Raw genomic sequence first — 115,343 nt, forward strand, 5'->3', positions numbered from 1 at the left:
AAACCCGGGGTGTGGGTGGGGGGGGGGGGGGGCGCGCGGGGGGGGGGGGGGGGGGGGGGGGGGGGGGGGGGGGGGGGGGGGGGGGGGGGGGGTTTTCGCCCCCTCCGCCCCTACCCGTCCCGTACCTGGGGGCTGCCGCCCCCAGACCCCCGCAACGGCCTCAACGGCCTCGTCCTCAAACGCCGGACGGGCTGGCTACTTCAGCGCGAACTCGCACCACACCGCCTTTCCCCCGCCCGGGGTACGCCGCGCCCCCCAGTTGGAGGCGATCGTGGCGACGATGGCGATGCCCCGTCCGGCCTCGTCGGCGGGCTCGGCGCGGCGGCGGCGGGGCAGGTGGTCGTCGCCGTCCGTGACCTCGATGATCAGGCGGCGGTCGGTACGGCGCAGGCGCAGACGCATGGGCGGGGTGCCGTGCTGGAGGGAGTTGGCGACGAGTTCGCTGGCGGCGAGGACGCCGAGGTCCTGCAGCTCGGCCGGGAAGCGCCAGCTCGTCAGGACGCCGGAGGCGAAGGCACGCGCGCGTGGAGCCGCTTCAACGCCGCCGAGCAGCTCCAGGGCTGCGTTGCGGAAGAGGTCCCGGTCCGGACCCGTACGGGCGGGGTGCTGGAGGACCAGGACGGCCACGTCGTCGTCGTGGTCGGCGGTGACGCCCGCCGAGCGCACCAGACGGTCGCAGACGACCTGGGGGGTGCCGGTGGCACCGGCGAGGGCACGCTCCAGGGAGGCGATCCCCTCGTCGAGGTCCTCGTCGCGGCGCTCGACGAGGCCGTCGGTGTAGAGGACGGCTGTCGAGCCGGGGCCGAGTGGGACCGAGCCGGAGGCGTGCAGCCAGCCGCCGGTGCCGAGCGGCGGGCCGGTGGGTTCGTCGGCGCGCACGACGGTCCCGCTCTCGTCGCGGACGAGGATCGGCAGGTGGCCCGCGGAGGCGTAGATCAGCCGCCCCTCGTTGGGGTCGTGGACGGCGTACACGCAGGTGGCGATCTGGTTGGCGTCGATTTCGGCGGCGAGGCCGTCGAGGAGCTGCAGAACCTCGTGCGGGGGCAGGTCGAGGCGGGCGTACGCGCGTACGGCGGTGCGCAGTTGGCCCATGACCGCTGCCGCCCGGACGCCGCGGCCCATGACGTCGCCGATGACGAGCGCGGTGCGGCCGCCGCCGAGGGTGATCACGTCGTACCAGTCGCCGCCGACCGCGGCCTCCGTGCCGCCGGGATGGTAGGTGGCCGCGATGCGCAGGTCGTCGGGTTCCTCCAGCTCCTGCGGGAGGAGGGAGCGCTGGAGGGTGACCGCTGTCTCGCGCTGGCTGCGCTCGCTGGCGCGCAGCCGCTCGGCGGCTTCGGCGTGGTCGGTGACGTCGGTGGCGAAGATCAGTACGCCGCCGCCCTGGCCTTTCGGGGAGGTGTCGACGGGGGTGCAGGTGAAGGTGTACGAGCGGCCGTTGGAGGTTTTGCGGGACTTGACCGTGCGGGACTTGGCGCTGCGCAGGACCTGGTCCAGGAGCGGGAGCAGGCCGAGCTCGTCCAGTTCGGGGAGCGCTTCGCTCGCCGGCGCGCCGACCGGTCGTACGCCGAAGGCCACCGTGTAGGAGTCGTTGACGTACGCGACGCGGTGCTCGGGGCCGTGGACGAGGGCGACGAGGGCCGGGACACGGTCCAGGACGTCACGTACGGGCAGTTCGTCGACGGCGGGCACGGGAGGCGCGTCGTCGGTCAGCTGCTCGGCGCGGGCCGCCGGCACGGGAGCGCCTTCCCCTCGCAGGTCCGGGGAGACCGTGTGTTCGGTCTGCGCCGCGGTGCGGCGCTGCGTTCCGGGGAGCCGGGCGCTCCAGCGCGTGAAGTTCACTGTGGGGAAGGCCTCGTGGGTTAGAAGGGCGAGCGGTGGGCCCGCCCAAGGTCGTGGACCAGTCTGGCCGACCGGACCGACATCCGTCGGACGCCGTCCTGACCGGTGGAGTTCCAGGGTCCGGTCAGGACGACCCCTTCGGGCCGAGCTTCGGGTCGAGAGGATGCTTTCCACCGGCCGCGAGTTCGAACTCCGCGCGGGGATGTTCGAGCGAACCGAGAGAGACGATCTCCCTCTTGAAGAGCCCCGACAGGGTCCATTCGGCGAGCACACGGGCCTTGCGGTTGAAGGTGGGCACCCTGCTCAGGTGGTAGACGCGGTGCATGAACCAGGCAGGATAGCCCTTCAGCTTGCGCCCGTAGACGTATGCGACACCCTTGTGCAGCCCCAGGGAGGCGACCGAACCGGCGTACTTGTGGGAGTACGTTTCGAGCTGCTCGCCGCGCAGGGAGCGCACGATGTTGTCGCCGAGGACCCTGGCCTGGCGCACCGCGTGCTGGGCGTTGGGGGCCGTCTCGGTGCCGGGCTCCGCCGTGACGTCGGGGACGGCGGCGGCGTCTCCCGCTGCCCACGCGTGCGTGGTGCCGTCGACGGTCAGCTGGGGGGTGCATTTGAGGCGGCCGCGCTCGTTCAGGGGGAGATCGCAGGCGGCGAGGAGCGGGTGGGGTTTCACCCCGGCGGTCCACACGACCGTACGGGTCGGGAAGCGGGCGCCGTCACTGAGGACGGCGATCCGGTCCGCGCAGGAGTCGAGGCGGGTGTCCAGCCGTACGTCGATGTTGCGGCGGCGCAGCTGGGTGACCGTGTACTTGCCCATCTCCTCGCCGACCTCGGGGAGGATGCGGTTCGAGGCCTCGACGAGGATCCACTTCATGTCCTCGGGCTGGACGTTGTGGTAGTAGCGGGCGGTGTAGCGGGCCATGTCCTCCAGCTCGCCGAGGGCTTCCACGCCCGCGTAGCCGCCTCCTACGAAGACGAAGGTCAGAGCCGCGTCGCGGATCGCGGGGTCGCGGGTGGAGGAGGCGATGTCCATCTGCTCGATGACGTGGTTGCGCAGGCCGATGGCCTCCTCGACGGTCTTGAAGCCGATGGCGTACTCGGCGAGACCGGGGATCGGGAGGGTGCGCGAGATCGAGCCGGGGGCGAGGACGAGTTCGTCGTACGAGAGGTGTTCCGCGCCCGCGCCCTCCTCCTCGCCGGCGAGGGTCGTGAGGGTCACGGTTCGCTTGGCGTGGTCGATCGACTGGGCCTCGCCGATGACGATCCGGCAGCGGTCCAGGACCCGGCGCAGCGGGACGACCACATGGCGCGGCGAGATGGAGCCCGCGGCGGCCTCCGGAAGGAACGGCTGATAGGTCATATAGGGGTCCGGGGAGAGGACCGTGATCTCGACTTCGCCCCGTTTAAGTTCAGCCTTCAACTTCTGCTGGAGCCGCAGAGCGGTGTACATCCCGACGTAGCCGCCGCCGACCATGAGAATGCGCGTACGTTCCTTCACCACCCCATGACGCACCCAGCTCTGGAGTTTGTCCACAGCCTCGACAATTTGTGTGACCGGCGGTCGTCAGCGTGGAGGGCGGATCGAATCGCCGGATTACGAGGAAGAAGTGCAGGTCAGTAAGGGTGCAGGGGGTGTTGACAGGAGGAGCAATAAGGACGTAAGTGATCCGTACTCCGATCGGGGGGCGCTCCGTGCGGAACCTGCCCCTTCTGAATTGACCCCCTCTCAACTATGTTCGTGTGACGACGGGGTGTAGGGGGATGCGCTCGACGAGTCCGTAAGACGGACTCGTGCACACAGGCCTGTTCCGCGCGCTCCGGCTGCCGATGGCGGGGAGAGTCTCCGGGGGGAGACGTCATTACCGGGGGAACGCTTATGCACATTCAGGAATCTCATTGGTCATCCGCGTCTGCCACCGCGTCCGGTGGCATCGTCGGCGCGGCAGCGGGCGGCGACGGCCGCGGTCCGGGCACCGGATCGCGTACGACACCGCTTCGCGTGGACGCACAGCGCAATCTGGAACACGTACTGCGCGCGGCGCGCGAGGTCTTCGGCGAGCTGGGGTACGGCGCGCCCATGGAGGACGTGGCGCGGCGCGCCCGGGTCGGCGTGGGCACGGTGTACCGGCGCTTCCCGAGCAAGGACGTCCTGGTCCGCCGGATAGCCGAGGAGGAGACCTCCCGGCTGACGGACCAGGCGCGTGCGGCACTCGGGCAGGAGGACGAGCCGTGGTCGGCGCTCTCGCGCTTCCTGCGCACGTCGGTGGCCTCGGGCGCCGGGCGGCTGCTGCCGCCGCAGGTACTGCGGGTCGGCGTCGCGGAGGACGGCGCTGAGGCGGAGCAGGCACGGGTACCGCAGCAGCGGTCCCAACTCGCCTCCGAGCTGCGGCTCGTCGAGCAACGGCCGGTGTCCGCGGAGGAGGTACTGGTCGCAGCGGCGGACGACGCGGGTGCGGCGCAACTGCTCGACGTGGTGGGCCGGCTGGTGGAGCGGGCGCGTGCGGCGGGCGAGCTGCGGCCCGACGTGACTGTGGCGGACGTACTGCTGGTGATCGCGACGGCGGCACCCTCGCTGCCGGACGCCGCTCAGCAGGCGGCTGCCTCGGCCCGGCTCCTCGACATCCTGCTGGAGGGGCTGCGCTCGCGCCCGGCGTGAGCGGCACCACTGGGGACACCACCTCGGGACACCACCTCGGGACACCACCTCGGGGCACCATCTCGGGGCACCATCTCGGGGTTGCCGGTGGCACGGCAAGGGCTCGCTCCGGGGAGGCGATCCCCTCGTCGGGGTCCTCGGACACCGGACAACGGACGTCGGGCTTTTCTGGGCGCGGGTGCTGCGGGCTCCGGCACTCGCGCACCGGGCCCGCCGGTCACACTCGGACATTTCAGGCGCGCCGCCAACTCCCTGTCGGGGGCCGTTCGTTGACTATTCCCCAAAAGAGTGACGGCTAGTGCTGACGTGTGGGAAGTCCCCACGGACGAGTGGTAGGTCCGTACGGGGGCGTCAAGTCCCTTGTGCCTGTGGCAGTCTTGCCCGGTATTCGGGTCCGAGTGTGCAGGCGGGGGCTTTAACGCGATGAGCGTTGACGGGCGGGACGAGTCACTCGGTGGCGCGGACGGCGGCACGGAGACCGGCGGGCTGCCGTCCCGGCAGGTACCCAGCCAGGGCGGTCCGCAGGGCAGTCCGCAGGGCAGTCCGCAGGGTGGCGCCCCGGGTTCCGCGCCCTTGGACGACGGGCCCGATCCCAGCGTCCCGCCGCAGCGCGACCGGTTCGACCCGCGGGAGGGCGGCGGCGTCCTGCCACCTCCGTTCGATCCGCCTCCGTTCGATCCGTCTCCGTTCGATCCGTCTCCGTTCGATCAGTCTTCAATCGATCAGTCTTCAATCGATCTGCCGTCGTCCGACGCCGATCTGATCGCGCGGATGCGCGCCGGCGACGACACTGCGTACGAGGGGCTGTACCGGCGCCATGCCGAGGCCGTGCGCCGGTACGCCCGCACCTGCTGCCGGGACACGCACACCGCGGACGACCTCACGGCCGAGGTGTTCGCCCGCATGCTGCAGGCCGTCCGCGGCGGCAGCGGCCCCGAGCACGCCGTACGCGCGTATCTGCTGACCACCGTCCGCCGGGTCGCCGCGAACTGGACGAAGACGGCGAAGCGCGAGCAACTGGTCGAGGACTTCGCGGTGTTCGCCGCGCAGGCCGCCCGCGGCTCGGAGGGGTCCGACAACGACACCCTCGACCTCGGCGCGGACGTGCGCGCGATGCACGAGGCCGAGCAGTCCATGGCCATGCAGGCGTTCCGGTCGCTGCCGGAGCGCTGGCAGGCCGTGCTGTGGCACACCGAGGTCGAGGACGAGTCGCCGAGCGACGTCGCCACGCTCTTCGGGCTCGACGCCAACGGCACGCGGGTGCTGGCCAGTCGCGCCCGCGAAGGCCTCAAGCAGGCCTACCTCCAGGCGCACGTGAGCACCACGCTCACCATGGACGAGGAGTGCGCGCGCTACGCCGACCGGCTCGGCGCCTACGCCCGCGGCGGGCTGCGTACACGCGCCGAGCGCGGGCTGCGCAAGCACTTGGAGGAGTGCGCCAAGTGCCGCCTGGCAGCGGGCCAGATCAAGGAAGTCGCCAGCGGGATTCCGTCGCTCGTGCCGATCGCCGTCATCGGCTGGTTCGGTGCCGCCGGGTACGCGAAGGCCGCCGCGCTCATCGCCGGCGGGGCCGGCGCGGGTGCGGCCGGAGCGGCGGGTGCGGCCTCCGCGGCGGCCGGCGGCTCCGGCGGAGCGAGCGCGGGTGGCGGCGCGGCGGCCTCCGAGGGGCTCGGCGCACCGGTGAAGGCCGGTATCGCGGCGGGTGTCGTCGCGGTGGCCGCGACGGCGATCGCGCTCGCCCTGGCCGGCAACGAAGTGCCGCCCAAGAAGCCCGAGGCCAGGCCAGCCACCTCGCCCGCCGCCGAGGTACCACTGCCGTCGCCCAAGCCGCCGAAAAAGGCACCCGCGCCCAAGCCGCCGGTGGTGCCGGCGCCCGAGCCGACCCCCACTCCGACGTCGCCCACCCCCACTCCGAAGCCCACGCCCAAGCCCACACCTACGCCCACTCCGTCGCCCACCCCGACTAAGCCGAAGCCCGCGCCCAAGCCGACGCCTCCCCCGGCCCCCACTCCGACCCCGCCGCCTCCGCCCGCGCCGGTCGTCTACCAGTGGAGCGAGCTGGACTACAACATCAACGGAGACGGCACGAAGCCCGAGATGCGGCTCGGCGAGAGCAGTTGGGTGTGGCAGCGCTTCGGGGTGTCGATCGCTGACAAGCAGTACCCGCACGGAGTGACCGTCCACGGCCACTCCTCCGTCACCATCGACCTGAACCGCAGCTGCTCGGCGTACGACGCCATGGTCGGTGTCGACGACATGACACTGGGCCTGGGGCGGGTGCGCTTCTCCGTGTACGCGGACGGCTCCCGCATGTGGCAGTCGCCGCTTGTCAACGGCGGCGACGAAGCCATCCCCGTCCATGTGAACCTCACCGGCCACAAGACCATCCGCCTCGTCGTCGAGCCCCACACCGTCCTCGACGCGCCGGCACTGGCGGACTGGGCGGAGTCGAAGTTCCTGTGCGAGTGAGTTAACGGCCTGCGGAGTCGGAATTCGCGTGTGAGCTAGGCGTCGACGGGGTGCTCTTTCACCGCCTCGGCCAGGTCCCGCACGGCGTCGTCCCGGGTGAAGTCCGCACCCGCGGCGCGCTCGGACTCGTAGCGGACGGGGCCGAGGGCCGTGAGCGCGGCGGCCTCCGTGCGCGCGGCCACCGTACGCTCCTGGGCGCGCCGGGGGTGGCCGCCCCTCCATCGCGTACCGACGCCGAGCAGGCGGGCCGCACGCGGGTGGTCGCCCAACTCTGAGAGAAGGACCGCGGCGCGGTCGACGAAGGCGGCCAGCACCACGTCGGCGCAGCGTGCCGCAACCGCCGCCGGCAGGGCGTCGGACAGCTTCCGCAGACCGTGCACCGGACCGCGCTGGGCGGCCGTGATGACCGCCTCGACCCCGTCCAGAGCCGCCACGAACTGTGGGGGCGGGGTACCTCGGCTGCTCTCCACGCGTGCCTGCTCGTACAGTTCGTGGGCGAGGGCGATCTCCCCGTCGTCCAGGGCCAACTGGGCACGCAGCATGTGGACGAACGCGCGGGCGTCCGCCACCCCGTACTGCTCGGACGCGGCGCTCGCCTCGTCCAGAGCCGTCAGTGCCCCGGCCCGATCACCCTCGCGGTAGGCGATCTCGGCCAGCCGTGCCGTCAGGAAGGGTGTCTCGGCGTACGCGCCCACCTCGAAGGAGAGCCGCAGCGCCTCCTCGTACTCCTCCTTGGCCTCGTGGAAGAGGCTGCGCGACATGGCCGCCTCACCGGCCGCGCTGCACACGAGGGCCCGCATCCAGCGGTCGCCCACCCGGCGGCTGAGCACGCGCAGCTCGGCCAGGTCGTCGTCCACGCCGGGCATCCCGCCAGGGGCATCGACGGCCAGGTGCGTACGGAACATCAGGATGAAGCCGACCTCCCACTCGCCGCCGTACAGACGGCAGTTGGCGATCGCCGCGTCCATGGCGGGCCGCAGGTCCTCCGTGCTGCCCATGTAGTAGGCGGCCAGCGGCCAGATGATGCCCGGGAGGGTTGCCGCTTCCGGGCCACCTCTTTCGAAGACGGCCCGCACACGTGCGGTGTACTCCCGCATCGGCCCGTCCTCCTGCCCGGCCAGCGGGTCGGTCTCCACCACCATGAACAGGTACAGCATGCGCAGCCTCATCCGCATGGCATACAGCGGGTGACGCTCGCCGTGGTCGGGGTCGGGGTTCTCCAGGAAGGCCGCCACCGGGTCGGCGGCGGCCAGAAAGGCGAGGGGCGCGTCCTGGCCGCGGCCGAGGGAGTCGCCCCGCCTGCCGCACTGACCAGGAGCGGGCGGGGCGATGTCGCTGGTGACCGCAGACAGCCGCAGCGCCAGGTCCGTCCACTCCGCGCACTCGCGGCGGAAGTTGCGCAGCCACCAGAACCAGCCCATGGCGAGAACGAGGGCGCCGGCCTCCTCCTCGTCGCGGCCGAGAACGGCGCGGTAGACGGCCGCCCGGATGTTGTCGAGCTCGGTCTCCAGGCGCCGGATCCACGGCAGTTGCTCGGCTGAGCGCAGCAGCGGTTCGGCCTTCTCGACCAGCTCTCGCACCCAGGCGCGATGGCGCCGCTCGGCCTCGGCGCGCTGCTCCGGGACCTCGGCGGCGCGCTCGGCGGCATACTCATGGATCGTCTCCAGCATGCGATACCGCATGCCGCCGCCTTCCCCGCCTTCCTCCTCGTCTCCCGGGTACGCCGTCGCGACGATCAGGGACTTGTCCACGAGCGACCCGACGAGGTCGGCGGCGGGGCCGGTGCACACCGCCTCCGCGGCCTCCAGGTCCCAGCCGCCCGCGAAGACGGACGCCTCGCGCAGGACGGCGCGCTCCCGCTCGTCGAGCAGGTCCCAGGACCAGTCGACGACGGCGCGCAGGGTCTGCTGGCGGGGCAGCACCGTGCGGCTTCCGGAGGTGAGGAGCCGGAAGCGGTCGTCGAGCCGGTCGGCGATCTGCCGGGCCGTGAGCAGCCGCAGCCGAGCGGCGGCCAGCTCGATGGCCAGGGGCAGACCGTCGAGCCGCCGGCAGATCTCGTCGACCGCCGTGGAGTCGTGGAACTCGGCGTCCGCGTCGGGACGGACGGCCGACGCCCGCTCCAGAAAGAGGCGGCGCGCCGGATCGGGCGGCAGGGGCTCGACCGGGCGCAGCAACTCGCCCGGGACGCCCAGGGGTTCACGGCTGGTGGCAAGGATCGTGAGGCCGGGGCAGTGCGTGAGCAGGGTTTCGGCGAGTTCGGCGGCGGCGCCGATGACGTGCTCACAGTTGTCAAGGATCAGGAGCTGGCTGCGCGGGGCGCAGTACTCGACGAGCAGGGCGACCGGGTCGTCCTGCGGTCCCGCCATCTCGTTGGTGATCAGCACGGTTTCGCGCAGACCGAGGGCGCTGACCACGGCACCGGGGACCGCCTCCGGCCGGTCGAGCGGAGCGAGCTCGACCAGCCACGCCTGGGGAAGCCCGGCGGCGGCCTCCTCGGCGAGACGGGTCTTGCCCGAACCCCCCGGTCCGGTCAGAGTGACCAGTCGTGCCCTCTGCACATCCGAACGGATGGCGTCGATTTCGGGTTCCCGACCCACGAATGAGTTCAGACGCGGACGAATGTTGCCGTTTCGGGTGACGGGGGAGAGATCTCCGGGCGCCGGATTCCGAGCCCCCGCGTCCTGAGTCGTCAGCCCCCGGGCCTGCGCATCCGCACCCGCCGTCCGGGGCGGTCTCCCGTTCCCCGTCCGCTCCCCCTCGCGATCCCGCTCCAGCAACTCCGCTTGCAGAGCTCGCAGTTCCGGACCGGGGTCCGTTCCCAGCCCGTCCTTCAGGCGGCGGCGCGTCCTCTCGTACGTGGCCAGGGCATCCGCGCCACGGCCGGCGTCGCGCAGGGCGCGGATGAGCAGGACGTGCAGTGCTTCGTCGTACGGGTGCGCCTCCGTCAGTTCCTTCAACTCCGGTACGACGTCCTCGGCGCGGCCGAGTCGCAGGTCTGCCTCGACACGGGTCCGGGTCGCCTCCACGCGGAGGGCTTCCGGGCGGGTGGCGGCGGTGCGGTCGGGGAGGTCGGCCAGGGCGGGGCCCCGCCAGAGGGCGAGTGCGTCGCGCAGGTGGGTGGCGGCGGTCCGGGCGTCGTCATGTGCGAGCGCGGACTTGCCCTTTCCCACGAGGTGCTCGAAGACGAACAGGTCCACGTCGTCCTTGGCGGCGCGCAGGCGGTAGCCGCCCGTCTCCGAGGTGACCCTGTCCTTCCCGATCGCCCGGCGCAGGCGGCCGATCAGGGCCTGCAGCGCGGCGGGCGCGTCCTGTGGGGGTTCCGCCGCCCACACCTCGTCGATCAGCGTGTCCGGGGCGACCGTGCGGTCGGGGCGCTGCGCCAGGGCGGTGAGCAGCGCGCGGACCCGGGGGCCGCCCACCGCTACCCGGGCTCCCCGGTCGTCCTCCACCTGGGTGACCCCCAGAATCCCGTAGCGCACCCGCCCCATTCTCCCCGCCCCACCCCTCCACAGCACCGCCTTTCTGCGGCAAGCCCCCGGGGAGCCCCGACCGGGATGTCCAACCACAACCGTTTTTCCGCCCCCTCCGCCCCTACCCGTCCCATACCTGGGGGCTGCCGCCCCCAGACCCCCGCCATCGGCCCGTAGGGCCTCGTCCTCAAACGCCGGACAGGCTAAAAATCTCCCGCCGGGCCGGGACTTGAGAGTGGTCCCCCTCGGGTGGGTGGGGGATCGGGACGGCCCCGCCCCGCCGACCGAGATCACCGGCGAAGGCCCAAGAATGCGCCCCCCGGGTGGACGGAAGCACCAGTGGGCGGGATGGCGCCGCCCCGCCCTCAAGCCCCCGAGGGGCGGAAGACCGCCGGGCCGGAGCTGGAAGGTGTTGCCGCCCCCGCAGCAGCAGCCGAATGACGGCGGAAGGGGGCGTGCCGGTACGTCCAGATGCCCGTCGCGTACGCCCGCGTCACCGGACCCCCGCACCCTTGCCCGACGCCTGATCCGGCGGCGACGGACGGGACGTACCGGCACTCCCCCGACCCACCCACTCACCGGCACCCGCACCGGCCGCCACCGGGGCCGGCACCGCCACCAACCAGCACGCGCACACGCGCACGCACAGCTACCCCCGCCCCCCAGCCCCCGCCCCCAACGCCCGCCCCTGCGGCACGATCCCCGCCGGCACCGCCCGCTGCCGAGCCGGCGTCCCGGTCCAGCAGGTCCCCCGCCGTGCCAGCAACCGCCGCAGCCACAGCTCCAGGGAGACCAGATCCGCCAGCCCGTCCAAGGGCAGCGGCTCCCCCGACGCAGCCGCGCGCAGCGCCTTGCGGACGACGCGTGCCTCCACCAGGCCGGCTTGCGCCAGCAGAGGCGTGTCGAACAGCGCGATCAGGGAATCCGCGGCGACCCGCAACCCCGTACGCGCGGCCGCCGCCGAGGAGGCGTGGGACGGCGCGCCCCACCCGGCCGGCAGGTCCCCCACCCCGGCCCCCTCCAGCACCGTACGGAGGATCGCGGCACGGGCACCGGGCTGAACCCGCAGTGCTTCGGGCAGGGCGCGGCACGCGCGTACGACCTGGTTGTCGAGGAACGGCGCGTGCAGCCGCTGGAAGCGGATCTCGGCGGCCTGCTCCAGGACGCGCAGATCGGAGGCGTGGCGCGCGAGGGCCGCACGCGCGCGGAAGTCGCCCGGCCGCTGCCCGGGACCGACGCCGGGCCGGCCCGAGGCGACCTGCAGGCGAACCGATACTTCAGCGAGCGCCTCGCCGGTCAGCCAGCGCGCGGCCGGCCCGGGTCTGGCCCAGGTGAGCGCCGCGAGCGAGGCCCCGACGGCACCGCCGGGTTCCTCGAACTGCCGCTGCATCAGGCGGTCGGCGAGGACGTCGACTCCGGTGCGGTACGGCGTACGGGCGAGCTTGCGCGCAGCGCCGTACACGCGCGCGGGGACCATGACGGAACCGTCCGCCTTGGTCAGCGCGGCGACGGGCTTCACCAGGTGACGGCGTTTGCGGTCCATCAGGAGGTCCGCGAGCCGGGCCGGGTGGGCGTCCATGACCTGCCGGGCGCCGTACCCGGTGAAGTGATCGGCGCTCCCGGCGGACAGCCGGGCCCGATGCCGCGCGGCTGTCACGAGGGAGGGCCCCGGCTCGTCGGTGAGCGGCCCGTCCAGGTCGGCGTACGGAAGTGTCTCCTCGCCCCCGGTGACCACCACATGGTGCAGCCGGGGATTCGCGGCCAGGGAGCCCGCCCGTTCCAGCTCGGACTCCCGCCCGCTGACGGCGAGGTCGTTGAAAGTGACTGCCAGGAGTCGCTCCCCGGCGCCCGTACCGTGCCCGAGGACGGTCCCGGGCGCTCCCGGAAGCCCCGCCGCGAGCAGGGCCAGCGTCCCCGAGGCGGGTCCTCCGGAGAGGTCGGCGCCGATCCCCGGGACGGGCATCCCACGCGCGGCCCGCCGCTCGGCCGGTCCCATGCCGGGTACGGGCCCGGGGTCCACATCGGTCCCGGGCACGTGCCGGGGCGCGGCGAGACGGGCGCGTACGGCCTCCACGAGGGCGTCGCGTACGGCGTCCACCGCGCTGGTGGGATCGGCCGAGGGGGTGGCGACGGCGAGGGAGGCGGTCTGCTCGTAGCTTGCGATCTCGCGCGCCCCGGCGCGCAGGATGAGCGCGTGCCCCGGCGGAATACGCCGTACGCCCTCGTAGGGAGTCGAGTCGTGCACCGCGGCCGGTACGTCGGGGGCGGCCAGCAGCGCCGCCAGGTGCCCGAAGTCGAGGTTGGCCTCGATGAGGTCGGCCAGCGGCAGGGCGGCGGTGGCGTACGCCGTACCGCCCGCCCAGGGGGTGTAGAAGACGGGCCGCGCGCCCGCGAGATCGCCCGCGACCATGAGGCGACGGCCGACCTGGACGACGGCGGTGTAGCTGCCGGACCAGGCGGTGAGATGGCGAAGTGCCCCTCCGCGCGCGGCGAAGAGTCCCACCCGCAGTTCTTCGTCGGAGGCTCCGCAGATGCCGAGGACGGCCATCCGGTTCTGCTCGTCGGCCTTCACGACGCGCACCTCGTCGGGACGCCAGTCACCGACGGCCCAGAGCGGATCGGGATCGCCCCAAAGGAGTTGGGAACCCACCGGGTGAACGGTCTCCCCGTCGCTTCCCGTGGCGCCCGCCGAGCCGACCTCAGGCGCTCTGGCGACGGTGCTGCTCCACCCCACCAACCATCGCATCGCCGCCTCCACAGGCTGTGGACAACCAATGCACCGTACGAACTGGGCACCATGCTGCCACGAAGGAGGCACACGGGAGGGCACCTGGGGCGGCTTGCGCTCCCTGAAGTGCGCCCCCGTAGGGATGTATTGAGCCCGTCAGGAGCAGTCCGACGGCGAGGCACCGTGGACATACCGGCAACGAACGAGCAGCGGTCCAGCGACGGACCGAGGACCGGCTGAGCGACTGACCGACTGGCGACCGACCGCCTGACTGCTGACGGCTGATCGGTAACCGATCAACAGCGGACCTGCGGCCGGTCGGCCGTGGACCGAACCAACCACCACCGAATCTGCGACGTGAATGCGCCCCCGATACACTCCCCAAAAACACCCCGCGCGCCCTCAAGTGACGTGGTCGGAGCGCTAATTGCCCGCAAAGACCACCATCGGTTTTCAGCCAAATCGGCTTTTGGCGGTCAGGTCCGCACACGCTCCGTGCAGGCCTTCCGCACCGCTCGGTCAACGCACAGTCCGGGAGGCGGAGTTCGCCTCCCGGACCGGTCCGCCGCCCGCGGGGATGTAGGCGGCGGTGTCCCCCAGCCCACTGGATCCAGTACAGCGGGCCGACCCACGCATCATCCATGGAAGCGCTCCCCCGGTGGCCGGAGAAGAGCGCACGGACGGGCGCACAGCCACACAACGGGAGCACAGCGCAACCGTCCGTACTCTCGTACGGACCACAATCCCGCCATCCGGAACTGCGCCCCTTAACGCTTGGGATGCAGCGAACTACGCTGGGTTTACGAATGCCGCGTGGTTATGCCAGCGCGGCAGCCGTCTGTGTCGAGGGGTGGCGCATGTCCAGGGAGCAACGCGGGCCGAACGAAAAACTCGGCACCGTTCTCGCCCTCGCGGGAATCAGCAACGCAGGACTCGCGCGTCGCGTCAACGATCTTGGCGCTCAACGCGGGTTGACTCTTCGCTACGACAAGACGTCGGTGGCGCGCTGGGTGTCGAAGGGAATGGTGCCCCAAGGTGCCGCGCCGCACCTCATCGCGGCCGCGATCGGCCAGAAGCTGGGCCGTCCCGTGCCGCTCCACGAGATCGGCCTGGCGGACGCGGATCCCGCGCCGGAGGTGGGTCTCGCGTTCCCCCGTGACGTCGCGCAGGCGGTGAAGTCGGCGACAGAGCTGTACCGCCTCGACCTCGCCGGCCGCCGGACCGGCGGCGGCATCTGGCAGTCGCTCGCCGGATCCTTCGCAGTGAGCGCATACGCAACTCCCGCTTCGCGGTGGCTGATAACCCCGGCCGACAGCTCGGTGGCGCGCGAGGTGAGCCCGGGCGAGGGCTCCGCAGCACCGCAGAAAGTCGGCCACAGCGATGTGCTGAAGCTGCGTGAGGCGGCCGAGGACGCCAGGCGCTGGGACTCCAAGTACGGGGGCGGTGACTGGCGTTCATCGATGGTGCCCGAGTGCCTGAGGGTGGAGGCGGCGCCGCTGCTGCTCGGCTCGTACTCCGACGAAGTCGGCAGGGCACTGTTCGGGGCGAGTGCCGAACTCACCCGCCTCGCCGGGTGGATGGCCTTCGACACCGGCCAGCAGGAAGCCGCCCAGCGCTACTACATCCAGGCCCTGCGGCTGGCCCGGGCAGCCGCCGACGTACCTCTCGGGGGCTACGTACTTGCCTCCATGTCCCTCCAGGCGACCTACCGCGGTTTCGGCGACGAGGGAGTCGACCTCGCCCAGGCCGCTCTGGAGCGCAACCGCGGCCTGGCCACCGCCCGCAACATGAGCTTCTTCCGGCTCGTCGAGGCACGTGCGCACGCGCGCGCCGGTGACGCGCACGCCGCCGGGGCCGCCCTGCGGGCCGCCGAGGGCTGGCTGGAGCGGGCCCGGGACGGTGACAACGACCCTTCCTGGCTCGGCTTCTACTCGTACGACCGTTTCGCGGCAGACGCCGCCGAGTGCTACCGCGACCTGAAGGCACCGCGCCAGGTGCGCCGTTTCACCGAGCAGGCGCTGTCGCAGCCCACCGAGGAGTTCGTGCGCTCGCACGGTCTGCGTCTGGTGGTGTCGGCGGTCGCCGAACTGGAATCGGGCAACCTGGACGCGGCCTGCGAGCAGGGCGTCCGGGCGGTGGAGGTCGCCGGGCGCATCTCCTCCGCCCGTACCACCGAGTACGTGAAGGACCTCCTGCACCGGCTGGAGCCCTACGGCGACGAGCCGCGCGTGGTGGAGCTGCGGGAGCGGGCACGGCCGTTGCTCATGGCTCCGGCGTAGGCGCTCCGGCGTAGGCGCTCCGCCGGCGCGGAGCGGCCGGGTCCCGGAGCGTCTGCCCGGTGGGCCTCGCATGGGGGTGCGGGTGTTTCTGCGGTCGGCGACGCGGTTCCCCGCACCCCTGGGCGCCCCTGCGGGGCGTCCGGGGCCCGCATCCTGGTTTGAAGGCATTGTCAGTGGCGCAGTGCACTCTTGAAGCCGGGAGGTGGAGCAGGTGAGGGTCGGGTACGACTGCGATGTGCTGGTGATCGGCGGCGGGATCGTCGGGCTGTCGACGGCGTATGCGATCACGCGCGTGGCGCCGGGCACCCGGGTCACGGTGCTGGAGAAGGAGCACGCCCCCGCCCGCCACCAGACGGGGCGCAACAGCGGGGTGATCCACAGCGGGATCTACTACCGCCCGGGTTCCCTGAAGGCGCGGTACGCAGTGCGGGGCGCGGCCGAGATGGTCAAGTTCTGTTCGGAGTACGACATCGCGCACGCCGTCACCGGCAAGCTGATCGTCGCCACCGAGAAGGCCGAGCTGCCCCGGCTGCACGGCCTGGTCCAGCGCGGCCGGGAGAACGGCATTCCGGTGCGGGAGCTGGGCGCCGCCCAGATAGCGGAGTACGAGCCGGAGGTGCGCGGGCTCGCCGCCATCCATGTCGGCACGACCGGGGTCTGCGACTTCGTCGCGGTGGCCCGGCAGCTCGCGGAGTCCTCCGGCGCGGAGATCCGGTACGGGGCGGACGTCGTCCGCATCGACCGTCGCTCCGGGCTCGGCGCCGCCGTCCGTACGGCCGACGGGGCGGTCGTCCGCGGGCGCGTGCTGGTCAACTGCGCGGGACTGCACTGCGACGCGATCGCCCGACTGGCGGGGGACGATCCCGAGATGCGGATCGTGCCCTTCCGCGGCGAGTACTACACGCTGGCGCGGCCGGAGCTCGTCCACGGGCTGGTGTATCCCGTGCCCGACCCGGCGTTCCCGTTCCTCGGGGTGCATCTCACCCGGGGGATCGACGGAGGCGTGCACATCGGTCCCAACGCGGTGCCCGCGCTCGCCCGGGAGGGATACGGATGGGGTGTCGTACGTCCTTTCGAGCTGGGCGCGACGCTGGCGTGGCCCGGGGCCTGGCGGATAGCGCGGCGGCACTGGCGGTACGGGGTGGGGGAGCTTCGCCGATCGGTGTCGAAGCGGGCGTTCACGGCGGCCGTGCGGCGGCTGTTGCCCGCGGTGACCGAGGACGACCTCGTGGCCGCCCGTGCGGGCGTCCGGGCGCAGGCGGTGCTCCGTGACGGGACCCTGGTGGACGACTTCCTGATCCGGGAGGGTCCCCGGACGGTGCATGTGCTGAACGCGCCGTCGCCCGCGGCCACGGCTTCGCTGCCGATCGGGCGGGAGGTTGCCCGGCGGGCGCTGGGGGCGCTGGCGGGGGCTTGAGGGCCCGCGGCGGAGCCGCTCATGGATGCAGCTCGCCCCCTCCGCCCCTACCCATCCCTTGCTCCTGGGGGCGCTCCTGGGGGCTGCGCCCCCGGACCCCCGCATCGCGCTGAACGCGCTCGTCCTCAAGCGCCGGACGGGCTGAACAGCCCCATCCCAGGCCCCCGTAAAATGAACCCCACTGTGTCTGAGCCCAACGCCTCCCCCCAAGCCCCCCGCCCCAAGGGCGAGCCCCGTTTCCCCGACGGGCCGATGCCCGATCCCGCCGGGTCGCACTTCGAGCGGCGGATCCGGAGTTTTCAGCCGCGGCGGAGCCGGGTGACGGTCGGGCAGGCGGACGCGTTGCAGCGGCTGTGGCCCAAGTGGGGTCTGGACATCGACGGGCAGCGCACGCTGGACCTCGCGGAGCTGTTCGGCGGCGAGCTTCCCGTCGTACTCGAGATCGGGTTCGGGATGGGCGAGGCCACCGCGCAGATGGCGGCCGAGGACCCGGAGACCGGGATTCTGGCGGTCGACGTCCACACACCCGGCCAGGGCAACCTGCTCAATCTCGCGGACCGGAACGGGCTGTCCAACATCCGGGTGGCCAACGGCGACGCGATCATCCTGCTCAGGGAGATGCTCACGCCGGACTCCCTGAGCGGCCTGCGCGTGTACTTCCCCGACCCCTGGCCCAAGAAGCGGCACCACAAGCGGCGGCTGATCCAGCCGGAGTTCCTCAGCCTCGCCGCGACCCGCCTCCGGCCGGGCGCCGTCGTCCACTGCGCGACCGACTGGGAACCGTATGCCGAACAGATGCTCGAAGTGCTGAGCGCGCACCCCGAGTTCGAGAACACCCGGCCCGACGGCGGTTACGCGCCACGTCCGGACTTCCGGCCGCTGACCCGTTTCGAGGGGCAGGGACTGGACAAGGGTCATGTCGTGAACGACCTGCTGTTCCGGCGCGTACAGCACCGGGACCAGCAATCCGTCGGCGACTGACCCCCGAAGACGGCACCGGCCACCACACCGGACACCGCACCGTCGCGGGCAGCGCCCCTCCCTCGTTAGGGTCGATGCCGTGGCCACCAGCCCTCCGTACCCGACGCACCCCGCCGGCCCCTCCGACGCTGCACCGCGGCGGCCTGCGCACTGGTGGCGGAGAAGGTGGGTGCGCTACGGCGCGCTGGGCACTTTGCTCGCGATATCAGGACTGGTGATCCTGGCCCTCGTCCGCCAGCAGACCGGCACCGAGGGCTTCCTGGTGGGCCTCGGTCTCGCCGTGCTCCCCGTCCCGCTCCTCGTCGCCGTGTTCCGCTGGCTGGACCGCGTCGACCCGGGCCCCTGGCGGAACCTGCTGTTCGCCTTCGCGTGGGGGGCCTGCGCGGCCGCGCTCATAGCGATCGTCGCCAACAGTTTCGCGACGAGATGGATAGCGACGGCCACCGCCGACCCGACCAACGCCGACACCCTCGGCGCGACCGTCATAGCGCCCATCGTGGAGGAGTCCGCGAAGGCGGCGGCCGTACTGCTCGTCTTCCTCTTCCGCAGGCGGGACTTCACCGGGATCGTCGACGGGGTCGTCATAGCCGGGGTCACCGCCACCGGCTTCGCCTTCACCGAGAACATCCTCTACCTCGGCACCGCCTTCGGCACCGACCAGCTCAACGGCGACAGCGGGCTCATGTCGGTCACCGCCGCCACCTTCTTCGTCCGCGTGGTGATGTCGCCCTTCGCGCACCCGCTCTTCACGATCCTGACCGGCATCGGCTTCGGCGCCGCGGCCCTGTCCGCCGAACGCCACCACGGACGCCGCGTCCTGCTGCCACTCGCCGGGCTCCTGCTCGCCATGGGCATGCACGCCATGTGGAACGGCTCGTCGAGCTTCGGGGAGTTCGGTTTCTTCGCGGTGTACGCCACGTTCATGGTGCCCGCGTTCGCCCTGCTGACCGGGCTGATCATCTGGACCCGGCAGCGGGAACTGCGCACCGTGCGTGCGGAACTCCCCGCGTACGCCGCCGCCGGCTGGCTGTCCGCGCCCGAGCCGTACGCGCTCGGCTCGATGCAGGCGCGCCGGATCGCCCGCAGGTACGCCGCCCGCCATCTCGGCAAGGCTGCCGCCCGCTCCGTCGCCGAGTACGAGGCGTACGCGACCTCGCTGGCGTTCCTGCGGCACCGGGGCCGCGACGGCCGCGCGGGCGCCGACTTCGTCGTACGGGAGCGCGAGTTGCTCCACGAGCTGTGGCGCCGCCGCGAGTTCGCCCGCCCGGCCCTGGCCTACGCGGCTCGGGCGGCGGCGCCGGTTCCGGCGGTCCCGCCGCCGTGGAGCACGTACGGGTACGCGCCCGAGCACAGCGAGCCCTACTGGCAGCCCTACGGGACCGCGACGCCGTATCCCGCGTACAACCCGTACCGCTCGTAATACGTGCTCGAAGTGTGTCTGGTCGAGGAGCAGTCTCGTGGCACGTGTCCGGCAGCGGTTACGCCGAGGCCTCCGTCAGCCTGCCCAGCTCCACGTCCGTGAGGACCAGGTCCGCCACTCCGAGCAGCGCCGGAAGCTGCTCCACACTCCGCGCGGAGGCGATCGGCGCCGCGACCGTCGGCTGGGCGGCGAGCCACGCCAGCGCGACCGTGGCGACCGGCACGTCGTGGGCCTGGGCCACCTCGTCGAGGGCTGCCAGCACGCGCGGGCCCCGCTCGGTCGCCAGGTGCTTGGCCGCGCCCGCCGCACGCGGCGAGTCGACGGTCGTACCCGGACGGTACTTGCCGGTGAGGAAGCCGGAGGCGAGGCCGTAGTACGGGACGGCCGCCAGGCCCGAGCGGGAGGCGATGTCACGCAGCGGACCCTCGTAGGTGTCGCGCGAGACCAGGTTGTACTCCGGCTGGAGGGCGACATAGCGGGCGAGGCCCTCGCGGTCGGAGAGGTCCAGGGACTCCTGGAGCCGCTCGGGCGAGATGTTGGACGCCGCGATGTTGCGCACCTTGCCGGCCTTCACCAGCTCGTCGAGCGCGCCGATGATCTCCTCGACCGGCACCTCGGGCTTGTCGAAGTGCGTGTAGTAGAGGTCGATGTAGTCGGTGTCCAGACGGCGCAGCGACGCCTCCGCCGCGGCCTTGATGTTGGCGCCGGACAGCCCCGGGTAGTCGGGGTGCTGGCTGACCTTGGTGGCGATCACGATGTCGGAGCGGTTGCCGCGCGCCTTGACCCACTTGCCGATGATGGTCTCGGACTCACCGCCCTTGTTGCCCTCGGCCCACGCGGAGTACGAGTCGGCGGAGTCGAGGAAGTTGCCGCCGGCGGCCGCGTACGCGTCGAGCACGGCGAAGGACTGGGCCTCGTCGGCGGTCCAGCCCCACACGTTGCCACCGAGGGCGAGCGGGAAGACCTCGAGGTCGGACGAACCAAGCTTGCGAAGAGATGTCATACCGCAGAGCAACGCCCCGAGCGGATGACTGTATTCCGCACGTATCCGACCGGCGGCCGGCAGACCGGCAGACCGGCAGCCCTGACGTCGGGGGGATGATGTCAGGGCTGCCGGGGATCAGGGAACAACGTAACCGCGCACCTGCGCACCTGCGCGGAAACGTACAGGTCAGGGATTGAGCCCCTTGCTCTGCAGCCAGGCCATCGGGTCGATCCCGGTTCCGGCGCCGCCGGGGTGCACCTCGAGGTGCAGATGCGCACCGGTCACATTGCCCGTCGCGCCCACGCGCCCGATGACGTCACCGGTGGCGACCTTCTGCCCGACGCTGACGCTGATGGACGACTGGTGGGCGAACCAGAGCTCGGTGCCGTCGTCGAGCGTGAGCACCGTCTTGTAGCCGTACGACCCGTCCCAGCCGGCCGCGGTGATGGTGCCGCTGTGGACCGCCTTGATCAGCGTGCCGGTGGGCGCGGCGAAGTCGAGGCCGGTGTGGTAGCCGGAGGACCACAGTGCGCCGGCCTGACCGAAGGTCGAGGTGATGGTGTACGAGGAGGTCGGCAGCGTGTAGCTCTTGGCGAGCTCGGCGAGGCGCTCGGCCTCCGCCTTGGCCGCGGCCTCCTCCTCCGCCGCCTTCTTCGCGGCGGCTTCCTTGGCCGCGGCCGCCTTCTGCTCCTCGGCGGCGGCGTCGGCGGCCTTCTTCACGGCGGCGGCCTGGGCGGCCTGCTGGGCCGCGGTGTCGGCCTGGTCCTTCTGGACCTCGGCCTGCTGCATGATGCGGGAGCGCAGGACCTCGCCGGCGTCCGTGGCGCCCTGCTCGGTGTCGGCGGTCGTGAGGCCGGCACTGGTGAGCGGGGTGGTGGAGCCCTGGGCCACGTCGGCGGAGCTGTCGTCCGAGAGGATCGAGCCCACGGACGGCAGATCGGGCACCGAGATCGACACCGGCGGCTTGCCGGGCGCCGCGGTGGCCATGCCGCCCGCGCCGACGGCGGCTATGACGCCGACGCCCAGAACGGTGGAGCTGCGAGCGAGTCCGCCGCCTCCGCGCTGTTTGGAGACGCGGTGCCGGCCGCGGATGGGACGGAGGGATTCCTCGGTGGGATTCCACTCCTCCCGGGGGCCCTCGTCGTCTGTGCCGAACCCGAAGGTGTGCGTTTGGTTCGGCGGGTACGAGGGTGCCTGGGCAGGCGGGTTTGACGCCACGTGGGCGTGCTCCTTTCCTTCCTTCTCGCCTACCGGGTTAGCTGACGGGTTCGGAGCAGGAAGGTCTCCTACGCGCGTCAACCGCTGGTGTTCCCACCGCGGAAGACGCTCGATTCACCCCAAGTTGGTGGTTCCCCGGTTCCCTTGCGGGATTCGGCGCGTGCGCACGGAGCCGACTCTTGTGACGGCTGTGACTACCGCGCTGCGTTATCGAACGTTAATAGACGCGGACCCCGGATTCCAAGCCGTTCTGACTGATCATTAACGCTTCTGGCCAGGACTTACAGGTCATCACCGCCGTAAAACGGGCGAGTTGACCACACCTTCTCGGTCACAGGATTTCTGACGGTGCATCAGATGTTATGCGGAAAGGCGCGATCCGATCACCCCTGGTGACAACGTGATCGAGGGCTTTCACGGACGCCGTACGGCAAGCAGCGCCATGTCGTCCGTCGTGCCGCCGCCGGAGTGCCGGCGGACCTCCCAGGCGAGGGTGGTCAGCAGCGCCTCGGGCGCGGGGAAGGTCCGTCCGGCGAGGCTCGCCGCGGGATCGTAGAAGCGTCCGCGTTCGTCGCGGGCCTCGGACAGCCCGTCCGTGTGGAGGAGCAGCATGGCCCCCCGCGGGAACTCCGTCTCCTGCGCACGGTCGGGCCACATGCCCAACTCGCCCATTCCGAGGGGCAGTGCGGGATCCTCGGCGTCGAGCGTGACGAGCATGCCGTCCGTGTGCAGGAGCAGCGGCGGGGGATGGCCGCGGTTGACGATCCGTACGACCTCCTCGCCGTGCGGGATCTCCGCCAGTACCGCCGTGGTGAACCCCTCGAAGGCGTCGAGGCTCTCGCGCCGGGTGCCCTCGCGTGCCATGGCCCGCTCCAGGCGTCCCGCGACCCCCTCCAGCGTCGCCTCCTGCTCGGCCGCCTCCCGGAACGCCCCGATGACGACGGCGACGGCGGCCACCGCACCCATACCCTTGCCCCGTACGTCGCCCACGACCAGGCGTACGCCGTACGGGGAGTCCTGCACCGCGTACAGGTCACCGCCGATGAACGCGTCCTCCTGCGCCGCCTCGTACCGCGCCGCGACATCGAGCCGCCCGATCCGCTCCTCGGGCTGCGGCAGTACGGCGCGCTGGGCGGCCTCGGCGATCTCCCGGACGGAGGCGAGCCGCGCGTTGCCGCGCCGGACGAGGACGTTGATGAGGGCGGCCAGGCCGGCGGCCGTCGCCACGGTGACCACCTCGGTGACCGCCTCGGCCTGCAGGACCACCCCGAGCTCTGTCTGGACCGCGACGACCCCCACAACGGCCAGGGCTCCGGTCAGTACGGTGCCGCGCAGCGAGTAGAGGGGCGCCGCCACGAGGGCGGCGGCCGTGAAGAGGGGAGCGCCGTAGAAGTCCTTCGGCGTGAAGTACTCGTAGAGGATTCCGGCGACGATGAGCAGCGCGGGGAGCACCCGGACGAACCTCTGGGTGTACGAGATGGTCCGCCCGGCCGTGTCCGCCGCTCCGGGCGGCGCCGCGTCCCCCAGCCCGGGATCGGGCACGGGGTCTCCCGGCAACCGCCCACCGGACCGGTCGGGCGGCGGGTGGTGCGACGCGCCAGGGCCATGCCCGTCGTACGGATCCCCCGCCCGCTGCTCGCCTGCTTGCTGCCCCACCCGTCCAGGTTTCCCGCAGCGGGGCCGGGGGGCGACCGGTGTGGGCCGACCGAGGGATGCCGACGCGCACCCGAAAACACCAAGGGCCGGAACTCGTGAATCCGAGTTCCGGCCCTTGGCCTTCAGTAGCGGGGACAGGATTTGAACCTGCGACCTCTGGGTTATGAGCCCAGCGAGCTACCGAGCTGCTCCACCCCGCGCCGTTGAACTCAACTATACGCCATCCGCGGGACCCCCAGCACCAGCGTTGATGCCGTCCCTCAGGCGGCCGGGTTCCCGGCGTGCGTGAGGGTTTCCCAGGACACGAACAGATCGTCCGTGCCGGCCGGCCGCGTCTGCTCGGCCAGCCGGTGGGCGGCCGGGACGCGCACGTCGAGCCGGTCCTCCAGATGGTTGAGCGCGACCTCCAGGTCGGGCCCCATGTTCCGGTCGACCCGCCCGCCGCACAGCCACGCGGGCGCCGTCTCCCCCATCTGGTACCTGGAGTGGAAGTCGAGCGCTGCCTTCAGCCGGTCCTCGACACCGCGGTAGAGGTCGACGCCCTGATGCCAGGCGGTCTCGGCGATGTGCGCGGTGGCGGCGAGCGAGTACCCGACGTGCTTGAAGTTGCGGCAGGTCTCCTGCGAGACGCCGTCGGTGTACCGCTGCTGCCCGAACCAGTACGTGGTCAGCTTCTGCGGGGTGTCGACGGTGCTGCCGACGGGCGTCAGCGGTACCTTCCCGTCCTTCGCGAGGTAGAAGTACGCGGGCACGCGCTGCCGGAATCGCTCCAGGGCTTCGTCGAAGGTCCTGTGGTCGTCGAGGAACACGGCGATCCCGATGGCGGCGTCGGTCATGACGAGGTCCCAGTTCCCGTTGAAGTCCGGGACCTTCTTGCTGACCTCGGGGAGGTAGGCGGTCCGCAGCATGCCCTGGAACCGCGCGACGCTCTCCTCTGGCCACCTGGCCCCCGTGTGCCGCACGATCTCCCCGGCCCGCGCCCAGGTGGAACCGGCCCACGCGGTCTGCAGGCCGGCGTTCCCCGCCGTGTGCTTCTGCACCTTCCCCGACCAGGCGTCCATGATCTGAACCGCCTTGTCGGCGTGCTCCTGCTTGCCCGTGACGCTCCACAGCAACGCCTGCGTGTACGCCGCGATCGCGTCCTCACGCTCCTCGACGCAGCCGTGCCCGGCCCGGGTGCCGGGCGGGCACTCGACGGTGGCGTACGGCTTCGCCTCGTACTTGTACGACCCGTACTTGCTGTCCCGCATGTCCAGGAACGCCCGCAGCCACGGCTGCTCCCCGGCTTCCACGTGCTTGCGTACGGCGGTCAGCTGGTCCTTGCTGACCAGCACCCCGGGGTGCGCGAACGCCGCGTCCTTGGCCCGCGCCCGCACCGTCCGCCCCTGCGACGACATCCCGCACGACGCCACCAGCCCCACCAACAGCGGCACCACCAGCGCCGCCCTGACCCGCCGCCCCACTGAACCCATCGCTGCTCCTGTCTCTGTCCTCTGTGCCGGCTCAGGAGCAGCCTTACGTGCGGGCGGAAAGGGCGCAGGATCTCTTAGGCCGCCTGAGATCTTTCAGCCGGCCGTCGGCTCGACCCACCCCGCGCGAGCTACCCCAGCAGATGCCGGTTGGGCGCGACCGCGAGCTCCTCGTACTCCGGAAGCACGACGACCGCGGCCCCCGCCGCCGCCAGAACCCCGTTCCCGTCCGCCCCCGCCACGAACGTGTCCGGCTCCCGCCAAGCGGTGACAACCCGCCGCACCCCGGCGTCAACGATCAGCCGCGCACACGGCACGGGCCGCGAAGCCCGCCGGGCACACGGCTCAAGGCTGCTGTACACCGTGGCGGACAGGAGCCGCGGATCGGCGGGATCGATCTTGGCGAGCGCAGCCTCCTCGGCGTGCACCACGGGATCGCCCGCCTCCCGGGAGTACCCGCGCGCCAGCTCGGTCCCGTCCGCGGCCACCACCACCGCCCCCACACTGAACGCGCTCTCCGACGCCGGACACAGCGCCGCCAGCTCGCAGGCAACCCCCAGCCAGCGCCGGTCGGCGGCGGAGGCCAGCCCACCGGCTCCGGGCGCGGTGGGGACGTACCGGATGAGTACGACGTCCCCGACGGCCCGCGTCTCCACCATCCGCAGCCGCCCGGGGGGATACGGGCCGGGCCCGAAGAGCCGGGGCGCGTCCGTCTCCCCGACGAACAGCGGTGCGACGGCCAGCTGGATCTCGTCCGCGAGCCCCTCCCGCACCAACTGCGTGTGCACCCGGCCGCCCCCCTCGACCATGAGGCGCCGCACACCTCGTACGTCGTGAAGGTGTTCGAGGACGGCCCGCCAGTCCAGTTCGGGGCCGAGCGGGACGACGTCCGCGTTCAGCCCCAGCCCGCGCAGCCGCTCGGCGCCCTTGTCGGTCGTGTAGACGGCCTTCTCGCCGCCGGTGTGCCAGAACCGCGCGGCGGGATCGAGGTCACCGGACTCACTGACCGTGACCTTCAACGGGTACTCGGAACGCCCCGCAGCGATCCGGGCCGCGCGCCGCTCGGCCGAGTTGACCAGCAGCCGGGGGTTGTCCGTGCGGAGGGTGCCGGCGCCGACCAGGATCGCGTCACTGGACGCCCGCACCTCGTCGACGCGGTCGAAGTCGGCCGCACCGGAGAGGAGCAGCCGTTCGGGTCCGGTGTCGTCGAGGAAGCCGTCGAGGGAGACGGCGGCGGACAACAGGACGTAGGGGTGGGGCATGGGGCGCACACTCCAGAGTTCAACGGTGGTTCAATTTTTAAACAATACCTACACTGGCGGCATGACGACCCGCTGGCTCTCCCCCGCAGAACAGCGCGCCTGGCGCTCGTACATCTCCGCGACCTCCCTCCTCGGCGATGCCGTCGACCGCGGGCTGCAGGCGCAGGCGGGCATGCCGCACCTCTACTACTCCATCCTCGCCATGCTCTCCGAAGCGCCGGACCGGCGGCTGCGGATGACCGGGCTCGCGGAGCTGCTGAAGATCACCCGCAGCCGTCTGACGTACGCCGTGAGCCGGCTGGAGAACGACGGCACGGTACGCCGCGAGGGCTGCCCGAGCGACAGGCGCGGCCAGGTCGCCGTGCTCACGGACGAGGGCATGGCTGTCCTGGAGCGGGCGGCACCGGGGCACGTGGAGACGGTACGGAGCGTGCTCTTCGACCAGTTGACCGCGGAGGAGGTCGGGCAGCTGGAGGAGATCTGCCGGAAGGTCACACGGGCGATCGAGGGCGAGAACGCCAGGCCTTGCGGGGAAGATCTGCCGTGGCGGCGGCGTTCCTCCACACCATGAGGCGCGAGCTCACCGCGGGCTGACGTTCCCGCCGTCTCCGGCCATTTCCGGCCAACTCCGGCCAACTCCCGAAGTCGCGATACGCGGAGAGGAGCCCGTCGGCATGGGGGACCGACGGGCTCCTCTGTCTTCGGTTCTACCGGATCACCGAACGCTCCGGCTCACCGCGCGGTCCGGCTCATCGAGCGGTCCGGCTCACACTGTGGCGCCGGCGAAGGCCCGGCCGAGTGCGCGCACGGTCCACCCCGCCGCCTGCCACCGCTCCATCGGCAAGGCGTTGCGGCCGTCGAGGATCCGGGGGCTGCGCACGGTCGCTGCCAGCACCTCGGGGTCGAGGTCGCGGTACTCCTGCCATTCGGTGAGATGGAGGATCAGGTCGGCCTGTTCGCACGCCTTGTCGATGTCGAGGGCGTAGTCCAGGGAAGGGAACACGGCGCGGGCGTTGTCGATCGCGGCGGGGTCGTGCACGCGGACCCGGCCGCCCTGCAGCTGGATCGCGGCGGCGACGTTGAGCGCGGGTGAGTCCCGTACGTCGTCGCTGTCGGGCTTGAAGGCCGCGCCGAGCACCGCGATGTTGGTGCCGAGGAAGGAGCCGCCGACGAGTTCGCGGGCCAGGTCGACCGTACGCAGCCGCCGCCGCATGTTGATCTCGTCGACCTCCTTGAGGAAGCCCAGCGACTCCTCCACCCCGAGCTCCTGCGCGCGGGCGAAGAAGGCGCGGATGTCCTTGGGCAGGCAGCCTCCGCCGAAGCCCACGCCCGCGGAGAGGAAGCGCGGGCCGATGCGGGCGTCGTAACCGATGGCCTTCGCCACGGTGGTGACATCGCCGCCCGCGGCCTCGCAGACGTCCGCGATGGCGTTGATGAAGGAGATCTTGGTGGCGAGGAAGGCGTTGGCGGACACCTTGACCAGTTCGGCCGTGGCGAGGTCGGTGGTGATCCACGGTGTGTCGTCGCTGTCCAGAACGGGAGCGTAGACGGCACGCAGGACGCTTTCGGCTGCCGGTGAGGTGACGCCGACGACCAGCCGGTCCGGGTGCAGGGTGTCCTGGACCGCGAATCCCTCACGGAGGAACTCGGGGTTCCAGGCCAGCGCGGCGGCCGTGCCGACCGGGGCGAGGGCCTGGATCCGCTCGGTGAGGCGGGCCGCGGTGCCGACGGGGACGGTGGACTTCCCGACGACGAGCGTGTCGCGGTGCAGATGCGGGGCGAGGCCATCGACGACGGCGTCGATGTAGCGCATGTCGGCGGCGTTGGACCCGGGCTTCTGCGGGGTGCCGACGCAGATGAAGTGGACGTCACCGAACTCGGCCGCCTCGGTGAGCGAGGTGGAGAAGCGCAGCCTGCCGGCTTCGACGTTGCGGGCCAGGATCTCGTCCAGACCCGGTTCGTGGAACGGGGTCCGGCCGGCGGCCAGTGCTTCGATCTTGGCGGTGTCGACATCGACACCGAGGACCTCATGACCGATCTCGGCCATGCAGGCGGCGTGGACGGCACCGAGATATCCGGTGCCTATGACGGTGAGACGCATGGGGGGCCTCCTCGTAATGCGGGATCAGACGGTGGGGGAGCCGCTGGAGTAGCCGTGGGGGTGGAGCTGCTGGAAACGCCAGGCATCGGCGCACATGGCGGTGAGGTCGCGGGTGGTCCGCCAGCCCCAGGCGCGCTCGACGCGGCCGGGGTCGGCGATCAGGGTGGGCACGTCACCGGCGCGGCGTGCCTGGATGCGGTACGGGATGGGGGCGCCGACCGCCTTGGTGAACTCGGCCAGCAGCTCCAGGACCGATGCGCCGGTCCCGGTACCGAGGTTGAACACCCGCAGGCCCGCCTCGTCGTCGAGGTGGTCGAGGGCGACACGGTGGCCGTCGGCGACATCGGAGACGTGGATGTAGTCGCGTACGCCGGTGCCGTCGGGGGTGGGGTAGTCGTCGCCGAAGACGGGCAGTTCGGTGAGACGCCCGACGGCGACCTGGGCCATGTAGGGCAGCACGTTGTTCGGTACGCCGGTCGGGTCCTCGCCGATCTCGCCGCTCGGGTGGGCACCGATCGGATTGAAGTAGCGCAGGGCGATCACCGACAGCTCGGGGTACCTGGCGCACGCGTCGGCGAGCAGTTGTTCACACAGGTACTTGGTCCGCGCGTACGGGTTGGCGGGGGCGGCGGGGTCGTCCTCGTCCAGCGGGACCTTCGGGGTGTCGCCGTAGATCGAGCAGGACGAGGAGAACACCAGTCGGTGCACCCCGTGCTGGACCATGGCCCGGAGCAGGGTGACGGTGCCGCTGACGTTGATGTCGTAGTACTCCAGCGGGATACGGGTCGATTCGCCCACGGCCTTCTTGGCGGCGAAGTGGATGACCGAGTCGATCTCGTGGGCGGTGAACACGGCGTCCAGCGCCGCGCGGTCCCGCAGATCGGCCTGGTGGAACACCAGCGGCCGGCCTGCCAGCTTCTGCACCGCGTCCAGGGCCGGGGGTGAGCTGTTGGAGAAGTCATCGACGACGATGACCTCGTGACCGTGCTGGAGGAGCTCCACACAGGTGTGGCTGCCGATGAAGCCGGCGCCGCCGGTGACAAGGACGGTCTGGGGCACGGGGATTCTCCCTTTCGTCGGGCGCCGCTACCAGCCGAGGAAATCGCTGGCGTAGGCGGGGTAGCGGGCGATGGCGATGGCGACGGGCACGGCCGCGAGCACCGCCGCCACCAGCGGGACCGCAACGGTGCTGCGCACCGCGATGCGCAGCCGGACTCCGGCGGCGCGGGCGGATTCCCCGGCGTGCAGCAGCGGAACGAGGAGTCCCACGACCGTGTAGGTCGTCGATCCCAGGAGGCACAGGAAGACGTAGCCGGCCGCCCGTGTCCAGGTCTCCGCGTAGAGGGCGGCGGCTGCCAGCAGCACGTTCGTCGTCAGGTAGGGGAGCGTCAGCCGCAGGGGAAGAGGTTCCAGGCCGAGGGCGGACTTGGGGGTGACCTTGAAGGTGATCTGCCGGGGTCTGATCTTCTGGATGACCGCCGCTGTCACTCCCCAGGCGATCAGCGGCCAGCGCGTCAGGCAGTAGAGGTTGTTCTCCCAGCTGATGACGGGAGCGCGCCGGGGACGCAGCAGTCCTCGGCGCCGCAGCAGCAGGGCCAGCGCGAGCACCCAGGCCGAGATCGACCACCAGCGCAGCAGGAACTCGACGTAGTCGACGTGAATCCACGGGGTGCCGGTGACCGCGGCGACGGGCGCCAGAGCCATGCCGGCCACCGTGGTCGTCGCCAGCAGCACGTAGTACGACAGGGCGTACAGGAACCGCAGCCGCAGTTTCCACGGCAGCCTGGGCAGGTGCCGGGGGACGAGGTCGAGCAGGACGGTGGTCAGGCTGCGCGACCACTGGAACTCCTGGACCAGCATGGCCGAGAAGGTCAGCGGGCCGTCGCCGTGCGCTTCGGCGTCGATGGCGAAGGCACCTTGCCAGCCCGCGGAGTTGAGCAGAAAGCTGGTCGAGAAGTCCTCTGCCAGCTCCGGGCCGATGCCGCCGATGGAACGCAGTGCCTGGGTACGCACCGCGTAGTGCGAGCCGATGCACGCCGGCGCCAGCCCCGCGCTGTGTCCCAGCTGCGCCGGGCCGTGGAACGTCGCTTCCCGGTGCAGCCGGCCGCGCGCCGCCCAGGACAGCTCGGCGTTGGAGTCGCACACGCTCGGTGCGGCGACGTAGCCGATCGCCTCGTCGGCGAAGGGGCGGACCATCTCGGCGAGGTAGCCGGCCTCGGGGACGTGGTCACAGTCGAGCTGGGCCACCACGTCGTACTCCCAGTAGCCGATCTGGTCGTAGAAGTAGGCGAGGTTGCCCTCCTTGCACCGGGTCCTGCGGGGCCAGGTGGTCCGGTGGTAGTCCGGCACCTCGAAGCGGGTCGCCACGCCGACGTTGTTGTCGTCGCACCAGACACGTATCTCGTCGGTCGGCGACTCGTCGCACAGCCACACATCGAAGGGGTGGGGGTAGTTCTGGTCGAGCATCGCCTGGAGGGTGGTCCTGGCGACGTCCCACGGTTCGGACGGCGCCCGCGTCACGACGAAGGCCACGCGCAGCCGCGGGACGTCGATCGAAGGGTCCACCCGCTTGAGCCGGTTGACACCGACCATGAAGTAGATGGGCATCACGGACAGGTAGAGCAGCACCGTGCCGTTGATCGCGAGACCCGTCCAGCCGATCCGGTGCGACGGCTCGAGCAGCCAGGCCCAGAACAGCCCCAGGCAGGTCAGCCAGCCGACGGTCAGCACGGCGACCACAATCCGGTCGGCACGGCCAAGCACCGGTACGAACGTACGGCTGAGAAGCCGGCGGGACCGGCCGGAGGAACGGTCGAACACCGGCCCGCTCGGCGGGATCCCGACGACGTGGCCGTCGGACAGCGTGAGCACGGCCTCGGCCAGCTGTTTGCCGTCCTGCGCGGGGGCAACGAGAGTGCCGCTGCCGCGGACAACGGGGAGCAGGGAAGACGCCGTGGAGGTGGAGGTGGAGGTGAAACCGGAACTGGAACTCGAATCGGAACCGGAACTGGAGGGGGACGGTCCGGCGCCTGGACGCAGAACACTCATCTGCTGGACTCCGAGGATGTCGCTCCCGCCGGCCGCAGGGGGGAGGCGGCCGACGGGGGAGAAGAAGGACGTGAGATGACGGAAGGGCCTCAGGCGGGCTGTACGACGCCGACCGTGCCCTGCGCGGGAACCACCGCGCCGTCGAGTTGCCCGCCCGCGATCGCCTCGCGAGCGGCCCCGACCTCCTCGGGCCGGTCCCGGAAGTACTCCACGGTGCGGCGGAGCCCCTCCTCGTCGGAGACGACCGGCTCCCAGCCCAGAACCTGCTGCGCCCGGGTGATCAGGGGACGGCGGCGGGCGGGGTCGTCGACCGGCAGCGGGTGGTACTCGATGGTGCTCTCGGCCTTGGTCAACTGCAGTACCAGCTCGGCGAGTTCGGCCACCGTGCGCTCATGCGGATTGCCCAGATTGACGGGGCCCGGGTCGGTGGAGTCGATCATCGCGACGATGCCACGGATGAGGTCGTCGACGTAGCAGAAACTGCGGGTCTGCGAGCCGTCCCCGTACACCGTGAGCGGATCGCCGTTCAGCGCCTGCGCGATGAAGCTGGTCACCACCCGGCCGTCGTGCGGACGCATCCGGGGGCCGTAGGTGTTGAAGATCCGGACGATCCCGGTGTTGGTCTCAAGCGTTCGCCGGTGCGCGCTGGTCAGCGCCTCCGCGAAGCGCTTCGCCTCGTCGTAGATGCTGCGAGGACCGATGGGGTTCACATGCCCCCAGTAGTCCTCTGTCTGCGGGTGGACCTGCGGGTCGCCGTAGACCTCGCTCGTGGAGGCCAGCACGAAGCGTGCTCCGCTGCGTTGGGCCAGCGCCAGTCCGTTCTCGGTCCCGTGACTGCCGACCGCGAGCGTCTCCAGGGGCATGCGGTGGTAGTCGGGCGGGGAGGCGGGGCTCGCGAGGTGGGCCACGGCGTCCACAGGACCCGTAACGGGTATCTCCTCGGACACATTGGCCATGATGAATTCGAATTCATCATGGCCCAGGAGATGCTCGATGTTGTCGCGCCGACCAGTTGACAGATTGTCGACGCAGATGACCGAATCACCGCGTTTGATCAGGGCATCGCACAAATGCGACCCCAGGAAGCCGGCGCCTCCGGTGACGACGATACGCACGATTCTCCTCGAAATGTGGGGGGGAGGGAGGTGTGAGGGCGAGGGCGATTTCCGGCAGCAAAGGAGGTGCCTATGCGGCAATCAGAACGCCAGTGCGGCAATGGAAGGCCCGTCGTGCTCGGTAACTATTGCATTCCGGGGAGTTACTGGTCTAGGCCTTTCCGGGTGTGACGGTCGTCACATTGCTCAGCTAACTCTGCGGTAATTGCTTGCATTCATTGGATCTGCCGTTTATGTTGCGGGCTTGTTACCGGAGCGCTGCTTTCTGTGCGTATCCTGAGAGCTCGAATGAGAGTTCGCAGAGCTCGAATGAGAATCCACAGGCGGCCGGTCCGCCCGCCGTCCGGGAATGGTGTCCATCCGCTCCAAAATACGAGCAAATGTGAAATGGCGCCTTTTCTGCTTCGTCGCCAATCAGGGTGAAGTTGTTGTACCGTTAATGTGGCGGGCGGCCGATGCCGCATTCCCTGTCGTATGGACACTTTCGGACAGGAGTGAGCGTGCTGTCACGGAGAAGACTGCTGGCCGCGATGCCTTTGCTGGCCGCCCCGGTGGATCTCGGCTGCCAGGCGAAGGCTGGGCCCGCGCTGGCCCCGATCGCGATGACCTCGCCGGCTCCGCCACTGCGCGGCGTGGACCTGTCCAGCACTCTGCAGGCCGAGTCCGCGGGCCAGAAGTACAGGGACAGGGGGAAGTCCGCTCCGGTGGAACGCCTCCTCGCCGCGCGCGGCGCGAACCTGATGCGCCTGCGGGTCTGGGTCGATCCCTCGTCCGGCGGCTACGACCTTGCCTCGGCCCTCAAGTTGGCCCGCCGGGCCCGCAGCGCCGGCATGGGTGTGCTGCTCGACCTGCACTACTCCGACACCTGGGCCGACAACGCCCACCAGACGCCTCCCGCCGCCTGGGCGGACATGGACTGGCATACGCTCGCCGCCACCGTCCGCGCCTACACGCGCGACACCGTCCGGGCGTTCGCCGCGCAGGGCATCCCGCTGGACATGATCCAGATCGGCAACGAGGTCACCAACGGCATGCTGTGGCCCAACGGCCTGATCCGCTACCCGGAGGGACAGTACTGGGACGGGTTCGTCGAGCTGCTCCGGGCCGGTCTCCAGGGAGCCTCGGAGGGCGCGTCCTCCGAGCTGCGCACCCTCGTCCACGCGGACAACTCCCGCGAGGGCATCGACATCTACTCCTTCTACGACCACCTCGCCGCGGCCGATATCCGGTTCGACGTGATCGCTCTCTCGTACTACCCCTTCTGGCACGGCTCGCTGGCCACCCTGCACACCAACCTGACCAACCTCGTGGCCCGTTACGGCAAGGACGTGCTCGTGGTGGAGACGGCCTATCCGTGGAAACTGCCGGCCGAGGGCGACGCGGGACAGCACCTCGTGACGAAGATCGACCAGCTGCCGGACGGTTCGCGCCTCCCGCCCACCCCCCAGGGACAGGCCGCCTTCTTCGACGCCCTGCGCAAGGTGATCGCGCGGGTGCCCGGGGGGCACGGCCTGGGCTTTCTGGCGTGGGAGCCCGCCTGGGTGCCTGGGGTGCCCTGGACGTTCGGCGGGGTGAACCCCTACAGCAACCTCACCATGTTCGACTGGTCAGGAACCGGGCTCCCGTCCCTTTCCACCTTCGGCGGCTGAGTGCCGCGCGCCGCGCGGGCCGGGTGGTGCCGGATCAGCCGGTGTGGTCCAGATCGTGGGCGAGCGCCCGCAGGACCGGCCCGTACTGAGGGTGCGACAGGGCGGACGCGAACTGCGCGACCAGGTAGTCGGCCGGGTTGCCCGTGTCGTACCAACGGCCCTGGATGACCTGCCCGTACACCGCGCGGCTGCTCGCGTAGGCGTTGATGGCGTCGGCCAGATACACCTCGCCGGTGCGGTGCTCGTACCAGCGCGCGGTCTGCTCCCGCAGCTCGTCGATGATGCCGGGGGTGATCACGTAGCCCCCGATGGCGGCGAACGCGGAGGGAGCGTCCGCCGCCTTGGGCTTCTCGACCAGGCCGACGATCCGCAGCAGTCCGTCGTCCAGGTCCTCCTTGACCACGGGCACGCCGTAGCGCTCGGAATCCCCCGGGGCGATGGGCAGCAGGGCCAGCACCGGGGCGTTGGTCACCTCGTAGGCGCGGATCAGCTGCTGCGCCCGGGGCACTTCGGCCACGAAGACGTCGTCCGGCCAGAGAACGATGATCGGCTCATCGCCGAAATTCCGGGCGGCGTTCAGAACGGGGGTGCCGTTGCCGTACGGACCATGCTGGTCGAGGTAGGTGATATGACCTTGCCGGGACAGCTCCCCGACTTCCTCCACGGCGTCCGCGTAGGCGGTCTTTCCGTCGGCACGCAGCCGGTCGACAAGGTCGGGGCTGGGGCGGAAATGGTCCTGGATAACAGATTTTCCGCCGGAGACCACGATGGTGATGTCCGTGATCCCTGACGCCACGAGTTCGCGCACGGTGTGCTCGATCACGGGTTTGTCGCCGACCGGCAGCATTTCCTTCGGTATTGCTTTGGTGAGGGGCAGCAGGCGGGATCCGAGCCCGGCAGCGGGGATCACCGCACGGCGAATGGTGGGGGGCACGGTATCTCTCTCCGTAAAGTGGGATGCCACGCCGAATCGGCCACGGGAATGGCATGGCGTGGCAAGGGTGAAGTACGGCTGACGAACGACTGAAGTACGGCCGACGAACAGGCGGAACAAGTGGGGTGTGCCGCCCGCCGCAGGGAACGTCCATGTTCCCCGGCAGGCCGTTGCGGACGCAATTGCCGCCCATGAGCCGAATAGTCGGCTTATCGCTGAGAGTCTGTGAGTCGGCTTACGCTGAGAGTCTGTGAGTCGGCTGAGCGCGCCTTTGCGTTCATGATCCCGAGGTGCGATTCCGGTGGGATGCTGATTCGACCCCAGGTATCAATTCAACCGGCGGCCGCGGCGGCCCGTCAAGTGCACCCAGCAGATGCGTGGATGGTCGGGAGTGGGGTGAACTGCGTTCTTCAGGCCGGGTATACGTCATCGCTGACGGTGTATCAGGCACTGTCAGTCCTGGCCTGCCATTCGCGCGGGGACATCCCGTACGCCGCCCGGAACACCCGGCTGAAGTGCGCGGGGTTGGCGAAGCCCCAGCGGTGCGCGACGGCGGCCACGGCTGGGCTCGTTCGGCCGGGGCGGCTCAGCTCACGCCGGCATTCCTCGAGGCGGCGGTGCTGGATCCAGCGGCTGACGGTGGAGCCTTCGTCCTGGAAGATCCGGTGGAGGTAGCGGACGGAGATGCGGTGAGCGGCGGCGATCGATTCCGGCGAAAGGTCGGGATCGGCGAGGTGGTGGCCGATGAAGGCCTGGATCCGCACCAGCAGCGCGCGGTGGGCGGCGTCGGTGCCGACGGCGTCCCGGTCGAGGTGCTCGGCGATGAGGGTGGTGAGCAGGTCCACGGCGTTGCGCGCGAGCATTTCGCCGACCTGGGGGCGGCAGGAAGCGGCTCCGTCGGCGAGACCGGCCAGGAAGGGGGCGACCAGGGTGGCCGGTCCCTCGTCGCCGCGGAGGGTGATGCCGGTGATGCGTCGAAGGTCGGAGTCGCGGAGCCCGAGCGCCTGGCGAGGGAGCTGGAAGACCTTCATCTGAAAGCGGTCGGGGAAGCTCAGCGTGTACGGCCGGGTCGTGTCGTAGAAAGCGAAATCGCCCGGCCGCAGGAAGGCGTCCCGGCCGTCCTGGGTGACGACGGCGGGCCCCCGGCCCTGCAGGCCGACGAGGAAGTACTCATCGCTGTCCTGAGCGATCAGCCGCGGCGTACGGAAGACCCGCTCCGGGTCGGCGTCCACGGTGGAGATCTGGAGGTGGCCGAGGCGGTCGGTCCTGACCGCTCCGGAGAAGGGCGCGTCCGTGGGTTCCTTCGGGGTGGAGACGTCCAGGGGCACGAACGTGCGCCACACGGCATCGTGCCAGTAGGCCCGCCGCTCGCCCGCAGGCACGGAGTCTGTGGAAAGGACAAAGCTCACGGCGCCTCCTCAGCGGAACACCGGCTTGCTCGTCCAATCTAGCCCGGCCCGCAGTTTCCCCGAGGTCACGCGCTCGTATCGGTCTCATGACCCGCCGGCGGTCCTGCCGCCCCCCGCCGGTCCGCGGACCCACGAGTTCACTCTCGGGCAAGTTCCAGTGCGCTGACGGTCAAGCCGCGGCCGCCGAGCGGCCCACGCTTCGAGTCACGGACAGTTCGTCGAAGGAGCGCGCCATGCCACGAACGGCCCCGCCGGGGCACACCCCTCGTTTCACCGCCTACAGTGCCCGATTCCCGCAGGGCACGGACGCCTTCGTCTTCGCGCAGTACGGCTGCCAGGCGCCTTCCCGGGAGGAAGCCGAGCGGGGCGCGGCAGGCCTCGCCACGCTGTTCACCGGGCCGGACGGTCCTGACCTGGTCGACCGCGGAACCTTCTACGACACCGCCGGAACGCACAACGTGACGTTGCTGGCGTACTGGTACGACCCGAACGGCCACCGGCGCTGGCGGGAGTCGGAAGCCGTCCGCGCCGCCTGGGACGGCCTCCCCACGCAGGGGCCGGCCGGGTACTGGCGCGAGGAGTCCGTCATCCCCGTCGAGCGGAACGAGACGCTGCACACCCACCGCCGTGAGGACTACGCGACCAGCGGACTGTCGCAGTCCGGCGCCCTCGAACTCCCCGAGACCCAGGTGCACGACTACTGGGGCGCCGCCCGTGACCGTATCGCGGCGTCGGCCACCGAGGCCCTGGAGCCCGCGATGCCGGCCTTCGAGCCGCAGGACCCCGGTACGCAGGCGACTCGTGGCCGCCGCGTCAGCGTCGACGTACCGGGAAACGTGGCGCTGATCCGCACCGCGCAGGACTGGTCCGCCAGCACGCTGTACCGCGAGACCTACCTGGCCGACGTCAAGCCGGTCAAGGACCGTGGCGTCGACTTCCTGGCGGAGAACGCCGGGTCCGGCTGTATCGCCGCCCGCAACCTCACCGAGGAGTCGGCCGACGGCGTGCCGCTCGACCGCGCCTGCACCATCGCCTGGTTCGCCTCGCTCGAACACCTGATGACCTGGTGCCGCTCGCACCGCACACACCTGGACATCTACGCCAGCTTCTTCCAGATGGTCGGCGGCGGCGAGGGCCCGCTGGACGTCGCCTTCTGGCACGAGGTCTCCGTACTGCCGAGCGGTTCGGTGACCGCCGAGTACGTCAACTGCGATCCGCGCACCGGCTTCCTGCCGCTCGCCGCTCGCTCCACCACCCCAACCGCCTGACGGCAGAGGAGAGTTCACCATGGTCGAGTACGCAGGTGCCTTCAAGGCAGCCGCGGTCCAGGCCGAGCCGGTATGGCTCGACGCAGACGCCACGATCGACAAGAGCATCGGCCTGATCGAGGAGGCCGCCCGCGCTGGGGCGCAGCTGATCGCCTTCCCCGAGACCTTCATCCCCGGCTACCCCTGGTGGCTGTGGCTGGACTCGCCGGCCGCCGGCATGCAGTTCGTCGGGCGCTACCACGAGAACTCGCTGACCCTGGACGGCCCGCGCTTCCAGCGGCTGCTCGACGCCGCGCGGGCGAACTCCATCGCGGTGGCCGTCGGCTACAGCGAGCGTGGCGGCGGCAGCCTGTACATGGGCCAGGCGCTCATCTCCGCCGACGGCAAGCTCGTCGGAGCCCGTCGCAAGCTCAAGCCCACCCACGTGGAACGCACCATGTTCGGGGAGGGCGACGGCTCCGACCTGGTGGTCCACGACACCGCGCTCGGCAGGATCGGGTCACTGTGCTGCTGGGAGCACCTCCAGCCGCTGACCAAGTACGCCATGTTCAGCCAGTACGAGCAGGTACACGTGGCGGCCTGGCCCAGCTTCTCGGTGTACAAGGGAGCGGCCTACGCGCTCGGCCCCGAGGTCAACAACGCGGCCTCCCAGATCTACGCCGCCGAGGGCCAGGTCTTCGTACTCGCCCCGTGCGCCGTGGTCGGCGAGGCGGCCGTCGAGCTGTTCTGCGACACCCCCGTCAAGCAGCAACTGCTGCAGCGCGGCGGCGGCTTCGCCCGGATCTACGGCCCCGACGGCCGCCCGCTGGCCGACCCGCTCCCCGAGGACGCCGAGGGCATCCTGTACGCCGACATCGACCTGGCCGCGATCCCGTTCGCCAAGGCCGCCGCCGACCCGGTCGGTCACTACGCCCGCCCCGACGTCACCCGCCTCCTCCTCAACCGCACCGAGCGACGCCCCGTGGAGTACGCCACCCCGTCGGCCGAGTTCTTCGACGATGCCGAGGCGATCATCACGGAGCCGGAGGCGGCACCGGTCGGGTGAGGCCGGCGCCACTGCACGGAACCGAAGGGGCGTACGGCCGTCTCGCTTCCGGAAGGACCCGCTGGCGCCGCCGGGTGCCCGGAAGCCGAGGCGGCCGGCCACGGCCGCGACCTCTGCGCCGGAAACGGCCGCTCTGGCGTCCATCACAGCCTCACTCACTGCCGCCCATCCACCCAGCCCCCGGCCCGGCCAGAGCCGGGGAACCATGACGATCGCGCAGTTCAAGCGGAAGCGCCGGCACGGGTCATTACCCTCGCCTGGCGCAAGAACCGCTACTGGCACCTGGAAACAGCCGACGGCGACTGCGGGCTGAGGGCATGGCCCAGCAGCGTGCCCACATACCGCTGACCAGGACGCATGACGAAGCCCCGGCCAACGTTTCAGCCGGGGCTTCGGCGTGTCACAGGACCGTCACCGCACCTTCACAGGTCCCGTCCTGGGCTCATGATGGCTCCGCAGCAACATCAGTCCAGGGGGGACCATGCGCATCCGCACAACCATCGCCGTAGCCACGACCGCGCTCGCCATTACGCTCGTCGGCTGCAGCAGCGACAACGACGACAGCAAGCCCAAGACCACCGAGAGCAGCAGTCGGCCCAGCACCGACACGAGCGCCGCCGAGAAGGCCGCCGGCCTACCGCCCGAGCCCACGGGCGCCGAGCGCGACGCCGTCCTCGCCGCCATCCATGACGTCAACGCCAAGCTCACCACCGATGAGGACAAGGCCATCGACGCGGCACGCAACCAATGCTCAGCCCTTGACGGCGGCGCCACGAACCCGGATCACACCGCCGCCCTCCGGTTCTCGTACGACGCCGTCACGCTCACCGATGACGACGGAGCTCACCTCAACACCGGCCTGCGCAAAACACTCTGCCCCAAGACCTGACCACGCCAACTCCGGCCCGGCCCGCATGGTCGCGAAGAACTACCTCACCGGGCCGGAGCTCGTCATGATCGTTTGGCCGCCGGGCCAGCAGCGGGCCAGCACGACGATGCCACACGCTGTAAACGACACCGAACCCCAGGTCGAGATACCTCTGACCTGGGGTCCGTTCCGTAGACCCTGTGGGACTCGAACCCACAACCAATGGATTAAAAGTCCTGGCCAAAGCTTGCTGGGTGGTTCCGGGCAGTGTTTCGGGATCCGAAAACACCTGGTCAGAACACATCTCCTGTGAGGCGCGGTCCATCACATGATGGCTTGTGCTCCACCATCCGCTCACGCTTCGCTCACGCAGAAGAGCCCGTTGACCAGCACGTTCGATCATTCGGCGCGACGGTACAGGAGGGGGAGGATGCCAGGGTTTCCGCGACCCCGACTGCGTTCTCCGCGGCGTCGACCCAGTTGCGCGTGAACAGTCCTCACTCACGCAGGAACGACTCTCAGCCGATGCGGCGCCCACCGCCTCACATAACTCACCTTGGGCCGAAGGCGGCAACTGGAGGGTGAGCAGCAATCGGCTCATCTGATTGAGCAGTTGGCAGCATGCCGCAGGGAGACAGAGCCAATCGAGGCGTCAGGGCCGCGCAGGGGGAAGGCTCGCCGACACGTGCGGGCACTGTGGCAGTAGGTCTCGTCCCGACCTCGCCAGGAGACGAGGTAGACCACCGTGAACGCGTGAATGTCCTGTTGTCAGTGGTGGCGCTTATCGTGTTGCGCAGGCGAAGTACCGGTGCAGACCGCGAACTTCGGGGGTGATGTGGGTGAAGAGATCGAAGGCGGTGCACCTATGAGGCAAGAGGGCAGTAGCCGGATGGCGCCAGACGACCTCATCCGGGACCGCGAGGTCGACAGTGCCCAGAGTGACCGATTGGCTCACAGCCATATCGCCGATCAGCTCTACGACGTAGTGCTGTCGGTGCCCACGCCGACCAATATCGCGGTGTGGGGCCCTTGGGGCTCCGGCAAGTCGGGCGTGGCCAATCTCCTGAAGGGATTGCTCGACAAGCGGAAGAACGTGCGGTTCGTCCGCTTCGACGCCTTCAAGTACGCGGAGAACCCGCTGCGCAGGAACTTCATTATCGCGACTGCCACCGCCTTGGGGATCAGGGATGCGAAGTTCCACGAGGAGCTGTACGGAGGACGGGTCGCTGTACAACTCCAGTTCGGGCGGAACGATGTAGGGCGTCTCCTGAGGATGTTCAGCCTGACCTTCGGATCTGTTGTCGTCTTCTTCGGCATCGCGATGGCTCTCTTCGCCTGGCTGCATGGAGGTGCGTTCCGGCCCACGTTTGCCAGCATGGCTGCCGGAGCGCTGAAAGCGGGCCTCGCGCCGGCGGCCTTGCTGACCTCTTTGATGGTGTTGGTCTCGCGCACCCTCACCCGCGAGCACAAGACAGAAGCCGCCGACAGCGATGAGCAGTTCGAGGAGATCTTCGCCGACCTCGTCGGGCGTGCCGGTGTGGAGCGGCTCGTCGTGTTTGTCGATGAGCTGGACAGGTGCAAGCCTTCCGACGTCGTGGCCACGCTGGATGCCCTGCGCACGTTTCTGGGGGTTGATGGCTGCGTCTTCATCGTCGCTGCCGACCAGCAGGTCCTGGAGGAGGCTCTTACGCGCGCTTTGGAACAGGCCACGCCAGCCGACGCCGTCAACCCGTACTACAGCAGCGGAAGCGGCTATCTCGACAAGGTGTTCCAGTACCAGCTCAGTCTCCCGCCCTTGCTGGTGCCGAAGGTGACCAGCTTTGCCGCCGATCTGGTCCGCGGGCGGGACGGCTTGTGGGCGGCCATGGACATCAACTTGGTCGTGAGTGTCCTTGTGCCCTCGCATGTGCGCAGCCCGCGCCGGGTGAAGGCGTTGCTGAATACGTTTGCTCTGACCTACCGGCTGGCTCAACGGCGGGCGGCGGACGGGCTGCTGGAGACCGATCCGGCCACGCGGGTTGCGGAGATCGCCAAACTGGTCTGTCTGCGAGTGGAGTTCCCTTTGTTTGCGAGGGATCTACTGCTCGACCCCCGGCTGTGCGAGTACGTACTGACCCTGGACGCCGATCCTCGGGCCGATCTGCCTCCCCGATTGGAGGAGCCGGTCAGGCAGGCTGCACGCAGGTACGCCAACCTTGACGCTGATGTAGACCAGCGTCTCAGCGACCCTGACAACCTCGATGAGGATGAGGACAAGGAAGCGGAGGTTGATGAGGTACGAAAGCATCACGGTCAGCAGCTTGTGGCCTATCTCAAGAGGACACGGCAGGTGCCGGGCCCGCGCCGTGACTTGATCTTCCTTGAGACGAGTGGCAGCGTGTTTGGGCTTCCCGCTGACGTGGCCGAGGCGCTAGAGCAGCAGGCACAGAACGCTGAGCTGGACGAGGTGGTGACGTCAGTCAGCGGCCTATCTGCCGAAGAGCGTGGTGCCGCGCTGGCCATGCTGACGCAGCAGGCCCGGGATGCGATCGGCTTGGAGGGGGAGAACGTCGCCTACGCTGTCTTGGCGGTCTGTGGTGATATTGCCGTCCCGCTGGACGGCATGGCGGACACTGCCGTTGAGACACTCACACCAATCCTGACCAGTTCCCCGCACGCTCTGCCCGACGAAGTACTGGCCGGTTGCTGGCGGCTGGCGCTGGCGAGCGACCGCTCCGCAGCTCTAGAGATGCGCACGATCGTCCTACGACACTCCTCGGTCAGAGAGAGTGCTTCGGTGGCTGCCACGGTGATCCGCCATGTCGGGCCGGCCCTGGCAGCGGACCCCGAGCTTGTAAAACAGTTGGTGTCCCGCCATCTCCTCGGCGAGGAGGATATGGCGGACATGCTCGCCGACCTCCCCTCCTCGCAAGCCACGACTCTGATGACGCAAGTCGGTCCTCATGTCGCGCAGGAACTGCGGGCACTGATCGGATCCCACGAGGCATGGAAGAGAGCCCAAGCTCAGCCTGGAGCAGTCGCTCCGGACTCCTCATCAGAGCCGAGATCTCCTGACGAGGCGCTGCAGACACTGGAATGGCTGCTTGAAACCTGGTGCGAGAAGAGCCCTGAGGCGGCACATGCTGTCGTGGAACTGCTGTTGGCGTCCGACAGCCAACCTTCCCGGAACCTCGTAGAGCGACACACAAGCACCATCCCCATGATCAGGGAAAAGGTCCTGGCGCGGGCAGTATTGTCGAGCGCCCGGCGACGTGCGACCGAACGGTGGCCAGACTGGCTGGGCATGCTGGACCCACAGTCGTCCATCGACGACATGACCCAGGAATTCGACGAACTACTGGGTGTGCTGTGGGCGAGAGTCAGCCAGAGTGACGGCGCTCCGGAGCCCGAAGTGGTCACTCGCACCGCGGACAGCTTCATGCGACTCTTCGACAACCAGCCCCCGGACCACTATCCACACATCACGCCCTTTGTCCTACCGTCACTGTCTCGCCCGTCGACCGACGAAGAAGCCGACGAACAGCTAAGGCTGCTCGGCGTCCTTCAGCCGCTGGAAGACAGCGGACTATTGAAGCGAACAGATTTCGTCCCTCATCAAGCGGAAGCCCTTACCGAACTGCTCGCCGACGGAGACGATCTCGTTGTGACGCAGGACGGCGCGATCCTGGCCTACGTCGAGTCACTCCTGAACGACTGTCTGCGTGACCTGTACTTTCCCTCAGCACCGCTGAGTCCCGAAAAAGCTCGCGCCTTGGTGGAGGCCCTCGACAACTCCGGAGGGCTCCCGGGACTTGAGCACACTCGGCTACGAGTCCGCGCGCGCCATCTGCTCCTGACTGGGAATGTCGACCGGGGCGGTCTTCAATCGTTGCCGCCAGCGGCGGAAATGGCCGCCTACGTCGGCAGCCGCCCCAACCGTGTCGGCGAAACGCTGGCTGAGTGGATCTCTCTTGAAGAGCCCTCGGCTTCGGAGCTGTACACCGCCGTCTCCGCAGGTCTACGGCAACAACGGTCGCTGCAAACCGACGTGGCGCTACTTCAGGCTATTGCCTCACGACTGACTGATCTGCCCGCGCAGGAACAGGCTGGTTTCTGGAGGGACTTGCTGGGAGGTCCAGGCACTCGCCTGCCGGAGCACATGCTGATCGCAGCCGGGTGGCCCTCGCTCCCAGACGCTTTCACGGCCGAGCTCCTGATCGATAGGTATACCCGCGTATCCAAAAATCCCGATCGTCGGGCCATTCTCGATCTTTGGAAGGCCGCGAACATTACGACCCTAGCCGCCCGCCGCGACCTGATCCAAGCAATCCTCCTCCCCATGCTCGAAGCCGGCCAAGGAGCCGCTGAGCACGCACTTCAATGTCTGCCACAGCTCATGGAGTCCGTACCCATGGGAATGCGGACCGCCGTACGTCAGACCGTCGAGGCCACCGTCAAGAAGTGGAGCAACCTTGAAGAGCGAAGCATCAAGACACTGACAGCCGTCGGATACCGCACCGAGCGCACCGGTCTGTTGAAAATGAGCCAGCGCATCAGCCGCAGCAACGACGACTGAGGAGCCAGAGGAGCAGTTGCGCAACTACCCGCCGTTGGTGTTTCCGTCGAGCCGACGGCATAAGTCGGTCCGCTGTCTCACTGGCTGTTCTCTATCCGCTCGTGTGGTCGGTGGGGTTCGAACAGGGGGCTGAGCTGCGCCCTGTTTCGTGGAGTCCCTGATGTCAGGGTTACGATCCTGGCGAAGGAGAACCACATCAGTGCCTGCACCACGGAAGTACCCCGACGAACTGCGTGAGCGCGTGATCCGCGAGGTCCGCGCCACTGGTCGCCCCGTCGCGCACGTCGCGAAGGACCTCGGCATCCACAAGGAGGCCCTGCGGCAGTGGGTCCGCCGGGCCGAGGCGGACGCCGGTGAACGTGACGACCGGCTGAGCACGGCGGAACTCGAAGAACTCAAGCAACTCCGCAAAGAGAACGCCGTTGCACCGTCGAGCGCCTGATGGCCGAGCTGGGCCTGGAGGGCGTGATCCGTGGTCAACGCCGGCGGACCACCGTGGCGGCGCCGTCGGCGCCCCGCCCGCCGGACCTGGTCGACCGCGACTTCACCGCCTCACGGCCGGATCAGCTGTGGGTAGCGGACATGACGTATGTCCGCACATGGTCGGGCTGGGCGTATGTGGCGTTCGTCCTGGACGTGTACTCGCGGATGATCGTCGGCTGGCAGGTCGCCAACCACATGCGCACCGAACTCCCGCTGGACGCACTGGAGATGGCCCTGTGGAGACGGAGAATCAAGACGGACTCCGGCCTCATTCACCACAGCGACAGGGGTTCACAATATGTGTCGATTCGCTATACCGAGCGGCTCGCCGACATCGGCGCCTCCGCGTCGGTCGGCTCCGTCGCGGACAGCTATGACAACGCGATGGCCGAGGCACTGAACGGCACCTTCAAGGCCGAGCTGATCGAGATCCAGGTCCCCTGGACCGGCTTCGACCAGGTCGAGCGGGCGATCTTCCAGTGGGTCACCTGGTACAACGAAGAACGCCTGCACTCCGCATTCGACTACGTACCGCCCGCCGAGTACGAACGCGGCTTCCGGCGAAGCCAGGAGCAAGCCCCGCAGTCCGCCTGAAACAAGATCACCGGACTCTACGAAACTCGGGTCAGCTCACCCCGACCTACTGGCGCGGGTGTGTCGGCAGGCTGCGAGAGCCCAGTTCCTTGCCGAATGCGTTGGTCGCGCAGGAGAGTCCCAATAGCCTCGGTCGCAGCACCCGAGACGCCAACCGACGATCGCGCCGCTGAACGAGCCCGGGCGCGACTCCGATCTGGGTTTTCTCCGTCCGTCCGGCCGTGCCGGAGACTGCCGCTGGACTCCGGCAGAGGCAGTGCCCTTCGTCGGGTAGCCTGCGGCGCCCACGATCAGCACACCGTTCACAGTGAAGCCTGCGTATTGCTACAGGTCGTCCCGGACCGGATCCTGGTCGTTGCGGTGCGGCTCGTCAGAACTGAGTTGCTACTGCACGAGCCGTAGTACCGGGCGCTGTTCCTGAACATCGAGCAGTTCTCGGACGCGCTCGGTCGTCCAGGCCAGCTCATGCGCCAGTTTGACCACCGACAGACCCGCTTCCCCGCAGGCCAGGTCGAATGCTTGGCGCAGCAGCGATGGTTGCTCGCCGGAGTAGCCAGATACCGACTCCGGAATGAAGCCGGGCTGGCCATCCAGTGCTCGCAAGCGTTGGTATGTACGGCTAGTCGTGGCGTCCGAGATGAGCCCAAGTTCACGGCATCGGTAGACGAGTGAGTGGATGGAGACACCCCAGACCTGCCTGAGTTCGGCCAGTCTCGCGAGGTCCATCCGCTTGGGCAGGAGGGGGAGGATGATGTCTTGGGGAGTGAGGAACTCGGCAGCGAAGGCGTCGGCTTCCTTCTCCTGACGACTGTCACCCGTGGCGTCGCCGTGGAGTACGAGATGCCCGAGTTCATGGGCAGCTGTGAAGCGATGGCGGTAGACGTCGTCGGCTCGGTTGGCTGTGAGAACAACGAGGGGCCTCACCGCCCGGGTAGAGAAGGCGTCCACAGTTGCGGCCGAGGGGTCGGATGCCGGAGGCATCACAGCGACGATGCCGTGGGATTCCATGCGTCGGACGAGATGGGTGACGGGACCGTCTCCCAGACCCCAGCGCCTTCGCAACTCGCGTGCCGCCGCCGCTGGGTCCGTGGGCAGTTCAGCTCCCGGGTGAACCTCACCGCCGGCGAAGCCAGGCAGGTTCACGAGGGGAAGCTGAATCCGGCGTTCCAGGGCGTAGGTGAGTTCCCACACCTGTTCCGCGAAGGCCAGGGCCCGTTCCCTCTGGGACTTCGGCGTACTGCGCAAGCTACGGAAGTGAGCCATGGAGGAGTCGAGCCGGTTTGCCGGACGGCCGACCAGGAAGAACGTGGCAGGTACGCCGAGGGTCTCGGCAAGACGGGGGATGAGGTCGGGGCGAGGACGGGATACCCCCGTCTCGTACTGGCCCACGGCTGCCGGGGTCACCCCAAGGGCATGCGCGACGTCCTTCTTCGTCATCTCAGCCAGCCGGCGCGCTTGCGTCAGTCGGGCGGGGTCGAAGCCGTCGGAGATGGCGCGGGGTGTGGTGCCCCGCTCCTCCAAGCCCGGGATGAGATCTTGCTTAATGGTTCGCATCGCCTTCGCTGGTCTGGTCGTCGGCCGGCTCTGCTTCGGTCAGTGGCAGAATGTCGCGCAGTTGATCAACGTTCGCACGCGACGACAGCGTAAGGGCCGGCTCTGCTCCGCCGTCGAAGCTGGTCAGTGCCGACTCGGACGCAGTCGTCTGCTTGGGGATGCTCCTCAGGTGCTGCCCATGGGAAGTGACGGTGTCGGGCAGGGTAAGCGCCTCGGGAACCGTCTCCCACTCCAGGCGTCGCTCCGCACCGAGTGCGGCGATGCCCCAGTGTGCCTCCAGCAGCTCTGAGGCATTGCACGCGAAGGGCACCAGGACCAAGCGGGTGCCGGGAGGCAAGGATGCGAGACCACCTCGCGGCTCCGCCTCCTGACCGTTCTCGCCGAAGCCGTCGAAGTCGAAGGCGTCTTGTACATGGGCCGGTTCGGGCGCGAAGGTGAACAGTTCCCTCACCAACTGGGACTCACGGGGGATGCGGGCTGTGCGCACGTCCGACGTGGTCTTCGAGTAGAGGAACGGGTAGAGCAGACCGTTGCCGACGACTATGAGCTCAAACGGAAACCCGAACGGCTTGACGGGCGTGGCGCCCGGCAGATCCCTCAGCTCCTCCCACACCCGCTCGAACTGGCCCTGCCAACGGGCCGAGCCGTAGGTGTGGTTGGTACGCGAATCCGCCTGTTCCTGCGCAGCCTGGGCGTTGGCCTGCATGTTCCGCAACGCCTGTCCGAGGCCTACGTGGACTACCGACGCCTGCTTGCCGAACACCTCGGTCGCCCAGGGTGAAAGAGACACACTCATGCGGACGACTCCTCTGGTCGGACTTCGCATTGGAGCACTTCGCTACCAAGGGGACTTTAGTTGATGTACGAGTTCTTGCACAAGCGCTTCTCTAGCACGCGCATTTCTCTCGCTGGCCCTCCTCGGCGTCACCACGCGTCCGTCAGCCACGGAGGAGCACTGGCTCTGGGGCGGCTACCCGCTGGCCACCCGCGATTCAGCGTCGCTGGTGGCGACAGTTCGCGAGGCGGGCTTTCGGAGACCGAGGCCATTGCCCTATTGCTGGCCGGAGGGGCCATGACCGTCCCTCCGCTCACGCGTGCGCAACTCTCCAACCAGCGGCAGGTAGAGCAGCAACGAACCCGTCCCTATCACCAGCGCAATACTCCACCTGTCCATCGTCGCGGCGATGGACAGGTGGAAGTCAAGGCCGGGCGCTGGGTGCCGGTCAGCGGATGGCGCAGATCATCACAGTGAGCAGCGGCGAGGCCGCTGACGGCTGGCTCTGGCCGATGCCCTCGTAGCCCCACAACTTGTAGAGCGCGTGGACCTTTCCGTCCCCAGCAGCTGGGTTGACCATGAGCGTGACGTACGTCTCTTCGCGTGTGGCGAGTAGGGCGTCATGGATGTGGCGGGCGGTGCCGGTCTTCCGCCAGGTCAAGCGGACACCGATCTCCTTGAGTGCCACGGCTGGGCGCTCGGTGTACTTCTCCGCAGGCGCCGGGCTGATGCGCTGCCAGTAGCGGTCTCCGTGCTCGATCGTGTTGCCGTAGGCGTAGCCGACCGGATGCCCGTCCGCGTACGCGAGGACAGCTGTGAACCCCGGCTCCGCGCCGTGCCGGTCCAAGCGCTCGCCGAACGCGGTGACCGCGTAGTTCGGCAGGTGGAGCAGCGGGGCGCGCACGTCGGCGTACACGTCGAGGAGGTCGCCGCGGACGGAGTCGAGGGTGGTGAACGTGCGCAGTTCGATGGCGGGCGCCTTGGTCATGCGGCCATCCTCCAGGTGGCAGTGTGCTCGGTCCAGGTCTGCACGCTGGAGCTGCCCGTCGCGGTGGCACGCAGCGCGGCCCCGAACTCCTGCAGCATGCGCGTGACCCGGGCGTGCTGGGTAGCGGCGTCGGCGGGGACCTTCATCGCGGTGGCCGTGGCGGCGTCGGGGGCGCCCTGTGCGAGCTGGGCGTGTGCGAGCCGGGTCGTGGTGATGGCGAAGGACCGGACCATGTGGTGCCGGAGGGCGGACAGGCAGCGGTGGGCGTGGTACTCGGCGGTCGAGTAGTCGCCGAGCGCCAAGTGCGCTGACAGGGCCAGGGAGTCCAGCTCGGCCTGGTCGTAGAAGGCGAGCATCCACACCGGCCGGTAGTCGGCGGGGTCGGCACGCAGCATGGCGTCCTGCGCCTGCTCGAACGCGCGACGGGTTCCGGTGCGGTCCTGCGCCGCGCCATGGATGGCGCCCTGCCGGGCGAGGCCGAGGGACGCGAACAGCGGGTCACGGCGTGTGAGGTGCAGGTTGCGGGCGACGTCGTTTGCGGCGAATGCGTCGGCGGGGCGGCCCATGTGGCGGTACATGGTTCCTGCGTGACTCCAGATGCGGAACTTGATCTCCTGGTCGCCGGACATCTCGGCGAGGGCCTGGGCCTCACGCATGTGCGCCTTGGCAACGTCGTAGCGGCGGCCGTCGATGGCGGCCCACATCGCCGAGGAACGGAAGGCCGCTGCGGACGCGTAGAGGCTGCTGCGTACGCGCTGGCTGGCGCTGCCGGCGTTCTGGAGGTTCAGTGCCTCGTCGGCGAGCGCGGCGGCCCGTTGCTCGATGCCGAGTTGGCCGCCATGGCGGTGGTCGCTGGCGATGATCTCGGCGAAGCGCTTCTGGAGGCGGTCGACGTCGCTCATGCCGATGCGGCGCGTTGCGGTGCCGGGCGCGGCTGCTGCGGCGGCAGCCGCCGCGATGCCGCCGACAAGGGTACGGCGCTTCATGTCGGGGTCCTCCTGCTGCGGTGGGGCTGGGGTGAACGAAGGCCGGCCCCGTGGCACGAACCCTAAAGCGATGGCGGGCAGGCCGCTGACGCCCTCAAGTGCCTTACGGGTAGCCGATTTGGGCCACGTAACCCGGCCTGCTTTCCAGGCCCGGACCGATGAGCCGTCGAGACCGCCAGGCCGCCCCGTTAACTGCTCCAAAGCCCTGTTCACAGCGTCAGCAAGGCTGTTGGAGCTGTAGCCGTGTTCGGCCATCCACGCCTCAAGGACGGTGTTGCGCGTGGTGTCCATCCCCGCACGGTAGCTCTCACGCCCCCTCACCCACCAGGTAAAGGGGAGGTCAAATCGCCCTAGGTCCTTCCGTTGGACGGACGCTGGATCGCCCTAATCACCTTGCCAGGAAAGGGAGTTGTCTTGTTGTCGGTCGCCCTCCACGCCCCACCGTGCGGGCGGCTGTTGACGGCCCGGCCCGCCCCTGAGGTTCCCCCGCGGGGGTCGGCCGGGCGCCGAGACAACCCGAAGGCTCCCCCAATGACGAGTCTCACTACGCAAGTTCACGTCGCCTCAGTCGGCCGCCCCGCCTATAGCCAGAGCTTCCCCTCCAGCCGTCCACGGCCGAGATCGGCCGCAAGCTCGTCCTGGATGTCCTCGGCATATGGCACCTCGACAACCTCGCCGACCACGCCGCGCTGATCATCACAGAGCTGATCGCGAACGCCGCCAGGCACACCCCGTGCCACGAGATCCGCCTGTTGGTCGAGCGGCCGAGCCCGACACGGCTACGTGTCGGGGTGTTGGACCGAGAGCCGGCGCGCTTGCCGACTCTCAGCCCAGCCGATGACGATGACGAGTCGGGCCGCAGACTGCTCCTCATCGATGCAGTCGCCGACCGCTGGGGCTACGACCTGCACAGCTCGGGCAGGCGCCCATGGGGCAAGGAAGTCTGGGCCGAACTCCTTATCAAGGACGGCGCGTGAGGACCCCGGCCACGGCGAGCCCGCCGCTCCCGCACGTCGCCCAGCTCCGCCCCCGTCAGCAGATGGCCATGGACTGTGCCCTCTGCGCCCGCCCGCTGGGAGCGAGTGGCCGGGTGCTGGGTGAGGTACGCCACCGGGGCCTGCCGTCCCGGCTCTGGGCCTGCATACCCGACTGCCAAGCGGCCAGATCGACCATCCCGACCAGCTGAGAAAGGGGACGTTCTCCATGGAGTGGCCATGGATCACCGGTGATTGCTGGCTCGGCTGCGAGCGCACCGGAGTCCTGGTGATCTGGCTCGGCCCGGTGCAGTGGGACGGGCAACACGCCCCCTTCTACGCGTGCGAGCCGTGCCTCGACCGCCTCCAGGCTCAGGCACTCGGCTACTTCATGGAGCGGCGGCCGGCGTCCGCTTGATCAGAGTCCCGGCACACGACTTCCCGGTGCGAGGCAGGCAGCCCGCGAGGAGTTCCTACGCGGGTCACGTCCCCTCGTGCCGGGTGGGCCAGAAACCGTCCGGGGAGCAAAGCGTCCGGCAGCGCTCCGCGTGATGGGTCCTGGTGGGCACCACAGTCCAGCAACACACCAACGATTGCGAGGAGTTGGAGCATGACCCGTAACCGCGTAGTACCCAGCCGTACCGAAGTGCACCCGCAGACCCCGGGATCATCGGACGGCTTCGACCTGGACGTCTCTCTCGTCGAGATCGCCGACCCGGCGGGCCTGGTCAATCTGACCGACGACGGCTGCGGCTCCACCTGCGGAGCCTGCACCACCAACGTCGCCTGACCCGGGCCTCAGGTCACTCCGGGCTGGTGCCGCCGCGCCCCGGCGTGGCGGCACCAGCCGCCCGTTTCCCCACGCCCCACGGAGGTAGTTGGTGATTGCTCCGCCCGCAGCGTTCCGAACCGGCACAACAGCTCTCGTGCGCGCCGTAGCCCGGCCGTCGCTGCCGGTTCCTCCGTGCCCTGACCTCGATGACCGCTCGCCCAGCAGCTTGACGGCCTGTGTCACGTGGCTGCGTACGGTCTGGGTGAACCAGGATGTCGCCGAGGCACTGCAACACTCCAGCCCGGTCCTGGCCGCGCAATTGCAGGCCCTGTGCAAGACCGAGCAGCCGCCTCTGCGGGACACACGGCGCGCAGCGCAGTCCGTAGCCCGCTATCTGCTGCGGTCCGAGCACCGGGCTACGCCTTTCGGCCTGTTCGCCGGCGTGACCACCGCGGAGTTCGGTCCGCAGACGAGTTCGAGCTGGGGCACGGAGCACGTGCCCATCGCCCGCGCGGGGGCAGAGTGGCTGGCCGCCGTGATCGACCGGCTGGAGTCGTGCCCGGGCCTCCTCGAACGGCTGCCCGTTGTCGTCAACAACACTGTGACCAGGCGGGGAGACCGGCTCATCGTGCCGTTCCAGCCCGACGTCCAGGACGACCGGACTCGCGCGGTCGAGACGTCCCTTGCTCTGACCGCACCGGTGCGCGCGGTCCTCACCTTGGCCCGGGCGCCGATCCAGGTCGGAATGCTCGTGGACAAGCTCCGGGCAGAGTTCCCCGCGGCAGGATCGGCAAGGGCGCGTCATCTGCTGGCCGAGCTAATCCGGCGGCGGGTGCTGATCACGAGCTTGCACGCGCCGAGCACCGAGACCGATGCCCTCGGCTATCTGCTCGGTCGACTCGACGCGATCGATGCCGGAAGCCTCGCTCCGGTCGCAGAGACGGTGCGCGAGCTTCGCGCGGTCCGGGCGGGACTGGAGGAGTGCGCCACGCGCGGTGGCCGGGACAGCGTCGCAGCACGGATGCGGGCCCTCGTGCCCGGCCTGCGCCGCCACCCCGTCGCGCTCGACCTGCGCTTGGACGCGCAGATCGTTCTGCCGGACGAAGTAGCCCGGGAGATCGAGCGTGCGGCCCTCATCCTGACCCGGGTGAGCACCCGCCCGTACGGGACCGTGGCGTGGGGCGAATACCACCAGCGGTTCTATGAGCGATATGGCATCGGCACGATGGTGCCGCTCCAGGAGGTCGTGGGGGACAGCGGCACCGGATATCCCGACGACTACCCGGGCAGTCCGGCCGGCGCGCGTCGACCTCGCCTCTCCGCCCGGGACGACGCCCTCGTACGACTGGCGCAGGCCGCCGCACTCGACGGCCGCGACGAGGTGCTAGTCACCGACGAATTGGTTGCGGCCCTGGACGTGGGGCCCGACGAGCCCCGGCTGCCGCCGCACCTGGAGGTGGGTGTGAGGGTGTACGCGGCTGACCTGGGAGAGTTGCAGCGCGGGCGGTTCCGGCTAGAGGTTGTGAGCGTGTCCCGTGGCGCCGGTGTCTCCACGGGCCGGTTCCTCAGCGTGCTGACCCCCACCGACCGCGAGGCCCTGGCCACAGAACTCGCCGACCTTCCCGCTGCGGACGGCAACACCGTATCCGCGCAGCTCTCTTTCCCGCCGCTGCTCCCCGAGAGTGCCCACGTCACCCGCGCCCCACAGGTCCTGCCCACCGTGATCAGCCTCCAGGAATACCGCGCTCCGGAGGACGCCGTCCTCACCCCAGCGGACTTGGCAGTGGGGTGCGACGGCCGCCGCATGTACCTGGCCGCCCCTGACCGCGGCCACCGCGTCGAGGCCGTCGGGATGAACGCGCTGAACCTGCTCACCCACACTCCGCCGCTGGTGCGGTTCCTCACTGATCTGTCCCGCGCCCAGTGCGCCCAGGTCACCGTGTTCGACTGGGGCGCCGCCGCAGCGATGCCGTTCCTTCCACGCCTGCGGTACGGGCGCACGGTGCTGGCCCCGGCACGCTGGCGGCTGGAGTCGTTCGAACTGCCCGGCCGCGCCCGTCCTCGGGCCGAGTGGGACGCCGCGCTCACCGACTGGCGGGCCCGGCGGCGACTGCCTCGTCGCGTCCACCTCGTGGAGGACGACCGACGCCTCTTCCTCGACCTCGACGAGGCCGGCCACCGGACGCTACTGCGCCAACACCTCGACCGTATGGACCTGGCCGTGATCGTCGAGGCCCCCGAACCGGAGACGTACGGCTGGTGCGACGGGCGAGCACACGAGGTCGTAGTGCCTCTCAAGGCGACCCGACCGTCGACATGGCCGCGCCTGCCCGCCCCCACCCAGGCCCGCATCCTCTCCCCGGCCCAGATCCAAACCCCCGCTTCCTCCCCCGTACTTCTGGCCACTCTGTACGGAGACTCCCGCCGCCAAGACACCCTCCTTGCACGGCACTTGCCCGTCCTCCTCGAACAACTCGGCAACCCACCTTGGTGGTTCATCCGCTTCCGCGACCCAGACCAACACCTCCGCGTACGCATCGCACTCCCCGCCCCAGAAGCCTTCGCCGAGACGGCCGGTTCGGTGAGCGCTTGGGCCGACGAGCTGCGTGACGTCGGCCTGCTGGCCGATCTGCGGTACCCCACCTCCTACCGCGAGATGGGCCGCTGGGGCTCCGGCGCCGCATGGGAGGCAGCCGAAGAGGTGTTCCGGGCGGACTCACGCGCCGTCCTGACCCAGCTCGCGCAGCCGCAGCGCCCCGGCGCGCGCACGCTGGTGGCGGCCCACATCGTCGCCGTCGCCTCCGCGTTCCTCGGCAGCACCGAAGCCGGGATGCGGTGGCTGATCGACCACATCCCGCCGACAGCCCCCGCGCCCGTTCCTCGCCCGCAGTTCACCGAGGCCGTACGGCTTGCCAACCCGTCCGACGACTGGGCAGCGCTACGCCGTGTCCCGGGCGGGGACGCCGTCGTGTCGGGATGGGAAGACCGGGATACAGCACTCGCCGGGTACCGACCGCACCTGCCGGGCCCGGACACCCAGGGCATCGCCATCGACGACGTCCTGACCTCCCTGCTGCACGTCCACTTCGTGCGGCACATCGCCGTGAACTTCCCCGAGGAAGAGGTGTGCCTTTACCTTGCGCGCGCCGCCGCCCTGGCCTGGACCGCCCGCACCACCGGGAGGACCTCATGACCGCCCACCCCGCGCTCGACCAGGTCGACGCCGTCGCTGCCCAACTCGCCGACCCCCACACGGCACCCCTCGGACCCCGGGCAACATCCTCACACCGGCAGCACCTCGCCTACGGACCTCCCGGCATCGCGCTCCTGCACATCGAGCGGGCCGCGAACGGCCTGGGACCGTGGCAGCGCGCTCATGACTGGCTGGCCGCCGCTTCCTGCCAGCCGTTCACCAGCGGCCCCGACAGCTATCCCTTCTACGGGGCGCCCGCCTTTGCCCACACCCTGGCCTGCGCCGCCGACCACCTACCCGGCTCCTACCAGCGCGCTCTGAACACGATGGACCGGCAGATCGCGGCCGACGCCGGGCGCCGTCTCGACGCCGCACATCGCCGCATCGATGCCGGACGCCTGCCGGAGCTCGCCGAGTTCGACGCTATCCGGGGCCTCACCGGATACGGCGCCTACCTCCTGCGCCGCGACCCCGGCAGCCCCTTGATGCGCGCAGTCCTCGACTACTGCGTACGCCTCACCGAACCGATCACTCATCATGGCGAGACCCTGCCGGGCTGGTGGACGGAGACAGGCCCCTCGGGCAGCCCCGACGATGACCGGTTCCCTGGCGGACACGCCAACACCGGCATGGCCCACGGCATCGGAGGCGTGCTCGCGCTCTTGGCCCTCGCCGCCCGGAAGGGCATTGCCACCGACGGGCAGCACGCAGCACTGCGCACCATCCTGGCGTGGCTGGACCGCTGGCAGGAGGAGACCGCCAGCGGACCGGCCTGGCCCTACTGGATCACCCGGGGCGAGTTGCGTACGGGGCGCCTCGCCCTGTCTGCGCCCCGGCGGCCCTCCTGGTGCTACGGCACCGCCGGCCTCGCCCGCGCCCAACAACTCGCCGCACTCGCTCTCGGCGACACCGACCGCCAGATCGAGGCGGAGAACGCGCTCGTGGCTGCTCTCACCGATCCCGACCAGCTGAAGGTCACCACGGACAACGGCCTGTGCCACGGCTTCGCCGGCCTCGCCCACATCGCCGCCCGTACGGCCGACGACGCCCACCTCTCGACCGTGGGCCAACTCCGCGCCGCGGTCCCCGCACTCCTGGCTGCGGTCCACCCGCCGGGCACCGACCCCGCGCGCACCGCCACGGCGCTCATCCAGGACGAGGAACGAGGCCCCGGTCTACTCGACGGCGCCACCGGCACAGCCCTGGCGCTCCTCGCCCCCAGCACCGCCGAACCGCCCCGGTCCGCCTGGGACGCCTGCCTGCTCATCGCCTGATCCATCGACCGAAGGACCCCCTATGGCCTCCGACCGCTGGCAGCAGCACAACATCACTTTCGTCGACCGCGAGAGCGCCCGGCGCGTCATCACCGAACGCATCGGCCCAGCTCTGATCACGGCTCAGGCCGACGGGCAGCTCACCGGCTGGTGGTTCATGAACAAGCAGCCCTGGCCACTGCGTTACCTCGCCAAGGAGCCCTCACCGGTCATCGAGTCGCTGCTGAGCGATCTCGTCGGAGACGGCGTAGCCGTGTCGTGGCTGCCCTGCATCTACGAGCCCGAGACCGACACGTTCGGCGGCCCGAAGGCCATGGACGCCGCCCACGAACTGTTCCACCGGGACTCCCGCCACCTGCTCACCTACCGGCCCAGCCCGGATCACCTGGGACGCCGGGAGACCGCCGTCCTGCTCGCGAGCGCCATGATGCGCGGCGCCGGACTCGACTGGTTCGAACAGGGCGACGTATGGGCGAAGGTCGCCTCCCTCCGGCCGGCCACCACCCCTCCACCACCACCCGAACAAGCCGCCGAACTGGTCTCGGCCATGCGGAAGTTGATGACCGTCGATGCCCACGGTCTCTGCCGTCCGGACGGCCCGCTCCACACGCACGACGAATGGGTTACCGCCTTCGAACGGGCAGGAGCCACGCTCGCTCGCCTTGCCGGCCGCGGTGCCCTCACCCGCGGTCTGCGAGCCGTCATCACCCATCACGTGATCTTCCACGCCAACCGCGCCGGTCTCCTCCGGGACGACCAGAGCGCCCTGTCCAACATCGCACGAGAGGTAATCATGGGAACAAGTGACAACACCGCGTCGCCCGACGAGGCACCAGCCGACGCCGATAGCGTCAGCGCGGTGAACACCGACACGATCGCCACCCCCACGTCGGACGCCGAGCGCCTCCGCAACGCCCTGGTCGACCAGCTTCGCGCGGAAGGACACGCCCGCACGACCGCCGTCGAGACCGCGTTGCGCACTGTGCCCCGCCACGTGTTCGTGCCTGAAGCGTCACTCGAAGACGCCTACGCCAACGCACCGGTGCACATCAAGTACGACACCGACGGCACCTCCATCTCCTGTGCCTCCCAGCCGGGCGTCGTCGCCCTCATGCTGGACCAGCTCGACGCCCGGCCCGGCGAGCGCGTTCTCGAACTCGGCGCCGGCACCGGCTACAACGCCGCTCTGCTGGCCCACCTGGTCGGCGAGAACGGGCAGGTGACCACTCTGGACGTCGACGACGACCTCGTGGAGGGCGCCAGCGCACACCTCGCCGCCGCAGGGATCACCAACGTCGAGGCCGTGACCCGCGATGGAGCCCTCGGATATGCCGAAGGAGCGCCGTACGACCGGATCATCGCCACCGTGGGCGCGCACGGCGTGCCGCACTCCTGGCTGCAGCAACTCGCCCCCGGCGGACGGCTCCTCGTCCCCCAGCGCCTCAAGGGCAGCGTCTCCCGCTCCATCGCCTACGAGAAGCGCGACGGCCGATGGGTGTCCCTCGGCAGCGAGATGAACACCTTCATGCCGCTCCGGCGCGGCATCGCCGACGACGACCGCCGAGTTATCCCGCTCAACACGGACGGCACCGTCCGGCTCCAGGCTCCCGCCGGGCAGAACATCGACGCCGACACCCTCGCCGGTGTCCTGAATCAGCCGCGCACCGAGGAATGGACCGGCATGACGGTCCGCGCCATGGAGTCGCCGGAGTGGATGGAACTGTTCATCACCTGCGCCCTTCCCTCCGGCCTGATCCGGATGCTGTTCCCCCAGAGCGCCAAGGGCACCCTGCTCACCGAGGACCCCTACCCCTCCTCAACCGCAGCCGTCGACAAGGGCGCAGTCACCTACCTGGCACGGCGGTTGTCGGAGGAGAAGACCCCCGAGGGCGACAAGCTCTGGGAGTTCGGCGTCATCGGCCACGGTCCCGGCAGCGACGAGCTGGCCGCGAAGGTCGCCGACGCCATCCGCACATGGGACCGCGAATACCGCGATCGCGAGGCCACGTTCGAGATCCAGCCCCTCGACGCCCCCGTCATCGAGTACCGCCCCGGCCTCTTCGCTCTCGACACCCCGCTGAACCGCATCGTCGTCGATTGGCAGTGACGCCCCTTACGTAGCGGACGGTGCCCGCCGTCGTACGGCCGGCGGGCACCGTCGCCTCAGCAGTTCTCACTCACGCCCCGGGGGATCCATGGACCCGCACGGACCCGTAGCCCAGCGCTTCCCGCTCGTCGCCCGATTCCGGCCCGCCTGCCTGCCCCTACCCGGTCGCGTGCGCGCGCTTGTCGACCTGGCCGACACCGCGGTGAAGAAGACCGACCAAGGGCGCGCATCGGCCGTCTACAACCAGGCCGCGCTCATTGCCTCCGATCTCGACCTTCCCCACCTCGCACGCGAGATGTGCCACCAGCACGCCGCCGCCTACCTCCACGCCTGCCCCCTGCCCGGCATGAGCGCGATCCGCGGACTGGAACCGGTTGTCAACCTCGCCCGTCTCCGGATCCGCGCCGGCCGCGCCGATGAGGGACGTCAGCGACTGCTCGACCTGTATGAGGCCGTCGAGGCGGGCGCGGCTGCTCGGTTCGACGGTGTCGAGGTACCGGCGGACCTCACCGCGACCGACGAAGACCGCCACGAGGTCCGCGCGTGGCTGTGGCGCGTGCTCCTCGCCGACGGCACGCGCACGCTCACCACCGAGGGGCGCTGGGCCGAGGCCAAAGAACACATCGAAGCCCACCGCGGCGTAGGCAAACGGATGCTCGACGGGCGCCAAGTCGCCATACTCGCCGCCCTCGTTGCGGGTGACACGGCATTGGCCGCTGCTCTCCTCGCCGACACCATGCCCGGCGATCCATGGGAGCAAGCCGTCACGGCATGCCTGACCGTCCTGTGCCGCCGCGCCGCCGGACAGTCGATCGCCAGCCACCTGGCGGACCTGGTGACGACTTACTCCGAGAGGAAGGCCGAACCCGGGATGACCGTCTTCGACATCCGGCTCGGGCTTACCATCCTTGACGCGATCGGTTCCGCCGAGGCGCCCGGCGCGCGCCTCATGGTCGAGGGCCTCCACCGCAGGGCGACGGATGCCGAAGACGGCTACGCGACACGCGAGAACCTGGCGCACCCTCTGTTCGCCGCGCTCGCCACGGACCGGCAAGCACAGGAGTGCCGCGCTCTGGTGCGTGCCTGCGCCCTTGGGGCAGGGACCGTCCCCGATGAGCTGCGAGGACAACTGACGGCTGCGCTACGCGCCAGCGACACCGTGATCCGGGAGAGTCTCGCGCGCCCCTTCGAACCCAAACGTGCAACCCCTATGGCGAGAGTTTGATTGACGCAAGAACCTGGGAGCTCGTCGAGCAGCTGCCCAACAGTCCACTGCTGATTCCGTTACTGCTTGGCATAATGCGCGGATGGATCTAGGGGGAACAGCATCAATCGCCGCCGCTGCAGCTGTAGTTGGGGCAGGACTTGGCGCCTTCGGGGTCGTACGCGCGGCCAAGAACACAGGGAACTCCCAGCGCCGCTCACAGCACGAGCACTGGCGGCGGCAAGCTCGCGCCGATGCTTACGCCCAGTTCGTAAACGCAACGGAGGAACTTGCGCCAGCGGTATCGGCCCTAGCCCGGACGGGAGACTCGGCACCGGCAGACCTGCCAGAGCGAGCCGCCGAGGCGCGACGACTCATGTCGGCACTCTCGAAGGCCGAGAGCGCCGTGGCGTTGGCGGGTCCTGTCTTTGTTGCCGCAGAAGCCAAGTCCGTAACACGGGGCTACGGGCTTATCCTGCGCAGCACCCTCGTGGCACAAGGGCTGGAGCCCGCCAGACAAGGCAACCCGCCACCGTTCAGACCTGACCGTTGGCCGAGCTTGAGCCACTTCCGCGAGCTGGCACGGTCCGCTCTGGATGATCCAGATGGCGCCCTGGAGCAGCAGCGGTAGGAACCTCCCTAAAGGGGCTGTCCCGTAAATGGCCGTGTCCTGTCAGTGAGGCTGAGCTTGGCGTTTAACCTCGCAAGTCACCCGACTTGCGAGGTTAAACACCAAGCTCAGCCGACGTTGTCGAGAGCGAGTGCGTGCTGAGCGGGAAAGCACCGGATGAGCGCCGAGGCCGGGCAGTTCTTCCGCTGGCGCTTCCTCGCGCCGGGGATGCGGCTCCCGGTTCGACACTGGTCAGCACAGTATTCGATCATGCGTTCGCGTCCCTGAGAGTGACCCTTACCCGAGTCAATGCAGACCTGTTCTCCACCGTCGAAGGGTCAAGGTGCAGCACGAGCGACGCGGTGACGGAGACCTCTCTGCCATCAGGGAAGACGACGGTGGCTGGCCCGACATAACGAGGGCGGCCGTCGCCGGGATGGAAGGGGAGTCATGACGTCATGGCGCGAGGGTACGTGGGCCGCGGGGGACTATTTCGGGATGACGTCCTCCCGCCAACCCTGTTCCTCGGCACCGCTCTCGCCGAGCAAGCCGCCGCCACGGGCACATCCGCTCACGCACGGCCCCGAAAACGAAGCAGCGCCCGACCCGACCGAAGTCGACTCAGGCGCTGCACCGCAGGTCAGAGAGGTTAACCCCTGCCTACAGCCTGTAGACCCTGTGGGACTCGAACCCACAACCAATGGATTAAAAGTCCACTGCTCTGCCAATTGAGCTAAGGGTCCACGCACCGGTCCGCGGTGATCCCGTCGGGATCCCGTGGCGATGCATCCCCGAGCATAGCGGGACGTGGCCGGGACTCCGATCGGGTATCGGGCCCGGCCGCGCCGAAAGCGCACGCGGCTGGGGATCAACAGGTCACAAGGTTACGGATCGACCGGTTCGGCCGGGCCCTTGCGGGCCGCTTCGCGGGCGAGGGTGCGTTCGTGGTCGGGGTTGAGGAACCAGTGGCGGGCCGAGGCCAGCCACCAGGTGGTGGCGAAGCCGAGGACGACGAGGACGGCGACCGGGGCGTAGTTGAAGGTCTCCCAGGTGACCGGGGAGACCTGGGGGAGCATGAAGAGGATCGTGATGGCGGCGACCCAGAGGACCGAGACGATGCCGATCGGGCGGGACCAGCGGCCCAGGTGCCAGGGCCCGCGCTCGAAGGCCTCACCCTTGCGGATCCGCAGCAGGGTCGGGATGACGTACGCGATGTAGAGGCCGATGACGGCGATGGAGGTCACCGCCGCGTACGCCGTGACGTTGATCAGGTACGGCAGGCCCAGGACCAGGGCGCCCAGTGCGGCCAGCCAGACCGCCGCGACCGGCGTCCGCGTGCGCGGGTTCACGGTGTGCCAGAGGTGCGAGAACGGCAGCGCGCCGTCGCGTGAAAAGGCGTAGATCATGCGGGAGTTGGCCGTGACGGACGCCATGCCGCAGAAGAGCTGCGCGCCGATCACCACGAGCAGCAGCAGTTTGCCGGTCGTCGCGCCCAGCGCGTCGAGCAGGATCTGGGCCGGCGGCACGCCCGTCGGCGACCCGAGGGCGCCGTCGTACGACTGGATCGCGAAGGTGAAGCCGAGGAGGAGGACGAAGCCCGCTATCCACGACGTCCAGATCGAGCGGACGATGCCCTTGGGGCCGGCCGTCGACGCGTCGTGCGTCTCCTCCGTCATGTGGGCAGAGGCGTCGTAGCCGGTGAAGGTGTACTGCGCCATCAGCAGGCCGAGGGCGACGACGTACACACCGCTGCCCCAGCCCGTGTTGTTCACGAACTCCGTGAACACGAAGGAGGCGGACTGGTGTTCGTCCGGTACGAAGGTCAGGGCGCCGACGATGACCAGCACGCCCAGCACGTGCCACCACACGCTGATGTTGTTGAGGAGGCCGACGATGCGGACTCCGAAGGTGTTCAACAGCCCGTGCAGGACCAGGATCCCGGCGAACAGCAGCACCGTGCGGCCCGGTGTGACCTCGAAGTCGAACTGCAGGTTCAGATAGGCGCCCAGGAAGGACGCCGCGCCGAAGTCGATGCCGGCGGTCACCGCGACCTGGCCCAGGACGTTGAACCAGCCAGTGAACCAGGCCCAGGCTGCGGCCGTACGGGGCGGGGCCAGGCGGTGGGCCCAGAAGTACAGGCCCGCGGATGTCGGGTACGCCGAACAGATCTCGGCCATCGCGAGGCCGACGAACAGTGTCATCAGGCCGACGGCGACCCAGCCCCAGGTGATCACGGCGGGGCCGCCGGTGTTCATGCCGAACAGATACAGCGTCAGGCAGCCCGACAGGACCGAGATGATCGTGAAGGAGACCGCGTAGTTGGAGAACGCCGACATACGGCGGGCGAGAACCTGCGTGTAGCCGAGCTGGGCGAGCCGTTCTTCGTCCGACAGCCCACCGGCTCTCGCGTCAGGCGTGGAGTTTGTCATGCCCCCAGCGATTCCCCCGCAGGGGGCATGACATGCGTCACACCGTGGCCGAAAACTGCGCCTAGAAGATCCCCTTGTAGCCCTGCCAGCCGGTGGCGATCTTCACCCGCGCGGCGAACGAGCCCTTACCGGTGCCGTTCTGGCGGTACAGATTGCCCGCCGTGTCGCGTGCGACGAGGTCGGCCCTGCCGTCGCCGGTGATGTCGCCGACGCCGACGACCACGTTGTAGGTGGCGCCCCAGTTGGCGGCGACCTTCACGCGGGCCGCGAAGGTGCCGTTGCCCTTGCCGTAGTAGCGGTAGAGGTTGTTGGCCTTGTCCTGGGCAAGCAGGTCGCCGATGCCGTCGCCGTTCAGGTCACCGGCGCCCACGACCTTCTTGTACGTCTTCCAGTTGGCGTAGAGCTTCACGCGCGCCGACAGCTTGCCGGTGCTGGTGCCCTTGTAGAGGTAGACCGTCCCGGTCGCCGTGTTGCGCGCGATCAGGTCGGGCCGGCCGTCGCCGCTGATGTCGCCGGGCGTGGTGAGGACGTCGTACTGGTTCCAGCCGCTGGTGCCGAGTGACGTGTACGCCGTCGACGGCTCCAGCGTGCCGTAGCAGTTCGGCTTGTAGGCGCGCAGCGCCCCGCTGTTGAGGCGGACCAGCATGTCGTTGCAGCGGTCGCCGCTCAGGTCGCCGAAGGGCAGCACCTTGTTGGCCGTCGCCCAGCCGGTACTGCTGCCGACCTTTGTGGAGAACGTGCCCTTGCCCAATCCCTGCCGGAAGGCCAGCGTGCCCGAGGTGCTGAGGGTGAGCAGGTCGCCGAGCGCGTCGCCGCCGCCGATGCAGTCGTGCCGGGCCGGCGCGGCGCCGAACAGCTGAACCGTGCCGCTCGCCGTCACCGGGGCGCCGACCCCGTCGGCCGGAGTGACGGACAGCGTCCAGTCGTAGGCCCCGTTCGTCAGGAACGCCCCCTTGGCGTCCGTCCCGAACCAGCCCACCTTCACCTGGCCGCGTGTCTCACCGCCGGTCCGCGTGTCCACGACCTTGCCGGTGGTCCGGCGCTGCCGAAGCCGGCGTACAAGAGTGGCCATCGACCCGCAGACCGGCCAGGTCTGGGACAGCGTTTTCCCAGGCAGCCGCACGACAGAGCGCCGTGGCCCGCCCGGAACGGGGGACCACGGCGCTCTGCCTAGGTGCTCAGGTGCTCAGGTGCTTACTGCCCTGCGTCAGCCGTTGCGCTTCCAGCGCGGCTTGTCGTCGCGGCGGCCGAAGGAACCGGTGGCGGTACCGGTGCCGGTGCCGCCGCGGTGGTCGTCACGGCGGCCGGTCGGGCGGTCGTGGCCGCCGGAGCGGAAGCCACCGGTGGGACGGTCGCCCTGACGGTCGCGGTTGAAGGGACGGTCGCTGCCACGGTGGGTGGACGGACGCTCGTCACGACGGTCGCGGTTGAAGCCGCCCGAGCCGCCGGCGCCGGTCGACCCACCCGACGGGCGGTCGTCGCGGCGGAAGCCGCCGGAGTTGCCCGAGGGACGCTCGTCACGACGGTCGCCGTTGAAGCCGCCCGAGGGACGGTCGTCGCGGCGGAAGCCACCGGAGTTGCCGGAGGGGCGGTCGTCACGACGGTCGCGGTTGAAGCCGCCCGAGTTGCCCGAAGGACGCTCGTCACGGCGCTCGAAGGAACGGCCGCCACGGTCGTCACGACGGTCGCGGTTGAAGCCGCCGGAGCTGCCCGAGCCACCGGACGGGCGGTCGTCGCGGCGGAAGCCGCCGGAGGGACGGTCACCGCCACGGTCGTCACGACGGAAACCGCCCGAGTTGCCGGAGGGACGGTCGTCACGGCGGAAGCCACCACGGTCACCGCCACGGTCGCCGCCGCGGTCACGGTTGAAGCCGCCCGAGTTGCCCGAAGGACGCTCGCGGCGCTCGTAGTTGCCACGGTCGTCACGGCGCGGACGCTCCTCGCGCACCGGTGCCGCGGCGACTGCCGCCTGCTCCGCCACGGCGGCCTCGGCAGCGGCTGCCTCCACGACGAGGGCGGCCTCGGCCAGCGCGGCCTCCGGGTCCTCGCCACGCTCGCGCGCGGCACGGGCGACCAGGCGGTCGGCCTCGCCACGCAGCTCGGCGGCACGACGCTGCGCGCGCTCCAGCTCCTTCGTGAGGTGCGTGACCTCACGCTCGGCCTGCTGAGCCGCGTTGCCCGCGGACTCTGCCTGGACCTCGGTCATCGAGCGGGCGCCGGTGATCTCGGCGACCTCGGGCTCGAAGGCCGTACCGGTGTTGATGATGTGACGCGTGGCGTCGACGCCCGCGTCCTCCATCAGCCGGAAGATCTGGCGCCGCTGGTGCGGCAGCGACAGGGATACGACGGTGCCGCTGCGGCCCGCGCGGGCGGTACGGCCGGAGCGGTGCAGGTAGTCCTTGTGGTCGCCGGCCGGGTCCACGTTCAGGACCAGGTCGATGCCGTCGACGTGGATACCGCGGGCGGCGACGTCGGTCGCGACGAGCGCGTTGACGTAGCCCTTCTTGAAGTCCTCGAGCACGCGGGTACGCGCGCCCTGCGTCATACCGCCGTGCAGCGCGTCGGCCTTCACGCCGGACTCGCAGAGCTGCTCGGCGATGCGGTCGGCGCCCAGCTGGGTGCGGACGAAGATGATCGTGCGGCCCTTGCGGGAGGCGATCGCCGAGGTGACCGGCGCCTTGTCCTTGGGCTTCACGATGAGGATGTGGTGCGACATGGTCGTGACGTTGCCCTGGGCGCTGTCGACCTCGTGCGTGACCGGGTTGCTCAGGTAGCGCTTGACCAGCGTGGAGATCTCGTTCTCCATGGTGGCCGAGAACAGCATGCGCTGGCCGCCGCCCGGGATCTGGTCGAGCAGCTCGGTGACCTCGGGCAGGAAGCCCAGGTCGGACATCTGGTCGGCCTCGTCGAGCACGGCGACCTGGACGTTCTCCAGCGAGCAGGCGCCGCGGTTGATGAGGTCGCGCAGTCGGCCCGGGGTGGCGACGAGGACGTCGACGCCGCGCTCCAGGGCGTACATCTGGTTGCTCATGGACGTACCGCCGCAGACGACCTTCATCTTCAGGCCGAGTACGTCGCCGTACGGCTGAAGCGCGTCCGCGACCTGCATCGCGAGCTCACGCGTCGGCGTGAGGATGATGCCGCGGGGCTTCTTCTTGTCGGTGTGGCCGCCGGCCAGCGAGGCCAGCAGCGGCAGACCGAACGAGAGGGTCTTGCCGGAGCCGGTGCGGCCGCGGCCGAGGATGTCCTTGCCGGCCAGGGCGTCCGGGATGGTCGCGGCCTGGATCGGGAAGGGGGCGGTCACGCCGTTCTGCGCGAGCTTGCGGACGATTCCGTCGGGGAGGCCGAGGGAGCCGAAGGTGATCTCCGGGGTCTCGGACGCGGCCTTGGACGACTCAGCGTTCGCGGAGATCTCGGACGACTCACCGGTCTCAGCGGTCTCGGAGGTCTCGGACGCTTCGGGAGCGGACTCGACGGTCGTGTCGACGGACGTCTCGACCGTGTCGACGATCCGGGTGCTCTCGGCGGTGACGGTGTCGTTCTCGTTGTTCTCGGGCACGACGACGTGATCAGTACTGGAAACAGACATGCGAAATGCGAACCTTCCGGAGTTCTACGGCACGCGCCCAAACTCCGTGAAGTCGCAATCGACCGCCTCTATGCGGTCCGGCCACGGCAAGGGAGAGTACGCGCCACGCGGCGCTCTCTTCATCGGCGCCAGGCAATTGGTATCAAACGATCTACTACCATACGCACCACTGCCCCCTGAAGGCAAACCGCCCACATAAGCGCAGGTCAGCGGGATCCTGTAGTCCTGCCTGAGGGGTCTACACCGGCTCCCCCGCCCGCGGCGCAGGCTCCCGCTCCATCAATTGCGTGACCTGCTCGTGCGCCGAGGACGACGGCTCCGCCGTGCTCGGCTCGACCACCGGCGGCGACGAAACCGGGGGCGGGGGCGGCTCGGGCGTCGGCTCCGCCGTGGTACGCGTGGGACTCGGCTCCCCCTTGGTCGGCGCGGGCTCCACAGGCCTGCCCGGCCCGTCCTTCCCCGTGGGCTTCGGCGACGGCTTCGCGCCCGCGGACGGAGACACGGACGGAGACGCCGACGCGGACGCGGACTCACCGGGCTTCGGCGAACCACCGTCCCCCTTCGCCCCCTTCGCCCCATGGAACCCGGCGCCGCCCCCGCTCGCCGCGGTGCCCCCGTCGGGCGCCTCCCCGCCCTGCTGCCCCGCCGACTGCGAGGGCGCGGGCCGGTCCGCGTCGTCACCCACGCTCATACAGCCGGCTGCCGCGGCGACGGCCATGACCGTGGCGGCCAGACGGACGGGTACGTACAGGGCGCGCACGGGCAGCCACCTCCGATTGGGGTCTCCCCTCTTCGAACGAAGCCGAGAACTCGGGTAGTGCTTCGGGGAGTCACCCTGCCCAACTCCCGCCGCACACAAGAAGACACGCGCGGTCTACGAACGGTCTGGCGTGACATGTCTGCGCCGGATGCCTGCGAACGGCTCCGCGTGTCCCCGCCCCACGTGTGCGCACGGCTCAGCGTGTCCCCACCCCACGTGTGCGCACGGCTCAGCGTGTCCCCACCCCATGTGCGCGCACGGCTCAGCGTGTCCCCGCCACGGGCGAGCCGGGCGGGCCGTACCTGACAATGGCCTTGTGCTGGAGATGACGCGCGAAACCTTCGAAGAGCTCGTGAGCCAGGCCCTCGACCAGATCCCGCCCGAACTGACCCGGGTGATGGACAACGTCGCCGTGTTCGTCGAGGACGAGCCTCCGGCCGACGATCCCGAACTGCTGGGCCTCTACGAGGGCACCCCGCTCACGGACCGGGGCGAGTGGTACGCGGGCGTGCTCCCCGACCGCATCTCGATCTACATGGGTCCCACGCTGCGGATGTGCGAGACCCCCGACGAGGTCGTGCACGAGGTCGCCGTGACCGTCATCCACGAGATCGCCCACCATTTCGGCATCGACGACGAACGGCTCCACGAGCTGGGCTGGGGCTGAGCCCGGGGCCGGTGCCGACAGCTGCCGGCACCGGTAGGAGCGCCTCGCTCCTCCTCGTACAAGAGTCCGGACCGCCTCCGCATACCCACCCCCACACTTGGGCATACGCGACCAATGGCCCGCGTCCCCGCTGCCGTGACCACCGCCCTGCACCGCATACGAGAACAACGAAAGAAACGAAAGACACGAGGGACACCAGGGACAGGAACGAACCGCATGCGCGCTCCCCGGACGGCACCCCGCGTCCTCGCCCTCACCCGCCGCTACCGCGCCCGCCGCCCCCACCCGGCCACCGAACTCGTCCACCAGCCCCACCCGTACGCCCGGGTCCTGGGCCTGATGACCGTCGTACTGCTCGGCGCCTGGCTGGGGCTGCTGATCGTGGGGAACGTACGCGTGCCGGTCGGCCCGATGGACACCACCATGACGCTGCGGCCCTCCCTGGACGGCGGGACGAAGATCAACGTCGCCCCGCTGGGCGCCCTGGAACTGCGCAGCCACCAAGCCCCGCTGCGGCTCGACGTGGACGTGGACCGGCTCGACCCGGTGCGCTCGCAGGCGCTGGTGGATCACCCGGAGCGGATCTCCGGGCTCCAGGACGAGGTGGCGCGGGATGTGGGGCACGGCACGCTCGATCTGGCCGTACGGTCCTGCGTGGCCGTCGTATCGGGGGCCACGGCGCTCGGCCTCGCGGTCTACCGCCGGCCGCGGCGCGCCCTCGCGGCGGGCGGCCTCGCCCTCACCCTGCTAGCCGCCTGCGGAGGGACGGCCTTCGCCACCTGGAACCCCGACTCGGTCCTGGAGCCGAAGTTCTCCGGGCTGCTCTCCTCCGCACCCTCCCTCGTCGGCAACGCCCGCAGCATCGTCAGCGAATTCGACGTCTACCAGAAGGAGTTGGCGCGCCTGGTGACGAACGTGACGAAGCTGTACGACGTCACCTCCACGCTCCCCGGCTACGAACCGGACCCGACCACCATCCGGGTTCTGCACGTCTCCGACATCCATCTCAACCCGGCGAGCTGGAAGATCATCGCGTCGCTCGTGGAGCAGTACGACATCAACGTGATCGTCGACTCCGGCGACACGATGGATCACGGTACGGCGGCCGAGAACGGCTTCCTGGACCCGATCGCGGAACTGGGTGCGCCGTACGTGTGGGTACGGGGCAACCACGACTCGCTCGTCACCCAGCGCTATCTGGAAAAGATCAAGAACGTGCGCGTCCTGGACAAGGGCCGGGCGGTCACGGTCGGGGGCCTGCGTTTCGCGGGCATCGGAGACCCGTCGTTCACCCCTGACCGGTCGGTCGACCCGGGAGGCGCTCAGGCGCAGCAACTGGCGGGCGCACAGCTGGCCTCGGTGCTGCGCGACCAGCGGGTGGCGGGCACGCCCGTCGACATCGCCATCGCTCATGAACCGGACGCCGCCCGCCAGACGGACGGCGAGGTCCCGCTGGTCCTGGCAGGCCATCTGCACCACCAGGAGATGGAGGTCATGAAGGGCGGAACGCGGCTGCGTATCGAAGGGTCGACGGGCGGCAGCGGCCTGCGCGCCCTGGAGGGCAAGTACCCCGACCCCATCGAGGCCTCCGTCCTCTACCTCGACCAGGACACCCGCCGGCTCCAGGCCTGGGACGAGATCAGGCTCGGCGGGCTGGGCCTGACCACGGCGGAGGTCAGCCGCCACCTTCCCGAGGAGAACAGGCCCGGCGCGGCGCCCCAGTCCCCCACGCCGTCGGAGGAAGGATCGACCCCGGCTCGGTCCGGCGAAGGCTCGACACCCTCCCCCTCGACGCCGTCCCCCTCGACACCCTCGACCCCCACCCCCTCGGGGAGCACCCCCTGAAACCGTTTTGGCGATACCTCCCGCCATCCCATATGCTTCGGACGTCCCCGACGCGCTGCAAAGCGCCCAGGCGGGCCGATAGCCCTCATCGTCTAGCGGCCTAGGACGCCGCCCTTTCAAGGCGGTAGCACGGGTTCGAATCCCGTTGGGGGCACCAGCTACTCATAGGTATCGCAGGCCAAAGTACGTCTTTGGTCTGCGATTTCTTTTTGTGCCCCAGTGCGTCGAGGACGCCTCGCGCCCGACTCCCGCACCCACGAGTTGCACGCCGAGCTGGTGCTGCGCCGCCTCCTGGCCACCGTGCGCGACAACGCCGGCCTGCGTACCGGGGCCGCCGAACGCATCGCGGCGCACGACGCTCCGCGACCCCGCACAGCGCCTTCTGCTGTCCGTGGAGATCGCCGCCCTGGGTAGGCAGCGAGGGCGCTGGTGCCCGAAACGTCCCTCCGTCACGAGTCACCCGATACCGATTGGACACCGCTGGTCAGACCTGCAACCATCTGCGTGTGCGCCATTGGGAGCACACAAAACCGTGTGCGACACTATTTACGCAGCCGCACACAACAGCTTGGTCCTGTGGAGCAGTTTGGAGTGCTCGCCACCCTGTCAAGGTGGAGGCCGCGGGTTCAAATCCCGTCAGGACCGCTGAAGTTCCGCAAGGAACTTCGTGGCTGGGTAGCTCAGTTGGTACGAGCGATCGCCTGAAAAGCGATAGGTCGCCGGTTCGATCCCGGCCCCAGCCACCTCCCCGAAGACCCCGCCCAACAGGCGGGGTCTTCGCCGTTCCGCATCTCGCACATGGGCCGGCACGCAAAAGCGTTCGCCAGTCATTTCGTCGAGGTGAGATCCTGGACGGCGTATGTCTACGCACCCTGCCCCCGCCCTCGGCGATCTCGCCGCCCGCCTGGCCGAGCTGTCCCTGCGCGACGCGCACCGGCTCGGGCGCAGGCTCGAAGGCGCGCGCAAGATCCGCAAGCCCGAAGCCCGGTCCGCCGTACTCGCCGAGATCGACGCGGAGGTCACCAAGGGCGAGGCCCGGATGGCCGAGCGCCGCGCCCGCGTGCCCGCGATCAGCTACCCCGAGCAGCTCCCGGTCAGCCAGAAGAAGGACGACATCGCGGCCGCCATCCGTGATCACCAGGTCGTCATCGTCGCCGGTGAGACCGGTTCCGGTAAGACCACCCAGATCCCCAAGATCTGCATGGAACTGGGCCGCGGCGTCCGCGGCATGATCGGGCACACCCAGCCCCGCCGGATCGCCGCCCGGACCGTCGCCGAGCGCGTCGCGGACGAGCTCGACGTCCCGCTCGGCGAGGCCGTCGGCTGGAAGGTCCGCTTCACCGACCAGGTGAACCCGGACGGCACCTTCGTCAAGCTGATGACCGACGGCATCCTGCTCGCCGAGATCCAGACGGACCGCGAGCTGCGCGCGTACGACACGATCATCATCGACGAGGCCCACGAGCGGTCCCTCAACATCGACTTCCTGCTCGGGTACCTGGCCCAGCTGCTTCCCAAGCGGCCGGACCTCAAGGTCGTCATCACCTCCGCGACCATCGACCCCGAGCGCTTCTCCCGGCACTTCGGCGACGCGCCGATCGTCGAGGTCAGCGGCCGTACGTACCCGGTGGAGGTCCGCTACCGACCCCTCCTGGAAGAAGAAGGGGACGACTCCGATCGCGACCAGATCACCGCGATCTGCGACGCCGTCGAGGAGCTCCAGGGCGAGGGCAAGGGCGACATCCTGGTCTTCCTGTCCGGGGAGCGGGAGATCCGCGACACGGCGGACGCGCTGACCAAGAAGAACTACCGCTTCACCGAGGTCCTCCCCCTCTACGCGCGCCTCTCGCACGCCGAGCAGCACCGCGTGTTCCAGCAGCACACCGGGCGCAGGATCGTTCTGGCGACCAACGTCGCCGAGACCTCGCTCACCGTCCCGGGCATCAAGTTCGTCATCGACCCGGGCACCGCCCGTATCTCCCGGTACAGCCACCGCACCAAGGTCCAGCGCCTGCCCATCGAGCCGGTGTCGCAGGCCAGCGCCAACCAGCGCAAGGGCCGCTGCGGCCGTACGTCCGACGGCATCTGCATCCGCCTGTACTCCGAGGACGACTTCCTCGCCCGCCCGGAGTTCACGGACGCCGAGATCCTCCGTACGAACCTCGCGTCCGTCATCCTGCAGATGACCGCCGCCGGTCTCGGCGACATCGAGAAGTTCCCCTTCATCGACCCGCCGGACCACCGCAACATCCGCGACGGTGTCCAACTCCTCCAGGAACTGGGCGCGTTGGACCCGGAGCAGAAGGACCCGCGCAAGCGGCTCACCGAGAGCGGCCGCAAGCTCGCCCAGCTGCCCGTGGACCCGCGCCTGGCCCGGATGGTCCTGGAGGCCGACAAGAACGGCTGCGCACGCGAGGTCATGGTCATCGCCGCCGCGCTGTCCATCCAGGACCCGCGCGAGCGCCCCGCCGACAAGCAGGCACAGGCGGACCAGCAGCACGCCCGCTTCCGGGACGAGACGTCCGACTTCCTCGCGTACCTGAACCTGTGGCGGTACGTCCGCGAGCAGCAGAAGGAGCGCGGCTCGTCCGCGTTCCGCCGGATGTGCAAGCAGGAGTACCTGAACTTCCTGCGCATCCGCGAATGGCAGGACATCTACACGCAGTTGCGGACCGTCGCCAAACAGATGGGCATCCATCTGAACGAGGACGACGCGCCGGGCCAGAGCGTCCACGTCTCTCTACTCGCCGGATTGCTGTCCCACATCGGCATGAAGGACGTGAAGGACGGCGCGAAGAACGAGTATCTGGGCGCCCGCAGCGCCAAGTTCGCGATCTTCCCGGGCTCGGCCCTCTTCAAGAAGCCCCCGCGTTTCGTGATGTCCGCCGAGCTGGTGGAGACCTCGCGGCTGTGGGCCCGCGTCAACGCGAAGATCGAGCCGGAGTGGGTCGAGCCGCTCGCCGGACATCTCCTCAAGCGGACGTACAGCGAACCGCACTGGGAGAAGGACCAGGCGGCGGTGATGGCGTACGAGAAGGTCACGCTGTACGGCGTACCGATCATCGCCCAGCGCAAGGTCAACTACGGGCGGATCGACCCGGAGGCCAGCCGCGAGCTCTTCATCCGCAACGCGCTCGTCGAGGGCGACTGGCGTACGCACCACAAGTTCTTCGCCGACAACCGCCGGCTCCTCACCGAGGTCGAGGAGCTGGAGCACCGCGCGCGGCGCCGCGACATCCTCGTCGACGACGAGACGCTCTTCGACTTCTACGACCAGCGGGTCCCCGAACACGTCGTGTCGGGGGCGCACTTCGACTCCTGGTGGAAGCAGAAGAGGACCGGCGAAGGCGCAGAGCCCGAACTCCTCGACTTCGAGCGGTCGATGCTCATCAACGAGCGGGCCGGGGACGTCAGCAAGGACGACTACCCCGACTCGTGGCGTCAGGGCCCCCTCAAGTTCCGGGTGACCTACCAGTTCGAGCCGGGCGCGGACGCGGACGGCGTGACCGTCCACATCCCGCTGCACGTCCTGAACCAGGTCACCGACGAGGGCTTCGACTGGCAGATCCCGGGGCTCAGGGAGGAGATCGTCACCGAACTAATCCGCTCGCTGCCGAAGCCGATCCGGCGCCATTACGTGCCCGCCCCCAACTACGCGACGAAGTTCCTGGAGCGGGCCGTCCCCCTCCAGGAGCCTCTGCCCGTCACGATGGCGCGCGAGCTGAAGCGCATGGTCGGTGTTCCGGTGACCGCCGACGACTTCGACTGGTCCCGGATCCCCGACCACCTGAAGATCACCTTCCGCATCGTCGACGAGCGGCGCCGCAAGCTCGCCGAGGACAAGGACCTGGAGACGCTCAAGGTCCAGCTGAAGCCGAAAGCCCGCCAGGCGATCTCACAGGCCGCGGCGGCGACGGCGGAGCGCGAGGGCGGGCAGTCCCTGGAGCGCAAGGACCTGACCGACTGGACGATCGGCTCGCTCACCCGCGTCTTCGAGACCCGCAGGGCCGGCCAGCCGGTCAAGGCGTACCCGGCGCTCGTGGACGACGGCGACACCGTCTCCGTGCGGCTCTTCGACACGGAGGCCGAGCAGGCGCAGGCGATGTGGAAGGGCACCCGGCGTCTGATCCTGCGCAACATCCCGGTCAACCCGGGGAAGTTCGCCTCGGACAAGCTGACCAACGCCCAGAAGCTCGCCCTCTCCGCGAACCCGCACGGCTCCGTCCAGGCCCTCTTCGACGACTGCGCGACGGCGGCGGCCGACAAGCTGATCGGCGACTTCGGAGGTCCGGCCTGGGACGAGGAGTCGTACCGCAAGCTCTACGACAAGGTGCGCGCCGAGATCGTCGACACGACGGTCCGCACGGTCGGCCAGGTACAGCAGGTCCTCGCCGCCTGGCAGGCCTGTGAGCGCCGTCTGAAGGGCACCCGGAGCCCGACGCTGCTCGCGAACCTCACGGACGTACGGACGCAGCTGGACGCCCTCGTGAAGCCGGGCTTCGTCACCGGGACCGGGCTGCGCCGCCTCCCGGACCTGATGCGCTACCTGGTCGCGGCCGACCGCCGGCTCCAGCAGATGCCGACGAACGTCCAGCGGGACACCAGCCGCATGGAGAAGGTCCACGAGATGCAGGACGAGTACGCCTGGCTGCTGGAGCAGCTTCCGCAGGGCCGGCCGGTCCCCCAGCAGGTCCTGGACATCCGCTGGATGATCGAGGAGCTCCGCGTCAGCTACTTCGCCCACGCGCTCGGCACGGCGTACCCCGTCTCCGACAAGCGGATCGTGAAGGCGATCGACGCGCTGGCCCCGTAACGGCGTATGTACGGTGGGTGAGTTCGACCCTGGGCCCACCCCTCCTGTACAGTCTCTTTTCGCAGCCCAGCGCAGAACGAAGTGGCTGCGAAACCTGGTCCTGTGGAGCAGTTTGGAGTGCTCGCCACCCTGTCAAGGTGGAGGCCGCGGGTTCAAATCCCGTCAGGACCGCAGTAAAGAGAGGCCCCGCATCCGGCAACGGAGCGGGGCCTCTCTCGTGCCACCGAAAGGCCCGGAGTCTCGGCTCCGGGCCTTCGCATGTCCGGACCTTGCCCCGGCCCCGCCTTGCGCCCGCCTCGTCGTCGTGGCGTATGTCTTGACGTCGTCACATTCCGCCGGTACCCAGAAACCAGGGCCCTCGCCCCCGTGAGGCCCCCTGGAGGTGTGTATGGCGGCATCCGCCCGGCACGAGACGCGCGCGCTGCTCCGCGCCCATCTGTCGGCCGCCTCCGGATACCGCCACCTGACACGCCACTGCGCGATCTGCCACCGCCTGCTCCGGCTGGCCATGGAACCCGCCCCGTACGGCGAGGACGACGCCGAGGCCCTCGAAGACGCAGGAGACCTCGAAGACCTCGAAGACCGCGAAGACCTCCAAGGCCTTGTGGTCGCCGCCGCGGACGAAGCCACTGCGGGATTCCAACTCCCTTAGCGCAGAAGCAACACAGACAACAAGGACCGTGGCATGTGACGGGTGTCACCGCATAGGTTTCGGAAACAGTGGAACTTACACCTCACCTACAACTGGTCAATTTAATATGTGCAATTGCACCACCCGGCGAAGCCGCCCGCAGGAGATCCGACAGGCCTCCCCAGAGTCCGACAAGCCCACGCACAGACCCCCCACGCCACCCACAATCAGCGCACAAAAAAGATCGCGCTGGACCCGGCGGAGTCCAGCGCGATCTACGACGCACCCTTGTCGCTTGTGTAATTGGGTCGGGCGTGAGTCCCGTTGGGGCAGGACCCGCGTCGCTTGGAGCTGTGGTTCGGGCGCAACGGCAGATTGGGGGACCTACCGAATTGCCCGGCTATGCGCTTGTTCAGGCCTCGCTGCGCTGCTGCGGGATACCCGCGAGTAGCGCGCGGACCTCAGCTTCGCGGTAGCGGCGGTGCCCGCCGAGCGTGCGGATGGACGTGAGCTTGCCGGCCTTCGCCCACCGCGTGACCGTCTTCGGGTCCACGCGGAACATCGTGGCGACCTCAGCCGGGGTCAGCAGCGGCTCGGCATCAGGGGTGCGAGCGGTCATGAGCGGCCTCCTCGGGAGAACCGAACCTTCTCGGTTCATTCCTCTAAATTCTGCACCTTGACCCGCGTTGCCCGAAATGGCGGACGCGGGCCGAGTCGGTTATAGGACGAACGGCTTGTCCTCGGCACTACAACTACACCATCCGTCCAGCCACGTCGGCCAAACCGATGGAATTGCCCTCCCAGGTGTTCATCAGCGACGGAAGCCGATGGACCATGCCATAGCGGACAGTCACGCCGCTGTGACGATCAGTCACAGGGCGATCAGGAGTCATCAGACCCCCCATAGCGTGCAATGCTGAGATTCCACCCATACGTGGGCGGACGGAGCCCTCCCCCGGACTCCTTGTCCTATTTTGGCACGAGGAGGGGTAAGAGGCGCAAGGGCCAGGAAAGTGCCATCCGTCACGCTTGGCGCGCCCTTGACGCAAAAGCCCGGATCGGGGACCTACGTCCCGCAGTGACGGTTCTTCAGCATGTGACGATCCCTCAGCTGTCCGGCATGTGCCGACAGCATGCCCCGACGGTACGTCAGTTCGCGGACTGCCGGTCGCGGACCGACCGCCAGCGCTCCACCAGCCGCCCGTACGCCTCGCCCGCAGCGGCTCCGTCCCCGGTGCGCAGCGCCTCGATGCCCTCGTGGACGTCCGCCGCCGAGTGGTCGCCCTCGAGCTCCCCGGCGGGCAGGACGTGCACGAGCCCGCCGTAGTCCAGCTCGACCAGCGAGCGCGGGTGGAACTCCTCCAGCCAGCGCCCCACCTCCAGCAGACCGTCGATGAGCGGCCCGTCCTCGATGGTGTCCTTCAGCGTCTTCAGGGCCCGGGCCGTCCGCCGCCGCGCCTGCACCATCGGCGTCCGGTACCGCAGCGCCGGCGCGGCTCCGTCGGACCCCGCTCCCTTGTCGTACAGCCGCTCCTCGTCTGCGAAGAGCACGAACCAGTTCAGCGGCACCTGCCAGGTCGACGTGTGGATCCACGGGCGGGCGTCCGGGTTGCGATCCAGCCAGCGTTCGTAGTCGAGGGCCGCCTGGCGGCGTACGAGCGGGGGCAGGACCGCGTCCAGGACCGACTCCGGCAGGTCCTCACCGAGCTCGCCCAGGGCCTGCCAGCCGCGCAGCCGGGTGCGCCAGGGGCACACGCAGACCACCCCGTCGACCTCCACCACGAACGCGTCGCCGCTCTCGTGCACCGGCACGGGGATCGGCGGGGTGGGCAGCAAGTCGGCCAGGGAACGGCGCAGTTCGTCCTGGTACGAGGGGCGCTCGGGGCGGCGGGCGTACCGCGCCCAGTGGCCGCGCTCCGGCTCCGGGAAGGCGGCCAGCGGCTCGTACACGCGCAGATAGGACGCGTACGGGACGATCACCGAGGACACCTTGGGCACGCCTGCTCTCTCCCCCACCGGCCGGACACGAAACCCGCGCTCGAAACCCACTCGGCCCACGCACAAGCGACCGGGGAAACACAGCAGATCGTGCCACGGCCGAGGAGGACCGTACTCCGGGAGAGGGTGATCCTGAACACTGCGCGGATGGCGGCCCCGCGCAGGCTCTAGTCTCATGCCCACGGGCGCCCGCCACCCGTACGGGACCCGCACGTCAACCGCCGCTCTTTACCTTGGAGTCACCACCGTGACCGACGTATCCGGCGCTCCTGCTGATGTACTGCACACCCTGTTCCACTCGGACCAGGGCGGTCATGAGCAAGTAGTGCTCTGCCAGGACCGCTCCAGCGGTCTCAAGGCCGTCATCGCCATCCACTCCACCGCCCTGGGCCCCGCCCTCGGCGGTACGCGCTTCTACCCGTACGCGAGCGAGGCGGAGGCCGTCGCCGACGCCCTGAACCTCGCCCGCGGGATGTCCTACAAGAACGCCATGGCCGGTCTCGACCACGGCGGCGGCAAGGCCGTCATCATCGGCGACCCCGAGACGCTCAAGAGCGAGGAACTGCTCCTCGCGTACGGCCGGTTCGTCGCCTCGCTCGGTGGCCGGTACGTCACGGCGTGCGACGTCGGTACGTACGTCGTCGACATGGACGTCGTGGCACGCGAGTGCCGCTGGACGACCGGGCGGTCCCCGGAGAACGGCGGCGCGGGCGACTCGTCCGTGCTGACGGCCTACGGCGTCTTCCAGGGCATGCGGGCCTCCGCACAGCACCTGTGGGGCGACCCGTCGCTGCGCGACCGCACGGTCGGCGTCGCGGGCGTCGGGAAGGTGGGCCACCACCTCGTGGGGCATCTGCTCGGCGAGGGCGCGCGGGTCGTGATCACGGACGTGCGGGACGAGTCCGTCCGGCGGACCGTCGCCGAGCACCCGTCCGTCGCGGTGGCGGCGGACACCGAGGCACTGATCCGCGTGGACGGCCTCGACATCTACGCCCCCTGCGCGCTCGGCGGGGCCCTGGGCGACGACTCCGTGCCGGTGCTCACCGCGACGATCGTGTGCGGCGCCGCCAACAACCAGCTCGCGCACCCGGGCGTCGAGAAGGACCTCGCGGACCGCGGGATCCTCTACGCGCCGGACTACGTGGTGAACGCGGGCGGTGTCATCCAGGTCGCCGACGAGCTGCACGGTTTCGACTTCGACCGGTGCAAGGCGAAGGCCGCGAAGATCTTCGACACCACTCTGGCAATATTCGCACGTGCGAAGGAAGACGGGATTCCGCCGGCCGCCGCGGCCGACCGGATCGCCGAGCAGCGGATGGCCGAGGCGCGCCGCGGCTGACCTCTCGCAGGTACCCGTCGGCGGGTGTTGGAGAGAACTCTCACGTCTGTCGGCGGGTCGCCCGCCAAGAAGAGGTTAAAATCGCGGTTGACCAGCGAGGACAGGGCTCCTCGCAGGTTCTGCGCACACGCGCGTCCTGCGGGCGACGTACCGTATGGGCGCGGGAGCAGGTACCGTGGAAGCCCTACGGACCGGTCTCTTCACGGAGAGCCCGTTCCAGATCATGAACGCGTGTCAAGACTCTGGGGCCACCGAGCCCCGTATCCGAGGGGGTCGAGCCATGGGGCGCGGCCGGGCAAAGGCCAAGCAGACGAAGGTCGCCCGCCAGCTGAAGTACAGCAGCGGCGGGACTGACCTCTCGCGTCTGGCCAATGAGCTGGGCGCTTCGACTTCGCAACAGCCGCCGAATGGCGAGCCGTTCGAGGACGACGACGAGGAAGAAGACGACCCGTACGCGCAGTACGCGGATCTCTATAACGACGACGATGAGGACGAGGACGAGTCCGGTCCCCAGTCGCAACGTCGCGGCGCGTAGCGTCGGCAGCGGGCTCAGCAGGTTCGGCGTTCTCGTAGAGCCTCATAGCATCTGCACCTCACCCGGTCCGGGGTGGTCACATACCGGACCGGGTTTTGTGCTGCCCCGAGGGACTTACTTGCTGTAGTCGCCGATCAGGGCTGCGCCCGTCGCGTGCTCGCCGCGCTCGGTGATCTCACCGGCGATCCAGGCCTCCACTCCGCGGTCCGCCAGGGTGGCGATCGCCACGTCCGCCGACTCCTCGGGGACGATCGCGATCATGCCGACGCCCATGTTGAGGGTCTTCTCCAGCTCCAGGCGCTCGACGTCGCCGGTCCTGCCGACGAGGTCGAAGACGGGGGCCGGGGTCCAGGTCTCGCGGTCGACGATCGCGTGCAGACCGTCCGGGACGACACGGGCCAGGTTGGCCGCCAGACCGCCGCCGGTCACGTGCGAGAAGGCGTGCACCTCGGTGGTGCGGGTGAGGGCCAGGCAGTCCAGCGAGTAGATCTTGGTGGGCTCCAGGAGCTCCGCGCCGAGTGTGCGGCCGAACTCCTCGATGTGCCGGTCGAGCTTGAGCTGTCCGCGGTCGAGGAGGACATGCCGGACGAGCGAGTACCCGTTCGAGTGAAGACCGGAGGACGCCATGGCGATCACCGCGTCACCCGTACGGATAAGGTCCGCGCCGAGCAGTTGATCCGCCTCGACCACGCCCGTACCCGCGCCCGCGACGTCGAAGTCGTCCGGGCCGAGCAGGCCCGGGTGCTCGGCCGTCTCGCCGCCCACGAGGGCGCAGCCCGCCAGTACGCAGCCCTCGGCGATGCCCTTGACGATGGCGGCGACACGCTCGGGGTGAACCTTGCCGACGCAGATGTAGTCGGTCATGAAGAGCGGCTCGGCGCCGCACACCACGATGTCGTCCATGACCATCGCCACCAGGTCGTGGCCGATGGTGTCGTACACGCCGAGCTGCCGGGCGAGGTCGACCTTCGTGCCCACGCCGTCCGTGGCGGAGGCGAGCAGGGGGCGCTCGAAGCGCTTGAGGGCGGAGGCGTCGAAGAGACCGGCGAAGCCGCCGAGGCCGCCGAGGACCTCGGGGCGCTGCGTCTTCTTCACCCACTCCTTCATCAGCTCCACGGCACGGTCGCCGGCTTCGATGTCGACGCCGGCGGACGCGTAGGAGGCACCGGTACGAGGGCTCTCAGACATTGCCTGGGATCTTTCGGGTCGGGATAGGGGGCTCTTACGGGCGACGGATCGCGTCGGCCGCGGCCGTGGCGGCAGGACCTGCCGCCAGCTCGGTCTCCAGAAGCTGCTTGCCGAGCAGTTCGGGGTCCGGGAGATCCATCGGGTACTCGCCGTCGAAGCAGGCGCGGCACAGGTTCGGCTTGTCGATGGTCGTGGCGTCGATCATGCCGTCGATGGAGATGTACGAGAGGGAGTCGGCGCCCAGCGAGGTACCGATCTCCTCGATGGTCATGCCGTTGGCGATCAGCTCGGCGCGGGTCGGGAAGTCGATGCCGAAGAAGCAGGGCCACTTCACGGGGGGCGAGGAGATCCGGATGTGGACCTCCGCCGCGCCGGCCTCCCGCAGCATCCGGACCAGCGCGCGCTGGGTGTTGCCGCGCACGATCGAGTCGTCCACGACGACCAGCCGCTTGCCCTTGATGACTTCCTTCAAGGGGTTGAGCTTCAGGCGGATACCGAGCTGGCGGATGGTCTGCGAGGGCTGGATGAAGGTCCGGCCGACGTAGGCGTTCTTGACGAGACCCGCGCCGAAGGGGATCCCGCTGGCCTCCGCGTAACCGATCGCCGCGGGCGTCCCGGATTCCGGCGTCGCTATGACCAGATCGGCCTCGACCGGAGCTTCCTTGGCGAGTTTCCGGCCCATTTCGACGCGCGAGAGATACACGTTCCGACCGGCGATGTCCGTGTCGGGGCGGGCCAGATAGACGTACTCGAAGACACAGCCCTTGGGCTTTGCCTCAGCGAATCGCGACGTACGCAGACCGTCCGCGTCGATGGCGACGAACTCGCCCGGCTCGATCTCACGGACGAAGGAGGCGCCGCAGATGTCGAGCGCGGCGGACTCGGAGGCGACGACCCAGCCGCGCTCCAGGCGGCCGAGGACCAGCGGGCGGACGCCCTGCGGGTCGCGGGCCGCGTACAGGGTGTTCTCGTCCATGAAGACGAGCGAGAAGGCGCCCTTGACCTGCGGGAGGATCCTGGCGGACGCCTCTTCTATGGTCAGCGGCTTGCCGTCGTCGTCGACCTGGGCGGCGATGAGCGCCGTCAGGAGGTCGGTGTCGTTGGTGGCCGCCACCCGCGGGGAGCGGCCGTCCTGCTGCTTGGGGAGGTCGGCGACCATCTCGGCGAGCTGCGCCGTGTTGACCAGGTTGCCGTTGTGGCCGAGCGCGATGGAACCGTGCGCGGTGGCACGGAACGTCGGCTGGGCGTTCTCCCATGTCGAGGCGCCAGTGGTCGAGTAGCGGGCGTGACCGACCGCGATATGACCCTGGAGCGAGCCGAGAGAGGTCTCGTCGAAGACCTGGGACACGAGCCCCATGTCCTTGAAGACGAGGATCTTGGAGCCATTGCTGACCGCGATTCCCGCGGATTCCTGGCCTCGATGCTGGAGGGCGTAGAGCCCGAAGTAAGTGAGCTTGGCGACCTCTTCGCCCGGAGCCCAGACTCCGAAGACGCCGCAAGCGTCCTGGGGGCCTTTCTCACCGGGGAGCAGATCATGGCTGAGTCGACCGTCACCACGTGGCACGGCACCGAGTGTAGGCGAGATCGACCACTGGTCCGAATTGGGGATGCGGGACTGTGACGGTTCACTTACCGGCGACAGCCGTCACATTTTCGCCGTCTGCGCTGGTCAGCGTAAGGGATCGATGATCCAAACCGTAGTCGACCTTGCCGTCGAAGAGGCCCAGCAGTGCCTTCTCGGTGTCCATGAGTGAGCTGTCGCACATCATGCGGGTGGTCTTCGGGGTTCCGAAGGTGATGTGTCCGCCCTGGACGGTGGCCGTCGCGGACACGTCGTTGCAGCCGAGGTGGCCTGTGACCGTGCCCTTCGCCTTGTCGAGGACGAGGTACGGTTCGGCGCCCTCCGGGAGGGAGTGGGACACCTCCCCGGCACCCAGTGCCGTGACGTTCCACCTGGTGCCGTAGAGCGGCGCGGCCTGCTCCCTGGTGAGCAGGACGCGGTCGCCGGCGCCGCTGGTCAGGGTGAGCTCGTCGCCCTTGGCCGCCGTGGTGAGGGCGCCGTCGGCGAGCGTGCGGGCGAGGGTCCGCTCGAACTCCATGGTGCCCTCCTCGCAGGCCATCTCCGTGCTCGACGCCTCTCCGATGTCGATGCGGCCGTCCTTGAAGGTCGCGGTCGCGCTGAAGTGGTTGCAGCCGTAGTTCCCCTGGACCTTGCCGTCCTCGCCGAACTCGACGTTCGCTCCGCCGGGAGCGGCGTGACCGGTGCCGTCCACGGTGACGCTGTCGATGATCCAGTGGGCGCCGGCGACATCGGCCTGGGCGCCGGAGCCGACCGAGCTGCCGCCGGTCTCGCCACCGGCTGCGTTGCCGGCTTCGTTGCCGCAGGCCACGGCGAGCGGGATGAGGGTCAGAACGGTGAGGGTGAGTCGCTGCCTGTACATGCCGATGTGACGGGGCGGGTGGGGTACTTGGTTCCACCCAGGTCATCGCGGGGGGCCAGCGCAGGGGCATCGCAGGGGGGCCGCCTCCCACGTGGCTCAGCGCATGAGCGGCAGCAGCCCGCCCAGGTCCGCCCGCTCCCCGCTCGCGCTGACCTTGGCGTCCTCCAGCGCCGCCTTCCACTCCGTACGCCCCGTCGCGAGCCGGATCCAGGTCAGCGGGTCGGTCTCCACGACGTTCGGCGGGGTGCCCCGCGTGTGCCGCGGACCCTCCACGCACTGCACCACCGCGTACGGCGGAATCCGCACCTCCGTCGACGCGCCGGGCGCCTTCGCCGCGAGCGCGTCGGCGAGCAGCCGGGTGCAGGCGGCGAGCGCCTGACGGTCGTACGGAATGTCCAGGCCCGGCACCGCCCGGTTCAGGTCGTCCGTGTGGACGACGAGTTCGACGGTGCGCGTGACGAGATAGTCGGCGAGGGTCATGGCGCCGGTGCGGGCGGCGAGGACGCGGTCACCGGGGGCTTCCGCGAGCCTGTGCCTGAACCGTTCCTCGGTGCGGGCGTAGAGGGCGTCGAGATCGGGGTTGGCGGCGGCCAGCTCCCGGGTGCCGTCGGCGATGTCACCGGATCGCGCGGCGGTGGCGAACGGCCAGTCGAGCAGGCCGAGTTCCCGCTTCCCCGGCTCCGGCCGGTCGATGTTCCGGCTGACGGACTCCACAGCCATCGTGACGTGCGCGGCCAACTCCCGCACGGTCCAGTCCCCGAGGTCCGTGGGCCGCGCCAACTCCTCGTCACCGAGGCCGCGTACGCCTTCCCGTACGTTCCCGAACTGGGCCAGCACCGCGGCGCGGATCCTGGCGGAGTCGTACGTACGGGCGCGTCGCTTTTTGGCCGGGGGCATGACGGTGAGCCTAGTCGGAGAGGGAGGCGGGGTCCTCGGACGCGAGCGAGGAGGTCGCCTCCGCCGTGAACGTCTCGCCGTTGCCGGGCACCCCGGTGCCCCGCCAGGTGAAGGGCATGCCGTGGGCCGTGTCCAGGTCCGGGCCGTCCATCAGCTGGAAGTGCACATGCGGTTCGGTCGAGTTGCCGGAGTTGCCGCAGCGGGCGATCGGCTGACCGGCGCGCACCCGGTCACCGGGGTGCACGGTGAGGGAGCCGCGGCGCAGATGGGCGTACATCGCGTACACCCCGTCACCCAGGTCGAGGACGACATGGTTGCCGACGATCCAGCCCGCGCCGCCGTTCTCCCGGACCCAGGACTCGATCAGCATCAGATAGGCGAGCGCGGGCACGGAGTTGCGGCTGAGATGGTCGCGGCGCCAGTCGGACGCGTGCACCACCGTGGCGTCGGCCACGGCGAACAGGGGCTCGTCGTAGGCGGGGAAGGCGCGGTTGCGGCGGGCGATCGGCCAGAGCTTGGCGAAGGCGGGGCGGGTCCGCGGGCCGCTCTCGGGCTCCGCCACGATGTCGATCGCGTACGTCTGCCCGTACGCGTGGGTGCGATGGCTCGGCACCCGGGTGGCCGGGCTGTTCAGGGCGGACCAGCGGCCGCGGACCGGCGGCCCCACCTCGATCGGCGGACGGTCGGCGACCTCGCGCGGGGGGCCGATCCGGTTCACGACCATCCCGAGCGGGACGGACAGCAGGAGCGGCAGGAACGCCCACTCCCAGGCGAGCGGGTAGCCGGGCATGACGAGCTCTCCCAAGGCCATGGCCAGGAAGGTCAGTTGGAGCGATCGGTACAGAACCATCGCGGACTTGCGGACTGACACTGGTCCCCCAATGTGCCGGAATTGTCGAAGGTCTCTCAGGCCGGGCGAGCCGTGGCCAGCGCCACGAGGAGGGGGACGACCCGCCCCGCCGGAATCTCGTAGCGGCCGCGCCCCGCCTGCCGAAGCCAGCCCGCGGCGGTCAACTGCCGCAGGTGGTGGTAGATCTGACCGCTCGTCCCCACGTCGTCGAGCCCGGCCAGTTCGGTCGCCGTACGCCGGCCGCCGAGGATCTCGCGCAGCAACCGCAGCCTCAGCGAGTGTCCGAGCGCGGCGAACACCTCGGCCGCCTCACTCCAGTCGGTGTCGAGCAGTTGCTCGGTGAGCAGTTCGTACTGCCACTCGTAGCGCTCCTCGTTCGGCAACCGCACCACACCCGTGAACAGCACCCCGCCGCCCGCCACTTGGGCCAGCTGCTCCTTGAGCCCTTCGAGGGCCCAGAAGTCGCCACCGGAAGGAACGCGCACGGCGGGATCCGCACTCTCCAGGGCATCGAGACGGCGCTCCAACTCCGCGACGCGCTGCTCCAGATCCAGCTCCATGAGCAGAGATTACGTAATTACGTACGAGCAATCAAGAGGGTCGCGGCCGCGGGCACGCCGAAGGCCCCGCCCGGAGTCCAGAATCGGGCGGAGCCTTCGGCCATCAGGATCTGCGCGGCGCTACGCGAGCAGCGCCGGGATCGTCCCCTCGTGTGCCGTGCGCAGTTCGGTCAGGGGGAGGGTGAACTCGCCCTGGACCTCGACGGAGTCGCCGTCGACGACACCGATGCGGGTGACGGGCAGGCCCCGCGCCCCGCACATGTCGTTGAAGCGGAGCTCCTCGGAGCGCGGGACGGCGACGACCGCGCGGCCCGCGGACTCGGAGAACAGGAAGGTGAAGGCGTCGAGCCCGTCGGGTACGACGAGACGCGCGCCCTTGCCGCCGAGGAGCGCCGACTCCACGACCGCCTGGACCAGACCGCCGTCGGACAGATCGTGCGCGGAGTCGATCATGCCGTCGCGGGAGGCGGAGATCAGGATCTCGGCGAGGAGGCGTTCGCGCTCCAGGTCGACCTTCGGGGGCAGCCCCCCCAGGTGGTCGTGGACGACCTGCGACCAGGCCGAACCGCCGAACTCCTCGCGGGTGTCGCCCAGGAGGTAGAGCAGCTGCCCCTCCTCCTGGAAGGCGACCGGTGTGCGGCGGGCCACGTCGTCGATGACGCCGAGGACGGCGACCACCGGCGTCGGGTGGATGGCCACCTCGCCCGTCTGGTTGTAGAGCGAGACGTTGCCGCCGGTCACCGGCGTGCCCAACTGCAGGCAGGCGTCGGCCAGTCCACGGACGGCCTCCGCGAACTGCCACATCACCGCCGGGTCCTCGGGCGAGCCGAAGTTCAGGCAGTCGGAGACGGCGAGCGGCTTGGCGCCGGTCGTCGCGACGTTCCGGTACGCCTCGGAGAGCGCGAGCTGCGCACCCGCGTACGGGTCGAGCTTCGCGAACCGGCCGTTGCCGTCCGTGGCGATGGCGACGCCGAGCCCGGTCTCCTCGTCGATGCGGATCATGCCCGAGTCCTCGGGCTGCGCCAGCACCGTGTTGCCCTGTACGAAGTGGTCGTACTGGGAGGTGATCCAGGACTTGGAGGCCTGGTTCGGCGAGGCGACGAGCGCGAGGACCTGGTCCTTCAGTTCTTGTGAAGTGGCCGGGCGCGGGAGCTTGTTGGCGTCATCCGCCTGAAGCGCGTCCTGCCACTCCGGGCGGGCGTAAGGGCGCTCGTAGACCGGGCCGTCGTGCGCGACCGTGCGCGGGTCGACGTCGACGATCTTGCCGCCGTGCCAGTAGATCTCCAGGCGGTCGCCGTCGGTGACCTCACCGATCACCGTGGCGATGACATCCCACTTGTCGCAGATCTCCAGGAAGCGCTCGACCTTCGCCGGCTCGACGACCGCGCACATGCGCTCCTGCGACTCGCTCATGAGGATTTCCTCGGGCGAGAGAGTCGAGTCGCGCAGCGGTACGTCGTCCAGCGTCACGCGCATACCGCCGGAACCGTTGGACGCCAACTCGCTGGTGGCGCAGGAGAGTCCGGCCGCGCCGAGGTCCTGGATGCCGACGACCAGCTTCTCCTTGAAGGCCTCCAGGGTGCACTCGATGAGGAGCTTCTCCTGGAAGGGGTCGCCGACCTGGACCGCCGGGCGCTTGCTCGGCTTGGCGTCGTCGAAGGTCTCCGACGCGAGGATCGAGGCGCCGCCGATGCCGTCGCCGCCCGTGCGAGCCCCGTACAGGATGACCTTGTTGCCCGAGCCGGACGCCTTCGCAAGGTGGATGTCCTCGTGCCGCATGACGCCGATGGCACCGGCGTTGACCAGCGGGTTGCCCTGGTAGCAGGCGTCGAAGACGACCTCGCCGCCGATGTTCGGGAGGCCGAGGCAGTTGCCGTAGCCGCCGATGCCGGCGACGACACCGGGCAGCACGCGCTTGGTGTCGGGGTGGTCCGCCGCACCGAAGCGGAGCGGGTCGACGACCGCGACAGGCCTGGCTCCCATCGCGATGATGTCGCGCACGATGCCGCCGACGCCCGTGGCGGCGCCCTGGTAAGGCTCCACGTACGAGGGGTGGTTGTGCGACTCGACCTTGAAGGTGACGGCGTAACCCTGACCGACGTCGACCACGCCCGCGTTCTCCCCGATGCCGACGAGGAGGGCGTCCGACTGGGGCGCCTTCTCGCCGAACTGGCGGAGGTGGACCTTCGAGGACTTGTAACTGCAGTGCTCGGACCACATGACCGAGTACATGGCCAGCTCGGCACCGGTCGGGCGGCGGCCGAGGATCTCCACGACCCGCTCGTACTCGTCCTTCTTCAGACCGAGTTCGGCCCAAGGCAGCTCGACGTCGGGGGTCGCGGCCGCGTTCTCGACCGTGTCCAGAGGCGTGCGGCTCATGCGGTGACCAGCTTCTTGAGGATCGACGTGAAGAAGGGGAGGCCGTCGGTGCGGCCGGACCCGATGAGGGGCTCGACGGCGTGCTCGGGGTGCGGCATGAGGCCTACGACGTTCCCGGCCTCGTTCGTGATGCCCGCGATGTCCCGCAGCGACCCGTTCGGGTTGAAGTCTTGGTAGCGGAAGACCACCCGCCCCTCGGCCTCCAGCTCGTCGAGCGTGCGCTCGTCGGCGACGTACCGCCCGTCCATGTTCTTCAACGGGATGTGGATCTCCTGGCCGGCCGTGTAGTCGGCGGTCCAGGAGGTCTCCGCGTTCTCCACCCGCAGCTTCTGGTCGCGGCAGATGAAGTGCAGGTGGTTGTTGCCGAGCATGGCACCCGGGAGGAGGTGCGCCTCGGTGAGTACCTGGAAGCCGTTACAGATGCCGAGAACCGGCATTCCGGACTTCGCCTGTCCGATGACGGTCTCCATCACCGGCGAGAAGCGTGAGATGGCACCGGCCCGCAGATAGTCCCCGTAGGAGAAACCACCCGGCAGCACCACGGCGTCGACCTGCTTCAGGTCCTTGTCCTTGTGCCAGAGAGCGACGGGTTCGGCACCGGCGAGCCGGATCGCCCGCTGCGTGTCCCGGTCGTCCAGGCTTCCTGGAAAGGTGACGACTCCAATACGAGCGGTCACTTTCCTGCCTCCGCGACTTCCTCGACCTTGACGGTGAAGTCCTCGATCACGGTGTTGGCGAGGAAGGATTCCGCGAGTTCGTGGATCCGGGCGAGCGCGGCGTCGTCCACCGGGCCGTCCACTTCCAGTTCGAATCGCTTTCCCTGACGTACGTCGGAGACGCCCTCGAAACCAAGGCGCGGCAGTGCACGCTGCACCGCCTGGCCCTGGGGGTCGAGGATCTCCGGCTTGAGCATGACGTCGACTACGACGCGTGCCACTGGCACTCCCGGTGTGTGGTGCTGAGCAGGTCGCTTCAGACTACCCGCACAAAATTTCTACTCGCGTAGATTCGTAGAATCCTACGTGAGCCCGATCACGATCTCGCATCGACGCGGGGGCCTCCATGGAAAATCCTGGGAAAAACCGCAGAAGAGCGGCAGGACCCCATTGCCTCCGGACACGCGGAAGGATTTGGTCGGGCTTCACAATGCAATGCCGGGCACTGTACAAAGGAAATCGCAATAGCCGATACTTTGCCCAATAACAGCCGGACAGTCGACATCTCCCCGACAACTCCGTGACGTCCCCGCACGTCATGACGCTTGATCGCAGAGGTGCCGCACGAAGGGACCGATATTCGTGGCGCAGCGTGTCGTGGTCACTCTCTTTGACGACATCGACGGCTCAGAAGCGGCGGAAACGATCGCCTTCGGACTGGACGGCAAGTCGTACGAGATCGACCTCAATCCAGCCAATGCCAAAAAACTGCGTAAGGTGCTCGCGCCCTACCTGGAGGCCGGCCGCAAGCAATCGAGGTCCGGGAAGGTGTACACGCACACCGCGTTGACCCCCGACCCGGCGGCCGTCCGCGCCTGGGCCCGCTCGAACAAGCTTGAGGTGCCGCCGCGCGGCCGCATCCCCAAGAAGATCTACGAGGCGTTCGCCGAGGCGCACTGAAACCCGGGGCTCCGTGACCGGCCGATGACCGAGCGATGACCGACCACCGACCCGCCACCGACCGGCCACTGACCGGTCGAGGGCACCGTCCGGCCGGTCATCCGCCCCTGAGCGAAGCCGACTTGCGCTGACCCCCCGCTGATCAGCTAGAGTCTGGAACACGCCGAGGGGCAAGGCCGAGAAGCCGGACCTCACGGGGTCACGCGGGTGTAGTTCAGTAGCAGAACATCCCCCTTCCAGGGGGAAGGCGCAGTGTGCAATTCCTGTCACCCGCTCTGCATCCCTTACCAACCATCCATTTGGATCAGGTAAGGTGGTGCCCGCGCCGATCGGTGAGAGCCGGTCGGAGGCAATGCGGACGTAGCTCAGTTGGTAGAGCGCAACCTTGCCAAGGTTGAGGTCGCCAGTTCGAACCTGGTCGTCCGCTCCAGAGAAAGCAAAGGCCCCGGTCATCGACCGGGGCCTTTGCCGTGCTTGTACCTCTCCGCGGACATGCCTCGTTGCCGGCGTCTGACATATGTCATGCGGAGTGATGACACCGCGCACTGCTGCCGGTGACCGTCGGCGGGGACGCTGAATCCATGAACACGAATGAGCACAACGAGCGCGATGACGTGATTGAGGTCACGGATCTGCGGCGTGTGTACGGGGGCGACTTCGAGGCGGTGCGCGGAGTCACCTTCTCCGTGGGCCGCGGTGAACTCTTCGCACTGCTGGGCACGAACGGCGCGGGCAAGACCAGCACGGTCGAACTCCTCGAGGGTCTCGCGCCTCCGGCAGGCGGCCGGGTGCGGGTCCTCGGGCACGATCCGTACGAGGAGCGAGCGGTCGTACGGCCCCGGATCGGTGTGATGCTTCAGGAGGGCGGGTTCCCCTCCGAGCTGACGGTCGCTGAGACCGTACGGATGTGGGCGGGCTGCACCAGCGGCGCGCGCCCCACGGCGGAGGCCCTGGACATGGTCGGGCTCGCGCGGCGGTCCGGCGTACGGGTGAAACAGTTGTCCGGGGGCGAGAAGCGGCGCCTGGACCTGGCACTCACGCTCCTCGGCCGCCCCGAGGTCCTCTTCCTCGACGAGCCGACGACCGGACTCGACGCCGAAGGGCGCCGGAGCACCTGGGAGTTGGTACGGGAACTGCGCGACGGCGGTACGACGGTGCTGCTGACCACCCACTACCTGGAAGAGGCGGAGGAACTTGCCGACCGGCTGGCGATCCTCCATGCCGGAACCATCGCCACCACCGGGACCCCGGCCCAGGTGACCGCCTCCCAGCCGTCCCGGATCTCCTTCGAACTGCCCGACGGCTACTTCCTCGGGGACCTGCCCCCGCTCGCCACGCTCGGCATCACCGGGCACGAGACGGAGGGCCGCACGGTCCGGCTGCGCACCCATGAACTCCAGCGGACCGCCACGGCGCTGCTGGTGTGGGCGGAGCGGACCCGGGTCGAGCTGCGAGGGCTCGATGTGCGGTCGGCGTCGCTGGAGGAGGCGTTCTTGCGGATCGCGCGGGAGGCGGGGGCCGCTCGCGCCGACGTCTCCTTGGGTGGTACGGAGCGTCGTACGGACAAGGAGACGGTGGCGTGAGCGCGGTGGCTGTGACTGGGGCGGGGGCGGGGGCGACGACTACTGCGGTGGGGCGGATGTGCGCGCTGGCGCGCGCCGAGCTCACCCTGCTGGGGCGTACGAAGGCGACACTGCTCGCCGCGCTGTTCGCGCCGTTGCTGCTGCCGTTCAGCCTCAGTGCGAACGTCGACCAGATGGATCTGAAGGGCACCGGGCTCTCGGCCGGGTCGATCATCCTGCCCTCCTCCGTCGGCTTCTCGCTCCTCTTCGCGGTCTACAGCTCGCTGGTGACCGTGTACGCGGCCCGGCGCGAGGAACTCGTCCTCAAGCGGCTGCGCACCGGGGAGCTGCGGGACGCCGAGATCCTCACGGGCGCCGCTCTGCCGTCGGCGGCGATAGCGCTGGTCCAGTGCCTGATCCTGACGGCCGCGTGCGCCGTACTCCTGGACGTGGGAGCGCCGCCGGCCCCCCATCTCGCCGTCCTGGGGCTGCTGTTGGGCCTGGTGATGTGGCCCCCGCTCGCGGCGCTCACCGCAAGCGTCAGCAGGAGTGTGGAGGGCGCTCAGGTGGCGACCATGCCGCTGATCATGGTCTCGATGCTCGGCTCGGGAACCTTCGTCCCGCTCGAAGTCATGCCCGACCGGCTCGCCTCGGTCTGCGAACTGCTGCCCCTGACCCCGGTGATCACCCTGATACGCGGCGGCTGGACCGGCGACCTGTCCGCGTACGACGCCCTCGGCGCCCTCGCCACGGCAGTGGCCTGGACGGTCCTCGCGGTGTTTGCTGTACGCCGGTGGTTCCGCTGGGAACCTCGGCGGTGAGCGGCCACAACGGGGGCGGGCGGATGCGGAAACCTGGGGTCTGGTGGCGGGGGAAGAGCACGCCGGCGAAGGTGGAGACGTATACGCGGTGGTCGTTTCACTTCTTCGCGGTGGTCGAGATCGGCGCTGTCGGGCTCCCGGCGGTCGGCCAGTTGGGATCGCGGTTCGGAGGCTGGGCGCTGTTGGCGGTGTGCGTCCACGGTGTGTGCTGCGCCGTGACCGCGTCCCGGGCGCTCGACTGGACCCGGGGTACCCGTGATCGGCCCGTACGTCTCCTGTGGCTGCTGGGTGCCGTGACCGTACTGATCACAGTCGGCGCGGTCGTCCTCACGGAGCACGGTTCCGGCGGCAAAGAGGCCGAGTCCGCAGCAGCCATGCTGTCCGTGATGGTGCCGGCATTCGGCGTCGGGACCATCGCCCTCGGCATCCGCGACTGGCAGCGCGCGTTCGCCCTGGTGGGGGGCGCCGCGGTCGGCGTCGGCGGCCTGGTCTTCGTGGCGGGCGTCCCCGCGCTTTCGGCACTGGGCGCGGCGGGGGCGGAGCTGTTCATCGGCGGGATCCTCGTGTCCACCTCCGTCCTCTCCCTGTGGCTGCTCAACACCGTCTACGAACTCGACGAGGCCCGCGAGACCCGGACCCGCCTCGCCGTCGCCGAGGAACGGCTGCGCTTCGGACGCGACCTGCACGACGTGATGGGCCGCAACCTCGCGGTCATCGCCCTCAAGAGCGAGCTCGCCGTGCAGTTGGCACGTCGCGGGCGGCCTGAAGCCGTGGAGCAGATGATCGAGGTGCAGCGCATCGCGCGGGAGTCCCAGCGTGAGGTGCGCGAGGTCGTACGCGGCTACCGGGAGGCCGACCTGAGCAGCGAACTCGTGGGCGCCCAGGGCGTGTTGACCGCCGCTGGCATCGACTGCGAGATCAGCGGCTCTGCGAAGGGGCTGCCGTCGCAGGTCCAGTCGCCGCTCGGCTGGGTCGTGCGGGAGGCTACGACGAACGTACTGCGGCATGGGAACGCGGGGCGGTGCGCGGTGTCGCTGCGGGTGACGGAGGGGCGGGTGACGCTCACTGTCGAGAACGACGGGGTGCCGGATGAGGGGGCGGATGGAGTGCCGGATGAGGGGGCGGGCCTCGGGCTCAGGAGGGGCTCCGGGCTCATGGGGCTGCGGGAGCGGTTGACCGAGGTGGGCGGGGTGCTGGGGGCGGGGCCGGTCGGGGGTGGTGTGTTCCGGTTGACTGCGGTGGTGCCGTTGCCTGCGGTGCCGGCGCCGGTGCCATCTGCCTCATCGGCGCCGGGGGCGGGGTCTGTGCCGGTGCCATCTGCCTCATCGGCGCCGGGGGCGGGGTCTGTGCCGGCGGCATCTGCCTCATCGGCGCCGGCGGCGGGATCCGTGCCGGCGGCGGGATCTTCTGCGGCATCTGTGCGTGAGGTCGCTTCATGAGTTTCAGATCGGCCACTCCGCCCGTACCGCCCGCTTCTCCCGTCCGCCTGCTGCTGGCCGATGACGAGCATCTGATCCGTGGGGCGCTTGCCGCGCTGCTGGGCCTGGAGGACGACCTGGTCGTGGTGGCCGAGGCGGCGACCGGACCGGAGGCACTGGCGATGGCACGGGCACACGTGCCCGATGTCGCCGTACTGGATCTTCAGATGCCCGGGGCCGACGGTGTGAGGGTTGCCACATCTCTGCGGGCCGAACTGCCCGCGTGCCAGGTGCTGATCGTGACGAGTCATGGACGGCCGGGGCATCTGAAGCGGGCGCTTGCGGCGGGTGTGCGCGGGTTCGTCCCGAAGACGGTCAGCGCGCAGCGTCTCGCGGAGATCATTCGTACGGTGCATGCGGGAAACCGCTACGTGGACCCGGAGTTGGCCGCCGACGCGATCTCCGCCGGGGATTCGCCGCTGACCGCGCGCGAGGCCGAGGTGCTCGAATTCGCCGCCGACGGGGCGCCGGTCGCGGAGATCGCCGAGCGGGCCGCGCTGTCGCAGGGCACCGTACGGAACTATCTGTCGTCCGCCGCGACCAAGCTCGGGGCCGAGAACCGTCACACGGCGGTGCGTCTCGCGCGCGAGCGAGGTTGGGTATAGTTGCTCTCGCGCCACGGCGCAGTGCGGACGTAGCTCAGTTGGTAGAGCGCAACCTTGCCAAGGTTGAGGTCGCCAGTTCGAACCTGGTCGTCCGCTCCGGAGAATGCAGTCCAGACAGAGCAGAGGCCCCGGTCATCGACCGGGGCCTTTGGCTTGCGTTACGGCCTCTGACGTGGGTTACGGCCTCTGGCGTGCGTAGACGGCCTTTGGCGTGCGCTAGACGGCCATCGACGTGCGTAGATGGCCTTTGGCGTGTGCAGAACGGCCTTTGGTGTGCGTTACGACCAGCTCGTGCCCGTCAGGCGCTCGTACGCCTCGATGTACTTGGCGCGGGTCGCGTCCACGATGTGCTGGGGCAGGGCCGGTGGGGGCTGCTCGCTCGCCCGGTCCCAGCCGGATTCGGCGGAGGTCAGCCAGTCGCGGACGAACTGCTTGTCGTACGACGGCTGCGCGTGGCCCGGCTCCCACTGCTCGGCCGGCCAGAAGCGGGAGGAGTCCGGGGTCAGCACTTCGTCGGCGAGGACCAGGGTCTCGGTCCGGGTGCCTCCGTCTGCGCTTCCCTCTGCACTTCCCTCTGCACTTCCCTCGAAGCCGAACTCGAATTTGGTGTCCGCGAGGATGATGCCCCGGTCGCGGGCGATGTCGCGGGCGCGGCCGTAGACGGCGAGGGTCGTCTGTCGCAGCTGGGCCGCGGTCTCGGCGCCGACCTGGCGGGCGACCTCCTCGTACGACACGTTCTCGTCGTGCTCGCCGACGGCGGCCTTGGTGGCCGGGGTGAAGATCGGCGCGGGGAGTTCGGAGCCGTCGGTCAGGCCCTCGGGCAGGGCGAGACCGCAGACCGTACGGGTCTCCTTGTACTCGGCGAGGCCCGAGCCGGTGAGGTAGCCGCGGGCGACGCACTCGACCGGGACCATCCGCAGCGACTTGCAGATCAGGGTGCGGCCCTCCCAGTCGGCCGGGGCGCCCGGCGGGAGTTCGGTGCTCAGGACATGGTTGGGCACCAGGTCGGCGAGCTTGTCGAACCACCACAGGGAGAGCTGGGTGAGCGTGCGGCCCTTGTCGGGGATCTCGGTGGGCACCACCCAGTCGTAGACGGAGATGCGGTCGCTGGCGACCATCACGAGGTCGCCCGCCTCGTTCTGGTACAGATCGCGCACCTTGCCGGTGTGCAGATGCACCAGTCCCGGAACCTGAAGCGGCTCGGGCTTTTCAACGAATCCGGACACGGTTCCTCCCCGTGGTTGAAGAAAAGGCACACCCGCGGGGACCCGAACAGGGTCGTGGTGGGCGCCAGGTGGCCAATTGGCTCGATTCTCCCGTATGGCGGGAGCGGCTTTGGCCAGGGGGTACGTGGGTACGTGGGTGCGGGGGTGCGGGGGTGCGGGGGTGCGTGGGGCGCGGGGGTGCGTGGGTGCGCAGTGCGGAGCCCCGCCCGGGGGCCATGCGGTGCCGATGCGCCTTCAGTCGTGTTTGCAGATGCGGTCCAACAGGTTGGCCGTGGCTCGCTGGATGCGGGGGTCCACGTGGCCCGGGCGGTCCAGGGCCGGGGACCAGGCGAAGGTTCCCGCGGCGAAGACCAGGGCGCCGGACGGGGCGCGATAGAGGGAGGTCTCCTGATGGCGGGGGATGCCCTCGCTGTCGGCGTACGGGGAGTGGGCCAGGAGGATGCGGCCCTGGTGCTCGGGGAGCGGGGTGCGCGGGAAGTAGCGGTCGGCCTCGCCCGCGACCATGCCGGTGAGTTCGTCGCCCTCGTGCGCGCCGGTCGCCTCCCAGAGCCAGTGCTCGGCGTTGCGGACGACGAGAGGGTGCGGCTCGGGGACCCTTCCCGCGTACTGGATGCCGATGAGTTGCTGTTCCGGCCGGTCGATTTCACGCCAGAGGGCCGGTTTCCCGGGGCCTCTGCGCTTGCGGCAGGTCAGCAGTCGGTCGGCGACGCCGGAGGGGGACGGGCCCAGCTCCACTTGCCAGTACATGGTGTTGGCCGAGAGGAAGACGAGCGAGGTGCCGTGTTCGCGGGCGAGTTCCGTGGTGCGGCGCATCGCCGGTGACCAGTACTCGTCGTGGCCGGGGAAGACCAGGCCACGGTAGCGGGTGGGGTCGATCCGGCCGGAGTGCAGGTCGCGGGCGTCGGCGTAGGCGAGGTCGTAGCCGTAGCGCTCGGCCCAGCGGATGAAGTCGTAGGCGTGGCCCACGTGCAGGGGGAGGCCCGCACCCGCGTACGGGCGATCGAATGAGACCGTCGTCGCGGCGTCGGCCTCGCCGAGCAGGCGGCCGTTCTCGTCCCAGGCGTGATAGAGGCTGGCCCCCGTGTGACCGTCCTCCGGGTAGAGGTTGTACGCCTGCCAGGTGATGTCCGGGAGAAGCAGCAGCAGGTCCGCCGGGTGGTCGTCGCGGATCGTGAAGGGGATGTGGGAGCGGTAGCCGTCCGCGGTGGTGAGTACGGCCACGTACGCGCCGACGTTCCAGTAGCTCGGGATCTGCAGGCGCCAGGACAGCCACCAGTGGTGGCAGGAGACCGTGCGGTCGGCCGTGAGGGGCGGGGGCTGGACGATGCCGGAGAGACGGGGGCTGGTGGTGATCTTCGAGGCCCCGTCGCCTCCGTAGTGGCCGATGCGGTAGATGTCGACGCCGAATTCCTGGGGCGGGTCCACCGTGATGTGGAAGTCGATGGACTCGCCGGGGGCGGCCGCGCCGGTGGAGGTGAAACCCTTGATCTGGCGGTGGACGTCGTCGGCGGAGCGGGGGCCTCCGGCCCGGGGGCGCGGGATGGGTCCCTTGGCGGCATGGGTGAGAACGTGGGCTGCTTTTTTGCCGTCGTGCGCGGTGTCGAGCCTGGAGTCGCGCGCCGTCTCGGGGAGGCGGGCGGCGCCCGGAGGGTGATCGATGTACCAGGGGACCACCTGGCCGGTGTCGTCGAAGTACTGTTCGTCACCGCGGAGCCAGGGAACGGGCCCCTGGCCGAAGGGATCCGTGACCGCGTGGGCGAGTGCTCCCGACTCCCAGCGGCGAATCTGCTCCGACCCCATGCCAGCTCCCCTCCCTGTTGCCCCCGTCGTCCTTGTCAGCCATAGCCTGTGCGCGATCGATCCCAGCACATCACATTACGCACGCACACCGTCACCGTTCGTCGCTAATTGGCAGGAGTGGAACGAGAGGCTCCGCCGGGCGTCCGGCCCCGGTGACCGGCGTCCCCGCCCACCCGAGCAGGTTTCGCTCTTCAGCCTCCGCCGGGCGGTGCGGCGTACCCGGGGGCGGCGGCCCCCAGGTGCGGGACCGGGTAAGGGCGGAGAGAGACTGAGAGGGGCGGAGAGGGGGCCCAGAGGGGCCGAGAGGGCGAAGAAGACCGTCCAAACGCACGGCGGAGAGGCGACCCCTCGGTTCAGATCAGGCGGACCGGTTTTTCGGAGCGGACGCCGAGGTGACGGAGCCAGTCGCGGAGGGGAGCGGGGTCACCCGTCTCGACGAGGGTGAGAACCCGGGGGCTGAGATCGGCGGCACGTTCGCCGTCGATGAGAAGGGACGGCCCGTCGAGCCAGTCGAGCCCCGGAGCGGCCCCCGCCGTGTCCATCGCGGCGCAGCACACCATGGCCGTCACATGGTCAGCCACCAGCTCACGACCGGTCCGCGGCGGCTGAAGCGGGAAGAGGGGAAGGAGCCCGTCGTCCCAGAAGGCCAGGTCGGGCCCCTGCTGCTCCGCACCGCTCCCGGCCGGAGCCCCGGCCGCCGGGGCCGGCGCCGCTGCCTCCTCGCGAGCCAGCTCCGCACTGAGCCCGGCCGCAAGCGCGGCCGTCCGCTCGTTCCCGAGGGCGAGCTCCGCGTCGTCCTCGTCCAGGCCCATGCCCATCTCCTCGTACGCGCCCCCGCGATCGACGGCGAGGAGGCCGTCGGCATCAGGGTTCGTTGCCGAGTCCGGGTGCGAGTCCGGGTTCGGGTTCGGGCCCCGGTCCGGACGCAGGTCCGGGTCCCGGGCCGGGTGCGGGTGCGGGTCCGGGTTCTGATCCGGGTTCTGATCCGGGTTCGGGTCCCGGTGCGGGTGCGGGTGCGGGCCCTGACGTGATGTGTCCGTGTGTTCGTCGCCGGCCGCAGCCCTGTCATCGTTCGGCGACGCCATCAGGTGGTCCATCACCCGGTTCAGCGTGGGACCACCCGAATCGGGCGTAGCCGGGTTCGGGGAGTGCCGGACGCCCAGCGCGTCCAGGACCCGGTGGAGACGGGCAGCGTCGGCGCGCCATTTGCGGTCGACGACCTCGTCCGGGTAGTCAAGCCAGTCCACGGGCGCCCAGTCGGGCCCGGACTCGGCGGGACCGCCGTGGAAGAGGCGGGCGGCGAGCAGCGAGGCCGCCTCGTCCACGGTGCCGGGCTCTTCGAGCAGGTCACAGGCGGGGCGCTCGCCGAGCCGTGAGGTGAACCCCTCGGCAAGGCGGTCACGGCGGGACAGCTCGGTGAGAGCCGCGACGACGCCGACGTCCAGCCGGGACGGCCAGCGGCCCATCCGCCAGGCGGGCAGCGCAACGCGGGTCAGCAGCCGGTCCCAGCCCGCGTATGCCAGTCCCACCTGTTCCTGAGCGACGATCCGCAGGCCGTAATCCACAGCCTGTGCACGCTCGGCCGCCGCGGCCGCCACACCTCGCTCCATCTCGGCCGCATGGCCCCGACAGCTGCGCAGCATCAGGCGGGTCACCCAGCCGACGCCGCCCAGGACCAGGCGGGACAGCGGGCCGCGGGTGGGCGCCGAGGTGACAGCCACGGCTGCGTCCAGCCCCCGTACGAAACGACGGGCCGCGGCTATGTCGGGGTGCGCCGACGGGCCCGTACCGGCGACGACCGGGGCGAGGACCGCGCGCAGTTCCCCGACGCGCATCCACCAAAGGAAGGGTGAGCCGATGACGAGGACGGGGGCGGCGGAGGAGGCTCGGCGGGAACGCGTCGAGAGTCCACGTATGCCGCGCAGGCCCTGCGCTCCCTCTGTTTCGTTGCTGTCCTCGGGCGCCGGGCGGCCGTGCGACAGGTGGGTGCGGTCCTCCAGCCAGCTGTCGCAGTCCGGGGTGAGCGCTATCGCGGAGGGTGCCGGGACGTCGAGGCGGTCCGCCAGGTCGCGGACCAGGCGGTAGAGGTCGGGCGCCGATTCCTCGGCGATGGCGACCGTGGGGCTCACGGCGGGCCGGGCACGGGCGACGACGAGCGCGATCCCCACTGCGGCGAGCAGAACGAGGGCGCCGAGGGTGGTCACGATCCAGCGAGTGGTGTCCCAGCCGGCGCCGGTGAGGTGGCCGGTGGAGCCACCGGCCAGCAGGACGACGGCGACGGCCGCGGGCAGCAGGGCGACGGCCAGCGCCCTGCTGCGGATACGCAGCACGGCGAGAGCCCGGGAGCGCGCCGACTGCGCGCCCACCTCCACACCCATACCTGTCACGACCGGACCTCACCCCCTACGGTCCGCCCCACCCGGGCTGTCTCGCAGCCCGCGCCGGCGGATGTCCTGGTGTTGCTCACTCCCCCACTGTGGCACCCGCCACTGACATCGCAATGCCGGTGGGCCAAGTGCCCGAACGCTTTCGCCGCACCCTAGTTGGGGTCCCGGCCCCCGTCAGCCGGATGGGGCATCGGTCACTCGATGGAATGGCTTTGGGGAAAGGTGGATGACGGTGGGCAATGATCAGGCCCCGAATTCCGCGGGGAATCCGGGGCCTGGGGGGCTGCCGACGAGGCACGCGCAAGTTGGTGGCGGCCGACGGCCGACCAGCGCGCTGACCAGGATCTACGCCTCTGCCGCCGCCTTCGCGGCGATGTCCGTGCGGTACTGCGAACCGTCGAGGCCGATGCGGGCGACCGCCGCATACGCACGCTCGCGCGCCTCGGTGAGATCGATGCCGGTCGCCGTGACGGAGAGCACACGGCCGCCGGCGCTGACGACCGTGTCGCCGTCGTGCTTCGTGCCGGCGTGCAGGACGTACGCGTGCGGCGCGTCCTGAGCCGCCACCTCGTCGAGCCCGGTGATCGGGTCGCCGGTGCGCGGGGTGTCCGGATAGTTGTGCGAGGCGATGACCACGGTGACGGCCGCGGCGGCGCTCCAGCGCAGGGGCTCGAGGTCGGCGAGAGTGCCGTTCGCCGCGGCCAGGAGCACTCCGGAGAGGGGCGTCTTCAGACGGGCGAGGACGACCTGGGTCTCGGGGTCACCGAAGCGGGCGTTGAACTCGATGACCCGTACGCCCCGGCTGGTGATCGCCAGACCCGCGTACAGCAGGCCGGAAAACGGGGTGCCGCGGCGGCGCAGTTCGTCGACGGTCGGCTGGAGGACCGTCTGCATGACCTCCTCGACAAGCTTCGGGTCGGCCCAGGGCAGCGGCGAGTACGCGCCCATGCCGCCGGTGTTCGGACCCTCGTCGCCGTCCAGCGCGCGTTTGAAGTCCTGGGCGGGCTGCAGGGGGACCACGGTCTCGCCGTCCGTGATCGCGAAGAGGGAGACCTCGGGGCCGTCCAGGAACTCCTCGATGACGACGCGATCACAGGCGTTGGCGTGGTCACGGGCCTTCGCGAGGTCGTCGGTCACCACGACGCCCTTGCCGGCCGCGAGCCCGTCGTCCTTCACGACGTACGGGGCACCGAAGGCGTCGAGCGCCTCCTCGACCTCATCCGGCGCCGTACAGACGTACGAGCGTGCCGTCGGAACGCCCGCCCCCGCCATCACATCCTTGGCGAAGGCCTTGGAACCCTCCAGCTCCGCGGCCTCCTTGGAAGGGCCGAAGCAGGGGATCCCCGCCGCACGCACGGCATCGGCGACCCCCGCGACAAGCGGGGCCTCCGGGCCCACGATCACCAGCTCGGCCCCCAACTCCGTGGCCAGCGCGGCCACGGCGACACCGTCGAGGGCGTCGACCGCGTACAACTCGGCCACCTCCGCGATGCCTGCGTTCCCGGGGGCGCAGTACAGGGCGGTGACCTCGGGGTCGAGGGACAAGGAACGGCACAGGGCGTGCTCGCGGGCGCCACTACCGATGACAAGGACCTTCACGGGGGTCAGCCTATCCGCCGGGGGCGGGTGTCTTTGCGGGGGCTGCTGAAGGAGGGGCTGCTGAAGGAGGGGCTCTGCAGGTGGGGCTCTGCAGGTGGGGCTCTTCAGGAGGGAGCCGCTGCAGGAGGGGCGTTACTCGTTACTCGTTAGAGAACTCCTCCACCACCGTCGCCCCCAGTTCGCGGACGATCAGGTCGTAACCCGAGAGGGCGGACTCGACGAGGTCGGGGTCGTCGTCCTCGGGAGTGTCGTCCTCGGGGGCGACCGGGGGCGGTTCGGGGGCGGTGGAAACCGGAGCGGGTGGGGCCGGAGCATGGCTGGCGGACGGGCCCGGTGAGGCGGCGGGGTGGGGCGGCGGGGCCGACGGCTGCTGGGATGCGGGGCGGGGGGCTGCAGGCGCCCCTGCGTAACTCCCGCCCCCGCCGCCGTAACCGCCGCCGGCCGGAGCGGGCGGCAGCGAGCCTCCTGAACCACCCGGTCCACCGTGTCCGCCCGGGCCACCCAGGCCGCCCGCGCCGCCGGAGGTGTCGACGATGGCGTCGATCTTCCACTGGACGTTGAACTGCTCGGACAAGGCCTGCCGCAGCACCTCTTCGCTGCCGCTGCTCGCGAAGTTGTCCCGGGCGCCCGCGTTGACGAAGCCGATCTGCAGGGTCGTACCGTCGAAGCCGGTCACGTGCGCGTTCTGGCTGAGCAGGATCCAGGTGAACCGGCGACGGTTCTTGACCGCCTCCAGAATGTTCGGCCACAGCATGCGGGGGTCGGGCCCGCCGACAGGAGCCTGCGCGGGCTGGGAGGCGGCGGCAGGGGCCGGTGCGGATGCCGCGGCCGGCAGCGACTGCGCCGGGGCCGTGGGCGCGGTCGGTGGCTGCCCCCCGCCCGTCGGCGCCGCCGTCGGCCACCCACCGGGACGCCGACCACTGCCCGCGGCCGTCGGTGTGGGCCAGGAACCGGGAGCACCGCCCGACGGAGGGGGGGACGCGGGCGAGGCGGCGGGAGCCGCCGCGTGAGCCTGCGGTTGCTCAGCCGCAGGAGGCGCGGCCGCGGGAGGAGCGGCATGGGCAGCCGCGATAGGAGCGACCGGGGTAGCCGATACGGTGACTGGCTCGGGCCCGGCCGCGCGCACCGCAGCCCGCGCCGCCGCGACTCCACCCCCCGGAGGAACCGCCTGGTCCACGGGAACCGCCTGGTCCACGGGAACGGCCCGACCCGCCGAGGCCGGAACCACGCCCGCCCCACCCTGCGCAAGCCCCTGCCCATGCCCATGCCCATGCCCATGCCCATGCCCATGCCCATGCGCATGCGCATCAGCCCCAGGGACGTACCCCATGGCAGGGCCGGCACCGCCGCCACCGCCACCGCCGCCGGAGAAGTTCACACCGCGCTCGATACGGTCCAGCCGGGCCATGACGGACCGCTCGTCCCCGTACGCGGCGGGGAGCAGCACGCGCGCGCAGATGAGTTCGATCTGGAGTCGCGGCGATGTGGCGCCACGCATCTCCGTCAGCCCCTCATTGACGAGATCGGCGGCGCGGCTCAGCTCAGCGGCGCCGAAAACGCTCGCCTGCGCCTGCATCCGCTCCACCACGTCGACAGGAGCATCGATGAGGCCCTTCTCCGCGGCGTCGGGCACGGCCGCGAGGATCACGAGATCTCTCAGCCGCTCCAGCAGATCGGCAACGAACCGCCTCGGATCATTACCGCCCTCGATGATCCGGTCCACGACCTCGAAGGCCGCGGCGCCGTCCCCCGCGGCGAAGGCCTCGACGACCGAATCGAGCAGCGAGCCGTCCGTGTACCCGAGCAGCGAGGTGGCCATGGCGTACGTCACACCGGCCTCACCCGCACCCGCGAGCAGCTGGTCCATGACGGACATGGAGTCACGCACGGACCCGGCACCGGCCCGCACCACCAGCGGCAGCACCCCGTCCGCAACGGGAATGCCCTCCTGCCCGCAGACCTCGCCGAGATACTCCCGAAGGGTCCCCGGCGGCACCAGCCGGAACGGGTAGTGGTGGGTCCTCGACCGAATCGTCCCGATGACCTTCTCGGGCTCGGTGGTGGCGAAGATGAACTTCAGATGCTCGGGCGGCTCTTCGACGACCTTCAGCAGCGCGTTGAAACCAGCCGACGTGACCATGTGGGCCTCGTCGATGATGTAGATCTTGTACCGACTGCCGGCGGGCCCGAAGAAGGCCTTCTCCCGCAGGTCACGGGCGTCGTCGACGCCACCGTGCGACGCGGCGTCGATCTCGATGACGTCGATCGAACCGCGCCCGTTCCTCGCCAGGTCCCGGCAGGACTGGCACTCCCCGCAGGGCGTCGGCGTCGGCCCCTGCTCGCAGTTCAGGCATCGGGCCAGGATCCGTGCGCTGGTGGTCTTCCCGCATCCGCGCGGGCCGCTGAACAGGTACGCGTGATTGACCCGGTTGTTCCGCAGCGCCTGCTGCAACGGGTCGGTTACATGCTCCTGCCCGATGACCTCGGCGAACGACTCCGGGCGATAGCGGCGGTACAGCGCGAGAGACGACACGCATACGAGGTTATAGGCGCCCACTGACAACAGGGACCGCCCGGAGAGCAGGCTCCTCCCCACACTCGTACAAGTCCCGTACAAGTAGTGGAGGCAAACGCAAGCGCCCCCCACGCACCCGCCAGAGCCAACCTACCCTTGCTGCCTTCCGGCCCTGGGGGAGTTCAGTCAGATAGCGCCACGTGAGGGGCTCCGCACAGGGTACAGGATCTGAGCGGGGGGAACGAGTTCGCGAGCACTCCTCCACGTCTTGTATTGTTTGCCGCGGAGGATTCGCCTAGTGGCCTAGGGCGCACGCTTGGAAAGCGTGTTGGGGGCAACCCCTCACGAGTTCGAATCTCGTATCCTCCGCCAGTGCCTCACCGGGCACGATGTCGAAGGGCCCCACCGTTCGCGGTGGGGCCCTTCGTCGTTCGTGGTTGCAGTTGCTGGGATCCTGCGGGACCCGACGCGGCGATCGGAGATGGGACGGCAGGGAGTCTCCGGCCGGTTCGGGCAACGTCTCCGTCGCCTCTGGACCTTGCCCGCCCTGTCGGTGATGGCTGACAGGCTGAGTGCACCTGAACCACCGTCATCTGGAAGGCAGCATGAGCGCCGATCTTGGTCCGCTGACCGTCACGCGCCGCAGCGGCAGCGAGTCGATACTGGCCAATGGTGCAACGGTAGGCAGCCTCGGTGATTTCTGGAGCTGGGCATGCTCCGACCTGGCCAACAACACCATGCGAGGCGTCCTTGCCGAGTACCTTGTCGCGCTGGCCCTCAGCTCCGCGACCGGAACCCGTACTGAGTGGGACACCGTCGACATCCGTACGCCCGAGCGGTGGCGGGTGGAGGTGAAGTCATCGGCGTACCTGCAGTCCTGGGCGCAGTCCAAGTTGTCGAAGGTCTTGTTCTCCATCGCATCGGCCTCCGGGTGGGATGCCCAGACCGGCACGAGCTCGACCGACGTACTACGCCGCTCGGACGTGTACGTCTTCTGCATGCTGCACCACCAGGACAAGCAAACCCTCGATCCTCTGGACCTCGACCAGTGGACCTTCTACGTCCTGCCCACCCGCGTCCTGGACGAACACTGCCCGAGCCAGCGAACCATCAGCCTCGCCAGCCTCCGCCGCCTCGACCCACTGGAGACCGGCTTCTCCGGCCTGCGGAAGGCAGTCGTCGCCTCGTGCGCCGAAGGAACCGCATAGCCCTCAGGGGATATGCGGTTCCTTCGAGATGACGATCAAGACGAGGCCGTTCGCCTCGTGCCGGCCATCGCTGCGACACCCCGGCACGGGGCACCGAGAACAGGGCCCGTCGGGTTTCTCGGCGGGCCAGGACGGGCGTGGGCATGTGGTCTCACGGGCTGCCGGAGTCGGAGATGTTCTTCACGACGTCGCCCAGGACATTGACGATTCCCTGGCCGAACTCGGTCGGTGCGATCAGTACGCCGAAGACCAGCACGATCGACACGGTCAGCCACTGGTTGGCCTTGCTCTGGAACTGGCCTTTGCGGCCAATGCGGAAGTAGATGATCACGGCCAGCAGGACCGCCACGTTGAGCGTCAGGATCACTGGACCAACTCCCCCTCCTGATCAGGACAGTGCCGTCGGGCGACGCGGCGGCGGTATGCGGTTGAGCAGGTCCCACAGCGGCCGTGATCCGGCAGCCCATTCGCCCAGGACGCGGCGGTCGACGAGGTGGATTCGGTGTTCCCTGCCCCAGGGGATCGCCTTCGAGGAGAAACGACCGTTGGTGAGCACGACCGCGATGTCCGCGCCGTGGACCTGCCGGGCGGTGCCGTTGACCTGCTGCAGCACGCCCACGCCTACGGCCGAGCCGCGGTCGCCATCGCGACGGTGCTTGCACTGGATCGCCCAGACGCGGCCCGCTGGCTCGGTGCCCCGTACGTCGCAGGCGTCGTCGCCGGCGCCGCCGATCCGCTCTGCCGTGCAGCCGTCGCGGCGCATCAAGTCCCGTATGGAGAACTCGAATGCGCGGTGGTCCAGTGCGTCAATTTCTGCGATGCGCAGCCTCAGGGCCTGAGTCCGGACGCGTTTCCACTCGGCTCGCTGCCGGGCCTGCTGGAGCCAGAAGCCGCCCGCGACCGAGGCGACCACGGCCGCGAGGACGAGGAGCCACCAGTGAGCGAGCAGCCACTGCACGGCGGCGATGACCAGGCCAGCCGCTACCACGGCACCGACCAGCAGAGCGATCTGCTCGTCCTGCTTCTTGGAACGGCGGACTGAGCGGCGCCGCGCCGGGCGGCGCCGCGCCGGGCGGCGCCGCGCCGGCCGACGGCGGCTCACCGGGCCGCCCCCGGTGGGACCGGAGCGACGGCGGCGATCTGCGGCCAGGAACTGGCGTCACCACCGGACCTCGCTCCGCCGCGTATGACCCTCGTCATCCATGCCGTCATGATCGACATCCCCCTCTGGGCAGTTGCGTTGACGCATCCCTGCACAGGTCATATGACAGCACGCACCACTGACAGTACGTAAGGAGACGATCACGCGAAGCGAGGGGGTTTCGGCCAGCAAGACCCACCGATCCGACCTACTGGATAAAGACGATCTGCGCGTTCGGTGGTAAGTCGGATCAGGTTTCAGCCGATTCCGCGCATCGCGGCGTGACGAAACTTCACGCGGGCAATTCCCGTTCCACGGGCCCGACGCCGCGCCAGTCCGGCGTCGAGGTCACGTCCGCCGAGGCACGGCCTACGAATGCATCAACTTTCGTTCGGGGCCGTGGGTGGAGTTCGGGCATGGGCAGGGTTGAGGAACCGCTTGCGGGCCGAGGCGAGCCACCAGGTACCGCAGAAGACGACGACTCCGACCGCGATCAGGGCGTAGTTGAAGGTCTTCGCGGTGAGGGGTGAGGTCTGCGGCAGCATGAACAGCACCGTGATCACCAGCACCCATACGACGGCGATCGTGCCGACGAGGGTGGACCAGGAGCCCAGGTGCCACGGGCCACGCTCGAACCGGTCCCCCTGCCGCAGCCGCAGCCGCAGCCGCAGGAAGGTAGGCATCACGGACGCGATGTACAAGCCGATGGTCGCGATCGAGGTGGCGGCCGCGTAGGCGGTTCCACAGGTAGGGCAGGCCCAAGACGAACGCGCCGCCGGTGGCCAGCCATACGGCGTTGGCGAGGGCGCGGGGGGGGTGAGCTTGTGCCACGTCCGGGAGAACGGCAGGGCCCCGTCGCGGGAGAAGGCATAGATCATACGGGAGTTGGCGGTCACCGACGCCATGCCGCAGAACAGCTGCCGGCTGATGCGCCGTCCAGCCCATCCATGCAACGCCATGTGGTCGGAGCGGTCTGTCCTGGGCCTGACCAGGTACCGCAGGTCGAGGATGGCGGATTTATGCTGGCGCCAGGCGGCGGCAACACACGTGTCCCATCACCACCGCGTAGGTCGGACGCGGCGGGCCGAGCTCTCCGCGACCCCTGTGTCGTCAGGTGATACCGAAGTGGCGAGATACCTCGTCGATCGTGAAGCGGGATCGGAGCTTGCAGGCGGAGTTCTGGTTGGCGAAGAACCCGGTCCGCCACAGTGCTCTCGCGCGCGGCACAGCCTGTTCCCAGTCGACCGGCACGATCCACTCACGACGGTCCTCACCGTCTTCCTCGGCTGCCGTACCGTCGTGGGCTCGGTAGCTGCCCTCGAGGGGGAGGTCGGTCACCCGATGGCTCTCGCCGTCGACGGTGAGAGCGGCGTTCTCGAAGGGCTGCGGCTCGCCGGACACCGTGCCCACGCCGACGTATCCCGTTTTGGGTATGTGGGTGAAGACCCGCGCCCCCACTGGCAGGGAACGGAGCGTGCGGGAGAACCAGTCACCGCCGCCGGCCGACACAAAGCCGTAGCGCAGCGCGTCCTCCCAGCTCCGGTGGCCCGGCTCGGCGCCGAAGGAGACGAACCAGTCCGTGCCGTTCCACGGCTCCTGTTTACCCCGCCCCTTCTTTCCCGGAGACGGTGCCGCGTCCTCGACGTCGTCCAGTAGCCAGGTGCGCGCTAGATAGGAGCGTCCCTCGTCCTCGAAGTAGCGGAAGAACAGCACATTGACGGGAACCCCGTAGCCGGAGGCCAGGTAGGTGACGATCCGCTCGGTGGCGACGTCCATCTCGCTTGCAACTACGGTGAGGGCATGGGTGCTGTTCAGCGCTTCCGGAATGCTGCCGCCGAACCGCAGCGCGAACGCCTCGTCCAGTTCCCTAGCCAGGTCCCGGCCACGGGCGTACGCCGCGTAGATCTCCCGCACCTGCTCATTGGTGAGTTCCTGAACCCACGAGCCGTAGTCGAGGACCTGCGCCACAACCTCCCGGGGCGTACGGTCCCGCTTCAGCTCCAACACATGCAGGCCGCCCTCGGCGTCCATGCCAAGCAGGTCGACGACCTTGCCGTGGTCCGTCTGCACCTGTCGGCCGATCAACAGGAGCGGTCTCCCCAAGATCTCTGGATCGGCCTCTATCAGTTCTTCCAGCCTCGACTCCAGTGGCATTGGCCGCGTAACCACGCGCACCGGCTCTTCATCCACCCGCCACAACCCGAACTCCAGCGGCACCGTGTACTCCCCATCCGATCCGACACACTCAGAAGGACAAGCAGACCTTGCGGACAGCGAGGTCTTCAAGTCAGCCTCCATGCCCCGCCCATGAGCGCGTCGTCGGTGGTTCACACCGTGCGGAGGCCCATGGAGGTTCGCCCTCCCCGCCGCCTTCGGCAGAGGGCCCCAGTGGCACAGTGAGCGCATGCAGCCGCCTGCCTGGGCGGGGACCGTGGACACCCCGCTATCCGCGCCCGACGCCTTCGACGTCCCCGTGTTCCTCCGCCGTAGCTCACCGCTGGCCCCCGCGCCGCGGCCCACTCCTGTGATGGTGGCCTTGGCCCACCAACCATTGCCCCAGGGCGCTGGCATACCTGCGGACGGCGCGTATCTGGTCGGCACGACGTGGCGTGCGCTCCTGGATGCCACGATCGCGGTGGGACGGGACATCAGCTCCTGGATCACCGCTACGCCCCGTCTCGCACGCCACGAGATCAAGGCACGCCGGTACCCCCTCTCCGCCTACCTGGTACGGGCCGGGCGCGAGGTCGTACCCAGCGTCGTCTACACCCACGGAACGGAGAGCTCGACCCGTACCGCCTTCGGCTACCACGTGGGCATGACGATGGCCCAGTGGGCCTGCCAGACGATGGGGCTCGGCCCCACCACACACGCTGAGAGCGCGATACCACCAGGCGCGGCGCCCGGCTGGGACAAGACGCCCAGTCTGCCGGACCTGTTCGGCACGCACCCGGCCACGTCCGAGCTTTGGCTGGTCGAGGCAAAGGGGAGCCGTCGTCTCGGCATGGGGCCCAGGATCAAGGGGGCGCAGCAACTGGACGTCGGCACCCTCGTCCCCGTTGCACACCAGAAGGTGCTGTGCGGGACCAGCTTGGAGCGGCGCCTGTTCATGATGATCGACGTCGAGGGCGACCCGCCGGCCGGGGACCCCAGCAACACCTCCGACGAGGAAATGCTGCAGCAGGACGACGAGGCTCTCCTGGAGCTCGCTCGATCGCGCATGCTGACGTATCTGGCCCTTTCGTCGTTGCCGCGGGACGGGTTGCGCGTCACGGCAGTCGGCAGGCCCGAGGAGGAGGCAGCAACGCGAAGGGCCCCGATCCGACTGTTGGAGAGCGACGGGCCCACAGCCGAGCTGCGTCGCCACGTCGCACCAGATTCCAGGGACGCGGACATCAGGCAACAGCACGGCCTGGACATGCTGACGGGACGGATTCCGGGCACGGATCTCATGCTGGGGATGTCCCGACGTCTGTACGGCGCGTGCCGCGAGCTGGCCTACGCAGAGCGTCGCGTCATCGCACGTGTCCGAGAAGAACGACCCATGTACTTGGACGAGCTGCCCCGTGCGGTTCAGCGCCAGGAGAACGCGGTAGCGCAGCGGCCCGAACGGCAGATGAGCGATCGCGTGCGTGAGGAAAGAGCCGCTGCTGCTCAGGAGTACGCGCGCAGAGTTCGAGCGGAACAGCTAGACGATCAGCTCCGCTCCGTACGTGAAGGTTTCACGATGGGAGACAGCGGCTCCTGGATGCACCTCATCGATCTGACTCCGCGTCTCGCGCTCCCCAGCGAGGAGGGCTTCCTGGAGGCAGCGACCTCGGACACCTACCTCGCGGTCGAGGAGGAGGCACTCGACCTGGATACCGACGTCGAGTAGCGATGGCCGGCCAGAGCTGATGGGACGGCCTCCAGCAGTGGTCCGGCGCGGACTGGCCAGCGACTCGAACGACTCCCTCAGCGCGAGCTTGGATGCCCCGATCAGCCGCGTTTCCTTGGTTGCAGTTCTGGTTGCGTTCCCTGCCGTACGACATCGTTCAGAAGCCCCACCCGAGTCGGCTGCACCGCAGGTCAGAACACTCCCGCACATCCCCGAACTCCCAGACGAACATTTGGAAAGCGTGTTGGGGGCAACCCCTCACGAGTTCGAATCTCGTATCCTCCGCCAGTGCCTCACCGGGCAATACGTCGAAGGGCCCCACCGCGCGTTGGGGCCCTTCGACGTTGTCCTCAGGCCTCGTTGTCCTGGTTTTTGATGGCGGTGGTTCGCTCCGCTCAGGCGAGGAGTTTCGCGAGCTGGGCCATCTCGGTGGGCGGGTCGATCACCGGCTGGATGAGGAGTTCGTCGATGCCGGCCTGTTCCAGGGTGGTGATGCGGGCGAGGAGGTCTTCGCGGGTGCCGACCAGAGCCAGGGTGTCCATCAGCGAGGGCAGAACCAGATCCCGGTCCCGCGGTGCAATGCGTCCAAGGTAGTTGGGGTAGAGCTTGGTGTGCCTGTCCGGCGCCGTGGGGGTGGTGCCGCGCCGGTCGAGGAGCCGCCGCACTGCTTCGCGTTGTTCGGGGTGGAGTTGCTCGACGAAGGCGCGGGTGTCGGCGGCTGTGTCGGCGGCGAAGGCCAGCAGCGACAGGACGAGGTGGCCCGTCGTATCCCGGGCCGCGTCGCCGTAAGGGTCCTCGTCCTCGTCGAGCAGGTGGAGCGAGGTGACCACATAGGAGTCCGTGGGGGAATCGGCGTCGCGGGGTGTGCCCTGGGCGGCGTGGCGGCGGGCGTCGTGCAGCGTCTGCCAAGCGGTGGGGTCCAGCAGACCGAAGGAGATGATGCCGGTGTTGCGGCGGCCGGCGACGGCGACGGCCTTCGGCCCGAGCGCGGCCACGACGAACTCGATCGGGTCGGAGGTGTTCACGTGTGTCCCTGTGTGCAGGAACTGGATGTCGCGGACCAGCTCACCTTCGCGGTACACGGTCGACCGTCCGGCGCACAGGTCCTGCAGTGCGGTGGTGAAGTTCTCCAGCGTGGCCGCTGTGGTCGGCCGCATGCCCAGGGTGCGACGGGCGGTGTTTCCGGTGCCGACCCCGCAGATGATCCGGCCCGGTGCGAGGGCGTTGAGGCTGGCGAGCCCGGTCGCGGCGGCGGGGGCGGAGCGCAGCGCCGGTGAGGTCACGCCGATGCCGAGCCGGATGCGACGGGTGGCCTTTGCACACAGGCTCAAGGCGACGAAGGGGTCCCCCTGGACCATCGGGGTGTCGTTGACCCAGAAGCTGTGCAAGCCCAACTCCTCGGCCCGCACAGCGAGATCTTCCACACCGGGGTGCGCGGCGACCACGACGCCAGCACGCATCAAGCCTCCAAGGTGTGAGGATCGATTCGAACTCGCTCAGCATGACAGCTCTTGAGAGCCCGTGTTGCTCGCTCCAGCGGGTGTCAGCCGGGGGCCGCGACCGGCTCGCCTGCGGTGCCGGGGGCCGCGACGGGTGGCCGCGCTGCCGGGGGCCGCGACCGGCTCGCCCGCGATGCCAGTGGCCGCGACGGCCCGCTCGCGGTGCCGGTGTCGCTGAGGGCGGCGAGGTACCGCTCGGCGTCGAGGGCTGCCGCGCAGCCGGAACCTGCGGCGGTGATCGCCTGCCGGTAGGTGTGGTCGACGACGTCACCCGCGCCGAAGACGCCGGCGATGTTCGTGCGGGTGGAGGTAGAGGGGGAGTCGACCTTGAGCTAGCCCTCGCCGTCCAGGTCCAGCCGGCCGGTGACCAGGTCGGTGACCAGGTCGGTACGCGGGGCGTGGCCGATGGTGACGAAGAGTCCGGTGGCCGGGAGTTCGGAGGTCTCGCCGGTGACGGTGTCGCCCATGCCCGCGGCCGCAACCGTGGCCCTGCCCGTACCCGTACCCGTACCCGTACCCGAGCCCGCCGCCGAGCCCGCCGCCGAGCCCGCAGCCGTGCTCACACCCGGGGCTCCGGCGCGATCTCCTTGATCAGGCCCTCGACCAGCTCCTTGATCTCGTCGCGGATCGGGCGTACGGCCTCGACGCCCTGGCCTGCCGGGTCCTCCAGCTGCCAGTCCAGGTAGCGCTTGCCGGGGAAGACGGGGCAGGTGTCGCCGCAGCCCATGGTGATGCAGACGTCCGACTCCTTCACCGCGTCCACGGTGAGCATCTTCGGGACCTCGGCGGAGATGTCGATGCCGACCTCGCGCATGGCCTCGACGGCGGCCGGGTTGACGCCTGCGCCCGGGTTGGAGCCGGCGGAGCGGACCTCGACGCGGTCGCCGGCCAGATGGGTCAGCCACGCGGCGGCCATCTGGGAACGGCCGGCGTTGTGGACACAGACGAACAGCACGGACGGCTTGTCGGACATCAGGAGGTCTCTCTTGGTCTCGCGCCTGGCAGGCGATATCCGCCCGGCGGCAGAGGAGGGCACACACATCAGCACCCGATGGTGTCAGTCACCACTGATGTGAGAGTATCAGCGCATGCTGACGTCAGTCGATACTGATCTGATGCGGGTCCTGGCGGACCCGCTCCGCCTCCAGATCGTCACCCTGCTCGCCAAGGAGACGCTCTGCAGCACGCACCTGGTCGAGGAGACGGGGGCCAGACAGACCAACCTCTCCAACCATCTGAAGGTGCTGCGCGAGGCCGGGGTCGTGGAGACCGAGCCCTGCGGCCGGTTCACCTACTACCGGCTCAGGTCCGATGTCATCGCCACCCTGGCCGGACAGTTCGCCGACCTCGCGGAGACCGCGCGCGCCACCGCCGAGAACAACGTCAAGCGGTCCTGCCCCTGATTCCCGCCCCTTCGGCGACTGCACCGAGGAGTCCTGTTGCCCGCCACCGAGGCCACCGAGCACGACAGAGCCGGGAAGTCCGCCACAGCCCCCGGCGCCGAGCCGCAGCCCGCGCCGGGGGCCACCCCGCCGCGTAACCCGCTGGTCGCCCGCGCCGCCGCCGAGCTCATCGGCACGGCGCTGCTGGTGGCGGTCGTGGTCGGCTCCGGCATCCAGGCCACCGACCTGACCAAGGACGTCGGCCTCCAACTGCTGGCCAACTCCACGGCCACCGTCTTCGGCCTCGGCATCCTGATCCTCCTGCTCGGCCCGGTCTCCGGCGCGCACTTCAACCCGGTCGTCACCCTGGCCGAGTGGTGGACGGCGCGACGCGGGGGCGCCGGAGTCACCCTGCGCGAGGCCGCGGTGTACGTCCCCGCGCAGATCGTCGGCGCGATCGCGGGTGCCATCCTTGCGGACGCGATGTTCGGCAGACCGCTGGTCGAGTGGTCCACGCACGACCGGTCGGCCAGGCACCTGCTGCTCGGTGAGGTCGTCGCCACCGCCGGCCTGATCCTGTTGATCTTCGGCCTCGCCCGCACCGACCAGCTGCGCTTCGCCCCGGTGGCCGTCGCCTCCTACATCGGCGCCGCCTACTGGTTCACCTCCTCGACGTCGTTCGCCAACCCGGCGGTGACCATCGGCCGTGCCTTCACGGACACGTTCGCGGGCATCGCCCCGGGCTCGGTCGCGGGCTTCATCGGCATGCAAGTCTTCGGCGGCGCGGTCGGCCTGGCGCTGGTGGCTCTCATCTTCAGGCGCGGACGATCGGCCGAGTGACCGACAGGACGCAGGTCGTCCACGGCGATCGACGGCGGCCGAGCGGGCTTGCGGCCGGCCGCCACCTGCGCCGCCCCGGTCTCGACTTCGTCGTCCCCGACGCGCGGACCACATGCCCGGCCGCTGTCGATCGCACCGGGCGCGCGCCTGACGGCAGGCCTGGCAGCACGTATGAGGGCACGCCTGACGGCAGGCCTGGCAGCACGTCTGGCAGCACGTATGACGGCACGCCTGACGGCACGCCTGGGACTCACCGCGTCTGTTCTCCCCGGCCGCGTACTCCTCACTGCCCGGCCGCCTCATGCCGACGCAGTGGCGACGCAGTGCCGACGCAGTGCCGACGCAGTGGCGGCGTAATGCCGACGCAGTGGCGGCGTGGTGGCGGCGTAGTGGCGGCGTAGTGCCAGTGGGATGTCGGTCACCTGCCGCACTCAGCAGGGCAACCACAGCCTCACGGACCATGGGGGGGTGGGGGGCGGGACAGGGGATCAGCGCTCCACAGGTTCGGCTGCACGGTTCGGTGCATCCTTACTCAGCGCAGTTGCTCGGCCAGTCCGACGATGATGCCCTCAGGGCCGCGGACGTAGCAGAGCAGATAGCTGTCCTCGAACCGGGCGATCTCGCCGAGGAGTTCGGCGCCGTGCGGGCGCAGGCGGGCAACGGTGTCCTCGATGTCGTCGACGGCGAACATGACGCGGTGCGTGCCCAGAATGTTGTGCGGCCGGTTGCGCGGCCCGGCGCTGATCACCGCGGGGCTGCGGTACTTCGCCAGCTCGAGCCGGCTGTGACCGTCCGGGGTCCGGACCATCGCGATGTCGCAGCGGACGCCGTCGAGTCCGGTGCACCGGTCGGCGACGGGGCCCTCGACCTCCGCCCTGCCCTCCAGCTCCATACCGAGTTCCACGAAGAACGCGACGGCGGCATCCATGTCCTCGACGACGATGCCGACGTTGTCCATCCGCTGAATCGCCATGCTGGGTTCTCCTTCTTCCTCGGGCGGCCGACGGTGGCCGCTGATGTCCCCGGGACGGAGCCGATGCCACGTTCTCGACATCCGCAGAGCGCAGAACACAGAACGCAGAACGCCAAACTACGAATGGCGAACGCCGAACGCCGAACGCCGAACTCCGAACTCCGAACTCCGAGAATCCTGGATCGAGCCTCAGGTCAGATTCATCCGGGTGGGGTTCGCTGCTCGCTCGGGTGTCCGGGAACTACCCCGGGATTGTCCTTGATCGGTAACGGACGCATCCCGTGGCCGTTGTTCCTCGTCCTGCCATGTGGTCGCGAGGTGACCAGGGAATCGGCGAGGAACTGCGGGAAAGCGGGGCGGACATGGCGCGACACGGTGGCGGGCGGGGCTGGTACGGCAAGGTGCTCGGCGCGGCGCTCGGGGTGACGTTGCTCGCCTCCGGTGCCTCGCTGTGGACCGCGCAGGCCGGTGCCGTGAACGGCTCGACGCCGAAGGCGACCGCGTCGGCCGAGCCGGGCAGTGACGTCAAGCCGGTCTCGGCGACCATCGCACACGCCTCGGAAGCGGGGGCGCGCGGCGTCAACATCACCATCGACGACGGCCCCGACCCGGTGTGGACCCCCCAAGTGCTCGACCTGCTGCGGGAGTACGGGGTGAAGGCCACGTTCTGCATGGTGGGGACGCAGGCGCAGGCCTACCCCGACCTCGTGAAGGAAGTGGTCGCGGCCGGACACCGGCTCTGCGACCACTCGGTGTCGCACGACACCACCATGGACAAGAAGTCGCAGGCCTACCAGTCGCAGCAGATCCTCGACGCCGAACGCATGATCACCGAGGCGTCCGGGGGCGTACGGCCGATGTACTACCGGGCGCCCGGCGGGGCCTTCACCCCGTACAGCCGCAAGCTCGCCGCCTCCCGCGGCATGCGCCCGCTGGGCTGGAACGTGGACACCAAGGACTTCGAGCTGCCGGGTACGGACGCCATCGTCGCCACCGTCGAGCGGGAGTTGCCGGGCGGGCCGACGCTCCTCTTCCACGACGCGGGAGGCGACCGCTCCCAGACCATCGAGGCCCTGCGCCAGATCCTGCCCCAACTCACGGAACAGGGCTACACCTTCGGCTTCCCGGTGCGCTGAGCGGCGTCAACTGGTGGGTGGCAGTGCTGGAGGACAAGGCGACAAGGCCGAACGCAGAAACGGCCGAGACACCACGACGGAACCTCCCACCGCTCTCCGAACACGGAAAGCCGGAGCACTCCGCGCCGGATGTCCATCGGCGCGAGGACCTGGACGAGGGACGAGTACGGACTGCGCCGGCCGTGACCGCGAGGCCGGCCGTCAGCCCGAGAGGCGACCGCCACCACGAGACCAGCCGTCACCGCGAGGCCGGCGGTCACCTGGGGACACCCCGAGACCAGCCGTCACCCCCCGAAGCCAGCCGCCACCCCGAGACCATCCGCCACCCCCGAGGCCGATGGTCACCCCCAGACCATCCGTCACCCCGAGGCCGGCCGTCACCGCACGGAACTCACCCGCAGGACAGCGAGCCCACCCAGCACGGCAAGGATGGTGGCCGTCGGGAAGATCAGCGCGTACGAGTCGGTGCTCACCACGATCGCGCCGGCCACCGCGGGGGCCAGGATCTGCGGAGCGGTGGAGGCGAAGTTGACGACGCCCAGATCCTGGGCGTAGGAGGCGGACCGGGGGAGGACCTGGGTGATGAGCGCGGTGTCGACGGCCTCGAAGCAACCGAAGGCCAGTGAGCCGAGGACCGTCATGACTAGGTATCCGGTGACGGTCGGGCTGATGAGCGGTATCAGCATCGCGCCGCCCAGCGCTGTGGCCGCACAGGCCACGAACACCTTCCGGCGCCCGATCCGGTCGGACACGATGCCCGCCGGGACGACCGAGAGGCAGATGCACAGGGCCGCGATTCCGGCCACGACGGGGACGACGTCGACCGCGTCGTCGCCCAGTCCTATGTAGTCGTCGAGCAGGTAGAGGCTGTAGGCCTGCACGAGGAAGAAGCCGGTGTAGGTGAGCGTGCGGCTGGCGAAGGCCCACCAGAAGTCGGGGTGTTCCTTCGGGGAGACGAGGAAGGACCGCCACTTTCGCTTCCGCGTCGGGTCGGGCCTGACACGCGCCACGGACCGGTTGTCGGGGTCGGGTGCGATGAACAGCCGCGTTCCGGCGAGGGCCACCGGTATCAGGCCGAGGACGAGGTAGGCGACGCCGTAGTCGGACGAGATCACCGAGCCGAGCACGGTTCCGCCGACGGAACCGAGCATCATGCCGAGACTGAGGGCGGAGCTGAACCGGCCTCGCCGTTCGGCCGGAACCCGGTCGGGCAACACCGCGGCCAGCGGCCCCTGCGCGGCGCTCAGCACGAACTCCGAGGCGACGTACAGGACGGCGAGCGTGACCAGCGACCCGGCCCCGCCCATCCCCCACAGGAACGGGATGGCAAGGACGCTGCCGCCCACGATGAAGGGCGTACGACTCCCCGAGCGGGTACGCGTCCGGTCGGACAGTGCCC

84 protein-coding genes, 10 tRNA genes, 1 other RNA gene, 3 pseudogenes and 1 riboswitch (1 of these 99 running past the window's edge) are annotated in these 115,343 nt (G+C 69.7%); of the genes and pseudogenes, 47 read left to right on the plus strand and 51 right to left on the minus strand.

Annotated features, from left to right (window positions below; genetic code table 11):
• Positions 1-195: 195 nt before the first annotated feature.
• Positions 196-1,842 (minus strand): SpoIIE family protein phosphatase, encoded by a 1,647-nt coding sequence (locus ACFYPC_RS18990; RefSeq protein WP_388677321.1) that lies wholly within the window; start codon positions 1,840-1,842, stop codon positions 196-198.
• A 124-nt stretch (positions 1,843-1,966) separates the two neighbouring features.
• Complete coding sequence (locus tag ACFYPC_RS18995) at positions 1,967-3,343, minus strand: NAD(P)/FAD-dependent oxidoreductase (RefSeq protein ID WP_388678062.1); 1,377 nt, start codon at positions 3,341-3,343, stop codon at positions 1,967-1,969.
• Between the two features lie 375 nt (positions 3,344-3,718).
• Between ACFYPC_RS18995 and ACFYPC_RS19000 the strand changes: the two genes are divergently transcribed.
• Together ACFYPC_RS19000 and ACFYPC_RS19005 are read left to right on the plus strand one after the other, a co-directional pair.
• The gene (locus ACFYPC_RS19000; RefSeq protein ID WP_388677324.1) at positions 3,719-4,498 is read left to right on the plus strand and encodes a TetR/AcrR family transcriptional regulator; all 780 of its coding nucleotides are present in this window, start codon (positions 3,719-3,721) and stop codon (positions 4,496-4,498) included.
• 423 nt (positions 4,499-4,921) lie between these two features.
• Positions 4,922-6,967, plus strand: coding sequence for a sigma-70 family RNA polymerase sigma factor (locus tag ACFYPC_RS19005; protein WP_388677326.1), 2,046 nt, complete (start codon positions 4,922-4,924; stop codon positions 6,965-6,967).
• 35 nt (positions 6,968-7,002) lie between these two features.
• Here the strand turns inward: ACFYPC_RS19005 and ACFYPC_RS19010 are convergent, their stop codons facing one another.
• Together ACFYPC_RS19010 and ACFYPC_RS19015 are read right to left on the minus strand one after the other, a co-directional pair.
• The gene (locus ACFYPC_RS19010) at positions 7,003-10,455 is read right to left on the minus strand and encodes a BTAD domain-containing putative transcriptional regulator (protein WP_388677329.1); all 3,453 of its coding nucleotides are present in this window, start codon (positions 10,453-10,455) and stop codon (positions 7,003-7,005) included.
• A 631-nt stretch (positions 10,456-11,086) separates the two neighbouring features.
• Complete coding sequence (locus ACFYPC_RS19015; RefSeq protein ID WP_388677332.1) at positions 11,087-13,183, minus strand: asparagine synthase-related protein; 2,097 nt, start codon at positions 13,181-13,183, stop codon at positions 11,087-11,089.
• 839 nt (positions 13,184-14,022) lie between these two features.
• On the opposite strand from ACFYPC_RS19015, the gene ACFYPC_RS19020 reads away from it, so the two are divergent.
• The 4 genes from ACFYPC_RS19020 to ACFYPC_RS19035 all read left to right on the plus strand — a co-directional run bounded on the left by ACFYPC_RS19020 (position 14,023) and on the right by ACFYPC_RS19035 (position 19,262).
• Positions 14,023-15,444 carry an MFS transporter gene (locus tag ACFYPC_RS19020; protein ID WP_388677334.1) on the plus strand — a complete coding sequence of 474 codons (1,422 nt, stop codon included), beginning with the start codon at positions 14,023-14,025 and terminating at the stop codon, positions 15,442-15,444.
• Between the two features lie 202 nt (positions 15,445-15,646).
• Positions 15,647-16,861 (plus strand): L-2-hydroxyglutarate oxidase, encoded by a 1,215-nt coding sequence (gene lhgO, locus ACFYPC_RS19025; protein ID WP_388677337.1) that lies wholly within the window; start codon positions 15,647-15,649, stop codon positions 16,859-16,861.
• Between the two features lie 171 nt (positions 16,862-17,032).
• Positions 17,033-17,842 carry a tRNA (guanosine(46)-N7)-methyltransferase TrmB gene (gene trmB, locus ACFYPC_RS19030; RefSeq protein ID WP_388677339.1) on the plus strand — a complete coding sequence of 270 codons (810 nt, stop codon included), beginning with the start codon at positions 17,033-17,035 and terminating at the stop codon, positions 17,840-17,842.
• A gap of 79 nt (positions 17,843-17,921) precedes the next feature.
• Positions 17,922-19,262, plus strand: a complete 1,341-nt coding sequence (locus ACFYPC_RS19035) for a PrsW family intramembrane metalloprotease (RefSeq protein WP_388677342.1) — start codon at positions 17,922-17,924, stop codon at positions 19,260-19,262.
• 58 nt (positions 19,263-19,320) lie between these two features.
• Here the strand turns inward: ACFYPC_RS19035 and ACFYPC_RS19040 are convergent, their stop codons facing one another.
• The 6 genes from ACFYPC_RS19040 to ACFYPC_RS19065 all read right to left on the minus strand — a co-directional run bounded on the left by ACFYPC_RS19040 (position 19,321) and on the right by ACFYPC_RS19065 (position 25,852).
• The gene (locus tag ACFYPC_RS19040; RefSeq protein WP_388677344.1) at positions 19,321-20,265 is read right to left on the minus strand and encodes an aldo/keto reductase; all 945 of its coding nucleotides are present in this window, start codon (positions 20,263-20,265) and stop codon (positions 19,321-19,323) included.
• Between the two features lie 168 nt (positions 20,266-20,433).
• A complete protein-coding gene (locus ACFYPC_RS19045) occupies positions 20,434-21,465 on the minus strand; it encodes a M23 family metallopeptidase (RefSeq protein WP_388677346.1) in 1,032 nt (343 codons plus the stop codon).
• 11 nt (positions 21,466-21,476) lie between these two features.
• Positions 21,477-21,634: riboswitch (cyclic di-AMP (ydaO/yuaA leader) on the minus strand.
• A gap of 245 nt (positions 21,635-21,879) precedes the next feature.
• On the minus strand, positions 21,880-23,007 hold the full coding sequence (locus tag ACFYPC_RS19050; RefSeq protein ID WP_388677349.1) for a PP2C family protein-serine/threonine phosphatase: 1,128 nt from the start codon (positions 23,005-23,007) through the stop codon (positions 21,880-21,882).
• A 240-nt stretch (positions 23,008-23,247) separates the two neighbouring features.
• Positions 23,248-23,321: transfer RNA gene (locus ACFYPC_RS19055), tRNA-Met, on the minus strand.
• Positions 23,322-23,381: 60 nt separating this feature from the next.
• The gene (locus ACFYPC_RS19060; protein ID WP_388677351.1) at positions 23,382-24,593 is read right to left on the minus strand and encodes an alginate lyase family protein; all 1,212 of its coding nucleotides are present in this window, start codon (positions 24,591-24,593) and stop codon (positions 23,382-23,384) included.
• 128 nt (positions 24,594-24,721) lie between these two features.
• On the minus strand, positions 24,722-25,852 hold the full coding sequence (locus tag ACFYPC_RS19065) for a dihydrofolate reductase family protein (RefSeq protein ID WP_388677354.1): 1,131 nt from the start codon (positions 25,850-25,852) through the stop codon (positions 24,722-24,724).
• 61 nt (positions 25,853-25,913) lie between these two features.
• Between ACFYPC_RS19065 and ACFYPC_RS19070 the strand changes: the two genes are divergently transcribed.
• Complete coding sequence (locus ACFYPC_RS19070) at positions 25,914-26,423, plus strand: MarR family winged helix-turn-helix transcriptional regulator (protein WP_388677357.1); 510 nt, start codon at positions 25,914-25,916, stop codon at positions 26,421-26,423.
• A 195-nt stretch (positions 26,424-26,618) separates the two neighbouring features.
• Here ACFYPC_RS19070 and ACFYPC_RS19075 read toward each other — a convergent pair whose 3' ends face one another.
• The 4 genes from ACFYPC_RS19075 to ACFYPC_RS19090 all read right to left on the minus strand — a co-directional run bounded on the left by ACFYPC_RS19075 (position 26,619) and on the right by ACFYPC_RS19090 (position 32,116).
• Positions 26,619-27,953, minus strand: coding sequence for a UDP-glucose dehydrogenase family protein (locus tag ACFYPC_RS19075; RefSeq protein WP_388677360.1), 1,335 nt, complete (start codon positions 27,951-27,953; stop codon positions 26,619-26,621).
• Between the two features lie 24 nt (positions 27,954-27,977).
• A complete protein-coding gene (galE, locus tag ACFYPC_RS19080; RefSeq protein ID WP_388677362.1) occupies positions 27,978-29,012 on the minus strand; it encodes a UDP-glucose 4-epimerase GalE in 1,035 nt (344 codons plus the stop codon).
• A gap of 27 nt (positions 29,013-29,039) precedes the next feature.
• Positions 29,040-31,001: a glycosyltransferase family 2 protein gene (locus ACFYPC_RS19085; protein ID WP_388677365.1), complete on the minus strand. Its 1,962-nt coding sequence runs from the start codon at positions 30,999-31,001 to the stop codon at positions 29,040-29,042.
• A gap of 89 nt (positions 31,002-31,090) precedes the next feature.
• Positions 31,091-32,116 (minus strand): UDP-glucuronic acid decarboxylase family protein, encoded by a 1,026-nt coding sequence (locus tag ACFYPC_RS19090; RefSeq protein WP_388677368.1) that lies wholly within the window; start codon positions 32,114-32,116, stop codon positions 31,091-31,093.
• A gap of 500 nt (positions 32,117-32,616) precedes the next feature.
• On the opposite strand from ACFYPC_RS19090, the gene ACFYPC_RS19095 reads away from it, so the two are divergent.
• Positions 32,617-33,765: an arabinogalactan endo-beta-1,4-galactanase gene (locus tag ACFYPC_RS19095; protein WP_388677370.1), complete on the plus strand. Its 1,149-nt coding sequence runs from the start codon at positions 32,617-32,619 to the stop codon at positions 33,763-33,765.
• A 34-nt stretch (positions 33,766-33,799) separates the two neighbouring features.
• On the opposite strand, the gene ACFYPC_RS19100 is transcribed toward ACFYPC_RS19095, so the two are convergent.
• Positions 33,800-34,699, minus strand: coding sequence for a UTP--glucose-1-phosphate uridylyltransferase (locus tag ACFYPC_RS19100; RefSeq protein ID WP_388677373.1), 900 nt, complete (start codon positions 34,697-34,699; stop codon positions 33,800-33,802).
• 443 nt (positions 34,700-35,142) lie between these two features.
• A complete protein-coding gene (locus tag ACFYPC_RS19105; protein ID WP_388677375.1) occupies positions 35,143-36,108 on the minus strand; it encodes a helix-turn-helix domain-containing protein in 966 nt (321 codons plus the stop codon).
• A gap of 233 nt (positions 36,109-36,341) precedes the next feature.
• Here ACFYPC_RS19105 and ACFYPC_RS19110 point away from each other — a divergent pair, with 233 nt between their 5' ends.
• The 6 genes from ACFYPC_RS19110 (at position 36,342) to ACFYPC_RS19135 (ending at position 44,921) form a co-directional block, all read left to right on the plus strand.
• The gene (locus ACFYPC_RS19110; protein WP_388677378.1) at positions 36,342-37,376 is read left to right on the plus strand and encodes a phenylacetaldoxime dehydratase family protein; all 1,035 of its coding nucleotides are present in this window, start codon (positions 36,342-36,344) and stop codon (positions 37,374-37,376) included.
• A 19-nt stretch (positions 37,377-37,395) separates the two neighbouring features.
• Positions 37,396-38,421, plus strand: a complete 1,026-nt coding sequence (locus ACFYPC_RS19115) for a carbon-nitrogen hydrolase family protein (protein ID WP_388677380.1) — start codon at positions 37,396-37,398, stop codon at positions 38,419-38,421.
• Positions 38,422-38,902: 481 nt separating this feature from the next.
• Positions 38,903-39,310, plus strand: a complete 408-nt coding sequence (locus ACFYPC_RS19120; protein ID WP_388677383.1) for a hypothetical protein — start codon at positions 38,903-38,905, stop codon at positions 39,308-39,310.
• 787 nt (positions 39,311-40,097) lie between these two features.
• Positions 40,098-43,844 carry a P-loop NTPase fold protein gene (locus ACFYPC_RS19125; protein WP_388677386.1) on the plus strand — a complete coding sequence of 1,249 codons (3,747 nt, stop codon included), beginning with the start codon at positions 40,098-40,100 and terminating at the stop codon, positions 43,842-43,844.
• Positions 43,845-44,043: 199 nt separating this feature from the next.
• Positions 44,044-44,286: a transposase gene (locus tag ACFYPC_RS19130; protein ID WP_388677388.1), complete on the plus strand. Its 243-nt coding sequence runs from the start codon at positions 44,044-44,046 to the stop codon at positions 44,284-44,286.
• The gene (locus ACFYPC_RS19135) at positions 44,286-44,921 is read left to right on the plus strand and encodes an IS3 family transposase (RefSeq protein WP_388677391.1); all 636 of its coding nucleotides are present in this window, start codon (positions 44,286-44,288) and stop codon (positions 44,919-44,921) included. Before ACFYPC_RS19130 ends, ACFYPC_RS19135 begins: the two co-directional genes overlap by 1 nt.
• A 384-nt stretch (positions 44,922-45,305) precedes the next feature.
• Here the strand turns inward: ACFYPC_RS19135 and ACFYPC_RS19140 are convergent, their stop codons facing one another.
• The 4 genes from ACFYPC_RS19140 to ACFYPC_RS19155 form a co-directional block, all read right to left on the minus strand.
• Positions 45,306-46,475: a helix-turn-helix domain-containing protein gene (locus ACFYPC_RS19140; protein ID WP_388677394.1), complete on the minus strand. Its 1,170-nt coding sequence runs from the start codon at positions 46,473-46,475 to the stop codon at positions 45,306-45,308.
• Positions 46,462-47,271, minus strand: coding sequence for a hypothetical protein (locus tag ACFYPC_RS19145; protein WP_388677397.1), 810 nt, complete (start codon positions 47,269-47,271; stop codon positions 46,462-46,464). Before ACFYPC_RS19145 ends, ACFYPC_RS19140 begins: the two co-directional genes overlap by 14 nt.
• Positions 47,272-47,698: 427 nt before the next feature.
• The gene (locus tag ACFYPC_RS19150; RefSeq protein ID WP_388677399.1) at positions 47,699-48,238 is read right to left on the minus strand and encodes a GNAT family N-acetyltransferase; all 540 of its coding nucleotides are present in this window, start codon (positions 48,236-48,238) and stop codon (positions 47,699-47,701) included.
• The gene (locus ACFYPC_RS19155; RefSeq protein ID WP_388677402.1) at positions 48,235-49,515 is read right to left on the minus strand and encodes an XRE family transcriptional regulator; all 1,281 of its coding nucleotides are present in this window, start codon (positions 49,513-49,515) and stop codon (positions 48,235-48,237) included. The genes ACFYPC_RS19150 and ACFYPC_RS19155 overlap by 4 nt, the downstream gene beginning before the upstream one ends.
• A gap of 240 nt (positions 49,516-49,755) precedes the next feature.
• Between ACFYPC_RS19155 and ACFYPC_RS19160 the strand changes: the two are divergent.
• The 7 genes and pseudogenes from ACFYPC_RS19160 (at position 49,756) to ACFYPC_RS19190 (ending at position 58,769) form a co-directional block, all read left to right on the plus strand.
• Positions 49,756-50,201: pseudogene (locus ACFYPC_RS19160) on the plus strand (ATP-binding protein).
• Positions 50,202-50,427: 226 nt separating this feature from the next.
• Positions 50,428-50,616, plus strand: coding sequence for a hypothetical protein (locus tag ACFYPC_RS19165; RefSeq protein ID WP_388677405.1), 189 nt, complete (start codon positions 50,428-50,430; stop codon positions 50,614-50,616).
• Between the two features lie 192 nt (positions 50,617-50,808).
• Positions 50,809-50,988, plus strand: a complete 180-nt coding sequence (locus ACFYPC_RS19170) for an FxLD family lanthipeptide (protein ID WP_269653284.1) — start codon at positions 50,809-50,811, stop codon at positions 50,986-50,988.
• Between the two features lie 244 nt (positions 50,989-51,232).
• A complete protein-coding gene (locus ACFYPC_RS19175; protein WP_388677408.1) occupies positions 51,233-54,163 on the plus strand; it encodes a lantibiotic dehydratase in 2,931 nt (976 codons plus the stop codon).
• Complete coding sequence (locus tag ACFYPC_RS19180) at positions 54,160-55,437, plus strand: lanthionine synthetase C family protein (protein WP_388677411.1); 1,278 nt, start codon at positions 54,160-54,162, stop codon at positions 55,435-55,437. Before ACFYPC_RS19175 ends, ACFYPC_RS19180 begins: the two co-directional genes overlap by 4 nt.
• 22 nt (positions 55,438-55,459) lie before the next feature.
• Positions 55,460-57,544, plus strand: coding sequence for a methyltransferase, FxLD system (fxlM, locus tag ACFYPC_RS19185; RefSeq protein WP_388677414.1), 2,085 nt, complete (start codon positions 55,460-55,462; stop codon positions 57,542-57,544).
• Positions 57,545-57,632: 88 nt separating this feature from the next.
• Entirely contained in the window at positions 57,633-58,769 is a 1,137-nt protein-coding gene (locus ACFYPC_RS19190; protein ID WP_388677416.1) for a hypothetical protein, read from the plus strand.
• 1,259 nt (positions 58,770-60,028) lie between these two features.
• Here the strand turns inward: ACFYPC_RS19190 and ACFYPC_RS19195 are convergent.
• From ACFYPC_RS19195 to ACFYPC_RS19215, 5 genes are all read right to left on the minus strand, one after another.
• A tRNA-Lys gene (locus ACFYPC_RS19195) sits at positions 60,029-60,101 on the minus strand.
• A gap of 141 nt (positions 60,102-60,242) precedes the next feature.
• Positions 60,243-61,787, minus strand: coding sequence for an amino acid permease (locus tag ACFYPC_RS19200; protein WP_388677418.1), 1,545 nt, complete (start codon positions 61,785-61,787; stop codon positions 60,243-60,245).
• Positions 61,788-61,848: 61 nt separating this feature from the next.
• Positions 61,849-62,859 (minus strand): FG-GAP repeat domain-containing protein, encoded by a 1,011-nt coding sequence (locus tag ACFYPC_RS19205; RefSeq protein WP_388677421.1) that lies wholly within the window; start codon positions 62,857-62,859, stop codon positions 61,849-61,851.
• Between the two features lie 135 nt (positions 62,860-62,994).
• The gene (locus ACFYPC_RS19210) at positions 62,995-65,376 is read right to left on the minus strand and encodes a DEAD/DEAH box helicase (RefSeq protein WP_388677424.1); all 2,382 of its coding nucleotides are present in this window, start codon (positions 65,374-65,376) and stop codon (positions 62,995-62,997) included.
• 238 nt (positions 65,377-65,614) lie between these two features.
• Positions 65,615-66,136 (minus strand): hypothetical protein, encoded by a 522-nt coding sequence (locus ACFYPC_RS19215; protein ID WP_388677427.1) that lies wholly within the window; start codon positions 66,134-66,136, stop codon positions 65,615-65,617.
• 316 nt (positions 66,137-66,452) lie between these two features.
• On the opposite strand from ACFYPC_RS19215, the gene ACFYPC_RS19220 reads away from it, so the two are divergent.
• The 9 genes from ACFYPC_RS19220 (at position 66,453) to ACFYPC_RS19260 (ending at position 74,113) form a co-directional block, all read left to right on the plus strand.
• Positions 66,453-66,803, plus strand: a complete 351-nt coding sequence (locus tag ACFYPC_RS19220) for a metallopeptidase family protein (protein WP_388677429.1) — start codon at positions 66,453-66,455, stop codon at positions 66,801-66,803.
• 114 nt (positions 66,804-66,917) lie between these two features.
• Positions 66,918-68,648, plus strand: a complete 1,731-nt coding sequence (locus ACFYPC_RS19225) for a metallophosphoesterase (RefSeq protein WP_388677432.1) — start codon at positions 66,918-66,920, stop codon at positions 68,646-68,648.
• A gap of 81 nt (positions 68,649-68,729) precedes the next feature.
• Positions 68,730-68,805 (plus strand) — tRNA-Glu (locus ACFYPC_RS19230).
• Positions 68,806-68,867: 62 nt separating this feature from the next.
• Positions 68,868-69,062: a hypothetical protein gene (locus ACFYPC_RS19235; RefSeq protein WP_388677435.1), complete on the plus strand. Its 195-nt coding sequence runs from the start codon at positions 68,868-68,870 to the stop codon at positions 69,060-69,062.
• A 156-nt stretch (positions 69,063-69,218) separates the two neighbouring features.
• Positions 69,219-69,293: transfer RNA gene (locus tag ACFYPC_RS19240), tRNA-Asp, on the plus strand.
• 24 nt (positions 69,294-69,317) lie between these two features.
• Positions 69,318-69,391, plus strand: a tRNA-Phe gene (locus ACFYPC_RS19245).
• A 116-nt stretch (positions 69,392-69,507) separates the two neighbouring features.
• Entirely contained in the window at positions 69,508-73,461 is a 3,954-nt protein-coding gene (gene hrpA, locus ACFYPC_RS19250) for an ATP-dependent RNA helicase HrpA (RefSeq protein WP_388677437.1), read from the plus strand.
• Positions 73,462-73,557: 96 nt separating this feature from the next.
• Positions 73,558-73,632, plus strand: a tRNA-Asp gene (locus tag ACFYPC_RS19255).
• Positions 73,633-73,849: 217 nt separating this feature from the next.
• Positions 73,850-74,113 carry a DUF6274 family protein gene (locus ACFYPC_RS19260; protein ID WP_388677440.1) on the plus strand — a complete coding sequence of 88 codons (264 nt, stop codon included), beginning with the start codon at positions 73,850-73,852 and terminating at the stop codon, positions 74,111-74,113.
• 391 nt (positions 74,114-74,504) lie between these two features.
• Here ACFYPC_RS19260 and bldC read toward each other — a convergent pair whose 3' ends face one another.
• Together bldC and ACFYPC_RS19270 are read right to left on the minus strand one after the other, a co-directional pair.
• Positions 74,505-74,711: a developmental transcriptional regulator BldC gene (gene bldC, locus ACFYPC_RS19265; protein WP_003949541.1), complete on the minus strand. Its 207-nt coding sequence runs from the start codon at positions 74,709-74,711 to the stop codon at positions 74,505-74,507.
• A 530-nt stretch (positions 74,712-75,241) separates the two neighbouring features.
• The gene (locus tag ACFYPC_RS19270) at positions 75,242-76,090 is read right to left on the minus strand and encodes a hypothetical protein (RefSeq protein ID WP_388677443.1); all 849 of its coding nucleotides are present in this window, start codon (positions 76,088-76,090) and stop codon (positions 75,242-75,244) included.
• A gap of 247 nt (positions 76,091-76,337) precedes the next feature.
• Between ACFYPC_RS19270 and ACFYPC_RS19275 the strand changes: the two genes are divergently transcribed.
• Positions 76,338-77,429 carry a Leu/Phe/Val dehydrogenase gene (locus ACFYPC_RS19275; protein ID WP_388677446.1) on the plus strand — a complete coding sequence of 364 codons (1,092 nt, stop codon included), beginning with the start codon at positions 76,338-76,340 and terminating at the stop codon, positions 77,427-77,429.
• A gap of 280 nt (positions 77,430-77,709) precedes the next feature.
• A complete protein-coding gene (locus ACFYPC_RS19280; RefSeq protein ID WP_388677448.1) occupies positions 77,710-77,964 on the plus strand; it encodes a DUF3073 domain-containing protein in 255 nt (84 codons plus the stop codon).
• A gap of 114 nt (positions 77,965-78,078) precedes the next feature.
• Here the strand turns inward: ACFYPC_RS19280 and purM are convergent, their stop codons facing one another.
• The 9 genes from purM to purS form a co-directional block, all read right to left on the minus strand.
• The gene (gene purM / locus ACFYPC_RS19285) at positions 78,079-79,152 is read right to left on the minus strand and encodes a phosphoribosylformylglycinamidine cyclo-ligase (RefSeq protein WP_388677451.1); all 1,074 of its coding nucleotides are present in this window, start codon (positions 79,150-79,152) and stop codon (positions 78,079-78,081) included.
• Between the two features lie 34 nt (positions 79,153-79,186).
• The gene (purF, locus tag ACFYPC_RS19290; protein ID WP_388677454.1) at positions 79,187-80,716 is read right to left on the minus strand and encodes an amidophosphoribosyltransferase; all 1,530 of its coding nucleotides are present in this window, start codon (positions 80,714-80,716) and stop codon (positions 79,187-79,189) included.
• Between the two features lie 61 nt (positions 80,717-80,777).
• Positions 80,778-81,593 (minus strand): META domain-containing protein, encoded by an 816-nt coding sequence (locus tag ACFYPC_RS19295; protein ID WP_388677457.1) that lies wholly within the window; start codon positions 81,591-81,593, stop codon positions 80,778-80,780.
• A gap of 96 nt (positions 81,594-81,689) precedes the next feature.
• On the minus strand, positions 81,690-82,490 hold the full coding sequence (locus ACFYPC_RS19300) for a sterol carrier family protein (protein WP_388677460.1): 801 nt from the start codon (positions 82,488-82,490) through the stop codon (positions 81,690-81,692).
• Positions 82,491-82,500: 10 nt separating this feature from the next.
• Positions 82,501-83,361 (minus strand): M23 family metallopeptidase, encoded by an 861-nt coding sequence (locus tag ACFYPC_RS19305; protein ID WP_388677463.1) that lies wholly within the window; start codon positions 83,359-83,361, stop codon positions 82,501-82,503.
• 35 nt (positions 83,362-83,396) lie between these two features.
• Entirely contained in the window at positions 83,397-83,894 is a 498-nt protein-coding gene (locus tag ACFYPC_RS19310; protein ID WP_388678065.1) for an ArsR family transcriptional regulator, read from the minus strand.
• Positions 83,895-84,020: 126 nt separating this feature from the next.
• Entirely contained in the window at positions 84,021-86,279 is a 2,259-nt protein-coding gene (gene purL / locus ACFYPC_RS19315) for a phosphoribosylformylglycinamidine synthase subunit PurL (protein WP_388677466.1), read from the minus strand.
• Positions 86,276-86,956, minus strand: coding sequence for a phosphoribosylformylglycinamidine synthase subunit PurQ (purQ, locus tag ACFYPC_RS19320; RefSeq protein ID WP_388677469.1), 681 nt, complete (start codon positions 86,954-86,956; stop codon positions 86,276-86,278). The genes purL and purQ overlap by 4 nt, the downstream gene beginning before the upstream one ends.
• Positions 86,953-87,216 (minus strand): phosphoribosylformylglycinamidine synthase subunit PurS, encoded by a 264-nt coding sequence (gene purS / locus ACFYPC_RS19325; protein ID WP_005482678.1) that lies wholly within the window; start codon positions 87,214-87,216, stop codon positions 86,953-86,955. Before purS ends, purQ begins: the two co-directional genes overlap by 4 nt.
• Positions 87,217-87,577: 361 nt before the next feature.
• On the opposite strand from purS, the gene ACFYPC_RS19330 reads away from it, so the two are divergent.
• From ACFYPC_RS19330 to ACFYPC_RS19365, 8 genes are all read left to right on the plus strand, one after another.
• Positions 87,578-87,895 carry an Lsr2 family protein gene (locus tag ACFYPC_RS19330; protein ID WP_388677472.1) on the plus strand — a complete coding sequence of 106 codons (318 nt, stop codon included), beginning with the start codon at positions 87,578-87,580 and terminating at the stop codon, positions 87,893-87,895.
• A 203-nt stretch (positions 87,896-88,098) separates the two neighbouring features.
• Positions 88,099-88,170, plus strand: a tRNA-Gly gene (locus ACFYPC_RS19335).
• A 79-nt stretch (positions 88,171-88,249) separates the two neighbouring features.
• A tRNA-Gly gene (locus ACFYPC_RS19340) sits at positions 88,250-88,325 on the plus strand.
• A 151-nt stretch (positions 88,326-88,476) separates the two neighbouring features.
• The gene (locus ACFYPC_RS19345; RefSeq protein WP_388677475.1) at positions 88,477-89,478 is read left to right on the plus strand and encodes an ABC transporter ATP-binding protein; all 1,002 of its coding nucleotides are present in this window, start codon (positions 88,477-88,479) and stop codon (positions 89,476-89,478) included.
• A 56-nt stretch (positions 89,479-89,534) separates the two neighbouring features.
• On the plus strand, positions 89,535-90,278 hold the full coding sequence (locus tag ACFYPC_RS19350) for an ABC transporter permease (RefSeq protein ID WP_388678067.1): 744 nt from the start codon (positions 89,535-89,537) through the stop codon (positions 90,276-90,278).
• A 23-nt stretch (positions 90,279-90,301) separates the two neighbouring features.
• The gene (locus ACFYPC_RS19355) at positions 90,302-91,717 is read left to right on the plus strand and encodes a sensor histidine kinase (RefSeq protein WP_388677478.1); all 1,416 of its coding nucleotides are present in this window, start codon (positions 90,302-90,304) and stop codon (positions 91,715-91,717) included.
• Positions 91,714-92,361: a response regulator gene (locus tag ACFYPC_RS19360; RefSeq protein WP_388677481.1), complete on the plus strand. Its 648-nt coding sequence runs from the start codon at positions 91,714-91,716 to the stop codon at positions 92,359-92,361. The genes ACFYPC_RS19355 and ACFYPC_RS19360 overlap by 4 nt, the downstream gene beginning before the upstream one ends.
• Before the next feature lie 23 nt (positions 92,362-92,384).
• A tRNA-Gly gene (locus ACFYPC_RS19365) sits at positions 92,385-92,457 on the plus strand.
• Between the two features lie 182 nt (positions 92,458-92,639).
• On the opposite strand, the gene ACFYPC_RS19370 is transcribed toward ACFYPC_RS19365, so the two are convergent.
• The 6 genes from ACFYPC_RS19370 to ffs form a co-directional block, all read right to left on the minus strand.
• Positions 92,640-93,587: a phosphoribosylaminoimidazolesuccinocarboxamide synthase gene (locus ACFYPC_RS19370; RefSeq protein ID WP_388677484.1), complete on the minus strand. Its 948-nt coding sequence runs from the start codon at positions 93,585-93,587 to the stop codon at positions 92,640-92,642.
• A gap of 234 nt (positions 93,588-93,821) precedes the next feature.
• Positions 93,822-95,387 carry a N,N-dimethylformamidase beta subunit family domain-containing protein gene (locus ACFYPC_RS19375; RefSeq protein ID WP_388677487.1) on the minus strand — a complete coding sequence of 522 codons (1,566 nt, stop codon included), beginning with the start codon at positions 95,385-95,387 and terminating at the stop codon, positions 93,822-93,824.
• A 353-nt stretch (positions 95,388-95,740) separates the two neighbouring features.
• Positions 95,741-97,765, minus strand: a complete 2,025-nt coding sequence (locus ACFYPC_RS19380) for a hypothetical protein (protein WP_388678069.1) — start codon at positions 97,763-97,765, stop codon at positions 95,741-95,743.
• Between the two features lie 354 nt (positions 97,766-98,119).
• Positions 98,120-99,373 (minus strand): phosphoribosylamine--glycine ligase, encoded by a 1,254-nt coding sequence (gene purD / locus ACFYPC_RS19385; RefSeq protein WP_388677489.1) that lies wholly within the window; start codon positions 99,371-99,373, stop codon positions 98,120-98,122.
• 139 nt (positions 99,374-99,512) lie between these two features.
• Positions 99,513-101,906 carry a DNA polymerase III subunit gamma and tau gene (locus ACFYPC_RS19390; protein WP_388677492.1) on the minus strand — a complete coding sequence of 798 codons (2,394 nt, stop codon included), beginning with the start codon at positions 101,904-101,906 and terminating at the stop codon, positions 99,513-99,515.
• Positions 101,907-102,002: 96 nt separating this feature from the next.
• An RNA gene (gene ffs, locus ACFYPC_RS19395) (signal recognition particle sRNA small type) lies at positions 102,003-102,101 on the minus strand.
• A 71-nt stretch (positions 102,102-102,172) separates the two neighbouring features.
• On the opposite strand from ffs, the gene ACFYPC_RS19400 reads away from it, so the two are divergent.
• A tRNA-Ser gene (locus tag ACFYPC_RS19400) sits at positions 102,173-102,260 on the plus strand.
• 233 nt (positions 102,261-102,493) lie between these two features.
• Positions 102,494-103,096 (plus strand): hypothetical protein, encoded by a 603-nt coding sequence (locus ACFYPC_RS19405; RefSeq protein ID WP_388677495.1) that lies wholly within the window; start codon positions 102,494-102,496, stop codon positions 103,094-103,096.
• A 151-nt stretch (positions 103,097-103,247) separates the two neighbouring features.
• Here ACFYPC_RS19405 and ACFYPC_RS19410 read toward each other — a convergent pair whose 3' ends face one another.
• The 4 genes from ACFYPC_RS19410 to ACFYPC_RS19425 form a co-directional block, all read right to left on the minus strand.
• On the minus strand, positions 103,248-103,463 hold the full coding sequence (locus ACFYPC_RS19410) for a hypothetical protein (protein WP_388677497.1): 216 nt from the start codon (positions 103,461-103,463) through the stop codon (positions 103,248-103,250).
• Between the two features lie 21 nt (positions 103,464-103,484).
• Positions 103,485-104,198, minus strand: coding sequence for a restriction endonuclease (locus ACFYPC_RS19415; RefSeq protein ID WP_388677499.1), 714 nt, complete (start codon positions 104,196-104,198; stop codon positions 103,485-103,487).
• A gap of 419 nt (positions 104,199-104,617) precedes the next feature.
• Positions 104,618-105,196 carry an amino acid permease gene (locus ACFYPC_RS19420; protein ID WP_388677502.1) on the minus strand — a complete coding sequence of 193 codons (579 nt, stop codon included), beginning with the start codon at positions 105,194-105,196 and terminating at the stop codon, positions 104,618-104,620.
• A 151-nt stretch (positions 105,197-105,347) separates the two neighbouring features.
• On the minus strand, positions 105,348-106,454 hold the full coding sequence (locus ACFYPC_RS19425; protein ID WP_388677505.1) for an endonuclease NucS domain-containing protein: 1,107 nt from the start codon (positions 106,452-106,454) through the stop codon (positions 105,348-105,350).
• 187 nt (positions 106,455-106,641) lie between these two features.
• Here ACFYPC_RS19425 and ACFYPC_RS19430 point away from each other — a divergent pair, with 187 nt between their 5' ends.
• Entirely contained in the window at positions 106,642-108,114 is a 1,473-nt protein-coding gene (locus ACFYPC_RS19430; RefSeq protein ID WP_388677508.1) for a hypothetical protein, read from the plus strand.
• Between the two features lie 395 nt (positions 108,115-108,509).
• Here ACFYPC_RS19430 and ACFYPC_RS19435 read toward each other — a convergent pair whose 3' ends face one another.
• The 3 genes and pseudogenes from ACFYPC_RS19435 to ACFYPC_RS19445 all read right to left on the minus strand — a co-directional run bounded on the left by ACFYPC_RS19435 (position 108,510) and on the right by ACFYPC_RS19445 (position 110,586).
• On the minus strand, positions 108,510-109,574 hold the full coding sequence (locus ACFYPC_RS19435) for an LLM class flavin-dependent oxidoreductase (protein WP_388677511.1): 1,065 nt from the start codon (positions 109,572-109,574) through the stop codon (positions 108,510-108,512).
• An 83-nt stretch (positions 109,575-109,657) separates the two neighbouring features.
• Positions 109,658-110,107: pseudogene (locus ACFYPC_RS19440) on the minus strand (NAD(P)/FAD-dependent oxidoreductase); the annotation flags it as partial.
• A gap of 65 nt (positions 110,108-110,172) precedes the next feature.
• Positions 110,173-110,586: an arsenate reductase ArsC gene (locus ACFYPC_RS19445; protein WP_388677514.1), complete on the minus strand. Its 414-nt coding sequence runs from the start codon at positions 110,584-110,586 to the stop codon at positions 110,173-110,175.
• A gap of 115 nt (positions 110,587-110,701) precedes the next feature.
• Here ACFYPC_RS19445 and ACFYPC_RS19450 point away from each other — a divergent pair, with 115 nt between their 5' ends.
• The 3 genes and pseudogenes from ACFYPC_RS19450 to ACFYPC_RS19460 all read left to right on the plus strand — a co-directional run.
• The gene (locus ACFYPC_RS19450; RefSeq protein WP_388677516.1) at positions 110,702-111,016 is read left to right on the plus strand and encodes an ArsR/SmtB family transcription factor; all 315 of its coding nucleotides are present in this window, start codon (positions 110,702-110,704) and stop codon (positions 111,014-111,016) included.
• A gap of 36 nt (positions 111,017-111,052) precedes the next feature.
• Complete coding sequence (locus ACFYPC_RS19455) at positions 111,053-111,835, plus strand: aquaporin (protein ID WP_388677519.1); 783 nt, start codon at positions 111,053-111,055, stop codon at positions 111,833-111,835.
• A pseudogene (locus ACFYPC_RS19460) lies at positions 111,832-112,148 on the plus strand (hypothetical protein); the annotation flags it as partial. The gene ACFYPC_RS19455 and the pseudogene ACFYPC_RS19460, both read left to right, overlap by 4 nt.
• A 219-nt stretch (positions 112,149-112,367) precedes the next feature.
• Here the strand turns inward: ACFYPC_RS19460 and ACFYPC_RS19465 are convergent.
• Positions 112,368-112,808, minus strand: coding sequence for a VOC family protein (locus ACFYPC_RS19465; protein WP_388677522.1), 441 nt, complete (start codon positions 112,806-112,808; stop codon positions 112,368-112,370).
• A gap of 362 nt (positions 112,809-113,170) precedes the next feature.
• Here ACFYPC_RS19465 and ACFYPC_RS19470 point away from each other — a divergent pair, with 362 nt between their 5' ends.
• Complete coding sequence (locus ACFYPC_RS19470) at positions 113,171-113,944, plus strand: polysaccharide deacetylase family protein (protein ID WP_388678072.1); 774 nt, start codon at positions 113,171-113,173, stop codon at positions 113,942-113,944.
• Positions 113,945-114,321: 377 nt separating this feature from the next.
• On the opposite strand, the gene ACFYPC_RS19475 is transcribed toward ACFYPC_RS19470, so the two are convergent.
• Positions 114,322-115,343, minus strand: partial view of an MFS transporter gene (locus ACFYPC_RS19475; protein WP_388677525.1) — the 3' portion only. Its footprint extends 418 nt past the window's final position; only the last 1,022 of its 1,440 coding nucleotides appear in the window; the start codon falls outside the window, past its right edge; it ends in the stop codon at positions 114,322-114,324.

It is taken from the genome of Streptomyces sp. NPDC005808, from assembly GCF_042871385.1.
Classification (GTDB): domain Bacteria; phylum Actinomycetota; class Actinomycetes; order Streptomycetales; family Streptomycetaceae; genus Streptomyces.

Coding starts and splice junctions, on each gene's coding strand:
- ACFYPC_RS19150 (WP_388677399.1), bottom strand. CDS start 48,238: ATGACCAAGGCGCCCGCCATCGAACTGCGCACGTTCACCACCCTCGAC.
- purM (WP_388677451.1), bottom strand. CDS start 79,152: ATGTCTGAGAGCCCTCGTACCGGTGCCTCCTACGCGTCCGCCGGCGTC.
- ACFYPC_RS19135 (WP_388677391.1), top strand. CDS start 44,286: ATGGCCGAGCTGGGCCTGGAGGGCGTGATCCGTGGTCAACGCCGGCGG.
- ACFYPC_RS19355 (WP_388677478.1), top strand. CDS start 90,302: ATGCGGAAACCTGGGGTCTGGTGGCGGGGGAAGAGCACGCCGGCGAAG.
- ACFYPC_RS19140 (WP_388677394.1), bottom strand. CDS start 46,475: ATGCGAACCATTAAGCAAGATCTCATCCCGGGCTTGGAGGAGCGGGGC.
- ACFYPC_RS19435 (WP_388677511.1), bottom strand. CDS start 109,574: ATGCGTGCTGGCGTCGTGGTCGCCGCGCACCCCGGTGTGGAAGATCTC.
- ACFYPC_RS19405 (WP_388677495.1), top strand. CDS start 102,494: ATGAGCGCCGATCTTGGTCCGCTGACCGTCACGCGCCGCAGCGGCAGC.
- ACFYPC_RS19180 (WP_388677411.1), top strand. CDS start 54,160: ATGACCGCCCACCCCGCGCTCGACCAGGTCGACGCCGTCGCTGCCCAA.
- ACFYPC_RS19065 (WP_388677354.1), bottom strand. CDS start 25,852: ATGCCCCACCCCTACGTCCTGTTGTCCGCCGCCGTCTCCCTCGACGGC.
- ACFYPC_RS19075 (WP_388677360.1), bottom strand. CDS start 27,953: ATGCGTCTCACCGTCATAGGCACCGGATATCTCGGTGCCGTCCACGCC.
- fxlM (WP_388677414.1), top strand. CDS start 55,460: ATGGCCTCCGACCGCTGGCAGCAGCACAACATCACTTTCGTCGACCGC.
- bldC (WP_003949541.1), bottom strand. CDS start 74,711: ATGACCGCTCGCACCCCTGATGCCGAGCCGCTGCTGACCCCGGCTGAG.
- ACFYPC_RS19345 (WP_388677475.1), top strand. CDS start 88,477: ATGAACACGAATGAGCACAACGAGCGCGATGACGTGATTGAGGTCACG.
- ACFYPC_RS19190 (WP_388677416.1), top strand. CDS start 57,633: ATGGACCCGCACGGACCCGTAGCCCAGCGCTTCCCGCTCGTCGCCCGA.
- ACFYPC_RS19010 (WP_388677329.1), bottom strand. CDS start 10,455: ATGGGGCGGGTGCGCTACGGGATTCTGGGGGTCACCCAGGTGGAGGAC.
- ACFYPC_RS19420 (WP_388677502.1), bottom strand. CDS start 105,196: ATGGCGTTGCATGGATGGGCTGGACGGCGCATCAGCCGGCAGCTGTTC.
- ACFYPC_RS19470 (WP_388678072.1), top strand. CDS start 113,171: ATGGCGCGACACGGTGGCGGGCGGGGCTGGTACGGCAAGGTGCTCGGC.
- ACFYPC_RS19120 (WP_388677383.1), top strand. CDS start 38,903: ATGCGCATCCGCACAACCATCGCCGTAGCCACGACCGCGCTCGCCATT.
- ACFYPC_RS19110 (WP_388677378.1), top strand. CDS start 36,342: ATGCCACGAACGGCCCCGCCGGGGCACACCCCTCGTTTCACCGCCTAC.
- ACFYPC_RS19165 (WP_388677405.1), top strand. CDS start 50,428: ATGGAGTGGCCATGGATCACCGGTGATTGCTGGCTCGGCTGCGAGCGC.
- ACFYPC_RS19000 (WP_388677324.1), top strand. CDS start 3,719: ATGCACATTCAGGAATCTCATTGGTCATCCGCGTCTGCCACCGCGTCC.
- ACFYPC_RS19360 (WP_388677481.1), top strand. CDS start 91,714: ATGAGTTTCAGATCGGCCACTCCGCCCGTACCGCCCGCTTCTCCCGTC.
- ACFYPC_RS19005 (WP_388677326.1), top strand. CDS start 4,922: ATGAGCGTTGACGGGCGGGACGAGTCACTCGGTGGCGCGGACGGCGGC.
- hrpA (WP_388677437.1), top strand. CDS start 69,508: ATGTCTACGCACCCTGCCCCCGCCCTCGGCGATCTCGCCGCCCGCCTG.
- ACFYPC_RS19070 (WP_388677357.1), top strand. CDS start 25,914: ATGACGACCCGCTGGCTCTCCCCCGCAGAACAGCGCGCCTGGCGCTCG.
- ACFYPC_RS19300 (WP_388677460.1), bottom strand. CDS start 82,490: ATGCCCCCGGCCAAAAAGCGACGCGCCCGTACGTACGACTCCGCCAGG.
- ACFYPC_RS19210 (WP_388677424.1), bottom strand. CDS start 65,376: ATGTCTGTTTCCAGTACTGATCACGTCGTCGTGCCCGAGAACAACGAG.
- ACFYPC_RS19350 (WP_388678067.1), top strand. CDS start 89,535: ATGTGCGCGCTGGCGCGCGCCGAGCTCACCCTGCTGGGGCGTACGAAG.
- ACFYPC_RS19200 (WP_388677418.1), bottom strand. CDS start 61,787: ATGACAAACTCCACGCCTGACGCGAGAGCCGGTGGGCTGTCGGACGAA.
- ACFYPC_RS19375 (WP_388677487.1), bottom strand. CDS start 95,387: ATGGGGTCGGAGCAGATTCGCCGCTGGGAGTCGGGAGCACTCGCCCAC.
- ACFYPC_RS19115 (WP_388677380.1), top strand. CDS start 37,396: ATGGTCGAGTACGCAGGTGCCTTCAAGGCAGCCGCGGTCCAGGCCGAG.
- ACFYPC_RS19170 (WP_269653284.1), top strand. CDS start 50,809: ATGACCCGTAACCGCGTAGTACCCAGCCGTACCGAAGTGCACCCGCAG.
- ACFYPC_RS19020 (WP_388677334.1), top strand. CDS start 14,023: ATGTCCAGGGAGCAACGCGGGCCGAACGAAAAACTCGGCACCGTTCTC.
- ACFYPC_RS19015 (WP_388677332.1), bottom strand. CDS start 13,183: ATGCGATGGTTGGTGGGGTGGAGCAGCACCGTCGCCAGAGCGCCTGAG.
- ACFYPC_RS19465 (WP_388677522.1), bottom strand. CDS start 112,808: ATGGCGATTCAGCGGATGGACAACGTCGGCATCGTCGTCGAGGACATG.
- ACFYPC_RS19430 (WP_388677508.1), top strand. CDS start 106,642: ATGCAGCCGCCTGCCTGGGCGGGGACCGTGGACACCCCGCTATCCGCG.
- ACFYPC_RS19205 (WP_388677421.1), bottom strand. CDS start 62,859: ATGGCCACTCTTGTACGCCGGCTTCGGCAGCGCCGGACCACCGGCAAG.
- ACFYPC_RS19380 (WP_388678069.1), bottom strand. CDS start 97,765: ATGGGTGTGGAGGTGGGCGCGCAGTCGGCGCGCTCCCGGGCTCTCGCC.
- ACFYPC_RS19225 (WP_388677432.1), top strand. CDS start 66,918: ATGGCCCGCGTCCCCGCTGCCGTGACCACCGCCCTGCACCGCATACGA.
- purL (WP_388677466.1), bottom strand. CDS start 86,279: ATGAGCCGCACGCCTCTGGACACGGTCGAGAACGCGGCCGCGACCCCC.
- ACFYPC_RS19060 (WP_388677351.1), bottom strand. CDS start 24,593: ATGGGTTCAGTGGGGCGGCGGGTCAGGGCGGCGCTGGTGGTGCCGCTG.
- ACFYPC_RS19450 (WP_388677516.1), top strand. CDS start 110,702: ATGCTGACGTCAGTCGATACTGATCTGATGCGGGTCCTGGCGGACCCG.
- ACFYPC_RS19260 (WP_388677440.1), top strand. CDS start 73,850: ATGGCGGCATCCGCCCGGCACGAGACGCGCGCGCTGCTCCGCGCCCAT.
- ACFYPC_RS19295 (WP_388677457.1), bottom strand. CDS start 81,593: ATGTACAGGCAGCGACTCACCCTCACCGTTCTGACCCTCATCCCGCTC.
- ACFYPC_RS19040 (WP_388677344.1), bottom strand. CDS start 20,265: ATGACATCTCTTCGCAAGCTTGGTTCGTCCGACCTCGAGGTCTTCCCG.
- ACFYPC_RS19155 (WP_388677402.1), bottom strand. CDS start 49,515: ATGGACACCACGCGCAACACCGTCCTTGAGGCGTGGATGGCCGAACAC.
- ACFYPC_RS19085 (WP_388677365.1), bottom strand. CDS start 31,001: ATGAGTGTTCTGCGTCCAGGCGCCGGACCGTCCCCCTCCAGTTCCGGT.
- ACFYPC_RS19145 (WP_388677397.1), bottom strand. CDS start 47,271: ATGAGTGTGTCTCTTTCACCCTGGGCGACCGAGGTGTTCGGCAAGCAG.
- ACFYPC_RS19445 (WP_388677514.1), bottom strand. CDS start 110,586: ATGTCCGACAAGCCGTCCGTGCTGTTCGTCTGTGTCCACAACGCCGGC.
- ACFYPC_RS19280 (WP_388677448.1), top strand. CDS start 77,710: ATGGGGCGCGGCCGGGCAAAGGCCAAGCAGACGAAGGTCGCCCGCCAG.
- trmB (WP_388677339.1), top strand. CDS start 17,033: ATGAACCCCACTGTGTCTGAGCCCAACGCCTCCCCCCAAGCCCCCCGC.